110 protein-coding genes and 1 pseudogene (1 of these 111 running past the window's edge) are annotated in these 114,242 nt (G+C 60.4%); 62 read left to right on the plus strand and 49 right to left on the minus strand.

Annotation, left to right across the window (positions count from 1 at the left end):
* The first annotated feature begins 124 nt into the window (after positions 1–124).
* Positions 125–871 carry a FadR/GntR family transcriptional regulator gene (locus OK411_RS05070; RefSeq protein ID WP_024011597.1) on the plus strand — a complete coding sequence of 249 codons (747 nt, stop codon included), beginning with the start codon at positions 125–127 and terminating at the stop codon, positions 869–871.
* Positions 872–874: 3 nt separating this feature from the next.
* On the opposite strand, the gene OK411_RS05075 is transcribed toward OK411_RS05070, so the two are convergent.
* Positions 875–1,228, minus strand: a complete 354-nt coding sequence (locus OK411_RS05075; RefSeq protein ID WP_136491947.1) for a hypothetical protein — start codon at positions 1,226–1,228, stop codon at positions 875–877.
* Positions 1,229–1,370: 142 nt separating this feature from the next.
* Positions 1,371–1,751: a hypothetical protein gene (locus OK411_RS05080; protein ID WP_136491948.1), complete on the minus strand. Its 381-nt coding sequence runs from the start codon at positions 1,749–1,751 to the stop codon at positions 1,371–1,373.
* A 298-nt stretch (positions 1,752–2,049) separates the two neighbouring features.
* Between OK411_RS05080 and kdgD the strand changes: the two genes are divergently transcribed.
* From kdgD to OK411_RS05105, 5 genes are all read left to right on the plus strand, one after another.
* On the plus strand, positions 2,050–2,961 hold the full coding sequence (kdgD, locus tag OK411_RS05085) for a 5-dehydro-4-deoxyglucarate dehydratase (RefSeq protein ID WP_016771708.1): 912 nt from the start codon (positions 2,050–2,052) through the stop codon (positions 2,959–2,961).
* A 71-nt stretch (positions 2,962–3,032) separates the two neighbouring features.
* A complete protein-coding gene (locus OK411_RS05090; RefSeq protein ID WP_073473811.1) occupies positions 3,033–4,478 on the plus strand; it encodes an aldehyde dehydrogenase family protein in 1,446 nt (481 codons plus the stop codon).
* Positions 4,479–4,631: 153 nt separating this feature from the next.
* A complete protein-coding gene (locus tag OK411_RS05095) occupies positions 4,632–5,993 on the plus strand; it encodes an MFS transporter (RefSeq protein ID WP_101159224.1) in 1,362 nt (453 codons plus the stop codon).
* 11 nt (positions 5,994–6,004) lie between these two features.
* Positions 6,005–7,558, plus strand: a complete 1,554-nt coding sequence (gene garD, locus OK411_RS05100; RefSeq protein WP_016771706.1) for a galactarate dehydratase — start codon at positions 6,005–6,007, stop codon at positions 7,556–7,558.
* Positions 7,559–7,842: 284 nt separating this feature from the next.
* The gene (locus tag OK411_RS05105; protein WP_016770674.1) at positions 7,843–8,784 is read left to right on the plus strand and encodes an AEC family transporter; all 942 of its coding nucleotides are present in this window, start codon (positions 7,843–7,845) and stop codon (positions 8,782–8,784) included.
* Positions 8,785–8,884: 100 nt separating this feature from the next.
* Here the strand turns inward: OK411_RS05105 and OK411_RS05110 are convergent, their stop codons facing one another.
* The 6 genes from OK411_RS05110 to gatC form a co-directional block, all read right to left on the minus strand.
* Positions 8,885–9,265, minus strand: coding sequence for a carboxymuconolactone decarboxylase family protein (locus OK411_RS05110; protein WP_123443389.1), 381 nt, complete (start codon positions 9,263–9,265; stop codon positions 8,885–8,887).
* Positions 9,262–10,338: a calcium/sodium antiporter gene (locus OK411_RS05115; protein WP_264364578.1), complete on the minus strand. Its 1,077-nt coding sequence runs from the start codon at positions 10,336–10,338 to the stop codon at positions 9,262–9,264. The genes OK411_RS05110 and OK411_RS05115 overlap by 4 nt, the downstream gene beginning before the upstream one ends.
* A 31-nt stretch (positions 10,339–10,369) precedes the next feature.
* A complete protein-coding gene (locus OK411_RS05120; protein WP_016771703.1) occupies positions 10,370–10,741 on the minus strand; it encodes a septal ring lytic transglycosylase RlpA family protein in 372 nt (123 codons plus the stop codon).
* A 218-nt stretch (positions 10,742–10,959) separates the two neighbouring features.
* The gene (gene gatB / locus OK411_RS05125) at positions 10,960–12,405 is read right to left on the minus strand and encodes an Asp-tRNA(Asn)/Glu-tRNA(Gln) amidotransferase subunit GatB (RefSeq protein WP_016771702.1); all 1,446 of its coding nucleotides are present in this window, start codon (positions 12,403–12,405) and stop codon (positions 10,960–10,962) included.
* 10 nt (positions 12,406–12,415) lie between these two features.
* A complete protein-coding gene (gene gatA / locus OK411_RS05130) occupies positions 12,416–13,867 on the minus strand; it encodes an Asp-tRNA(Asn)/Glu-tRNA(Gln) amidotransferase subunit GatA (RefSeq protein WP_016771701.1) in 1,452 nt (483 codons plus the stop codon).
* Between the two features lie 16 nt (positions 13,868–13,883).
* The gene (gatC, locus tag OK411_RS05135; protein WP_024011606.1) at positions 13,884–14,171 is read right to left on the minus strand and encodes an Asp-tRNA(Asn)/Glu-tRNA(Gln) amidotransferase subunit GatC; all 288 of its coding nucleotides are present in this window, start codon (positions 14,169–14,171) and stop codon (positions 13,884–13,886) included.
* A gap of 211 nt (positions 14,172–14,382) precedes the next feature.
* Here gatC and mreB point away from each other — a divergent pair, with 211 nt between their 5' ends.
* From mreB to tldD, 8 genes are all read left to right on the plus strand, one after another.
* Positions 14,383–15,420: a rod shape-determining protein MreB gene (gene mreB, locus OK411_RS05140; protein ID WP_002555108.1), complete on the plus strand. Its 1,038-nt coding sequence runs from the start codon at positions 14,383–14,385 to the stop codon at positions 15,418–15,420.
* Between the two features lie 140 nt (positions 15,421–15,560).
* Positions 15,561–16,664: a rod shape-determining protein MreC gene (gene mreC / locus OK411_RS05145; protein WP_080902498.1), complete on the plus strand. Its 1,104-nt coding sequence runs from the start codon at positions 15,561–15,563 to the stop codon at positions 16,662–16,664.
* The gene (gene mreD / locus OK411_RS05150) at positions 16,664–17,155 is read left to right on the plus strand and encodes a rod shape-determining protein MreD (RefSeq protein ID WP_024011608.1); all 492 of its coding nucleotides are present in this window, start codon (positions 16,664–16,666) and stop codon (positions 17,153–17,155) included. Before mreC ends, mreD begins: the two co-directional genes overlap by 1 nt.
* 37 nt (positions 17,156–17,192) lie before the next feature.
* Positions 17,193–17,789 (plus strand): Maf family protein, encoded by a 597-nt coding sequence (locus tag OK411_RS05155; RefSeq protein WP_264364527.1) that lies wholly within the window; start codon positions 17,193–17,195, stop codon positions 17,787–17,789.
* A 58-nt stretch (positions 17,790–17,847) separates the two neighbouring features.
* Positions 17,848–19,305, plus strand: a complete 1,458-nt coding sequence (gene rng, locus OK411_RS05160; RefSeq protein ID WP_016771696.1) for a ribonuclease G — start codon at positions 17,848–17,850, stop codon at positions 19,303–19,305.
* A 75-nt stretch (positions 19,306–19,380) separates the two neighbouring features.
* Entirely contained in the window at positions 19,381–23,184 is a 3,804-nt protein-coding gene (locus OK411_RS05165; RefSeq protein ID WP_264364528.1) for a YhdP family protein, read from the plus strand.
* A 127-nt stretch (positions 23,185–23,311) separates the two neighbouring features.
* The gene (locus OK411_RS05170) at positions 23,312–24,172 is read left to right on the plus strand and encodes a carbon-nitrogen hydrolase family protein (protein WP_264364529.1); all 861 of its coding nucleotides are present in this window, start codon (positions 23,312–23,314) and stop codon (positions 24,170–24,172) included.
* Between the two features lie 4 nt (positions 24,173–24,176).
* Positions 24,177–25,619, plus strand: a complete 1,443-nt coding sequence (tldD, locus tag OK411_RS05175) for a metalloprotease TldD (RefSeq protein WP_016771693.1) — start codon at positions 24,177–24,179, stop codon at positions 25,617–25,619.
* 51 nt (positions 25,620–25,670) lie between these two features.
* Here tldD and yjgA read toward each other — a convergent pair whose 3' ends face one another.
* On the minus strand, positions 25,671–26,195 hold the full coding sequence (gene yjgA / locus OK411_RS05180; RefSeq protein WP_016771692.1) for a ribosome biogenesis factor YjgA: 525 nt from the start codon (positions 26,193–26,195) through the stop codon (positions 25,671–25,673).
* 108 nt (positions 26,196–26,303) lie between these two features.
* On the opposite strand from yjgA, the gene pmbA reads away from it, so the two are divergent.
* The 6 genes from pmbA to OK411_RS05210 all read left to right on the plus strand — a co-directional run bounded on the left by pmbA (position 26,304) and on the right by OK411_RS05210 (position 31,672).
* Positions 26,304–27,650: a metalloprotease PmbA gene (gene pmbA / locus OK411_RS05185; protein WP_122610836.1), complete on the plus strand. Its 1,347-nt coding sequence runs from the start codon at positions 26,304–26,306 to the stop codon at positions 27,648–27,650.
* Positions 27,651–27,902: 252 nt separating this feature from the next.
* Positions 27,903–28,310 (plus strand): FagA protein, encoded by a 408-nt coding sequence (locus tag OK411_RS05190; RefSeq protein WP_264364530.1) that lies wholly within the window; start codon positions 27,903–27,905, stop codon positions 28,308–28,310.
* The gene (locus tag OK411_RS05195) at positions 28,291–29,667 is read left to right on the plus strand and encodes a class II fumarate hydratase (RefSeq protein WP_264364531.1); all 1,377 of its coding nucleotides are present in this window, start codon (positions 28,291–28,293) and stop codon (positions 29,665–29,667) included. The genes OK411_RS05190 and OK411_RS05195 overlap by 20 nt, the downstream gene beginning before the upstream one ends.
* A 27-nt stretch (positions 29,668–29,694) precedes the next feature.
* The gene (locus tag OK411_RS05200) at positions 29,695–30,135 is read left to right on the plus strand and encodes a hypothetical protein (protein WP_042608764.1); all 441 of its coding nucleotides are present in this window, start codon (positions 29,695–29,697) and stop codon (positions 30,133–30,135) included.
* Between the two features lies 1 nt (position 30,136).
* Positions 30,137–30,748 (plus strand): superoxide dismutase, encoded by a 612-nt coding sequence (locus tag OK411_RS05205; RefSeq protein ID WP_122508225.1) that lies wholly within the window; start codon positions 30,137–30,139, stop codon positions 30,746–30,748.
* Positions 30,749–30,778: 30 nt separating this feature from the next.
* A complete protein-coding gene (locus OK411_RS05210) occupies positions 30,779–31,672 on the plus strand; it encodes a ZIP family metal transporter (RefSeq protein WP_264364532.1) in 894 nt (297 codons plus the stop codon).
* 35 nt (positions 31,673–31,707) lie between these two features.
* On the opposite strand, the gene OK411_RS05215 is transcribed toward OK411_RS05210, so the two are convergent.
* From OK411_RS05215 to OK411_RS05260, 10 genes are all read right to left on the minus strand, one after another.
* Complete coding sequence (locus OK411_RS05215) at positions 31,708–31,983, minus strand: HPr family phosphocarrier protein (RefSeq protein ID WP_016771685.1); 276 nt, start codon at positions 31,981–31,983, stop codon at positions 31,708–31,710.
* Positions 31,984–31,998: 15 nt separating this feature from the next.
* Positions 31,999–32,856, minus strand: coding sequence for an RNase adapter RapZ (gene rapZ / locus OK411_RS05220; protein WP_264364534.1), 858 nt, complete (start codon positions 32,854–32,856; stop codon positions 31,999–32,001).
* A 2-nt stretch (positions 32,857–32,858) separates the two neighbouring features.
* Entirely contained in the window at positions 32,859–33,323 is a 465-nt protein-coding gene (ptsN, locus tag OK411_RS05225) for a PTS IIA-like nitrogen regulatory protein PtsN (RefSeq protein ID WP_264364535.1), read from the minus strand.
* 12 nt (positions 33,324–33,335) lie between these two features.
* The gene (gene hpf, locus OK411_RS05230; protein WP_007912419.1) at positions 33,336–33,644 is read right to left on the minus strand and encodes a ribosome hibernation-promoting factor, HPF/YfiA family; all 309 of its coding nucleotides are present in this window, start codon (positions 33,642–33,644) and stop codon (positions 33,336–33,338) included.
* 73 nt (positions 33,645–33,717) lie between these two features.
* A complete protein-coding gene (locus OK411_RS05235) occupies positions 33,718–35,208 on the minus strand; it encodes an RNA polymerase factor sigma-54 (RefSeq protein ID WP_110603721.1) in 1,491 nt (496 codons plus the stop codon).
* Between the two features lie 166 nt (positions 35,209–35,374).
* Positions 35,375–36,100, minus strand: coding sequence for an LPS export ABC transporter ATP-binding protein (gene lptB, locus OK411_RS05240; RefSeq protein WP_024011621.1), 726 nt, complete (start codon positions 36,098–36,100; stop codon positions 35,375–35,377).
* On the minus strand, positions 36,100–36,645 hold the full coding sequence (gene lptA, locus OK411_RS05245) for a lipopolysaccharide transport periplasmic protein LptA (protein ID WP_016771679.1): 546 nt from the start codon (positions 36,643–36,645) through the stop codon (positions 36,100–36,102). Before lptA ends, lptB begins: the two co-directional genes overlap by 1 nt.
* Complete coding sequence (lptC, locus tag OK411_RS05250; protein WP_024011622.1) at positions 36,632–37,204, minus strand: LPS export ABC transporter periplasmic protein LptC; 573 nt, start codon at positions 37,202–37,204, stop codon at positions 36,632–36,634. The genes lptA and lptC overlap by 14 nt, the downstream gene beginning before the upstream one ends.
* Before the next feature lie 8 nt (positions 37,205–37,212).
* Positions 37,213–37,737: a KdsC family phosphatase gene (locus OK411_RS05255; protein WP_016771677.1), complete on the minus strand. Its 525-nt coding sequence runs from the start codon at positions 37,735–37,737 to the stop codon at positions 37,213–37,215.
* Positions 37,737–38,711, minus strand: coding sequence for a KpsF/GutQ family sugar-phosphate isomerase (locus tag OK411_RS05260; protein ID WP_024011623.1), 975 nt, complete (start codon positions 38,709–38,711; stop codon positions 37,737–37,739). Before OK411_RS05260 ends, OK411_RS05255 begins: the two co-directional genes overlap by 1 nt.
* A 272-nt stretch (positions 38,712–38,983) precedes the next feature.
* On the opposite strand from OK411_RS05260, the gene OK411_RS05265 reads away from it, so the two are divergent.
* From OK411_RS05265 to hisC, 10 genes are all read left to right on the plus strand, one after another.
* Entirely contained in the window at positions 38,984–39,793 is an 810-nt protein-coding gene (locus tag OK411_RS05265) for an ATP-binding cassette domain-containing protein (RefSeq protein ID WP_076565862.1), read from the plus strand.
* Positions 39,793–40,590 carry a lipid asymmetry maintenance ABC transporter permease subunit MlaE gene (gene mlaE / locus OK411_RS05270; protein WP_016771674.1) on the plus strand — a complete coding sequence of 266 codons (798 nt, stop codon included), beginning with the start codon at positions 39,793–39,795 and terminating at the stop codon, positions 40,588–40,590. The genes OK411_RS05265 and mlaE overlap by 1 nt, the downstream gene beginning before the upstream one ends.
* Positions 40,590–41,057 carry an outer membrane lipid asymmetry maintenance protein MlaD gene (gene mlaD / locus OK411_RS05275; protein WP_016771673.1) on the plus strand — a complete coding sequence of 156 codons (468 nt, stop codon included), beginning with the start codon at positions 40,590–40,592 and terminating at the stop codon, positions 41,055–41,057. The genes mlaE and mlaD overlap by 1 nt, the downstream gene beginning before the upstream one ends.
* Positions 41,058–41,068: 11 nt before the next feature.
* On the plus strand, positions 41,069–41,722 hold the full coding sequence (locus OK411_RS05280; RefSeq protein ID WP_110603726.1) for a phospholipid-binding protein MlaC: 654 nt from the start codon (positions 41,069–41,071) through the stop codon (positions 41,720–41,722).
* On the plus strand, positions 41,719–42,024 hold the full coding sequence (locus OK411_RS05285; protein WP_016771671.1) for a lipid asymmetry maintenance protein MlaB: 306 nt from the start codon (positions 41,719–41,721) through the stop codon (positions 42,022–42,024). The genes OK411_RS05280 and OK411_RS05285 overlap by 4 nt, the downstream gene beginning before the upstream one ends.
* 115 nt (positions 42,025–42,139) lie before the next feature.
* Positions 42,140–42,379 (plus strand): BolA family protein, encoded by a 240-nt coding sequence (locus tag OK411_RS05290; protein WP_016771670.1) that lies wholly within the window; start codon positions 42,140–42,142, stop codon positions 42,377–42,379.
* Positions 42,380–42,401: 22 nt separating this feature from the next.
* The gene (gene murA, locus OK411_RS05295) at positions 42,402–43,667 is read left to right on the plus strand and encodes a UDP-N-acetylglucosamine 1-carboxyvinyltransferase (protein WP_016771669.1); all 1,266 of its coding nucleotides are present in this window, start codon (positions 42,402–42,404) and stop codon (positions 43,665–43,667) included.
* Between the two features lie 128 nt (positions 43,668–43,795).
* Positions 43,796–44,431, plus strand: coding sequence for an ATP phosphoribosyltransferase (hisG, locus tag OK411_RS05300; RefSeq protein ID WP_016771668.1), 636 nt, complete (start codon positions 43,796–43,798; stop codon positions 44,429–44,431).
* A 125-nt stretch (positions 44,432–44,556) separates the two neighbouring features.
* Positions 44,557–45,894, plus strand: a complete 1,338-nt coding sequence (gene hisD, locus OK411_RS05305; RefSeq protein WP_264364536.1) for a histidinol dehydrogenase — start codon at positions 44,557–44,559, stop codon at positions 45,892–45,894.
* A gap of 3 nt (positions 45,895–45,897) precedes the next feature.
* Entirely contained in the window at positions 45,898–46,950 is a 1,053-nt protein-coding gene (hisC, locus tag OK411_RS05310; RefSeq protein ID WP_264364537.1) for a histidinol-phosphate transaminase, read from the plus strand.
* Between the two features lie 193 nt (positions 46,951–47,143).
* Here hisC and OK411_RS05315 read toward each other — a convergent pair whose 3' ends face one another.
* The 3 genes from OK411_RS05315 to algW all read right to left on the minus strand — a co-directional run bounded on the left by OK411_RS05315 (position 47,144) and on the right by algW (position 51,227).
* The gene (locus OK411_RS05315) at positions 47,144–47,863 is read right to left on the minus strand and encodes a DUF4198 domain-containing protein (RefSeq protein WP_264364538.1); all 720 of its coding nucleotides are present in this window, start codon (positions 47,861–47,863) and stop codon (positions 47,144–47,146) included.
* Positions 47,864–47,875: 12 nt separating this feature from the next.
* Entirely contained in the window at positions 47,876–49,981 is a 2,106-nt protein-coding gene (locus OK411_RS05320; RefSeq protein ID WP_264364539.1) for a TonB-dependent siderophore receptor, read from the minus strand.
* Between the two features lie 88 nt (positions 49,982–50,069).
* Positions 50,070–51,227, minus strand: a complete 1,158-nt coding sequence (gene algW / locus OK411_RS05325) for a Do family serine endopeptidase AlgW (protein WP_016770590.1) — start codon at positions 51,225–51,227, stop codon at positions 50,070–50,072.
* 104 nt (positions 51,228–51,331) lie between these two features.
* Here algW and OK411_RS05330 point away from each other — a divergent pair, with 104 nt between their 5' ends.
* From OK411_RS05330 to cysN, 3 genes are all read left to right on the plus strand, one after another.
* Entirely contained in the window at positions 51,332–52,090 is a 759-nt protein-coding gene (locus OK411_RS05330) for a Nif3-like dinuclear metal center hexameric protein (RefSeq protein WP_024011629.1), read from the plus strand.
* A 250-nt stretch (positions 52,091–52,340) separates the two neighbouring features.
* Entirely contained in the window at positions 52,341–53,258 is a 918-nt protein-coding gene (gene cysD / locus OK411_RS05335; RefSeq protein ID WP_016771664.1) for a sulfate adenylyltransferase subunit CysD, read from the plus strand.
* Positions 53,259–53,267: 9 nt separating this feature from the next.
* Entirely contained in the window at positions 53,268–55,166 is a 1,899-nt protein-coding gene (gene cysN, locus OK411_RS05340) for a sulfate adenylyltransferase subunit CysN (RefSeq protein WP_024011630.1), read from the plus strand.
* A 153-nt stretch (positions 55,167–55,319) separates the two neighbouring features.
* Here cysN and OK411_RS05345 read toward each other — a convergent pair whose 3' ends face one another.
* The 3 genes from OK411_RS05345 to OK411_RS05355 are packed head-to-tail and all read right to left on the minus strand — an operon-like array spanning position 55,320 to position 58,703.
* Positions 55,320–56,225: an acyltransferase gene (locus OK411_RS05345; protein WP_056782964.1), complete on the minus strand. Its 906-nt coding sequence runs from the start codon at positions 56,223–56,225 to the stop codon at positions 55,320–55,322.
* A complete protein-coding gene (gene pta / locus OK411_RS05350; RefSeq protein ID WP_024011632.1) occupies positions 56,226–58,325 on the minus strand; it encodes a phosphate acetyltransferase in 2,100 nt (699 codons plus the stop codon). It abuts the gene before it with no gap.
* Between the two features lie 51 nt (positions 58,326–58,376).
* Positions 58,377–58,703, minus strand: a complete 327-nt coding sequence (locus OK411_RS05355; protein WP_073473919.1) for a DUF3565 domain-containing protein — start codon at positions 58,701–58,703, stop codon at positions 58,377–58,379.
* Here OK411_RS05355 and OK411_RS05360 point away from each other — a divergent pair.
* The 3 genes from OK411_RS05360 to OK411_RS05370 all read left to right on the plus strand — a co-directional run bounded on the left by OK411_RS05360 (position 58,672) and on the right by OK411_RS05370 (position 61,022).
* Positions 58,672–59,157, plus strand: coding sequence for an FKBP-type peptidyl-prolyl cis-trans isomerase (locus OK411_RS05360; protein WP_016771661.1), 486 nt, complete (start codon positions 58,672–58,674; stop codon positions 59,155–59,157). The genes OK411_RS05355 and OK411_RS05360 overlap by 32 nt on opposite strands.
* Before the next feature lie 123 nt (positions 59,158–59,280).
* Entirely contained in the window at positions 59,281–59,763 is a 483-nt protein-coding gene (locus OK411_RS05365; protein ID WP_136491961.1) for a glutathione peroxidase, read from the plus strand.
* 155 nt (positions 59,764–59,918) lie between these two features.
* Entirely contained in the window at positions 59,919–61,022 is a 1,104-nt protein-coding gene (locus OK411_RS05370) for an NADH:flavin oxidoreductase (protein WP_122508236.1), read from the plus strand.
* Between the two features lie 127 nt (positions 61,023–61,149).
* Here the strand turns inward: OK411_RS05370 and OK411_RS05375 are convergent, their stop codons facing one another.
* Entirely contained in the window at positions 61,150–62,349 is a 1,200-nt protein-coding gene (locus OK411_RS05375; RefSeq protein WP_024011633.1) for a glycosyltransferase family 4 protein, read from the minus strand.
* Between the two features lie 40 nt (positions 62,350–62,389).
* A complete protein-coding gene (cysZ, locus tag OK411_RS05380) occupies positions 62,390–63,142 on the minus strand; it encodes a sulfate transporter CysZ (RefSeq protein WP_264364540.1) in 753 nt (250 codons plus the stop codon).
* A gap of 312 nt (positions 63,143–63,454) precedes the next feature.
* Between cysZ and trxB the strand changes: the two genes are divergently transcribed.
* A complete protein-coding gene (gene trxB / locus OK411_RS05385) occupies positions 63,455–64,417 on the plus strand; it encodes a thioredoxin-disulfide reductase (RefSeq protein WP_016771656.1) in 963 nt (320 codons plus the stop codon).
* 195 nt (positions 64,418–64,612) lie between these two features.
* Here trxB and OK411_RS05390 read toward each other — a convergent pair whose 3' ends face one another.
* The 5 genes from OK411_RS05390 to OK411_RS05410 all read right to left on the minus strand — a co-directional run bounded on the left by OK411_RS05390 (position 64,613) and on the right by OK411_RS05410 (position 67,118).
* Positions 64,613–64,951, minus strand: coding sequence for a HopJ type III effector protein (locus OK411_RS05390; RefSeq protein WP_122881963.1), 339 nt, complete (start codon positions 64,949–64,951; stop codon positions 64,613–64,615).
* On the minus strand, positions 64,944–65,240 hold the full coding sequence (locus OK411_RS05395) for a DUF1244 domain-containing protein (protein WP_016771654.1): 297 nt from the start codon (positions 65,238–65,240) through the stop codon (positions 64,944–64,946). The genes OK411_RS05390 and OK411_RS05395 overlap by 8 nt, the downstream gene beginning before the upstream one ends.
* A 95-nt stretch (positions 65,241–65,335) precedes the next feature.
* Positions 65,336–65,707: a dihydroneopterin triphosphate 2'-epimerase gene (gene folX / locus OK411_RS05400; protein ID WP_016771653.1), complete on the minus strand. Its 372-nt coding sequence runs from the start codon at positions 65,705–65,707 to the stop codon at positions 65,336–65,338.
* Between the two features lie 72 nt (positions 65,708–65,779).
* Positions 65,780–66,490, minus strand: a complete 711-nt coding sequence (gene folM, locus OK411_RS05405; RefSeq protein ID WP_217879346.1) for a dihydromonapterin reductase — start codon at positions 66,488–66,490, stop codon at positions 65,780–65,782.
* Positions 66,491–66,548: 58 nt separating this feature from the next.
* The gene (locus OK411_RS05410) at positions 66,549–67,118 is read right to left on the minus strand and encodes an antibiotic biosynthesis monooxygenase (protein ID WP_217879347.1); all 570 of its coding nucleotides are present in this window, start codon (positions 67,116–67,118) and stop codon (positions 66,549–66,551) included.
* 211 nt (positions 67,119–67,329) lie between these two features.
* Here OK411_RS05410 and OK411_RS05415 point away from each other — a divergent pair, with 211 nt between their 5' ends.
* Entirely contained in the window at positions 67,330–68,289 is a 960-nt protein-coding gene (locus OK411_RS05415) for a MerR family transcriptional regulator (RefSeq protein WP_038861127.1), read from the plus strand.
* A 3-nt stretch (positions 68,290–68,292) separates the two neighbouring features.
* Here the strand turns inward: OK411_RS05415 and OK411_RS05420 are convergent, their stop codons facing one another.
* Entirely contained in the window at positions 68,293–68,898 is a 606-nt protein-coding gene (locus tag OK411_RS05420; RefSeq protein WP_024011639.1) for a hypothetical protein, read from the minus strand.
* A 54-nt stretch (positions 68,899–68,952) separates the two neighbouring features.
* Positions 68,953–69,429 (minus strand): PAS domain-containing protein, encoded by a 477-nt coding sequence (locus OK411_RS05425; protein WP_264364541.1) that lies wholly within the window; start codon positions 69,427–69,429, stop codon positions 68,953–68,955.
* A gap of 152 nt (positions 69,430–69,581) precedes the next feature.
* Here OK411_RS05425 and OK411_RS05430 point away from each other — a divergent pair, with 152 nt between their 5' ends.
* From OK411_RS05430 to OK411_RS05445, 4 genes are all read left to right on the plus strand, one after another.
* On the plus strand, positions 69,582–70,037 hold the full coding sequence (locus OK411_RS05430; protein ID WP_024011641.1) for a flavodoxin: 456 nt from the start codon (positions 69,582–69,584) through the stop codon (positions 70,035–70,037).
* A 175-nt stretch (positions 70,038–70,212) separates the two neighbouring features.
* Entirely contained in the window at positions 70,213–70,995 is a 783-nt protein-coding gene (locus OK411_RS05435) for a class II aldolase/adducin family protein (protein WP_024011642.1), read from the plus strand.
* Entirely contained in the window at positions 70,995–71,897 is a 903-nt protein-coding gene (locus OK411_RS05440; RefSeq protein WP_136491964.1) for an alpha/beta fold hydrolase, read from the plus strand. The genes OK411_RS05435 and OK411_RS05440 overlap by 1 nt, the downstream gene beginning before the upstream one ends.
* Positions 71,898–72,049: 152 nt before the next feature.
* Positions 72,050–72,961 (plus strand): SDR family oxidoreductase, encoded by a 912-nt coding sequence (locus tag OK411_RS05445; protein ID WP_136491965.1) that lies wholly within the window; start codon positions 72,050–72,052, stop codon positions 72,959–72,961.
* A 43-nt stretch (positions 72,962–73,004) separates the two neighbouring features.
* Here the strand turns inward: OK411_RS05445 and OK411_RS05450 are convergent, their stop codons facing one another.
* A complete protein-coding gene (locus OK411_RS05450; RefSeq protein WP_264364542.1) occupies positions 73,005–73,265 on the minus strand; it encodes a hypothetical protein in 261 nt (86 codons plus the stop codon).
* Positions 73,265–73,453: a hypothetical protein gene (locus OK411_RS05455; protein WP_136491966.1), complete on the minus strand. Its 189-nt coding sequence runs from the start codon at positions 73,451–73,453 to the stop codon at positions 73,265–73,267. The genes OK411_RS05450 and OK411_RS05455 overlap by 1 nt, the downstream gene beginning before the upstream one ends.
* Before the next feature lie 710 nt (positions 73,454–74,163).
* On the opposite strand from OK411_RS05455, the gene OK411_RS05460 reads away from it, so the two are divergent.
* From OK411_RS05460 to OK411_RS05475, 4 genes are all read left to right on the plus strand, one after another.
* A complete protein-coding gene (locus OK411_RS05460) occupies positions 74,164–75,957 on the plus strand; it encodes a DUF1302 domain-containing protein (protein ID WP_038860649.1) in 1,794 nt (597 codons plus the stop codon).
* Positions 75,958–75,980: 23 nt separating this feature from the next.
* Positions 75,981–77,348, plus strand: coding sequence for a DUF1329 domain-containing protein (locus OK411_RS05465; RefSeq protein ID WP_264364543.1), 1,368 nt, complete (start codon positions 75,981–75,983; stop codon positions 77,346–77,348).
* 138 nt (positions 77,349–77,486) lie between these two features.
* Entirely contained in the window at positions 77,487–80,042 is a 2,556-nt protein-coding gene (locus OK411_RS05470; RefSeq protein WP_264364544.1) for a LuxR C-terminal-related transcriptional regulator, read from the plus strand.
* Between the two features lie 151 nt (positions 80,043–80,193).
* Positions 80,194–83,658: a dermonecrotic toxin domain-containing protein gene (locus OK411_RS05475; protein ID WP_264364545.1), complete on the plus strand. Its 3,465-nt coding sequence runs from the start codon at positions 80,194–80,196 to the stop codon at positions 83,656–83,658.
* A gap of 27 nt (positions 83,659–83,685) precedes the next feature.
* Here the strand turns inward: OK411_RS05475 and OK411_RS05480 are convergent, their stop codons facing one another.
* Positions 83,686–84,465 (minus strand): IclR family transcriptional regulator, encoded by a 780-nt coding sequence (locus tag OK411_RS05480; protein WP_024011648.1) that lies wholly within the window; start codon positions 84,463–84,465, stop codon positions 83,686–83,688.
* 163 nt (positions 84,466–84,628) lie between these two features.
* Between OK411_RS05480 and hmgA the strand changes: the two genes are divergently transcribed.
* The 3 genes from hmgA to maiA are packed head-to-tail and all read left to right on the plus strand — an operon-like array spanning position 84,629 to position 87,889.
* On the plus strand, positions 84,629–85,933 hold the full coding sequence (gene hmgA, locus OK411_RS05485) for a homogentisate 1,2-dioxygenase (protein WP_264364546.1): 1,305 nt from the start codon (positions 84,629–84,631) through the stop codon (positions 85,931–85,933).
* A 3-nt stretch (positions 85,934–85,936) separates the two neighbouring features.
* The gene (gene fahA / locus OK411_RS05490; RefSeq protein ID WP_136491970.1) at positions 85,937–87,241 is read left to right on the plus strand and encodes a fumarylacetoacetase; all 1,305 of its coding nucleotides are present in this window, start codon (positions 85,937–85,939) and stop codon (positions 87,239–87,241) included.
* 12 nt (positions 87,242–87,253) lie between these two features.
* Complete coding sequence (gene maiA / locus OK411_RS05495; protein WP_264364547.1) at positions 87,254–87,889, plus strand: maleylacetoacetate isomerase; 636 nt, start codon at positions 87,254–87,256, stop codon at positions 87,887–87,889.
* Positions 87,890–88,029: 140 nt separating this feature from the next.
* On the opposite strand, the gene OK411_RS05500 is transcribed toward maiA, so the two are convergent.
* Positions 88,030–88,833, minus strand: a complete 804-nt coding sequence (locus OK411_RS05500; protein WP_024011653.1) for a SirB1 family protein — start codon at positions 88,831–88,833, stop codon at positions 88,030–88,032.
* Positions 88,834–89,017: 184 nt separating this feature from the next.
* Between OK411_RS05500 and OK411_RS05505 the strand changes: the two genes are divergently transcribed.
* Positions 89,018–90,037, plus strand: a complete 1,020-nt coding sequence (locus OK411_RS05505; protein ID WP_264364548.1) for a Glu/Leu/Phe/Val dehydrogenase family protein — start codon at positions 89,018–89,020, stop codon at positions 90,035–90,037.
* A gap of 169 nt (positions 90,038–90,206) precedes the next feature.
* On the opposite strand, the pseudogene OK411_RS05510 reads toward OK411_RS05505, so the two are convergent.
* Positions 90,207–90,461, minus strand: a pseudogene (locus OK411_RS05510) (YebG family protein); the annotation flags it as partial.
* Positions 90,462–90,797: 336 nt separating this feature from the next.
* Between OK411_RS05510 and OK411_RS05515 the strand changes: the two are divergent.
* The gene (locus OK411_RS05515; protein WP_016771633.1) at positions 90,798–91,298 is read left to right on the plus strand and encodes a phosphate-starvation-inducible protein PsiE; all 501 of its coding nucleotides are present in this window, start codon (positions 90,798–90,800) and stop codon (positions 91,296–91,298) included.
* Here the strand turns inward: OK411_RS05515 and OK411_RS05520 are convergent.
* Together OK411_RS05520 and OK411_RS05525 are read right to left on the minus strand one after the other, a co-directional pair.
* Positions 91,295–91,612 (minus strand): DUF3509 domain-containing protein, encoded by a 318-nt coding sequence (locus OK411_RS05520; protein WP_016771632.1) that lies wholly within the window; start codon positions 91,610–91,612, stop codon positions 91,295–91,297. The two genes, OK411_RS05515 and OK411_RS05520, sit on opposite strands and share 4 nt — an antisense overlap.
* Positions 91,613–91,875: 263 nt before the next feature.
* The gene (locus OK411_RS05525) at positions 91,876–93,252 is read right to left on the minus strand and encodes an L-serine ammonia-lyase (protein ID WP_264364549.1); all 1,377 of its coding nucleotides are present in this window, start codon (positions 93,250–93,252) and stop codon (positions 91,876–91,878) included.
* A gap of 135 nt (positions 93,253–93,387) precedes the next feature.
* Here OK411_RS05525 and OK411_RS05530 point away from each other — a divergent pair, with 135 nt between their 5' ends.
* On the plus strand, positions 93,388–94,335 hold the full coding sequence (locus OK411_RS05530) for a LysR substrate-binding domain-containing protein (RefSeq protein ID WP_016771630.1): 948 nt from the start codon (positions 93,388–93,390) through the stop codon (positions 94,333–94,335).
* A gap of 200 nt (positions 94,336–94,535) precedes the next feature.
* Entirely contained in the window at positions 94,536–94,943 is a 408-nt protein-coding gene (locus OK411_RS05535; protein WP_024011656.1) for an HPF/RaiA family ribosome-associated protein, read from the plus strand.
* A gap of 478 nt (positions 94,944–95,421) precedes the next feature.
* Here the strand turns inward: OK411_RS05535 and fecA are convergent, their stop codons facing one another.
* The 3 genes from fecA to OK411_RS05550 all read right to left on the minus strand — a co-directional run bounded on the left by fecA (position 95,422) and on the right by OK411_RS05550 (position 99,303).
* Complete coding sequence (gene fecA, locus OK411_RS05540; protein ID WP_264364550.1) at positions 95,422–97,755, minus strand: TonB-dependent Fe(3+) dicitrate receptor FecA; 2,334 nt, start codon at positions 97,753–97,755, stop codon at positions 95,422–95,424.
* 88 nt (positions 97,756–97,843) lie between these two features.
* On the minus strand, positions 97,844–98,776 hold the full coding sequence (locus tag OK411_RS05545; RefSeq protein ID WP_264364551.1) for a DUF4880 domain-containing protein: 933 nt from the start codon (positions 98,774–98,776) through the stop codon (positions 97,844–97,846).
* Positions 98,773–99,303, minus strand: a complete 531-nt coding sequence (locus OK411_RS05550; RefSeq protein WP_225914418.1) for a sigma-70 family RNA polymerase sigma factor — start codon at positions 99,301–99,303, stop codon at positions 98,773–98,775. The genes OK411_RS05545 and OK411_RS05550 overlap by 4 nt, the downstream gene beginning before the upstream one ends.
* A 146-nt stretch (positions 99,304–99,449) precedes the next feature.
* Between OK411_RS05550 and OK411_RS05555 the strand changes: the two genes are divergently transcribed.
* From OK411_RS05555 to OK411_RS05580, 6 genes are all read left to right on the plus strand, one after another.
* Entirely contained in the window at positions 99,450–99,755 is a 306-nt protein-coding gene (locus OK411_RS05555; protein ID WP_041479671.1) for a DUF3649 domain-containing protein, read from the plus strand.
* Positions 99,752–101,335, plus strand: coding sequence for a PepSY-associated TM helix domain-containing protein (locus tag OK411_RS05560; protein WP_264364552.1), 1,584 nt, complete (start codon positions 99,752–99,754; stop codon positions 101,333–101,335). The genes OK411_RS05555 and OK411_RS05560 overlap by 4 nt, the downstream gene beginning before the upstream one ends.
* Complete coding sequence (locus OK411_RS05565; RefSeq protein WP_122610800.1) at positions 101,335–101,661, plus strand: DUF3325 domain-containing protein; 327 nt, start codon at positions 101,335–101,337, stop codon at positions 101,659–101,661. Before OK411_RS05560 ends, OK411_RS05565 begins: the two co-directional genes overlap by 1 nt.
* Position 101,662: 1 nt before the next feature.
* Complete coding sequence (locus OK411_RS05570; protein WP_016771621.1) at positions 101,663–102,229, plus strand: RNA polymerase sigma factor; 567 nt, start codon at positions 101,663–101,665, stop codon at positions 102,227–102,229.
* Positions 102,226–103,215, plus strand: coding sequence for a FecR family protein (locus OK411_RS05575; RefSeq protein WP_136491977.1), 990 nt, complete (start codon positions 102,226–102,228; stop codon positions 103,213–103,215). Before OK411_RS05570 ends, OK411_RS05575 begins: the two co-directional genes overlap by 4 nt.
* Positions 103,216–103,427: 212 nt before the next feature.
* A complete protein-coding gene (locus OK411_RS05580; RefSeq protein WP_264364553.1) occupies positions 103,428–105,857 on the plus strand; it encodes a TonB-dependent siderophore receptor in 2,430 nt (809 codons plus the stop codon).
* A gap of 337 nt (positions 105,858–106,194) precedes the next feature.
* Here the strand turns inward: OK411_RS05580 and OK411_RS05585 are convergent, their stop codons facing one another.
* Complete coding sequence (locus OK411_RS05585) at positions 106,195–107,070, minus strand: helix-turn-helix domain-containing protein (protein WP_264364554.1); 876 nt, start codon at positions 107,068–107,070, stop codon at positions 106,195–106,197.
* A 140-nt stretch (positions 107,071–107,210) separates the two neighbouring features.
* Here OK411_RS05585 and OK411_RS05590 point away from each other — a divergent pair, with 140 nt between their 5' ends.
* Positions 107,211–108,113: a DMT family transporter gene (locus tag OK411_RS05590; RefSeq protein ID WP_125917981.1), complete on the plus strand. Its 903-nt coding sequence runs from the start codon at positions 107,211–107,213 to the stop codon at positions 108,111–108,113.
* Between the two features lie 18 nt (positions 108,114–108,131).
* On the opposite strand, the gene OK411_RS05595 is transcribed toward OK411_RS05590, so the two are convergent.
* The 4 genes from OK411_RS05595 to OK411_RS05610 all read right to left on the minus strand — a co-directional run bounded on the left by OK411_RS05595 (position 108,132) and on the right by OK411_RS05610 (position 112,136).
* Positions 108,132–108,641, minus strand: coding sequence for a DUF2165 domain-containing protein (locus OK411_RS05595; RefSeq protein WP_016771617.1), 510 nt, complete (start codon positions 108,639–108,641; stop codon positions 108,132–108,134).
* A 139-nt stretch (positions 108,642–108,780) separates the two neighbouring features.
* Entirely contained in the window at positions 108,781–109,755 is a 975-nt protein-coding gene (locus OK411_RS05600; protein WP_122610794.1) for a 2-hydroxyacid dehydrogenase, read from the minus strand.
* Positions 109,756–110,379: 624 nt separating this feature from the next.
* A complete protein-coding gene (locus OK411_RS05605) occupies positions 110,380–110,754 on the minus strand; it encodes a DUF6124 family protein (protein ID WP_130902812.1) in 375 nt (124 codons plus the stop codon).
* A 413-nt stretch (positions 110,755–111,167) separates the two neighbouring features.
* Positions 111,168–112,136 carry a LysR family transcriptional regulator gene (locus OK411_RS05610; protein WP_024011667.1) on the minus strand — a complete coding sequence of 323 codons (969 nt, stop codon included), beginning with the start codon at positions 112,134–112,136 and terminating at the stop codon, positions 111,168–111,170.
* Positions 112,137–112,411: 275 nt separating this feature from the next.
* Between OK411_RS05610 and OK411_RS05615 the strand changes: the two genes are divergently transcribed.
* The gene (locus OK411_RS05615) at positions 112,412–113,911 is read left to right on the plus strand and encodes an efflux transporter outer membrane subunit (RefSeq protein WP_264364555.1); all 1,500 of its coding nucleotides are present in this window, start codon (positions 112,412–112,414) and stop codon (positions 113,909–113,911) included.
* Between the two features lie 139 nt (positions 113,912–114,050).
* Positions 114,051–114,242, plus strand: the 5' end (the start) of a protein-coding gene (locus OK411_RS05620; RefSeq protein ID WP_217879356.1) for an FUSC family protein. The gene runs 2,001 nt beyond the window's last position; only the first 192 of its 2,193 coding nucleotides appear in the window; its start codon is at positions 114,051–114,053; its stop codon lies off the right edge, out of view.

Genomic DNA, 114,242 nt, shown 5'->3' on the forward strand with positions numbered 1-114,242 from the left:
GGCACCCCCGGGGGGCCCCCCCCGCCCCCCCCCCACAGTGGGGTAATGTGATCTGCCCGGTGATCGTACAACTCGCTTGAGCTATGATGGCGCCAAGCCGAACTTTCGAGACAAGATGCAGACCATGGAAAAGCTGATCGACACCCCGCGCCTCCCCCGCAAGCGCCGCAGCCTCGCCCAGGAATTGGTGACGGTGTTGAGCGAGCAGATCCGTGATGGCCTGCTCAAGCGTGGCGACAAATTGCCCACCGAGTCGGCAATCATGGAAGCCCATGGCGTCAGCCGCACCGTGGTCCGCGAGGCGATTTCCCGTCTGCAGGCCGCCGGTCAGGTGGAAACCCGCCACGGCATTGGCACCTTTGTTCTCGACACACCGAGCCCGAGCGGTTTCCGCATCGACCCGGCCACTGTCGTCACTCTGCGTGACGTCCTGGCGATTCTCGAATTGCGCATCAGCCTCGAAGTCGAATCCGCCGGCCTCGCCGCGCAACGCCGCAGCCCCGAGCAACTGGCAACCATGCGCGCCGCCCTCGACGCCTTGAACGAAAGCGCCTCCCATGCCAGCGATGCGGTGTCGTCGGACTTCGCTTTCCACCTGGAAATCGCCCTGTCCACCGGCAACCGCTACTTCACCGACATCATGACCCACCTTGGCACCAGCATCATTCCACGTACGCGGCTGAACTCGGCGCGTTTGGCTCATGATGACCAGCAGCACTACATGGGCCGCCTGAGCCGCGAGCACGAGGAAATCTACGACGCGATTGCCCGTCAGGACTCCGATGCCGCGCGTGCGGCGATGCGTCTGCACCTGACCAACAGCCGCGAAAGACTGCGCCAGGCCCATGAAGAGGCGCAGGCGCAGGGGTAGTGCTTAACGCACTATGGCAACCTTGAGCTCTGAAGACATGCCAGGGATTTGACCGTCTCGCGAGATGCTGTACCACAACCGGGCATCTGCTCCCGCAGCGAGACCCTTCGAAAAATGATCCCTCTCAATTCTGAAAGTAATCTTCTTGCCGACATCAGCGGAAGTCAGGACTTTCGAGTAATCCCATTGCTTGTTGCCGATGACAAGCATCAGTTTCACTTGGTCCCCTAGCGTGGCTCCTTCATAAGCAGGTACCACAGCGTCGGTCGGGTCTTTAATTGTGCTGACAGAGATAATGCCGTTTGCTGCTTCTGTCAGTGCTGGAGCCGGCAAAGGGGGGAGCGTTGCGTTAGTCATTGTCAAAATCCTTTTGTTGAGTCTGATTTGGCGAAATGCGGGAGCTTGTCTCGCGTATCCATTTAAGGATCGCTAGACCTGCTGCCGCACCTGTAAGAAATACCAGTTCCGACCAACGGTCAGTCCGCTAACGCCGTACCAGTCACGCCTCAACCCGCAACCTCAACGCCTGCGAATACGGCTCCATACTCGACTCATCGCGGAACTTGTAACGCAGCTCCACCTCGCGGTTCAGATACGGTTGCAGCGCCTCTTTCGGCAGTTGCACCTCGATGTCGAACAGCTTCTCCATTTCATCCTCGGCGTCGTCCCAGGCGCCAGTGTCCACCTCATCACCTTCCCATTCGGGTTCCTCGCCATCGCTGCCGAGAATCGCGTAGACGCTCCAGTTCGCTGCGAAATCGCTGGAATCCGGCACCTGCACGGTGAGGATGTCCGGCAATTGCGAGAGCTGAAGCGTCACGCAATCGTCTTGCGCCGGGGCGGCATGGGTGAGGGTGGGGGCGGCAAAATGCATCGACATAGCGGCTTCCTTTGAGTGGTCCGCCACGATCCTTCGTGGCAGTCGACGTACTTTACGAGCCGCTGGTCCTCTCAGAGTTAAACGAATCCAGACCAGATATTTCCGCGAGAAAATGCTTCAAGGACGGGCCTTCCAGCGATTTCCAGAAGCATAAGCAGTGATTTTGTCGGACAAAAAAGCCCTGCCAACGATGAAATGCAGTTGACGGTTATTTTTTAAGTTGTACGATGACCTACAACTTCGGCGAAGGCTGAACGGTCCACTCACAATAAAACGTTGCTACCAGGGTGTTCGAATAATGAATCCACAAGAACTGAAGTCCATCCTCTCTGCCGGCCTGCTGTCTTTCCCGGTGACCGATTTCAACGCGCAGGGCGATTTCAACCGCGCGGGCTACATCAAACGCCTGGAATGGCTGGCTCCGTATGGCGCTTCGGCTCTGTTCGCCGCCGGCGGCACCGGTGAGTTCTTCTCCCTGGCCGCCAGCGAATACTCGGAAATCATCAAGACTGCCGTCGACACCTGCGCAACCAGCGTGCCGATCCTCGCCGGCGTCGGTGGTTCGACCCGCCAGGCCATCGAATACGCTCAGGAAGCCGAGCGTCTGGGCGCCAAAGGCCTGCTGCTGCTGCCGCACTACCTGACCGAAGCGAGCCAGGACGGTGTTGCTGCCCACGTTGAAGCCGTGTGCAAATCGGTGAAGATCGGTGTGGTCGTCTACAACCGCAACGTTTGCCGCCTCAACGCGCCGCTGCTGGAACGTCTGGCCGAGCGCTGCCCGAACCTGATCGGCTACAAGGATGGCCTGGGCGATATCGAGTTGATGGTGTCGATCCGTCGCCGCCTCGGTGATCGCTTCAGCTACCTGGGTGGTTTGCCGACCGCCGAAGTCTACGCCGCTGCCTACAAGGCGTTGGGCGTGCCGGTGTACTCCTCGGCGGTGTTCAACTTCATCCCGAAAACCGCGATGGACTTCTACCACGCGATCGCTCGCGAAGATCACGCCACTGTCGGCAAGATCATCGACGACTTCTTCCTGCCGTACCTGGACATCCGCAACCGCAAGGCCGGTTACGCCGTGAGCATCGTCAAGGCAGGTGCAAAAATCGCCGGCTATGACGCAGGTCCGGTGCGTGCGCCGCTGACCGACCTGACCGGCGAAGAGTACGAAATGCTCGCCGCGCTGATCGACAAGCAAGGCGCGCAATAAACGAGAAAAGCGAGGCCGCTGAGCAATCAGCGGCTTTTTGCGTGAAGGCTTTTAGAGTTGAGGGCTGCCCTGTGACAACTGCAAAACGCTACGACAACTACATCAATGGCGAATGGGTCGCCGGTGCCGATTACTCGGCCAACATCAACCCGTCCGAACTCAGCGACACCATCGGCGACTACGCCAAGGCTGACCTGACCCAGGTCAACGCCGCCATCGACGCTGCTCGCGCTGCGTTCCCGGCGTACTCCACTTCGGGCATTCAGGCCCGTCACGATTCGCTGGATAAAGTCGGCAGCGAGATCCTCGCCCGTCGCGAAGAGCTCGGCACGCTGTTGGCCCGTGAAGAGGGCAAGACCCTGCCGGAAGCGATCGGTGAAGTGACCCGCGCCGGCAACATTTTCAAGTTCTTCGCCGGTGAATGCCTGCGTCTGTCCGGTGACTATGTGCCGTCGGTACGCCCGGGCGTCAACGTCGAAGTCACCCGCGAAGCGCTGGGCGTGGTCGGTCTGATCACCCCGTGGAACTTTCCGATCGCCATTCCGGCGTGGAAGATTGCTCCGGCCCTGGCCTACGGCAACTGCGTCGTGCTCAAGCCTGCCGATCTGGTGCCGGGCTGCGCTTGGGCGCTGGCGGAAATCATTTCCCGCGCGGGCTTCCCGGCCGGTGTGTTCAACCTGGTAATGGGCAGCGGTCGGGTGGTTGGCGAGGCGTTGGTCAACAGCCCGAAAGTCGACGGCATCAGCTTCACCGGTTCGGTGGGCGTGGGTCGTCAGATCGCGGTCAACTGCGTTTCGCGCCAGGCCAAGGTGCAGCTGGAAATGGGCGGCAAGAACCCGCAGATCATTCTCGACGACGCCGACCTCAAGCAAGCGGTCGAGCTGTCGGTGCAGAGCGCGTTCTACTCCACCGGCCAGCGCTGCACTGCGTCGAGCCGTCTGATCGTTACCGCCGGCATTCACGACAAGTTCGTTGAAGCGATGGCCGAGCGCATGAAGTCGATCAAGGTCGGCCACGCGCTGAAAGCCGGCACCGACATAGGTCCGGTGGTTTCCCAGGCGCAGCTTGAACAGGACATGAAGTACATCGACATCGGCCAGTCCGAAGGTGCACGTCTGGTCAGCGGCGGCGGTGTAGTGACTTGCGACACCGAGGGCTACTTCCTCGCGCCAACCCTGTTTGCCGACAGCGAAGCGTCGATGCGTATCAGCCGCGAAGAGATCTTCGGCCCGGTAGCCAACATTGTTCGTGTGGCTGATTACGAAGCTGCGCTGGCAATGGCCAACGACACCGAATTCGGCTTGTCGGCCGGCATCGCCACCACCTCGCTGAAGTACGCCAACCACTTCAAGCGCCACTCCCAGGCCGGGATGGTGATGGTCAACCTGCCGACCGCCGGCGTGGATTACCACGTACCGTTCGGTGGCCGTAAAGGCTCGTCCTACGGCTCCCGTGAGCAGGGCCGCTATGCACAAGAGTTCTACACGGTCGTGAAGACTGCCTACATCGGTTCCTGATACACGCAATACCTGTGGGAGCTGGCTTGCCAGCGATTCAGGCAACGCGGTGCTGCAGGCACGCCGCGCTGATGCCATCGCTGGCAAGCCAGCTCCCACAAAGACCAAAGAATGTTTTACCCGCATAAAAATAATCAGTGGGAGTACATCTGCATGCAATCCTCCAAGCCGACTCACGTCCGCTATTTGATCCTGCTCATGCTGTTTCTGGTGACCACGATCAATTACGCCGACCGTGCCACGATCGCCATTGCCGGCTCCAGCCTGCAAAAAGACCTTGGCATTGACGCCGTCACCCTCGGCTACATCTTCTCCGCATTCGGTTGGGCCTACGTTGCCGGGCAAATTCCCGGTGGCTGGCTGCTCGATCGCTTCGGCTCGAAAAAAGTCTATGCCCTGAGCATTTTCACCTGGTCGCTGTTCACCGTGCTGCAAGGCTTCGTCGGTGAATTCGGCATGTCCACGGCAGTGGTTGCGCTGTTCATGTTGCGCTTTCTGGTGGGCCTGGCCGAAGCGCCATCGTTCCCCGGCAACGCGCGCATCGTGGCGGCGTGGTTCCCGACCGCTGAACGCGGCACCGCTTCGGCGATCTTCAACTCGGCGCAATACTTTGCCACCGTGCTGTTCGCGCCGTTGATGGGCTGGATCGTCTACAGCTTCGGCTGGGAGCACGTGTTCATCGTCATGGGTATCCTCGGTATCGTGTTCTCGCTGGTGTGGCTGAAAGTCATCTACAGCCCGCGCGAACATCCACGCGTCAACGAGGCCGAGTTCAAGCACATCGCTGACAACGGCGGCATGGTCGACATGGATCAGAAGGGCAAGAAGTCCGACGGTCCGAAGTGGGATTACATCCGTCAGTTGCTGACCAACCGCATGATGCTCGGCGTGTATCTGGGCCAGTACTGCATCAACGGCATCACCTATTTCTTCCTGACCTGGTTCCCGGTGTATCTGGTGCAAGAGCGTGGCATGACCATTCTCAAGGCCGGTTTCATCGCTTCGTTGCCGGCGATCTGCGGCTTTATCGGCGGCGTGCTCGGCGGGGTGATTTCCGACTACCTGCTGCGCAAGGGCCATTCGCTGACTTTCGCTCGCAAGGCGCCGATCATCGCCGGTCTGCTGGTTTCGAGCAGCATCGTCGCGTGCAACTATGTTGACGTGGAATGGATGGTCGTGGGCTTCATGGCTCTGGCATTCTTCGGCAAAGGCGTTGGCGCACTGGGCTGGGCGGTGGTCTCCGACACTTCGCCGAAACAGATCGCCGGTCTGAGCGGTGGCCTGTTCAACACCTTCGGCAACATCGCTTCGATCACCACGCCGATCGTCATCGGCTACATCATCAGCTCCACCGGTTCGTTCAAGTGGGCGCTGGTGTTTGTCGGCGCCAACGCACTGGTCGCGGTGTTCAGCTATCTGGTGATCGTCGGCCCGATCAAGCGTGTGGTCTTGAAAGAGCCGCCAGCCAAGGGCGGCAATGAAGTCACCGGTAACTTGTCTCAAGCGCATTCCTGAGGAGCGGCGTCATGCAGTTGATTGAACATTCCGACTCGCCGCGCTACATCCGCCTGCACGAGCGGGACAACGTTGTAGTGGTGGTCAACGATCAGGGCGTACCGGCCGGTACCGAGTTTGCCGACGGCCTGGTCACCTTGGATTTCGTACCCCAGAGCCACAAGGTCACCTTGGAGGATATTCCTGAAGGCGGCCCGGTGATTCGTTACGGGCAGATCATCGGCTACGCCTTGCAGCCGATCCGTCGCGGCAGTTGGGTCAAGGAAGATCAACTGCGCATGCCGACCGCGCCGCCGCTGGACAGCTTGCCGCTGTCCACCGATGTGCCGGATGCGCAGGCACCGCTGGAAGGCTTCACGTTCGAGGGTTATCGCAACGCCGACGGCACCGTCGGCACGCGCAACATTCTCGGCATCACTACGACCGTGCAGTGCGTCACCGGCGTGCTCGATCACGCGGTCAAGCGCATCAAGGAAGAGCTGCTGCCGAAGTACCCGCACGTCGATGACGTGGTGGCGCTGACCCACAGTTATGGCTGCGGTGTGGCGATTACCGCGACCGATGCCTACATCCCGATTCGTACCGTGCGCAATCTGGCACGCAATCCGAACCTGGGCGGCGAGGCGCTGGTGATCGGTCTGGGCTGCGAGAAATTGCAGGCCGGGCAGGTGATGCACGAGGACGATGCCTCGGTGGATCTCAGCGATCCGTGGCTGTACCGCTTGCAGGATTCCAGTCACGGCTTCACCGAAATGATCGAACAGATCATGGAACTGGCCGAAGTGCGCTTGAAGAAACTCGACCAGCGCCGCCGCGAAACCGTGCCGGCCTCCGAGCTGATTCTCGGTATGCAGTGCGGCGGCAGCGACGCGTTCTCCGGCATCACCGCCAACCCGGCGCTGGGTTATGCCTCAGACTTGCTGTTGCGTGCCGGGGCGACAGTGATGTTTTCCGAAGTCACCGAAGTGCGCGATGCGATCTACCTGCTCACCTCCCGCGCACAGACGCAAACCGTTGCCGAAGAGCTGGTGCGCGAAATGGACTGGTACGACCGTTACCTGGCCAAGGGCGAGGCCGATCGCAGTGCCAACACCACGCCGGGCAACAAGAAGGGCGGGTTGTCGAACATTGTCGAGAAGTCGCTGGGCTCGATCGTCAAGTCCGGCAGCAGCGCGATCAATGGCGTGCTCGGCCCGGGCGAGCGTTTCAAGCACAAGGGCCTGATTTTCTGCGCGACGCCGGCCAGTGATTTTGTCTGCGGTACGCTGCAACTGGCGGCGGGGATGAACCTGCACGTGTTCACCACTGGTCGCGGCACGCCTTATGGGCTGGCCATGGCGCCGGTGGTCAAGGTATCGACGCGGACCGAACTGGCGCAGCGCTGGCCGGATCTGATCGACATCGATGCCGGCCGCATTGCCACCGGGCGCGCGACCATCGAAGAACTCGGCTGGGAGTTGTTTCACTATTACCTGGATGTTGCCAGTGGCAAGCAACAGACTTGGGCGGAGAAGCACAAGCTGCATAACGACATCACCTTGTTCAACCCGGCGCCGATTACCTGAGACCGCGTCATCGTTCTTCGCGAGCAGGCTCGCTCCCACAGGGATATGCATTGCAAATGTGGGAGCGAGCCTGCTCGCGAAAGCGATCTGCCAGACGCCGAAGGACTTGCGGTGCCTGTGATCGTTCCCACGCTCTGCGTGGGAATGCCTCATGTGCCGCTCCGCGTCACGCTTTGGGACGCAGAGCGTCCCGGGGCTGCATTCCCACGCAGAGCGTGGGAACGATCAGGGTGAAAGTGGCTTATCATTAGCCCCCTATCGACGCTCACCCAAGGCTCTCCGGCATGCTGGCAATATTTCTTGAAACCCTGAACATCACCGCGCCGGTGTTTGCCATGCTGTTTCTCGGTGTGCTGCTCAAGCGCATCGACTGGATCAACGACAACTTCATCCACACCGCCTCGTCGCTGGTGTTCAACGTGACCATGCCGGCGCTGCTGTTCCTCGGCATCCTCCACGCGGATCTGCACGCCGCGCTGCAACCTTCGCTCCTCATCTACTTTTCCCTTGCCACCCTGGTGAGTTTCGCCGTGGCCTGGGGCTGGGCGATTTTCAAGTGTCCGCGTGAAGATCGCGGCATCTACACTCAGGGCGCGTTTCGCGGCAATAACGGCGTGATCGGCCTGGCACTCGCGGCAAGCATGTACGGCGATTACGGCATTTCCCTCGGGGCGATTCTCGCGGCGCTGGTGATCCTGTTCTACAACACGTTGTCGACCATCGTGCTGGCGGTTTACAGCCCGGTGATCAAGTCCGATCCGTGGAGCATCTGCAAAAGCGTGTTCAGCAACCCGCTGATCATCAGCGTGATTTCGGCGGCGCCTTTTGCTTACTTCAAGATCGGACTGCCGGGCTGGCTGGAAACTTCCGGCCAGTACCTGGCGCAGACCACGCTGCCGCTGGCGCTGATCTGTATCGGCGGCACGCTGTCACTGGCGGCGTTGCGCAAGAGCGGCAAGATGGCGCTCAGCTCCAGCCTGGTGAAGATGGTCGGTCTGCCGTTACTGGCAACCGTGGGCGCGTGGCTGTGGGGCTTTCGCGGGGCGGAACTGGGGATTCTGTTTCTCTACTTTGGCAGCCCGACGGCGGCGGCAAGTTTCGTCATGGCCCGGGCGGCGCAGGGCAATCATGAGCTGGCAGCGGCGATCATCGTGATGACCACGTTGATGGCGGCGATTACCACCAATGTCGGGATCTTTGTGTTGCAGTGGGGTGGGTGGATCTGACCAAGGATTTGCGGTGTCTGCCAGGGCCTCTTCGCGAGCAGGCTCGCTCCCACAGGGAAGCGCATTGCAAATGTGGGAGCGAGCCTGCTCGCGAAGGCGGTCACTGCGGTTTCTGATAACTGTCGATCACTTCCTGCGCCGCGCGAAACGCATCGATCGCCGCCGGCACGCCGGCATACACCGCGCAATGCAGCAGTGCTTCGCGAATCTCTTCCACCGTGCAGCCGTTGTTCAGCGCACCGCGCACATGGCCTTTCAACTCCTGCGGACACTTCAACGCGGTCAGCGCGGCGAGGGTGATCAGGCTGCGGGTTTTCAGCGACAAGCCTTCGCGATTCCACACGCCGCCCCAGGCGTGTTCATTGACGAAATCCTGCAACGGCTGGGTGAACTCGGTGGCGTTGCCCAGGGCGCGATCAACGAACGCATCGCCCATGACCTGACGACGGATTTCAACCCCGGACTGCTTCGACTCGCTCATGGCACATCTCTCTTGTGGTGTTGGCGACGCCAGGCGCGGATCGACGTGAACAGCAGAAACGTCAGCAGCGCCGGCAGGACATAAAACAGCATCAAGCGCTCGAGTTTGCCGGCCAGCGGCATGCCGGTGGTGAACGACACCACATGCAGCCCGTAGACCAGATACAAACCGAGCAGCAGCAAGCCTTCGGCCCGGGTAACGCGGTAGCCGGAATAGAACACCGGCAAGCACAGCGCCGCGACGCCGAGCATCACTGGCAAGTCGAAATCCAGCGCGTTGGGGGAGACGGAAAGCGGCGTCGGTGCGAGTAGGGCGGTCAGCCCGAGCACCCCGAGCAGGTTGAACAGGTTGGCGCCGATCACGTTGCCCACGGCAATATCACGCTGCCCGCGCAGGGCGGCGATCAGCGAGGTCGCCAGCTCCGGCAGCGAGGTGCCGACCGCGACCACGGTCAGGCCGATGACCCGTTCGGACAGGCCCAGGTCGGTGGCCACGACCACGGCGGCGCCGAGCAGCAAACGCCCGGCGAACACCAGCATGGCAAGGCCAGCGAGAATCATCAGCACCCTGATCAGCCAGGATTGCTGCGTATCCTTCGGGCGTTCGGTATGGGGGCGGGTCGAGTGTCGCGACTGGCGGAACAACAAGCCAAGGTACAGCGCCAAGGCCCCGAGCAGCAGGACGCCGTCGAAACGCCCGAGGTCTTTATTCCACGCGAGGATGAATACCAGCAGGCTGGCGCCGATCATCAGCGGGATATCCAGGCGCACCAACTGCCGCGACACGCGCAGCGGGATGATCAGTGCCGAGAGGCCAAGGGTTACGAGGATATTGAAGATGCCGCTGCCGACCACGCTGCCGACGGCGATGTCCGGGTTGTCGGTCAGCGCCGCTTGCAGGCTCACGGTCATCTGCGGCGCGCTGCTGCCGAGGGCGACGATGGTCAGGCCGATGATCAGCGGACGCACGTGCAGGCGCTCGGCCAGGCGCACGGCGGCGCGCACCATCAGCTCGGCGCCGATGAGCAAAAGAACCAAGCCGCTGAGCAATTCGATGACGTTGATCAGCGGCAGATCGGCTAGTCCGAAAATGGTCAGCGCTCCATCAGTCCAAGGCCTGCACGCGAACCCGTGCGGTGCCGCTGCGCAGCATGCCGATTTCATCGGCGGCCTCGCGCGACAGATCGATCAGCCGGCCACGGGTGTGCGGGCCACGGTCATTGATGCGGACCACGACTGATTCATCGTTTTTCAGGTTGGTGACCTTCACCCGCGTGCCGAACGGCAACTGGCGGTGGGCGGCGGTCAGGGAATGCTGGTTGAACGCTTCGCCGCTGGCGGTGCGTTTACCGTGATGTTTGGCTCCGTAATAGGAGGCGACGCCGGTCTGGTCATAACCGTGCGGGTCGATGGTGTCGGTACTGGCGCAACCGGCCAGCAGAGAGAGCAGGGCGCTGCTCAAAAACAGGCGCTTCATTCAAAGGTATCCCGGATCAAATGTAGGAGTGACCTGTGGCGAGGGGATTTATCCCCGTTGGACTGCGCAGCAGTCCCAAAACTGAGAACTCGGTTTATCTGGTGCAAATCAAGCTCAGCAATTGGGGCCGCTTCGCGGCCCAACGGGGATAAATCCCCTCGCCACAGGTCCCTTCCACAGGGGATGGAGCCAGGCTTTGGATCTGGCTCCATTGGTGGTCAGCCTTCGAGCTTGCTTTTCAGCAGTTCGTTCACCTGCTGCGGGTTGGCCTTGCCTTTCGAGGCTTTCATGGCCTGGCCGACGAAGAAGCCGAACATCTTGCCGCGTTTGGCTTCGTCTGCCGCGCGGTATTGTTCGACCTGTTCGGCGTTGGCCGCGAGCATTTCGTCGAGCACGGCGGAGATCGCGCCGGTGTCGGTGACTTGCTTGAGCCCGCGCTTCTCGATGATCTCGTCAGCACTGCCTTCGCCGTTGGCCATCGCTTCGAACACTACCTTGGCGATCTTGCCGGAGATGGTGTTGTCCTTGATGCGCTGCAGCATGCCGCCCAGTTGCTCGGCGGAAACCGGCGAATCCTCGATGTCCAGGCCCTGCTTGTTGAGCAGGCTACCCAACTCGACCATCACCCAGTTCGCCGCCAGTTTCGCGTCGCCACCGATGGCTGCGACTTTCTCGAAGTAATCCGCCTGTTCACGGCTGGTGGCCAGCACGTTGGCGTCGTAGGCCGACAGACCGAACTGGCTCTGGAAGCGTTCGCGCTTTTGCGGTGGCAGTTCCGGCAGGGTGGCACGCACTTCACCGAGGAACGACTCTTCGATGACCACCGGCAGCAGGTCCGGATCGGGGAAGTAACGGTAGTCGTTGGCTTCCTCTTTCGAACGCATCGGACGGGTCTCGTCCTTGTTCGGATCGTACAGGCGGGTCTGCTGGATCACTTTGCCGCCGTCCTCGATCAGTTCGATCTGACGCTGGATCTCGGAGTTGATTGCCTTCTCGATGAAGCGGAACGAGTTGACGTTCTTGATCTCGCAGCGAGTGCCGAACTCGACCTGGCCTTTCGGGCGTACCGAGACGTTGCAGTCGCAACGCAGCGAGCCTTCGGCCATGTTGCCGTCGCAGATGCCCAGGTAGCGCACCAGCGCGTGGATCGCCTTGACGTAAGCCACGGCTTCCTTGGCGCTGCGCATGTCCGGCTCGGAGACGATTTCCAGCAGCGGCGTGCCGGCACGGTTCAGGTCGATGCCGGTGGCACCGTTGAATTCTTCGTGCAGGCTCTTGCCGGCGTCTTCTTCCAGGTGCGCACGGGTGATGCCGACGCGTTTGACCGTGCCATCCTCGAGGGCGATGTCCAGGTGGCCTTTGCCAACGATCGGCAATTCCATCTGGCTGATCTGGTAGCCCTTCGGCAGATCCGGGTAGAAATAGTTTTTCCGGGCGAACACGTTGTGCTGGCCGATCTCGGCGTCAATCGCCAGACCGAACATCACCGCCATGCGCACCGCTTCCTGGTTGAGCACCGGCAGCACGCCGGGCATGCCCAGATCGATCAGGCTGGCCTGGGTGTTCGGCTCGGAACCGAAGGTGGTGGAACTACCGGAAAAGATTTTCGACCGGGTGGTGAGCTGAGTGTGAATCTCCAGCCCGATCACGACTTCCCATTGCATGTGTGTCTCCTCAGAAGCCGGTTGGGGTGCGGGTGTGCCAGTCAGTGTTGAGCTGATACTGGTGCGCAACGTTGAGCAAACGGCCTTCCTGGAAGTACGGCGCGAGCAACTGCACGCCCACCGGCAGACCGTCGACAAAACCGGCCGGCATCGACAGGCCCGGCAGGCCGGCGAGGTTGGCGGTGATGGTGTAGACGTCTTCCAGATAGGCAGCGACCGGGTCGCTGTTCTTCGCGCCGAGTTTCCACGCCGGGTTCGGCGTGGTCGGGCCGAGGATGATGTCGACTTCATTGAACGCAGCCATGAAATCGTTCTTCACCAGACGACGAATCTTCTGCGCTTTCAGGTAGTAGGCGTCGTAGTAACCGGCGGACAGCGCGTAGGCACCGACCATGATCCGGCGCTGCACTTCCGCGCCGAAGCCTTCGCCACGGGAGCGCTTGTACAGGTCGATGAGGTTTTCCGGGTTCTCGCAGCGATGGCCGAAACGCACGCCGTCGAAACGCGACAGGTTGGAAGACGCTTCTGCCGGGGCGATCACGTAGTAGGCCGGAATGGCGTGCTGCATGTTCGGCAGGCTGATTTCCTTGATCACGGCACCGAGCTTCTGCAACTGCTGGATGCTGTTCTGGATCAGCTCGGCAATGCGCGGGTCGAGACCGGCGCTGAAGTATTCCTTCGGCACGCCGATGCGCAGGCCTTGCAGCGACTCGCCGAGGCTGGCGGAGTAATCCGGAACCGGCTCATCGATGCTGGTGGAGTCGTTCGGGTCGAAGCCGGCCATGCCTTGCAGCAGGATCGCGCAGTCTTCGGCCGTGCGCGCCAACGGGCCGCCCTGATCGAGGCTGGACGCGTAGGCAATCATGCCCCAGCGCGAAACGCGACCGTAGGTCGGCTTCAGGCCGGTGAGGTTGGTGAACGCCGCCGGCTGACGGATCGAACCGCCGGTGTCGGTTGCGGTGGCGGCAGGCAGCAGGCGAGCGGCCACGGCGGCGGCCGAGCCACCGGACGAACCGCCCGGCACGTGTTCCAGGTTCCATGGGTTTTTCACTGCGCCGTACCAGCTCGACTCGTTGGCCGAACCCATGGCGAATTCGTCCATGTTGGTCTTGCCCAGGGTCACAGCGCCAGCAGCGGCCAGTTTCGCAACGACAGTGGCGTCATACGGAGCTTTGAAGTTGTCGAGCATCTTCGAGCCGCAGCTGGTGCGGATGCCCAGGGTGCAGAACAGGTCCTTGTGGGCGATCGGCGCGCCGAGCAGGGCGCCGCTCTCACCGTTGGCCCGGCGTGCATCGGCGGCTTTCGCCTGCTCGATGGCCAGATCCTCGGTGAGGCTGATGAAACTGTTGAGCTGCGGATCGAGCTGGGTAATACGCGCCAGCAGGACTTTGGTCAGCTCTTCGGAGGAAAACTTTTTATCGGCGAGACCGCGGGCGATCTCGGCCAGAGTCATTTGATGCATTGCAGGCTCTTTCCCTTTAGTCGATGACTTTCGGAACCAGATACAGGCCGTTTTCGACCGCTGGTGCGATGGACTGGTAGGCCTCGCGATTATTCGTCTCGGTCACCACGTCGGCGCGCAGGCGCTGACTGGCTTCCAGGGGATGGGCCAGCGGCTCAATACCGTCGGTATCAACGGCCTGCATTTCGTCGACCAGCCCGAGAATGCTGTTGAGGGCGGAAGTAATGTGCGGAAGATCGGCATCGTTGAGGCCAAGGCAGGCCAGATGCGCGATTTTTTCCACGTCGGAGCGTTCTAGCGCCATCGGGATTCTCCAGTGGAAAACAGAACGGACGGCGTCCGTGTGTTAGATTGTCGGAACACTACCGCACTTCTACGGTCATAAGGCCGCGATTGTGGGGCTTGGTGCACAGAAAAGCGGCCAATTTAACATATTGGCGCCTTGCCCAAAATCCCTGTCGTTGTTAGAGTTTGCCGCACTTTTTTACCCACGCGTTGCCTAGGGTCCCTTTCCCATGTTCAAGAAACTGCGTGGCATGTTTTCCAGCGATCTTTCCATTGACCTGGGCACTGCCAACACCCTTATTTACGTGCGCGAGCGCGGTATCGTCCTGAATGAGCCATCGGTTGTGGCCATTCGGACACACGGTAACCAGAAAAGTGTCGTCGCTGTCGGCACCGAGGCCAAGCGCATGCTCGGCCGTACGCCGGGCAACATTGCTGCCATTCGTCCGATGAAGGACGGCGTGATCGCCGACTTCAGCGTCTGCGAAAAGATGCTGCAGTACTTTATCAACAAGGTTCACGAAAACAGTTTCCTGCAGCCCAGCCCTCGTGTGCTGATCTGCGTTCCATGCAAGTCCACCCAGGTTGAGCGTCGCGCCATCCGTGAATCGGCCCTTGGCGCCGGTGCCCGTGAAGTGTTCCTGATCGAAGAGCCGATGGCTGCTGCGATCGGTGCCGGCCTGCCGGTTGAAGAAGCGCGCGGTTCGATGGTCGTGGACATCGGTGGTGGTACCACCGAGATCGCCCTGATCTCCCTGAACGGTGTGGTTTACGCCGAATCCGTACGTGTCGGCGGCGACCGTTTCGACGAAGCGATCATCACCTACGTGCGCCGCAACTACGGCAGCCTGATCGGTGAATCCACCGCTGAACGCATCAAGCAGGAAATCGGTACGGCCTACCCGGGCGGCGAAGTGCGCGAAGTCGATGTTCGCGGTCGCAACCTGGCCGAAGGCGTTCCACGCGCATTCACCCTGAACTCCAACGAAGTGCTCGAGGCTCTGCAAGAGTCGCTGGCAACCATCGTTCAGGCCGTGAAAAGCGCGCTGGAGCAATCGCCGCCGGAACTGGCTTCCGACATCGCCGAGCGTGGCCTGGTGCTGACCGGTGGTGGCGCGCTGCTGCGTGACCTCGACAAGTTGCTGGCTCAGGAAACCGGTCTGCCGGTGATCGTTGCCGAAGATCCGCTGACTTGCGTTGCTCGCGGCGGTGGCCGTGCGCTGGAAATGATGGATAAGCACACCATGGATCTGCTTTCGAGCGAATAAGCTTCGAATGCAATACGTGGGTGAACGCACAGGCAGCACTTTGCAGTGCTGCCTGTTGGCGTTTATCTTCTGTCAGTCTTCATCCAGGCCGGTTTGATGCCGTATGAATAAACAGAACATTTGCCTGGGAGGAGCGGCTTATTAAACCGCTTTTCACCAAAGGCCCTTCGTTGGGCGTGCGCCTGTTGGTGCTGGCCGTGCTCGCGGTCGCACTGATGGTGGTCGATGCACGTTTCGACCTGCTCAAGCCCGCGCGCAAGCAAGCGTCGCTGGTGCTCATGGATGCCTACTGGATCACTGACCTGCCCGGCCGCTTGTGGGAAGGGGTCGCCAGTCAGTTCGGCAGCCGCACCGAGCTCGTCGCCGAAAACGAAAAACTCAAGACCGAAAACCTGCTGTTGCAGGGGCGCATGCAAAAGCTCGCGGCCCTGACCGAGCAGAACGTTCGGCTGCGCGAGTTGCTCAATTCCTCTGCATTGGTCAATGAAAAGGTCGAAGTGGCCGAGCTGATCGGCATGGACCCCAACCCCTTCACCCATCGCATCATCATCAACAAAGGTGAGCGCGACGGCGTGGTGCTCGGTCAACCGGTGCTCGATGCACGCGGGCTGATGGGCCAAGTGGTTGAATTGATGCCGTACACCTCGCGTGTCCTGCTGCTGACCGACACCACTCACAGCATTCCGGTGCAGGTGAATCGTAACGGTCTGCGCGCGATTGCCAGCGGCACCGGCAACCCGGAGCGCCTGGAATTGCGTCATGTCGCCGACACGGCAGACATCAAAGAGGGCGACCTGCTGGTCAGCTCCGGCCTCGGCCAGCGATTCCCGGCCGGTTATCCGGTGGCCACGGTCAAGGAAGTCATCCACGATTCCGGCCAACCGTTCGCCATTGTCCGCGCCGTGCCCACAGCCGCCCTGAACCGTAGCCGCTACCTGCTGCTGGTGTTCAGCGACAGCCGCACTGCCGAGGAACGCGCCAATGACGCCGCCCAGGCCCAGGAACAGCTCGACGCTCACGGCGGTGGCCCGATGTTGCCGGCCAGCGTGCCGAAACCGTTGATCATGCCTGCCACGCCGTCGACCGCTACCGCAGCGCCGGCCGCTGAAGCAGCGGCGCCAGCCGCCACGCCAGCCAAGCCCGCCGCGAGCAAACCGCCCGCTGCCGCTCCGGCCGCTGCCAAACCGCCGGCCGCGAGCAAACCACCGGCGAAGCCGCCAGCGACTACCGGGGGACGAGAATAATGGTCGGCGCGAAAAAATCCGGAAACGGCTGGATGATCTGGCTGACGTTCTTCGTCGGCATCCTGCTCAGCGTTTCACCGTTGCCGATCTTCATGGAAATCCTTCGCCCGCTGTGGCTGGCCTTGCTCGTGACGTTTTGGGCGCTGTACATGCCGCACACGGTCGGCATGGTAACGGCGTTCTGTCTGGGGCTGGCCGAAGATGTCCTGCAGGGCGACCTGCTCGGACAGAACGCGCTGATCCTGACCCTGATTACTTTCCTCGTGTTGTCGTTGCAGCAGCGCCTGCGCATGTTCCCGATGTGGCAGCAGTGCCTGGTGATCCTGGTGATCTTCGGCCTCGCACAATTGGCGCAACTGTGGCTCAGCGCTCTGACCGGCAACCGTCAGCCAACCCTGGCGCTGGTCTTGCCGGCGCTGGTCAGTGCCTTGCTCTGGCCGTGGGTCAGCTTCGCCCTTCGCGGGATGTGCCGACGCTACAGAATCTATTGAGCCGGTGAAGCAGGGCACTGAACAGGGAGATGTTTTGATGAAACTGCTTTACCTCGCCTCCGGCTCACCGCGCCGCCGGGAATTGCTCACGCAGATCGGCGTGCGGTTCTCCGCCATCAGCGCGGACATCGACGAAACCCCGCTGCCTGAAGAATCCCCTTCGGCCTATGTCGACCGCCTCGCGCGTGGCAAGGCTGAGGCCGGGCGCCGCTCGGTCGTCTCTGACCAGCCGTTCTGCGTGCTTGGCGCCGACACCGCTGTGGTACTCGACGGCAAAATACTTGGCAAACCGGTGGACGAAGCCGATGCATGCGCCATGCTGATGATGTTGTCCGGCAACGAACACGAAGTGCTGACCGCCATCGCCGTGCTTGAAGGTGAGCGCTGCGAGTCGCGGGTGGTGCGCAGTCGCGTGCGTTTTCGCAGCATCAGCCGCGAAGAGGCCGGCGCCTACTGGGCCAGTGGCGAACCGCGCGACAAGGCCGGCGGCTATGGCATTCAGGGCCTGGGTGCGGTGTTTGTCGCCGGGCTCGAGGGTAGCTATTCGGCGGTGGTCGGCCTGCCGCTGTGCGAAACCTGCGAGGTGTTGGGCCATTTCGGCATACCCTGTTGGCAAAACCTGAACACGCCCTGAGCGTCGTACGAATCCAGATGCGGCCACTATCGTGAACATGCCTGAACGAGATCCTGCCATGAGTGAAGAGATTCTGATCAACATCACGCCGATGGAGTCGCGCGTGGCGGTGGTCGAAAACGGTGTGCTGCAAGAAGTCCACGTCGAGCGCACGCAGAAACGCGGGATCGTCGGCAACATCTATAAAGGCAAGATCGTTCGTGTGCTGCCGGGCATGCAGGCGGCATTTGTCGACATCGGCCTCGATCGTGCAGCTTTCATTCACGCCGCCGAAATCTCCCTGCGCGAAGGCCCGGCGGTGGAAAGCATCAGTTCGCTGGTGCACGAAGGTCAAAGTCTGGTGGTGCAAGTCACCAAAGACCCGATCGGCTCCAAAGGCGCACGCCTGACCACACAACTGTCGATTCCTTCGCGTTATCTGGTGTACATGCCGCGCACCGCCCACGTCGGCATTTCCCTGAAGATCGAAGACGAAGCCGAGCGCGAGCGTCTCAAGCAGGTGGTCAGCGATTGCGTGGCCAAAGAAGGCATCAAGGAGGCCGGCGGCTTCATTCTGCGCACGGCTGCTGAAGGTGCCGGCGCTGATGAAATCCTCATGGACATCCGTTACCTGCGGCGCCTCTGGGACCAGATCAACGAGCAGATCAAGACCATCGCCGCGCCCAGCGTGATCTACGAAGATCTCGGCCTGGCCCTGCGCACCCTGCGTGATCTGGTCAATCCGAAAATCGAGAAGATCCGCATCGATTCCCGGGAAACCTTCCAAAAAACCACGCAGTTTGTCGCCGAACTGATGCCGGAAATCGCCGATCGTCTGGAACACTATCCGGGCGAGCGGCCGATCTTCGATCTGTACGGAGTCGAAGATGAAATCCAGCGCGCGCTGGAGCGCAAGGTACCGCTGAAATCCGGCGGCTATCTGGTGATCGATCCGGCGGAAGCCATGACCACCATCGACGTCAACACCGGGGCGTTCGTCGGTCATCGCAACCTCGAAGAAACCATTTTCAAGACCAATCTCGAAGCGGCCACGGCGATTGCCCGGCAGATGCGCCTGCGCAACCTCGGCGGGATCATCATCATCGACTTCATCGACATGGAAGATGAAGAGCACCAGCGTCAGGTCCTGCGCACTCTGGAGAAACAGCTGGAGCGCGATCACGCCAAGACCAACATCATCGGCATTACCGAGCTGGGCCTGGTGCAGATGACCCGCAAGCGCACCCGCGAAAGCCTCGAACAGGTGTTGTGTGAACCGTGCAGCAGTTGTCAGGGACGCGGCAAACTGAAGACCGCCGAAACCATCTGTTACGAGATCTTCCGCGAGATTCTACGCGAGGCGCGGGCCTATCAGGCCGAGGGTTATCGGGTACTGGCCAACCAGAAAGTGGTCGATCGTCTGCTCGATGAAGAGTCCGGTAACGTCGCCGAGCTTGAAGGCTTTATCGGTCGCACCATACGTTTCCAGGTGGAAACCATGTATTCCCAGGAACAATATGACGTGGTGCTGCTCTGAAGCCCTGCATCACCACTCATTCAACGCGGCTGGCCTCAGCTTTTCGCAGTATTTTTGCCATGGGAGCCAACTGACATGGAGCGTCTGACACGCATTCTGGCCGCACTCACCCGCTGGGGGCTGGGCCTGTGCGCGTTGGTTCTGGTGTTGATGGCGTTGTACGTCAGCCTCGGCCGCGAGCTGACGCCACTGGTGGCCGAATACCGCGCCGACATCGAAGACAAGGCCAGTGCCGCCCTCGGCATGCCTTTGCAAATCGGTGAGCTGGAAGGCAACTGGAGCGGTTTCGCACCGATCCTGCTGGCCCACGACGTGATGGTCGGCGACGGTGCCAACGCTCTGCGCCTCGACCGCGTGAGGGTGGTGCCGGATATGTGGGGCAGCGTGCTCGCCCGCGAAGTCCGTCTCGCGCATATCGAACTCAACGGTTTGAAGATCAGCCTCAAGGAAGCCGAAGACGGCACCTGGGCGCTGGAAGGCCTGCCGGTGCAGAAGGATCAACCGTTCGATCCGGCACAATTGTTCCAGCGCTCGCAGATGATCAGGCAACTGTCGGTGCTCGATAGCCAGGTGACCCTGCAACCGCTCGACCACCCGCCCATGACGCTCACCTATGTCGGCCTCAATCTGCGCACCGGCGCCAGCCGCCAGCGTGTCGACGCGCGTCTGACCTTGCCCGACGGCCAGCCTGTGGCGCTGAGCCTGCGCAGCCAGTTGCGTCCTGATCAGTGGCAGAACAGCGCTATCGAGGGCTATGCCAGCCTGCCGCAGAGCGACTGGTCGAAGTGGCTGCCCGAGCGCCTGACTCAGCAATGGAATTTTTCCGAGATCAAGGCCGGCGGCGAACTCTGGGTCGATTGGGCCGAAGGCGCGTTGCAAAGCGCCGCGTTGCGCCTGAATGCGCCGCAAGTGACCGGTGCCTACGCCGAGCGCAAGCCAATCCAGATCAACAATCTGGCGCTCAACGCCTATTACCGCAACACCGCCGAGGGCGCGAAGGTCACTCTTGATTCACTGGCGATGAGCTTCGGCGACACCCGTTGGGAATCCCATGTGCAGGTGCAGCAGACTCGCGCCAGCGCCAACGCTGAAGAGCTCTGGCATTTGCAGGCCGATCGCCTCGATCTGACCCCGATCACGCCGCTGCTCAATGCGCTGGGGCCGTTGCCGCAAAGCTTCGCCACAGTGGTCGAGCGTTTGAAGGTAACCGGCGGCCTGCGCAACGTCCTGCTGGATTTCCGTCCGACCGCCGCCGATGGCAATAAATTCGGCTTTGCCGCCAACCTCGATAATGTCGGTTTTGATGCCTACCACGGCGCTCCGGCGGCGCGGAATGTCAGTGGCAGCCTCAGCGGCAATCTGGACGGCGGTGAGTTGCGCCTCGACAGCAAGGACTTCGTCCTGCACCTCGATCCGATTTTCGCCAAACCATGGCAATACCTGCAGGCCAATGCGCGGCTGACCTGGAAGCTCGACAAGGATGGCTTCACCCTGATTGCGCCGTACCTGAAGGTGCTGGGCGAGGAGGGCAAGATTGCCGGCGACTTCCTTATCCGCCTGCACTTCGACCATAGCCAGGAAGACTACATGGACCTGCGCGTCGGCCTGGTCGATGGCGACGGTCGCTACACCGCGAAATACCTGCCGGCGGTGTTGAGCCCGGCGCTTGATGAGTGGCTGCGCACGGCGATCCTCAAAGGCGCGGTGGATCAGGGTTTCTTCCAGTATCAGGGCTCGCTGAGCAAGAATGCCGGCGAGGCTGATCGCAGCATCAGCCTGTTCTTCAAAGTGCATGACGCCGAACTGGCCTTTCAGCCGGGCTGGCCGCACGTGAGCAAGGTCAGCGGTGACGTGTTCATCGAGGACAGCGGCGTGCGCATCTGGGCCAGCAAGGGCCAGTTGCTCGATACGCAAGTCAGCGATGTCTTCGTCAATATTCCTCACGTACCGGCCGGACAGAACAGCCATCTGTTGCTCGATGGCGCGTTTGCCGGTGGCCTGGGCGATGGTTTGAAGATTCTTCAGGACGCGCCGATCGGCACCGGCGAAACCTTTGCCGGTTGGGAGGGCGCCGGTGATCTGAATGGCAAGCTCAAACTGGACATTCCGCTGGCCAAGGGCGAACAGCCGAAAATCCTCGTCGATTTCAAAACCGCCAACGCGCGGCTGAAACTGGCCGAACCGAAACTGGAACTGAGCCAGCTCAAGGGCGATTTCCGCTTTGACAGCAATAAAGGCCTCAGCGGCCAGAACATCTCTGCGCGGGCCTTCGACAAACCGGTCACTGCGCAGATCTTCGCGGATGGCAGCCCCAACCAGATCAAGACCCGGGTTGCGGCGTCGGGGCAGGTCGAAGTGAAAAAGCTCACCGACTGGCTGGGCGTGACCCAGCCGTTGCCGGTGTCCGGGACGATTCCTTATCAGTTGCAGCTGAATCTTTCCGGGACCGACAGCCAGTTGCTGGTCAGCTCCAGCCTCAAAGGCGTGGCAGTGGATTTGCCGGCGCCGTTCGGCATGGCCGCCGATGTCGGGCGCGACACAGTGTTTCGCATGACCCTGCAAGGCCAGGAGCGGCGTTACTGGTTCAATTACGATCAACTGGCCAATTTCACTTTTGCCGCGCCGCCGAGCAATTTCGCCGATGGCCGTGGCGAACTGTTTCTCGGCGCTGGCGAAGCGGTGTTGCCGGGCGCCAAGGGCCTGCGCATTCGTGGGGTGCTGTCGGAGCTGGACGTCGCGCCGTGGCAGGATCTGGCCAACAAATACGCCGGCGGGGATCCGGGCGGCAGCGCCAAGCAACTGCTCAGCAGCGCTGACATCAAAGTCGGCAAATTGACCGCGCTCGGCACCACGCTGGATCAGGCCTCGGTGCAGATCAATCGCAAGCCCGGCGCATGGAATCTCGCTCTCGATAGTCAGCAGGCCAAGGGCACGGCCAGCCTGCCGGACGCCAACGGCGTGCCGATTGCGGTGAATCTGCAATACGTGAAACTGCCGGCGCCGGACCCGGCGGTGCAGGCTGACGAGAACGCGCCGGATCCATTGGCGTCAGTCGATCCGACGAAAATCCCGGCGCTGGATATCACCCTCAATCAATTGTTCCTCGGCCCCGATCTGGTGGGTGGCTGGTCGCTGAAAGTGCGGCCGACCGCCAAGGGCATCGCACTGAACAACCTCGATATGGGCCTCAAGGGAATCCTCCTGCAAGGCAACGGCGGCTGGGAAGGCGCGCCGGGGGCGACCAGCAGTTGGTACAAGGGCCGCATTGGCGGCAAGAATCTGGCCGACGTGCTCAAAGGCTGGGGCTTCGCGCCGAGCGTGACCAGCGAAGAATTCCATATGGACGTCGATGGACGTTGGCCGGGCTCGCCGGCGTGGCTGGCGACCAAGCGCTTCTCCGGCACCCTCGACGCCTCGCTGAACAAGGGCCAGTTCGTTGAAGTGGAAGGTGGTGCTCAGGCGCTGCGGGTGTTCGGTCTGCTCAACTTCAACTCGATCGGCCGGCGTCTGCGTCTGGACTTCTCCGACCTGTTCGGCAAAGGCTTGAGCTACGACCGGGTCAAAGGTTTGCTGGTGGCGAACAACGGTGTCTACGTCACCCGTGAGCCGATTCGCCTGACCGGGCCTTCGAGCAATCTTGAGCTGGACGGCACGCTGGATCTGGTCGGTGACAAGGTCGATGCGAAATTGCTGGTGACACTGCCGGTGACCAACAACCTGCCGATCGCCGCGCTGCTTGTTGGCGCACCGGCGGTCGGCGGCGCGCTGTTCCTCATCGACAAGCTGATCGGCGACCGCGTGGCGCGCTTCGCCAGCGTCAAGTACACCGTCAAAGGCCCATGGAAAGAGCCGAAAATCACCTTCGACAAGCCTTTTTAACTAGCAGACACTACCCCTGTAGGAGCTGCCGAAGGCTGCGATCTTTTGATCTGGCTCTAAAAAAAATCAAAAGATCGCAGCCTTCGGCAGCTCCTACACAGTCATATGCAAATCCCGAGGAGCGGCCATGTCTTTAGCGGTGATTCAAATGGTCAGCCAGAGTGACGTGCCGGCCAATCTGGCCCAGGCCCGACGCCTGCTTGAACAGGCCGCCGCCGGCGGGGCGAAACTCGCGGTGCTGCCGGAAAACTTCGCCGCCATGGGCCGTCGTGACGTCGCTGATATCGGCCGCGCCGAGGCCTTGGGCGAAGGGCCGATCCTGCCCTGGTTGAAACAGACCGCCCGCGACCTCACCTTATGGATAGTCGCCGGCACATTGCCGTTGCCACCGTTGGGTCAACCCACGGCCAAAGCCAATGCCTGCTCGTTGTTGATCAATGAATACGGCGAGATCGTCGCGCGCTATGACAAGCTGCATCTGTTCGATGTCGATGTCGCCGACAATCGCGGCCAATACCGTGAATCCGATGACTATGCTTATGGCGGTAATGTAGTGGTGGCGGATACGCCGGTGGGGCGCGTCGGTCTGAGCGTGTGTTACGACTTGCGTTTCCCGGAGCTGTACAGTGAATTGCGTGCCGCCGGTGCCGAATTGATTACCGCACCGTCGGCGTTTACGGCCGTAACCGGCGCCGCGCATTGGGATGTACTGATCCGCGCGCGGGCCATCGAAACACAGTGTTATATCCTCGCGGCCGCGCAGGGCGGCAGTCATCCGGGGCCACGCGAGACCTTCGGGCATGCGGCGATTGTCGATCCGTGGGGGCGTGTGCTGGTCCAGCAGGATCAAGGCGAGGCGGTGTTGCTGGCCGCCCGCGACAGCGATGAACAAGCGTCCATCCGGGCGCGCATGCCGGTGACGCGTCATCGGCGGTTTTTCTCGCAGGGCGCCCAGCGGCCTGCTTCAGAACACGAATTTAAGGCGTAAACCTATGAGCGAGTTGTTGTCCTCAGTCAGTGATCACCTGTTGGCACCCGGCGGTGTCACGATCGAGAGCCTGCAAGGCGTGCTCGGCGATCTGGCCGGGCCGGGCATCGATGCCGCCGACCTGTATTTCCAGGGCCAGATTTCCGAGTCGTGGGCGCTGGAAGACGGCATCGTCAAGGAAGGCAGCTTCAACCTCGATCAGGGTGTCGGCGTGCGCGCGCAGTCCGGTGAGAAAACCGGTTTTGCCTACAGCAACGCGATCACCCTCGAGGCCCTCGGTGCAGCGGCGCGTGCGGCGCGTTCGATCTCCCGCGCCGGGCAGAACGGCACCGTGCAGGCGTTCACCAGCCAGGACGTCGCGCAACTGTACGCGCCCGATAACCCGCTGGAAGTGCTCAGCCGCGCGGAAAAAGTCGAGTTGCTCAAACGCATCGACGTCGCCACCCGCGCACTCGACCCACGGATTCAGCAGGTCAGCGTGAGCATGGCCGGGGTCTGGGAGCGAATCCTGGTGGCCTCCACCGACGGTGGCCTGGCCGCCGACGTGCGTCCACTGGTGCGTTTCAACGTAAGCGTCATCGTCGAACAAAATGGCCGTCGCGAACGCGGCGGGCACGGCGGCGGTGGGCGTACCGATTACCGCTACTTCCTCGCCGAAGACCGCGCCATGGGTTATGCCCGCGAAGCGCTGCGCCAGGCGCTGGTGAATCTGGAAGCGATTCCGGCGCCGGCCGGTACCTTGCCGGTGGTGCTCGGTTCCGGCTGGTCCGGGGTGCTGCTGCACGAAGCGGTCGGTCACGGTCTGGAAGGCGACTTTAACCGCAAGGGCAGCTCGGCCTACAGCGGGCGCATGGGTGAAATGGTTGCCTCCAAACTTTGCACCATCGTCGATGACGGCACCTTGAGCGGCCGTCGCGGTTCGCTGAGCGTCGATGACGAAGGCACGCCGACCGAGTGCACCACGCTGATCGAAAACGGCGTACTCAAGGGCTATATGCAAGACAAGCTCAATGCGCGCCTGATGGGCGTGGCACGCACCGGTAACGGTCGTCGCGAATCCTACGCGCACCTGCCGATGCCACGGATGACCAACACCTACATGCTCGGTGGCGAAAGTGATCCGGCGGAAATCATCGCTTCGGTGAAGAAGGGCATCTACTGCGCGAACCTCGGCGGCGGTCAGGTCGATATCACCAGCGGCAAGTTCGTATTCTCCACCAGCGAGGCTTATCTGATCGAGGACGGCAAGATCACCGCACCGGTCAAAGGCGCGACATTGATCGGCAACGGCCCCGAGGCGATGAGCCGGGTGTCGATGGTCGGTAACGATCTGGCGCTGGACAGCGGTGTGGGTACGTGCGGCAAGGATGGGCAGTCGGTGCCGGTGGGTGTCGGCCAGCCAACGCTGAAGATCGATGCGATTACCGTGGGTGGCACGGGCGCATAAGAGAGGCGGGGCTTACGGGTGGCGCGCAGGACGGCCACCCGGTGGCGATTATCAACGCAGGCCGCGTTGAGTCTCGTCCAGCTCCCGAATGTATTTGAAGATCTTGCGGCTCGAAGCAGGTGGTTTGTTTTGCGCAACCTCATGCTGGGCCTGACGGATCAGGGAACGCAATTGCTGGCGATCGGCGTCCGGGTACTCGATGACGAATTTCTCCAGCACGGCGTCATCGCCCGCGATCAGGCGGTCACGCCAGCGTTCCAGATTATGGAAACGCTCGTTGTACTGGCGAGTGGAGGCATCGAGTTGATCGAGCAGAGTCAGAATCGCGTCAGTGTCCTGGTCGCGCATCAGTTTGCCGATGAACTGCAAATGCCGTTTGCGCGCGATGTTCGCGGTGTGCTTGGGCGCATCGGCCAATGCCCGGCGCAAAGCGTCGGTCAACGGCAGTTTGGCGACCAGATCAGGCTTGAGTGTGGTCAGGCGCTCGCCGAGGTCAACCAGCGCATGCAACTCGCGTTTGACCTGAGATTTGCTTTTTTCTCCCGTATCGAGGGAGTCGTCGTAAGAATCAACCATGGTGGCAGTCCGCAAAGAAACGCCGCCATGATAACCAGTCGGGGGCCGCTTGTCCGGCCCGGTCGCTCGATGACCCCAGCCGAAAGCAGAATTTGAGTGGAGATGAGCATGAGTGCAGTTCAAAGCGTCGGCCCGCAGGCATTGCCGGCACTGCAAGAACAGGTCGAGCAGATCATCGCCGAAGCCAAGCGCCAGGGCGCCAGCGCCTGTGAAGTCGCGGTGTCGCTGGAGCAGGGGCTGTCGACTTCGGTGCGTCAGCGCGAGGTCGAAACCGTTGAATTCAATCGTGATCAGGGTTTTGGCATTACCTTGTATGTCGGCCAGCGCAAAGGCTCGGCCAGCACCTCGGCCACCGGGCCGGAGGCGATTCGTGAAACCGTCGCAGCAGCACTGGCCATCGCCAAGCACACTTCCGAAGATGAAGCCTCGGGCCTCGCCGACGCCGCACTGATGGCCAGGGATGTGCAGGATTTCGACCTGTTCCACGAATGGGACATCACCCCGGAGCAGGCCATTGAGAAGGCTTTGCTCTGCGAGGCCGCGGCGTTCGATGCTGATGCGCGGATCAAGAACGCCGACGGCACCACCCTCAGCACCCATCAGGGCTGCCGGGTTTACGGCAACAGCCACGGTTTCATCGGCGGCTACGCGTCGACCCGGCACAGCCTGAGTTGCGTGATGATCGCTGAAGCCGACGGCCAGATGCAGCGCGATTACTGGTATGACGTCAATCGCCAGGGCAGTCTGCTCGCCGATCCGGTGAGCATCGGCCAGCGTGCCGCGCAACGGGCGGCGAGCCGTCTGGGCGCGCGGCCGGTGCCGACATGCGAGGTGCCGGTGCTGTTTTCCGCCGAACTGGCGGGTGGTCTGTTCGGCAGCTTCCTCTCGGCCGTGTCGGGCGGCAGCCTGTATCGCAAATCGTCGTTTCTCGAAGGCACCCTCGGGCAGAAGCTGTTCCCGGATTGGCTGACCATCGATGAGCGTCCGCATCTGATGCGTGCCATGGGCAGTGCTTCCTACGACGGTGATGGCCTGGCGACTTACGCGAAACCGTTCGTCGAGAAGGGCGAGTTGGTCTCGTACATCCTCGGCACCTATTCCGGGCGCAAACTGGGCATGCCGAGCACCGCCAACGCGGGCGGCGTGCACAACCTGTTCGTCACCCATGGCGATGAAGATCAGGCAGCGCTGTTGAAGCGCATGGGCCGGGGATTGCTGGTCACCGAGTTGATGGGCCATGGCCTGAACATGGTCACCGGCGACTATTCGCGCGGTGCGGCGGGCTTCTGGGTGGAGAACGGCGAGATCCAGTTCGCCGTGCAGGAAGTGACCATCGCCGGCAACATGCGCGACATGTTCAAGCAGATTGTCGCGGTGGGTAATGATCTGGAGCTGCGCAGCAACATCCGCACCGGGTCTGTATTGATCGAGCGGATGACTGTCGCCGGCAGCTAAGCCGCGAATCCGCCAACAAAAAAAGGCGCGCCATCCGTTCTGGATGGCGCGCCTTTTTAATTCGCTTCGCACAAATCCCCTGTGGGAGCGAGCCTGCTCGCGAAAACGATGGATCAGTTGTAAATGTGCTGACTGACACAGCGCATTCTCGAGCAGGCTAACTCCCACAAGTGAGCAGCGCAAACTCGAGTGCTTGTTTTGGTTCTCATTATCATCTAATAATAAATCTCATCTCCGAACGAGTCCCGGATCATGAGTTCTGCCTTGCACGAGCAGCCCTACCTCGAAAGCTGGCGCTGGATGAGCCGCCAGATCCGTTGCGCGCTGGATCCTGACGAACCGCGCCTGATCGAACACTACCTCGCCGAAGGACGCTATCTGTCCTGTTGCACAGCCACTTCGCCCTGGACTGTCGCCGAAACGTCTTTCCGTCTGCTGCTCGATACCGCCACCGACATCGCGTTGCCGTGGCACTGGCGCAGCGTCTGTCTCGATCAAGCCTGGCGCCCCTTGCGTGAAATGGAGCGCCTGTCGCTATGCCAATGCCGCTTGCGGCGCTGGCAACGCTACACCTGGCAGCTCGCCACTTGCGAGTTGCAACCGTCGATTTCTCTCATTGATTTGCTGCAAGGACATTCGCATGACCAAGACACGTATTGAGCGCGACAGCATGGGCGAACTGCAGGTGCCGGTCGATGCGCTCTATGGCGCGCAGACCCAGCGCGCCGTGGACAACTTCCCGATCAGCGGCAAGCCGATGCCGACGCAGTTCATCCGCGCGCTGATCCTCGCCAAAGCCGCCGCTGCCCGGGCCAACGTTGAGCTGAGCCAGATCAGCGCGGCCCAGGGCAAAGCCATCAGTGATGCCGCGCAAGGTCTGCTCGAAGGCGATTTCATGCAGCATTTCCCGGTGGATATCTTCCAGACCGGGTCCGGCACCAGCTCGAACATGAACGCCAACGAAGTGATCGCGACGCTGGCCAGTCGCATGCTCGGCGAGCCGGTCAACGCCAACGATCATGTCAACTGCGGGCAAAGCAGCAACGACATCATCCCGACCACCATCCACGTCAGCGCCGCGCTGGCGCTGCATGAACAATTGCTGCCGGCGCTGTTGCATCTGGTCCAGGTGATCGAGCGCAAGGCCGAGCAAGTGCATCACCATGTGAAGACCGGGCGCACCCACCTGATGGACGCGATGCCGGTGCGCATGAGCCAGGTGCTCAACGGTTGGGCGCAGCAGCTCAAGGCCAATATCGGCCATCTGCAGGATTTGCTGCCAAGCCTGCAAGCGCTGGCGCAGGGCGGCACCGCGGTCGGTACCGGGATCAATGCGCATCCGGAGTTCGCCGCGCGATTCAGTCGGCATCTGAGCCAACTGACCGACGTGCAGTTCACCCCGGGCAAGGATCTGTTCGCGCTGATTGGCTCGCAGGACACTGCGGTCTCTGTCTCCGGCCAGCTCAAAGCTACTGCGGTGTCGCTGATGAAAATCGCCAACGACCTGCGCTGGATGAACTCAGGTCCCCTGGCCGGCCTCGGCGAAATTGAACTGCAAGCGCTGCAACCGGGTTCATCGATCATGCCCGGCAAGGTCAACCCGGTGATCCCGGAAGCCACCGCGATGGTCGCTGCGCAAGTGATCGGCAACGACTCGGTGATCACCGTGGCCGGCCAATCCGGCAATTTCGAACTGAACGTGATGTTGCCGATCATCGCGCAGAACCTGCTGAGCAGCATCGAACTGCTGGCCAATGCCAGTCGCCTGCTCGGTGACAAGGCGATCGCCAGTTTCAAGGTCAATGAGTCGCGCTTGAAAGAGGCGCTGTCGCGCAATCCGATTCTGATCACCGCGCTCAATCCCATCATCGGTTACCAGAAAGCCGCCGAAATCGCCAAGCAGGCCTACAAGGAAGGCCGCGCGGTGATCGACGTCGCTCTGGAACACACCGACCTGTCGCGCAGCCAACTGGAAGAGTTGCTCAACCCCGAGAAACTCACCGCCGGCGGCGTGTAAACCCCGCAACCGCTTTGGAGGCTCATCATGGAGCACTGGAAACGCACGATCGAACGGGCCAATCGCTGCTTCATGCTGGGCGAACTGATCGACGCCCGTGAGGCTTATCTGCAAGCCCTGGCCCTGGCGCAAGTGTTGTTCGAACGCTGGGCGGATGCCGACGAAGCGGTGGCGGCCTGCGTCGTCTCTCATCACAACCTCGCCGACCTGCATTTGCGCCTGAATCAACCGGAGGAGAGCGCCGAATATCTTTGCGCCATCCACCAGCGCTTGTTGCAAACCATGCAGGACGAACGCCTGCGCCCGGCCCTGCGTGAGGCGGCGTTGCGCCAGAGCAGCAAGACCTACGTCGAACTGTTGAATTTCATCAGCGAGCACGGCGAGTACCCGCGCACCCAGCGCCTGCTGCATCCGGACACCGGCAATGCCCGCCGCGCCTCAACTTCTCATCAGTATGGAGTCCATTGAAATGGCTTTTACCTTGCCTGCCTTGCCTTATGCCTACGATGCCCTCGAGCCGCACATCGATGCGCAGACCATGGAAATCCATTACACCAAGCATCACCAGACCTACATCAACAACCTCAACGCCGCCGTGGAAGGCACCGAATTCGCCGAGTGGCCAGTGGAAAAACTCGTCGCCAGCGTCCAGCAACTGCCGGAAAAACTTCGCGCGGCGGTGATCAATCAGGGCGGCGGCCACGCCAACCATTCGCTGTTCTGGGAAGTGATGGTGCCCAACGGCGGCGGCAAGCCCGACGGCGCTCTGGCCAAGGCCATCGACGAGCAACTGGGCGGACTCGACAGTTTCAAGGAAGCCTTCACCAAGGCCGCGCTGACCCGTTTCGGCAGCGGTTGGGCCTGGCTCAGCGTGACCCCAGAGAAAAAACTGGTCGTGGAAAGCAGCGGCAATCAGGACAGCCCGCTGATGACCGGCAACACACCAATCCTTGGTCTCGACGTCTGGGAACACGCCTACTACCTGCGTTACCAGAACCGTCGCCCGGAATACATCAACGCGTTCTACAACGTGATCAACTGGCCGGAAGTTGCTGCGCGCTATCAGGCCGCACTGGTTTAAGCCTTCAATAAAAACAATCCAGGGCTGACTATGGGCACGGAAACACTGGCGATTGGCAGCGGTCGCATGTTTCGTTACGCGGTGGGCTCGCTGTTGCTGTTGGCGGGTATGACTTTGCTGGTCGCCCACGGTTTGCAGTGGCTGAATCTGGAACCGAGGCTGTTGCGCGCCTTGCAGGGCGGTGCCATCTGCGCATTGGGCACGGCGCTTGGCGCAGTGCCGGTGCTGGTGATCCGGCGCATGCCGCAGGCACTCAGCGATACCTTGCTGGGATTTGGTGCCGGGGTGATGCTGGCGGCGACGGCGTTTTCGCTGATCGTGCCGGGCATTGCTGCGGCGGAGAGTCTTGGCCTGACGCCGTGGGCCGCCAGTAGCCTGATCTGCTTCGGCATCCTGCTCGGCGCGTTCGGTCTGTATCTGGTGGATCGGCGCGTCTCCGGTGCCTCGCCGCAGATGCTCGTCGGCACGCTAGAGCATCCGGTGATTCCACCACGAATCTGGCTGTTCGTGTTCGCCATCATCGCGCACAACATTCCGGAAGGCATGGCGGTTGGCGTATCTGCGGGCGGCGGGATGGCGGACGCCGACAGCCTGGCGATGGGCATTGCGTTGCAGGATGTGCCGGAAGGCCTGGTGATTGCGTTGGTGCTGGCCGGGGCAGGGATGTCGCGGGTCAGGGCATTTTTGATTGGCGCGGCGTCGGGGCTGGTCGAACCGGTATTTGCACTGTTATGCGCGTGGCTGGTGAGTCTGGCTCAAGTGCTGTTGCCGCTGGGACTGGCATTGGCGGCCGGGGCGATGTTGCTGGTGGTGACCCACGAAGTGATTCCGGAGTCGCGTCGTCATGGGCATGACAAGCTGGCCAGTCTGGGCCTGTTGGTCGGGTTTTGTCTGATGATGGTGATGGATACGGCGTTGGGTTGAATGAAGGCGAGGAACAGTGTGCCCCGCCTCGAGGATTATTCACCTTCGTCGAAATATCTTTCGATCAGATCGACCAATGCGTCCATGGCTTCCTGAGCCTGTTCGCCTTCGGTGCTCAAATGGATCTTGGTGCCTTTGCCCGCCGCGAGCATCATCATCGCCATGATGCTCTTGCCGTCGACAGTCGTTTCAGGTGTGCGTCCCACTCGGATCGTGCAGTCTGGATACTGACCCGCCACGCCGACAAATTTGGCCGATGCCCGGGCATGCAGACCCAGTTTATTGATGATTTCGATTTCACGAGCAGGCATCGCGGTGTGGATCCTTTAGGTGAGGTCGCGGTGGCGAACCTGGACGTTCTTCAGGGTTTTCTGCAGGGCCTGACCCAAACGTTCGGTCAGGTAGACGGAGCGGTGGTGCCCGCCGGTGCAGCCGATGGCAATGGTGACGTAGGCGCGGTTGCTGGCGGCGAAACGTGGCAGCCACTTGTTCAGGTAGGCGTAGATGTCCTGATACATTTCTTCGACATCCGGCTGCTGCGCCAGATACTCGGCCACAGGGGCATCGAGGCCGGACTGAGCGCGCAGCTCGGGTTTCCAGTACGGATTGGGCAGGCAGCGCACATCGAAGACCAGATCGGCATCGACCGGCATGCCGCGCTTGAAGCCAAATGATTCAACCAGAAACGCCGTGCCGGGCTCAGGCTGATTCAACAGGCGCAACTTCAGGGTATCGCGCAGTTGATACAGATTCAGGCTGGTGGTGTTGATTTTCAGGTCAGCCAGATCGGCGATCGGGCCGAGCAGGGCGGTTTCATCGTGAATCGCCTCGGCCAGCGAGCGATTGGCGTTGCTCAGCGGGTGACGACGACGGGTCTCGGAAAAACGCTTGAGCAGGGTTTCTTCATCGGCGTCCAGGTACAGCACATCGCACTTGATATGCTTGGCACGCACGTCTTCGAGCAACTCAGGGAAGCGTGACAGATGGCTGGGCAGGTTGCGCGCATCGATCGACACGGCGACCAGCGGCTGCGTCAGCTCCGTGTGAATCAGCGCACGCTCGGCCAGCTCCGGCAGCAAACCGGCCGGCAGATTGTCGATGCAGTAGTAGCCGTTGTCCTCAAGGACATTCAGGGCGGTACTTTTACCCGAGCCCGAACGGCCACTGACAATGATCAAACGCATGATTAGTGCCCGTTCTGCTCGTCCAGTACAACCTGGTACAAGGCTTCATTGCTCGGAGCGCTGCGCAGTTTTTCACGAACTTCCTTGCGGTCGAGCATGCTGGCGATCTGGCGCAACAACTCCAGATGCGCGTCGGTTGCGGCTTCCGGGACCAGCAGCACGAACAGCAGGTCCACCGGGGCGCCGTCGATGGCATCGAAATCAATCGGAGCTTCGAGGTGCAGCAGGGCGCTGACCGGTGCCGTGCAGCTCTTGAGGCGGCAGTGGGGAATGGCGATGCCGTTACCAAAACCGGTGGAGCCGAGTTTTTCACGGGCGATCAACGCCTCGAAGACATCCTGCATCGCCAGATCCGGCACTTCGCGGTGGATCAGGTTGGCAATCTGTTCGAGGGCTTTTTTCTTGCTGCCGCCCGGCGCGTTCACTTGGGAACGGCCGGGGGTCAGGATGGTTTCAAGTCGGATCATGGGATAGGGGTGTTAACGACCGGTCGCGCCCTGGAGGAGGCTCTGGGTCTTTTCCTTATGCTTTTTGAGTTGGCGATCCAGCTTGTCGGTGAGTGAGTCGATCGCAGCGTACATGTCGGTATCTTCTGCGTTGGCGACCACTTCGCTGCCGGGGATATGCAAGGTGGCTTCTATCTTCTGCTTCAGCTTTTCGACGCACATCGTGACCTGCACGTTGGTGATCTTGTCGAAATGTCGCTCCAGTCGCTGGAGTTTTTCCTCGATGTAGGAACGCAGAGGTTGGGTCACTTCCAGTTGGTGTCCACTGATGTTGACTTGCATACAGCTTCTCCTTCGTTGCCAGTGCATAAAGCGGCAGGCCGAAAAGCCTGCCACTGGAACGCTGTAACGTGGCTTACATCAACCGCTTGCGTTCGCTCGAAGGCGCGATTCCGAGGGATTCGCGGTACTTGGCGACGGTGCGGCGAGCCACCTGAATGCCTTGTGCCTCCAGTAAACCAGCGATCTTGCTGTCACTCAACGGCTTTTTCTGATTTTCCGCTGCGACCAGTTTTTTGATGATCGCGCGGATCGCCGTGGACGAGCATTCGCCGCCTTCGGAGGTGCTGACGTGGCTGGAGAAAAAGTATTTCAGCTCATAAATACCGCGCGGGGTATGCATGAATTTCTGCGTGGTCACCCGGGAAATCGTCGATTCGTGCATGCCGACCGCTTCGGCGATGTCATGCAATACCAACGGCTTCATCGCTTCGTCGCCGTACTCGAGGAAACCGCGCTGATGTTCGACGATCTGCGTGGCCACTTTCATCAGGGTTTCGTTGCGGCTCTGCAGGCTCTTGATGAACCAGCGGGCTTCCTGCAACTGGTTGCGCATGAAAGTGTTGTCGGCGCTGGTGTCGGCACGTTTCACAAACCCGGCGTACTGGGCATTGACGCGCAGGCGTGGCACCGATTCCTGGTTCAGCTCGACCAGCCAGCGCTCGTTGTCCTTGCGCACGATCACATCGGGAATGACGTATTCGGCTTCGGTTGATTCGATCTGCGAGCCTGGACGCGGATTGAGACTCTGCACCAGTTCGATGACTTGGCGCAGCTCGTCTTCCTTGAGCTTCATCCGGCGCATCAACTGGCTGTAATCGCGGCTGCCGAGCAGGTCGATGTAATCGGCGACCAGACGCTTGGCCTCGCTCAGCCACGGCGTCTTCGCGGGCAGCTGGCGCAATTGCAGCAGCAGGCATTCGCTGAGGTTGCGGGCGCCGATACCGGCGGGCTCGAATTGCTGGATGCGATGCAGGACGGCTTCGATCTCGTCGAGCTCGATGTCCAGTTCAGGATCGAACGCTTCAAGAATTTCTTCGAGGGTTTCGTCCAGATAGCCCTGATTGTTGATGCAGTCGATCAGGGTCACGGCGATCAGGCGATCGGTGTCGGACATCGGCGCCAGGTTCAGTTGCCAGAGCAGATGGCTCTGCAGGCTCTCGCCGGCGGATGTGCGGGTGGTGAAATCCCACTCATCGTCATCGCTGCTGGGCAGGCTGCTGGCGCTGGTCTGGTAGACGTCTTCCCAAGCGGTATCCACCGGCAGTTCGTTGGGGATGCGCTCGTTCCATTCGCCATCCTCGAGGTTGTCCACCGTCGGGGCGGTTTCCTGGTAGGAGGGTTCCTGGATTTCGGCGGGCTTCTGTTCGGCGTTGTCGGCCAGAGGATCGGCGTTGTCGAAGTCGTCGCCTTCTTCCTGGCGCTCGAGCATCGGATTGGATTCCAGAGCCTCCTGGATCTCCTGTTGCAGGTCCAGGGTCGACAATTGGAGCAGGCGGATGGCCTGTTGCAGCTGCGGTGTCATCGTCAGCTGCTGGCCCATTCTCAAGACTAGCGATGGTTTCATGGCAGGGGCTTAACACCTTATTCGCCGGCGCTTTGCGCCATCCACTACAGGGCGCCGAAGCGCCAAACTTAAGCAAATTATATGCCTGAAACTGAAGTGTTTGCCTAGAGCGCTGTAACAATTAAAGCGGATAAATGCGCCTTGAATCGATACAGCGCTGTCGCGCTTACAGGCGGAACTCGTGACCCAGATACACTTCCTTGACCAGATCGTTGGCCAGGATGGTCTCGGCATCACCTTCGGCGATCAGTTGACCGTCGTTGACGATGTAAGCGGTTTCGCAGATATCCAGGGTCTCACGCACGTTGTGGTCGGTGATCAGCACACCGATGCCCTTGGCCTTGAGGTGATGGATGATCTGCTTGATGTCGCCGACCGAGATCGGGTCGACACCGGCGAACGGTTCGTCGAGCAGGATGAATTTCGGCGCAGTGGCCAGGGCGCGAGCGATTTCCACCCGGCGGCGCTCACCACCGGACAGGCTCATGCCGAGGTTGTCGCGGATGTGGCTGATGTGGAATTCCTGCAGCAGGCTTTCCAGCTCCTTGCGCCGACCGGCCTTGTCCAGCTCCGGGCGGGTCTCGAGGATCGCCATGATGTTGTCGGCGACCGACAGTTTTCGGAAGATCGACGCTTCTTGCGGCAGATAGCCGATACCGGCCTTGGCGCGGCCGTGCATCGGCTGGTGGCTGACGTCCAGATCATCGATCAGCACACGGCCCTGATCCGCCTGCACCAGGCCGACGATCATGTAGAAGCACGTGGTCTTGCCTGCGCCGTTCGGGCCGAGCAAGCCGACGATCTGCCCGCTGTCGATCGACAGGCTGACGTCACGCACGACCTGGCGGCTTTTATAGGCCTTGGCCAGGTGCTGAGCTTTCAGAGTTGCCATTACTGGGATTTCTCTTCGGTTTTCTTCTTCGGCTGGATCACCATGTCGATGCGCGGGCGCGATTCGGTGACCTTGCTGCCCGTGGCGCGACCGGCGCTGGCCAGTTTCTTCACGGTGTCGTAGACGATTTTTTCGCCCTGGGTGACGTTGTTGTCCTTGTCGATAACCTTGGCCTTGTCGATCAGCACCACCCGATTCTGCTGGGCGTGGTATTGAATCGTCACGCCGTAGCCCTTGACCGGGTTGGCGTCGCCCTGGGTCTGCAACTGCTCGAAATAGGCCAGGTTGCCGACCGAGGTCACCACATCGATGTCGCCATTGGGCGCGCGCGTCATGGTCACGGTGTTGCCTTTAACGATCATCGAGCCTTGGGTAATGATCACGTCACCTTTATAGGTGGCAATGCCATTCTTGTCGTCCAGTTGGGCGTCGTCGGCCTGAATGCGGATCGGCTGCTGCTGATCGTTCGGCAGGGACCAGGCGCTCGCGCTTCCCAGTGCTGCGCCCAGACTGAGCAAAATAGGGAGGGTTTTAACGAGCCTCATACTGTCCTCTTACGTTCGATTGCAGGTGTATCCTGCTGTCCTTCAGGTACGCTTTCATTCCGACGCCAGTCGATACACCGCCAGCGCCCTCGATTCTAACGGGTTGCGCGGTCTGCGCATATTCTTGCTGCGGGAACACGGTCATGCGGGTGCTGGTGATCAGGGTGCCGCGCTGTTTCTCATCGGTGCGCTGTACGCGTACCGAATCGATCAATTCAACTTCGGTGCCGCCCGAATTCACTTCGCCGCGCTCGCTGGTCACGTGCCACGGGAAGTCGGTGCCGCGGTACATGTTCAAATCAGGCTTGGTCACCAGGGTGACATCGGTAGCCTTGACGTGCTCGGCCTTGTCGGAAGTCATCTCGTACTGCACCTTGCCGTCGGGCAGGTACTGAATGGTATGCGTGTTGGTCGCGTACCAGTCGATCGGATTCTCGGCAGCCGAAACCGGCGGCTTGTCGAGGAAGCGCTCAGGGCTGATGTTCCAGTAACCCACCGCAGCGAAAATCGCCGCGATGCAGCCGAACAGCAGGAAATTGCGAAACTTTTTGCTAAACATGGTCAGGCTCACAGGTACGCGGCGTTGGCCGCTTCGAGGCGGCCCTGGGCGCGCAGGATCAATTCGCAGAATTCGCGGGCGGCACCTTCGCCGCCACGGGCGCGGGTAACGCCGTGGGCGTGTTCGCGGACGAAATCGGCAGCGTTGGCCACCGCCATGCCCAGCCCTACACGGCGGATCACCGGCAAGTCTGGCAGATCGTCACCGAGATAGGCGACTTCTTCATAGCTTAGGCCCAGTTGCGCGAGCAGACCGTCGAGTACCACCAGTTTGTCCTCGCGCCCCTGAAACAGATGCGGGATGCCGAGGTTCTTCGCGCGGCGCTCGACCACCGGGGTCTTGCGACCGCTGATGATCGCGGTTTGTACGCCGGCATTCATCAGCATCTTTATGCCCTGGCCGTCGAGGGTGTTGAAGGTCTTGAACTCGCTGCCGTCCTCGAGAAAGTACAGGCGGCCGTCGGTGAGCACACCGTCGACGTCGAATACTGCCAGTTTGATCGCTTTGCCGCGTTGCAGCAGATCGTTGCTCATTACATGACTCCTGCGCGCAGCAGATCGGAGAGGTTGAAGGCGCCGATCGGGCGATCCTCCTCGTCGACGACTACCAGGGCGTTGATTCGATGGTCTTCCATGATTTTCAGGGCTTCGGCGGCGAGCATGTCGGGCCGGGCGGTCTTGCCGTGTGCAGTCATCACCTGGTCGATGGTGGCGCTGCGGATGTCGATGGCGCGATCCAGCGTGCGGCGCAAATCACCGTCGGTGAAGATCCCGGCGAGCTTGCCATCGGCTTCAATAATAGCGGTCATGCCCAGACCCTTGCGGGTCATTTCCATCAGCGCGTCCTTGAGCAGGGTACCGCGTTGTACCTGCGGCAGCTCCTGCCCGGCGTGCATGACGTTTTCCACTTTCAGCAACAGGCGACGGCCAAGGGCGCCACCCGGATGCGAGAAGGCAAAATCTTCAGCGGTGAAACCACGCGCTTCCAGCAAGGCCACGGCCAAGGCATCGCCCATGACCAGCGCTGCAGTAGTAGAAGAGGTCGGCGCCAGATTCAACGGACAGGCTTCGTGCTCGACATGCACATTGAGATTGACCTCCGCAGCCTTCGCCAATGGCGACTGCGGATTACCGGTGACGCTGATCAGCTGGATGCCGAGGCGTTTGATCAATGGCAGCAGCGTCACGATTTCGTTGGTCGAGCCAGAGTTCGACAGGGCCAGAATCACATCGTCGCGGGTGATCATGCCCATGTCGCCATGGCTGGCTTCGGCCGGATGCACGAAAAACGCCGGGGTGCCGGTGCTGGCCAGGGTGGCGGCGATCTTGTTGCCGATATGCCCGGATTTACCCATGCCGACCACGACCACGCGGCCCTTGCTGGCCAGAATCATCTCGCAAGCGCGTACGAAATCGGCGTCGATATGGGCCATCAAGCCTTGGACGGCTTCCACTTCGAGGCGGATGGTGCGTTGTGCCGATTGAATCAGGTCGCGGGTTTTGCTCATGTCAGAATCGTATGGGCCGATGAAAAGGCGGCGATTATAGCGGTTATGTGGCAAAGCCTCACGCAAGTTCGACGTGCTTTGTCATTACTGGTTACCAAAACCCTCTGAAACTCGCTCGGGCCCTCTTCAGTCGGCGATCTTGGCCGGGTTCTCGCTTGGGCGCTCAGCCTTTGCAGTGATATAGTTCGCCGCCAGTTCGGCCTGCCCGGGATGCAGGTGTTTCCGAGGAAAGTCTGGCATCCCAGTGAGAGGCTGCATCGCAAGGAGTTTAGATGAGTGCCGATAACGCCTACGCGGTCGAGCTGAAGGGAGTCTCCTTCAAGCGCGGTGCGCGGAGCATTTTCAATAACGTCGATATCCGCATCCCGCGCGGCAAGGTCACCGGCATCATGGGGCCTTCCGGCTGCGGCAAGACCACGCTGCTGCGCCTGATGGGCGCGCAGTTGCGGCCGTCCGGCGGCGAAGTCTGGGTCAACGGGCAGAACCTGCCGACGCTGTCGCGCAGCGATCTGTTCGATGCGCGCAAGCACATGGGCGTGCTGTTTCAGAGCGGCGCGCTGTTCACTGACCTTGATGTGTTCGAGAACGTGGCCTTTCCGCTGCGGGTGCACACGCAACTGCCGGAAGACATGATCCGCGACATCGTCCTGCTGAAATTGCAGGCAGTGGGTCTGCGTGGCGCCATCGAGCTGATGCCGGACGAACTGTCCGGCGGCATGAAGCGCCGTGTAGCATTGGCCCGGGCGATTGCCCTCGACCCGCAGATTCTCATGTACGACGAGCCCTTCGTGGGCCAGGACCCGATCGCCATGGGCGTGCTGGTGCGCCTGATCCGCCTGCTCAACGATGCTCTGGGCATCACCAGCATCGTGGTTTCACACGATCTGGCGGAAACCGCGAGCATTGCCGACTACATCTATGTAGTGGGCGATGGTCAGGTGCTGGGCCAAGGCACACCGGATGAGCTGATGAATTCCGATGATCCGCGTATCCGCCAGTTCATGACCGGTGATCCCGATGGCCCGGTGCCGTATCACTTTCCAGCGACGGATTACCGCGCAGATCTTCTGGGGAAGCGTTGATGCGCAGAATTTCATTGATGGAACGCGTGCGTCGGTTCGGCGAATCGGCGATCGACGCGGTCGCGGTGTTTGGTCGAGCGACCCTGTTCCTGTTTCACGCCCTGCTGGGCCGTGGCGGTATCAGCGGTGGTTTCGGCCTGCTGGTCAAGCAGCTGCATTCGGTCGGCGTCATGTCGCTGGTGATCATCGTGGTCTCCGGCATTTTCATCGGCATGGTCCTGGCGTTGCAGGGCTTCAGCATTCTTTCCAGCTATGGTTCAGAGCAGGCGGTGGGGCAGATGGTCGCCCTGACGCTGCTGCGTGAACTGGGGCCGGTGGTCACCGCCTTGCTGTTTGCCGGGCGCGCCGGTTCGGCGTTGACCGCCGAGATCGGCAACATGAAATCCACCGAGCAGTTGTCCAGCCTGGAAATGATCGGTGTCGATCCGCTCAAGTACATCATTGCCCCGCGCCTGTGGGCCGGCTTCATTTCCCTGCCGGTGCTGGCGATGATCTTCAGCGTCGTCGGCATCTGGGGCGGTTCGTGGGTGGCAGTCGACTGGCTGGGCGTTTATGAAGGCTCGTACTGGGCGAACATGCAGAACAGCGTGAACTTCACCAGTGACGTGCTCAATGGCGTGATCAAAAGTGTCGTTTTCGCCTTCGTCGTGACCTGGATCGCCGTATTCCAAGGCTATGACTGTGAGCCCACTTCCGAGGGGATCAGTCGTGCCACCACCAAGACCGTGGTGTTTGCCTCGCTGGCAGTGCTCGGCCTGGACTTTATTCTGACCGCTTTGATGTTTGGAGATTTCTGATGCAAAACCGCACCCTGGAAATCGGTGTCGGCCTGTTCCTGCTGGCAGGGATCCTGGCTTTGCTGCTGCTCGCCTTGCGCGTCAGCGGCCTGTCTCCGACTTCGTCCACCGACACTTACAAGTTGTATGCGTATTTCGACAATATCGCCGGTCTGACGGTCAGAGCCAAAGTGACCATGGCCGGTGTGACCATCGGCAAGGTCACCGCTATCGATCTGGATCGCGACAGCTTCACTGGTCGGGTCACGCTGCAAGTGGATAAAAAGGTCGACAACCTGCCGGTCGATTCCACAGCGTCTATCCTCACCGCGGGTCTGCTGGGCGAGAAATACATCGGTATCAGCGTCGGCGGCGAAGACACCCAGTTGAAAGACGGTGGAACCATCCACGACACGCAGTCGTCACTGGTACTGGAAGACCTGATCGGTAAATTCCTGCTCAATACCGTTAGCAAAGACGCCAAATGAGGAGCTTTTGAATGATCTCTATCTTGCGACGTGGCCTGTTGGTGTTGCTCGCGGCCCTGCCGTTGATGGCTAACGCTGCACCGGGGCAATCGGCTCATGACCTGATTCAGGACACCACGAACCGGATGCTTGCCGATTTGCAGGCGAACAAAGAGAAGTACAAGCAGGATCCGCAGGATTTCTATGCGGCGCTGAACAACATTGTCGGTCCGGTGGTGGATGCCGAGGGCATCTCCAAAAGCATCATGACCGTGAAGTATTCGCGCAAGGCCACGCCTGAGCAGATGCAGCGCTTTCAGGAAAACTTCAAGCGCGGTCTGTTCCAGTTCTACGGCAACGCTCTGCTGGAATACAACAACCAGGGCATCACCGTTGACCCGGCCAAAGACGAATCGGGCGAGCGCACCAGCGTCAACATGACCGTCAAGGGCAGCAACGGCGCGATCTATCCGGTGCAGTACACGCTTGAGAAGATCAGCGGCGAGTGGAAACTGCGCAACGTGATCATCAATGGCATCAACATCGGCAAGCTGTTCCGTGACCAGTTCGCCGACGCCATGCAGCGCAATGGCAACGATCTGGACAAGACCATCGATGGCTGGGCCGGTGAAGTGGCCAAGGCCAAGCAGGAAACCGACAAAGCCGCCGCGAAGCCAGCGCAATGAGTGAGGCGGCAGTTCGTATGAGTGATGTCGACGAGCTGGTGCTCAGTGGCGTGCTGGATTACCGCACCGGGCCCGACCTGCGCAAGGAAGGGCAGGCGCTGATCAAGTCGAGCAAGGCGTCCGCGCTGGTCATCGATTGTTCGGCGGTGCAGAAGTCCAGCAGCGTCGGCCTGTCGTTGCTGCTTTGCTTCATGCGTGATGCGCAGGCGGCCGGCAAGGCCGTCAGCATTCGTGCGATGCCTGACGACATGCGTGAAATCGCTCAGGTCAGTGAATTGACCGAGTTGTTGGCGCAACCCTGAACCATCATCTATAAAGAAGCCCCCCGTCAGAGTCCTGCGTTGCGGGGTTCGCAGGCGCGGGGCTTTTTTGTATGATGTCCGACCCGTGCGCACAGGGCGCCGATTGAGGTTGAGCATGCAGGCCGTAGAAGTGAAGAGCTTCCTTGAAGGAAAGCTGCCAGGAACGCTGGTAGAAGTTGAAGGCGAAGGCTGCAACTTCCAGCTGAACGTGATCAGCGATGAACTGGCGGCGTTGAGCCCGGTGAAGCGTCAGCAGCAGGTCTATGCCCATTTGAACCCATGGATCACCGATGGCAGCATCCATGCGGTCACTATGAAATTTTTCAGCCGCGCGGCCTGGGCCGAGCGCACCTGAGCCCTAGGGCGTCGAGATACTAATGGATAAATTGATTATTACCGGTGGCGCTCGTCTTGATGGCGAGATCCGCATTTCCGGCGCGAAGAACTCCGCCCTGCCGATTCTGGCCGCGACCTTGCTGTGCGATGGCCCGGTCACCGTTGGCAACCTGCCGCACCTGCACGACATCACCACCATGATCGAGCTGTTCGGGCGCATGGGCATTGAGCCGGTGATCGACGAGAAGCTCAGCGTCGAAATCGACCCGCGCACCATTAAGACCCTGATCGCCCCGTACGAACTGGTGAAAACCATGCGTGCGTCGATCCTGGTACTGGGCCCGATGGTCGCGCGTTTCGGTGAAGCCGAAGTCGCACTGCCTGGTGGTTGCGCCATCGGTTCGCGTCCGGTCGACCTGCACATCCGCGGTCTGGAAGCCATGGGCGCGGTCATCGACGTCGAAGGCGGCTACATCAAGGCCAAGGCGCCTGAAGGCGGCCTGCGCGGCGCGCACTTCTTCTTCGACACCGTCAGTGTGACCGGTACCGAAAACATCATGATGGCCGCTGCACTGGCCAAGGGCCGCAGCGTGTTGCAGAACGCCGCGCGCGAGCCTGAAGTAGTCGACCTGGCGAACTTCCTCAATGCCATGGGCGCCAAGGTTTCCGGCGCCGGCACCGACACCATCACCATCGATGGCGTCGAGCGCCTGGGTTCGGCTTTCTACAAAGTCATGCCTGACCGTATCGAAACCGGCACCTACCTGGTCGCTGCTGCCGTGACCGGTGGCCGCGTCAAGGTCAAGGACACCGATCCGACCATCCTCGAAGCGGTACTGGAAAAGCTGCGTGAGGCCGGTGCGGAAATCACCTGCGGTGAAGACTGGATCGAGCTGAACATGCATGGCAAGCGCCCGAAAGCGGTCAACGTGCGCACTGCGCCGTACCCGGCGTTCCCGACCGACATGCAGGCCCAGTTCATCTCGCTTAACGCCATTGCCGAAGGCACTGGTGCGGTGATCGAGACGATCTTCGAAAACCGTTTCATGCACGTGTACGAACTGCACCGCATGGGCGCGCACATCCAGGTTGAAGGCAACACCGCGATCGTCACCGGTATCGAGAAACTCAAGGGCGCGCCAGTCATGGCCACCGACCTGCGTGCATCGGCCAGTCTGGTGATTTCGGCGCTGGTTGCCGAAGGCGACACGCTGATCGACCGCATCTACCACATCGACCGTGGTTACGAGTGCATCGAAGAAAAACTGCAAATGCTGGGTGCCAAGATCCGTCGCGTTCCGGGCTGATCGCTGCATCGGGACACACGGACGTGTCCACTGAATTCGTTTCGAGTCGAGGGTGTGCGCACCCTCGATGTGTGTCCGGCGCCGATTGCGACCGGGCATGAGTACCTTGATAAGGACTGACGTTTCCCATGTTGACCATCGCACTGTCCAAGGGCCGCATCCTTGACGACACCCTGCCGCTTCTCGCTGAAGCGGGCATCGTGCCGACCGAGAATCCGGACAAGAGCCGCAAGCTGATCATTCCCACGACCCAGGACGACGTGCGTCTGCTGATCGTGCGTGCCACCGACGTGCCGACCTATGTCGAGCATGGCGCGGCCGACCTCGGCGTCGCCGGTAAGGACGTGCTGATGGAATACAGCGGCCAGGGCCTGTACGAGCCGCTGGACCTGCAGATCGCCCAGTGCAAGCTGATGACCGCCGGCAAGATCGGCGCGGCCGAGCCCAAGGGCCGTCTGCGCGTGGCGACCAAGTTCGTCAACGTTGCCAAGCGTTATTACGCCGAGCAGGGCCGTCAGGTCGACATCATCAAGCTGTACGGCTCGATGGAGCTGGCGCCGCTGATCGGGCTGGCCGACAAGATCATCGACGTGGTCGACACCGGCAACACCCTGCGCGCCAACGGCCTGGAGCCACAGGAACTGATCGCCACGATCAGCTCGCGTCTGGTGGTCAACAAGGCTTCAATGAAAATGCAGCACGCCCGAATCCAGGCGTTGATCGACACCCTGCGCAACGCAGTGGAATCGCGACACCGCGGCTGATCTACCTGCGCGGCCCGAGGTCGCGCCGTCTATCCGCCTCATAGCCAGAATTCTCAGGTGCCCAAGCGGATCGAATGCTAGTTTCGGGCGCCTGAGTTATTTGCCATTCCTATGAGGCTCTCGCTATGACCGCAACCACTGCAATTCGCCGACTCAACGCTGCTGACCCGGATTTCGCGCATCATCTGGATCATCTGCTGAGCTGGGAAAGTGTGTCTGACGACTCGGTCAATCAGCGCGTGCTCGACATCATCAAGGCTGTGCGCGAGCGCGGTGACGCGGCGCTGGTCGAATTCACCCAGAAGTTCGACGGTCTTGAAGTCGCCTCGATGGCCGACCTGATCCTGCCGCGCGAGCGCCTTGAACTGGCCCTGACCCGCATCACTGTGCCGCAACGCGAGGCCTTGGAAAAAGCCGCCGCCCGCGTGCGCAGCTATCACGAAAAACAGAAGCAGGATTCCTGGAGCTACACCGAGGCTGACGGCACGGTGCTCGGCCAGAAAGTCACGCCGCTGGATCGTGCCGGCCTGTACGTGCCGGGCGGCAAGGCCTCGTATCCGTCGTCGGTATTGATGAACGCGATTCCGGCCAAGGTGGCCGGCGTGACCGAAGTGGTCATGGTCGTGCCGACCCCGCGCGGTGAAATCAACGAGCTGGTGCTGGCCGCTGCCTGCATCGCCGGTGTCGACCGCGTGTTCACCATCGGCGGCGCGCAAGCAGTTGCCGCCCTGGCTTACGGCACCGAAAGCGTGCCGCGTGTCGACAAGGTTGTCGGCCCGGGCAACATCTATGTGGCCACGGCCAAGCGTCATGTGTTCGGTCAGGTCGGCATCGACATGATCGCCGGCCCTTCGGAAATTCTTGTGGTCTGCGACGGCCAGACCGATCCGGACTGGATTGCCATGGACCTGTTCTCTCAGGCCGAGCACGACGAAGACGCGCAAGCGATTCTGGTCAGCCCGGACGCCGAGTTCCTCGACAAGGTGGCCGCGAGCATCGATAAATTGCTGCCGACCATGGACCGCGCGACCATCATCGAAACTTCGATCAATGGCCGTGGTGCGCTGATTCAGGTGAGTGACATGGCTCAAGCCATCGAAGTCGCCAACCGCATCGCCCCGGAACACCTGGAATTGTCGGTCGCTGATCCACAAGCCTGGCTGCCGAAGATTCGTCACGCCGGTGCGATCTTCATGGGCCGCCACACTTCCGAAGCGTTGGGCGATTACTGCGCCGGTCCGAACCACGTGTTGCCGACTTCCGGCACCGCGCGTTTCTCCTCGCCACTGGGCGTCTACGACTTCCAGAAGCGCTCGTCGATCATTTTCTGCTCCGAGGCCGGCGCTTCCGAGCTGGGCAAAACAGCATCGGTACTGGCCCGTGGTGAATCGCTGAGCGCCCACGCACGCAGCGCCGAGTACCGCATCAAAGACCAAGACTTTCTGAAAGGGCAGGGGAACTGAGCGATGAGTAAATTCTGGAGCCCGTTCGTCAAGGATCTGGTGCCCTACGTGCCGGGCGAACAGCCGAAGCTGACCAAACTGGTCAAGCTCAATACCAACGAAAATCCGTATGGCCCGTCGCCAAAAGCGCTCGCAGCGATGCAAGCCGAGCTCAACGACAACCTGCGCCTGTACCCGGACCCGAACAGTGATCTGCTGAAAAACGCCGTGGCCGAATATTACGGCGTGCAAACCAGTCAGGTGTTCCTCGGCAACGGTTCGGACGAAGTGCTTGCGCACATCTTCCACGGCTTGCTGCAACACGATCAGCCGCTGCTGTTCCCGGACATCAGCTACAGCTTCTATCCGGTCTACTGCGGTCTGTACGGCATTGAATTCGACGCGGTGCCGCTGGATGCGCAGTTCCAGATCAACCCGGACGACTACGCCAAACCGAATGGCGGGATCATTTTCCCCAACCCGAACGCACCGACCGGGTGCCTGCTGGCGCTGGACGCGGTCGAGCAAATCCTTAAGGCCAGTCCTGATTCGGTCGTAGTCGTGGATGAGGCGTACATCGACTTTGGCGGCGAGACGGCGATCAGTCTGGTGGACCGCTATCCGAATCTGCTGGTGACGCAGACGCTGTCCAAGTCACGCTCGCTGGCCGGCCTGCGTGTCGGTCTGGCGGTAGGGCATCCGGACCTGATCGAAGCGCTGGAGCGGATCAAGAACAGCTTCAACTCTTATCCACTGGATCGTCTGGCGATTGTCGGCGCGGCCGCGGCTTTTGCCGATCGCGAGTATTTCGACAAGACCTGTCGTCAGGTGATCGAGAGCCGCGAATGGGTGGTGGCGCAGTTGCAGGAAAAAGGCTTTGAAGTGCTGCCGTCGGCGGCCAACTTCATCTTCGCCCGCCACCCGCAGCATGATGCGGCGGGCCTGGCGGCCAAGCTGCGCGAGCAGGGCGTGATCGTTCGGCACTTCAAGCAGGAGCGGATTGCGCAGTTCCTGCGGATATCGGTGGGTACGCCGGAGCAGAATCAGGCGTTGATCGACGGCCTTGGCGACCTCTAAAAGCAAAAGTCCCTCACCCTAGCCCTCTCCCAGAGGGAGAGGGGACTGAATGGGGAATATTGCAGAATTTCACCGACCTGAATTTGGTTTACCGAATCCATAATCGACTCGGTCTTTCAGGTCGATGTATCCCGCAAGACAACTCGGTCGGCTCCCTCTCCCTCTGGGAGAGGGCTGGGGTGAGGGTGTGCTTTTATTCGTGATGCGGCTCGCCAAGGAATGTCAGCGAACTGAACAACCCACGACTGTCCACATCCGCGCTGTCCCTCACCGGCACTTCGACCTGCGCCGCAATCACATTCAACCCTTCATTACGCACCAGCACCTGCGCACGCCCATCCTTGTCGGTCTCGGTGCTCAGGGTGTTTGGCGCGCTGCGATAGTCGCCATACAACTTCACCCCCGCCGCCGGTTTGCCATCGAGCAGCACCCGCACCGGTAACGATTTACCCGGCCCGACCGTCAGCGGATCGACCTCCGGCAGGATCAGCAGTTTGATCTGCTCCAGTTTCGGCAACTTCGCCCCCGGCTGATAGATCGCCAGACTGTACTTGAACGTCTGCGTGGCCTCGGTGGCGCCGGGCACTTTGCTGCGTCCTTCGTTGATCCACTTCTTGTCCGCCGTCTGCGACCACATGCCGTTGTTCAGCGCCACGGCCAGCACCGCCGGCGGCTTCAACGGTTTCAGCCGGGCATGATCGGCCAGGCGCTCGACGCTGACCGGGATCATTTTGCCGCTTGCGTCATAAGCCCAGGCACCGCTGATTTTCTGCGCCTTGAAGGCGTTGTCTTCGGCGCCATGGCCGTAGATCACTTCGATGTTGCCGCGTCGTTCCTCTGTCCACAGGCCGTGGGCCGACACCTGACCGGTGAATAGCGCAGCGAGGAGCAGAAGGGATTTGCCGTAGTGCATGGTGACGTCCTTTTACAGGTTGAGTGTCAGGCTGACGGTGAAATTGCGTGGCTCGCCGGGATTGACCCAGTAGTTGCTGTAGGAGCGCTCGTAGTATTTCTCGTCGAAGATGTTGTTCAGGTTCAGGCCGACCGTGACGTTGTCGCTGGCCTTGTAATGCGCGAGCAAGTCGACGGTCTGGTAGGCCGGCAATTCGAAGTCGCTGCCGGATTCGCCCGAGCGATCGCCGACGTAAGTGAACGCTGCGCCGACGTCTGAACCGCGCAGTCGGCCATCCTGAAATTCATAAACACCCAGCAGACTGCCGCTGCGTTTGGCCACGCCGAGGATGCGGCTGCCGGTGGGAATGGTCGCGTCGCCCTTGGTCACCTCGGCGTCGATGTAGGCGAAGGCGCCGATGACCCGCACCGCGTCGGTCAGCTGGCCGCTCACTTGCCAATCGAAACCCTGACTGCGCGCCTTGCCCATGGCGCGGCTGGTGTCGGTGCCCGGATCGAGGGCGAGAACGTTTTCCTTGTCGATGTGGAAGAAGGCGAGGGTGCTGCTCACGCGCTCATCGAACAGTTCGTTCTTGATCCCCACTTCGTAACCGACGCCTTCTTCCGGGTCGAAGGATTTGCCGGAGGCATCCAGGCCGTTGTTCGGTTTGAACGAAGTCGAGGCGTTGGCGAACAGGCCGGTGTTCGGCGTGAGCTGATAGAGCAAGCCGGCGCGTTGAGTCAGTGCGTCGTGGCGCTGCTGGCTTTTGGCGTTGCGGCTGTGATCGTCGATGCGCTGATCGAAATGCTCGAAGCGCGCGCCGACCATGCCGCGCAGCTTGTCGGTGAAGATGATCTGGTCCTGCAGATTCAGCGCATGACTTTTGACGTGTTCGAAGAAGTCGGTGCCCGAGCGTGCGCCGTTGGGTTTCGGCTGGCCGTAGACCGGCTTATAGATGTCGATAGCGTAGGGGCCGCCAGCAATGGTGGTGACGCGTTCGTCCTTGCGGTAATTCTCGTATTCGGTGCCGATCAGCAATTCATGCTGCCACGGCCCGAGGTCGAACAGACCGCGCAGTTCCAGTTGGGTGATGCTGTCGTGCCAACTCGTATCGCGTTCGCGCAAGCGGCGGTTGACCGTGTGGCCGTCGGCGTTCAGCGGTCGTGCTTCGGAAGCGTCGCCCCAGAGCTTGCCTTCCTTGTAGTGACTGGCCAGACGCAGTTTCCAGCTGTCGTTCAGATGGTGTTCAAGAGTGGCCTGGAGCAGGTTGTTGTGGTTGTCGATGTTGCCGTCGTTGGGCTCGCCGAGGAAGGTCGAGCGCGATACGCCGCTCCACTTGTTGTTCGGCGCCACCACACCACGATCGAACGTCGAGTTGTGACGGACGATTTCGCTTTCCACCAGCAGCGAGGTGTCCGGGTTCAACTGCCAACTGATCGAAGGCGCGACGAAGACCCGCTGGCTGTCGACGTGGTCGCGAAAGCTTTTGTTGTCTTCCACGGCGAGGTTGATGCGCGAGAGCACATTGCCCTGATCATCAAGGGGCGTGTTGACGTCCAGCGCGGTGCGGTAGCGGTCCCAACTCCCGGCGCTGGTCTGCAGAGTGGTGAACGCTTCAGGCTGCGGTTTCTTGGTGACGATGTTCACCGTGCCGCCGGGATCACCCCGGCCGTACAGGCTGGCGGCAGGGCCTTTGAGCACTTCGATGCGTTCTATATTGGCCGCATCTGGCGTGCTCGGGTAACCGCGATTGGCACTGAAGCCGTCCTTGTAGAACTCCGAGGTGGTGAAGCCGCGCACGCTGTATTCGTACAGGGTCAGGCCGCCGAAGTTGTTCTGCTTCGACACGCCGCCGGCAAAATCCAGCGCGCGTTCAACGCTGGTGCTGCCCAGATCCGAGAGCACACTGGCCGGAACGACGCTGATGGCTTGTGGGATATCGCGAATCGCCGTGTCGGTTTTGGTCGCACTGGCCGAGCGAGTCGCGCGATAACCGCTGACCGGGCCGGTGGGTGATTCGTAGTCGGAAGTGACGCTGATGGCTTCCAGCTCAACGGGCTGCGGCTCATCGGCGAAGGCGGGATCGCAGAGCAAACCCAGAGTCAGGCCCAACAGCGAGGCCTTTTTGCGAGACGACATGTTATGTTGTTCCAATTGCTAGAATTGAAACAATATAACATGCCTGTTGAGAATTTCTGTTATTCGCGCCACTGGCGCGAAAACATTTTTACTCTTCTTTTTCTTTCACCGGTGCCGGCGGTGGACGCAGGCCGATTTCAGCCGTCAGCTTCAGCTCCTTGCCGTTGCGCATAACCTGAATCGTCACCTTGTCGGTCGGTTTGATCCGCGCCACTTGGTTCATCGAGCGGCGACCATCGCCGGCCGGCTCGCCATCGATGCTCAGAATCACATCGCCCAGTTGCAGGCCGGCTTTCTGCGCCGGGCCGTCACGGAAGATTCCGGCTACGACAATCCCCGGGCGCCCGGACAAGCCAAACGACTCCGCCAGTTCCTGGGTCAGCGGTTGCACTTCAATGCCCAGCCAGCCACGAATCACCTGGCCGTGCTCGATGATCGACTTCATCACTTCCATCGCCAGTTTCACCGGGATGGCAAAACCGATGCCTTGCGAGCCGCCGGACTTGGAAAAGATCGCCGTGTTGATACCGGTGAGGTTGCCGTTGGCGTCGACCAGCGCACCGCCGGAGTTGCCCGGGTTGATCGCCGCATCGGTCTGGATGAAGTCTTCGTAGTTGTTCAGGCCCAATTGATTACGGCCGGTGGCGCTGATGATACCCATGGTCACGGTCTGGCCGACGCCGAACGGGTTGCCGATGGCCAGCGCGACGTCGCCGATGCGAATGCTGTCGGAGCGGCCGACGGTGATTGCCGGGAGGTTTTTCAGATCGATTTTCAGGACGGCGAGGTCGGTTTCCGGATCGCTGCCGATCACCCGTGCCAGCGTCTCGCGACCATCCTTGAGCGCCACGACGATCTGGTCGGCGCCGCTGGTGACGTGGTTGTTGGTGAGGATGTAGCCTTCCGGGCTCATGATCACCCCGGAACCGAGGCTCGATTCCATGCGCTTCTGTTTCGGCGAGTTGTCACCGAAGAAACGGCGGAACTGCGGATCCTCGAACAAGGGATGCGCCGGTTTGTTGATGACCTTGGTGGTGTACAGGTTGACCACCGACGGCGCGGCGATGCCCACTGCATCCGCATAGGACACCGGCCCCTGCTGCACGATCGTGGTCTGAGGGGCCTGTTGCAGATTGACGTCGAGGCTCGGCAGCCCGACCCACTCGGGGTAACGCTGAATAATCAACAGAGCGATAAGCACACCGGCCAACAGCGGCCAGCCAAAAAAACGCAGCGCCTTGAGCATTAAGCACGTTCCTGGAAAGGTTGCAGGCGAGGTCAGACCGCCCATAATGTCGCGCATTATACGAGGCCGCGCGTGCCTCTGAACGGGATATTTAGGAGTCTTTCATGGCCGTTGCCCTCAGCACCCTCGTCGAAGAAGCCGACCGTTACCTGGGCAGTGCGAAAATTGCCGATTATTGCCCCAACGGATTACAGGTCGAAGGCCGCCCGCAGGTGATGCGCATCGTCAGTGGCGTCACCGCCAGCCAGGCTTTATTGGACGCCGCCGTCGAAGCCGAGGCCGACCTGATCCTGGTCCACCACGGTTATTTCTGGAAAGGCGAAAACCCTTGCGTCACCGGCATGAAACAGCGCCGCTTGAAAACCCTGCTCAAGCACGACATCAGTCTGCTCGCCTATCACCTGCCGCTGGATCTGCACCCGGACGTCGGCAACAACGTGCAACTGGCGCGTCAGCTCGACATCACTGTCGAAGGGCCGCTCGACCCGAGCAATCCGAAAGTCGTCGGGCTGGTCGGTTCACTGAATGAGCCAATGACTGCGCGGGATTTCGCGCGCAAGGTGCAGGAAGTCATGGGCCGCGAGCCGCTGCTGATCGAAGGCAGCGGCATGATCCGCCGTGTCGGCTGGTGCACCGGCGGTGGCCAGGGTTATATCGATCAGGGCGTGGCGGCGGGTGTCGACCTGTTCATCAGTGGCGAGGCCTCCGAGCAGACTTTCCACAGCGCCCGGGAGAACGACATCAGCTTCATCGCCGCTGGCCACCACGCCACCGAACGCTACGGCGTGCAGGCGCTGGGTGAGTATCTGGCGAAGCGCTTTGCCCTTGAGCACATCTTCATCGATTGCCCGAATCCGATCTGAGCTCACCGCAAACTCCTGTGGGAGCGAGCCTGCTTGCGAAGGCCTCAGACCTTCAATACAAAGGTGCCTGACAATCCGCTTTCGCGAGCAGGCTCGCTCCCACATTCGGCCCTGACGGGCCGAACTGGCAGGCATATTCATATACCCTTTCGATCTAGTTGGCGTCCTGATTAGAAGAGGTCGCTGTGCTAGGATTCCTCGCTCGAACACGGCCCGCTGGCCGTTCATAAGAAAGCTTTCGTGAGTAGCCATGGTTGACAAACTGACGCATCTGAAACAGCTGGAGGCGGAAAGCATCCACATCATCCGCGAGGTGGCCGCCGAGTTCGATAACCCGGTGATGCTGTACTCCATCGGTAAAGACTCCGCCGTGATGCTGCACCTGGCACGCAAGGCGTTCTTCCCGGGCAAACTGCCGTTTCCGGTGATGCACGTCGACACCCGCTGGAAATTCCAGGAAATGTACAAGTTCCGCGACAAGATGGTCGAAGACTTGGGCCTGGACCTGATCACCCACATCAACCCCGATGGCGTGGCGCAGAACATCAACCCGTTCACCCACGGCAGCGCCAAGCACACCGACATCATGAAAACCGAAGGCCTGAAACAGGCACTCGACAAGCATGGTTTCGATGCAGCGTTCGGCGGCGCCCGTCGCGATGAAGAGAAATCCCGCGCCAAAGAGCGCGTGTACTCGTTCCGCGACAGCAAGCACCGCTGGGACCCGAAAAACCAGCGTCCAGAGCTCTGGAATGTCTACAACGGCAAGGTCAACAAGGGCGAATCCATTCGTGTATTCCCGTTGTCGAACTGGACCGAGCTGGACATCTGGCAGTACATCTATCTCGAAGGCATTCCGATCGTGCCGCTGTACTTTGCCGCCGAACGCGAAGTGATCGAGAAAAACGGCACGCTGATCATGATCGACGACGAGCGCATCCTTGAGCACCTGTCCGATGAAGACAAAGCGCGCATCGTGAAAAAGAAAGTGCGGTTCCGCACCCTTGGCTGCTACCCGTTGACGGGCGCGGTGGAGTCCGAGGCCGAAAGCCTGACGGACATCATTCAGGAAATGCTCCTGACGCGAACTTCCGAGCGCCAGGGCCGGGTCATCGACCACGATGGCGCAGGCTCGATGGAAGACAAAAAACGTCAAGGCTATTTCTAAGGGGCTGTCATGTCGCACGCATCTGATTTGATCAGCGAGGACATCCTCGCCTACCTGGGCCAGCACGAACGTAAAGAGCTGCTGCGCTTTTTGACCTGCGGTAACGTCGATGACGGCAAGAGCACCCTGATCGGGCGCCTGCTGCACGACTCGAAAATGATCTATGAAGATCACCTCGAAGCGATCACCCGCGATTCGAAGAAAGTCGGCACCACCGGTGACGACATCGACCTGGCATTGCTGGTCGACGGTCTGCAGGCCGAGCGTGAGCAGGGCATCACCATTGATGTCGCTTACCGCTATTTCTCCACCGCCAAGCGCAAATTCATCATCGCCGACACCCCCGGCCATGAGCAGTACACCCGCAACATGGCCACCGGTGCGTCCACCTGTGACCTGGCGATCATTCTGGTCGACGCCCGTTACGGCGTGCAGACCCAGACCCGTCGCCACAGCTTCATCGCTTCCCTGCTGGGTATCAAACACATCGTCGTCGCCATCAACAAGATGGACTTGAAGGACTTCGACGAAGGCGTGTTCGAATCGATCAAGGCTGACTACCTGAAGTTCGCCGAAGGCTTGAAGATGAAGCCGACCAGCATGCACTTCGTGCCGATGTCTGCCCTCAAGGGCGACAACGTGGTGAACAAGTCCGAGCGCTCGCCGTGGTACACCGGCCAGTCGCTGATGGAAATCCTCGAGACTGTGGAAGTGGCGGGCGATCGCAACTTCACCGATCTGCGTTTCCCGGTGCAGTACGTCAACCGTCCGAACCTGAACTTCCGTGGTTTCGCCGGCACCCTGGCCAGCGGCATCGTGCACAAGGGCGACGAAGTCGTGGTGCTGCCGTCGGGCAAGAGCAGCCGGGTGAAGTCCATCGTCACTTTCGAAGGTGAGCTGGAACACGCAGGTCCCGGTCAGGCGGTAACGCTGACCATGGAAGACGAAATCGACATCTCCCGTGGCGACCTGTTGGTGCATGCCGACAACGTGCCGCCGGTCACCGACAGCTTCGAAGCGATGCTGGTGTGGATGGCTGAAGAGCCGATGCTGCCGGGCAAGAAATACGACATCAAACGCGCCACCAGTTACGTGCCGGGCTCGATCGCCAGCATCGTCAACAAGGTCGACGTCAACACGTTGGAAGAAGGCCCGGCGAGCGCGTTGCAGCTCAACGAAATCGGCAAGGTGAAGATCGCGCTCGACGCGCCGATCGCCCTCGACGGTTACGAAAGCAACCGCACCACCGGCGCGTTCATCGTCATCGACCGCCTGACCAACGGCACCGTCGGCGCCGGCATGATCGTCGCTCAGCCTGTAGCGCATGGCACTGCAACCCACCACGGCAAATTGGCCCATGTGGCGACTGAAGAACGTGCCCAGCGCTTCGGCCAGCAACCAGCCACCGTGCTGTTCAGCGGCCTGTCCGGTGCGGGCAAAAGCACCTTGGCGTATGCGGTCGAACGCAAGCTGTTCGACATGGGTCGCGCGGTGTTTGTACTGGATGGCCAGAACCTGCGTCATGACTTGAACAAAGGTCTGCCACAGGATCGCGCCGGGCGTACCGAGAACTGGCGTCGTGCTGCGCACGTGGCGCGTCAGTTCAACGAAGCGGGGCTGCTGACATTGGCCGCGTTCGTTGCGCCGAGTGCCGAAGGTCGCGAGCAGGCCAAGGAACTGATCGGCAAGGATCGCTTGCTGACGGTCTATGTGCAGGCCTCGCCAACCGTGTGCGCCGAACGTGATCCGCAAGGTCTGTACGCCGCTGGCGGCGACAACATCCCGGGCGAATCCTTCCCGTACGATGTGCCGCTCAATGCCGACCTGGTGATCGACACGCAGTCGCTGAGCCTGGAAGAAAGCGTCAAGCAAGTGCTGGAGCTGTTGCGTCAGCGTGGCGCGATCTAAGGTAGAAGCAGCGACAGGCTTCTAGCTGCAAGCGGCAAGAAAAAGCCCGCCGGTGAGTGATCATCGGCGGGCTTTTTTTGGCCGGGTGATCGTTCCCACGCTCCGCGTGGGAACGATCAACTGTGGGAGCGAGCAGGCTCGCTCCCACAGGGGTCAGTGTTTGGGTGGATATTCGCGGTGCATCTGCTCCAGCAACGCATCCTTGTCCAGCCACAGCTGATTGATCCAGCCCTGAAACTGCAAACGGTACTCGCCGTCCTGGTCGTAGTTCTTGCCGATGAAGGCCGGCGGGATTTTGATTTCTTCAAAATGCACCACCACATCGCGCACATTGCCGCAGAGCAAATCCCAGAACCCCGGACGCCCGGCCGGGTAATGAATCGTCACGTTGACGATCGACTCCAGCTGTTCACCCATCGCATCGAGCACAAAGGCGATCCCGCCGGCCTTGGGCTTGAGCAGGTATTTGAACGGTGACTGCTGCTGCGCATGCTTGCCTTCGGTGAAGCGTGTGCCTTCGACGAAGTTGAAAATCCCCACCGGGTTATGGCGGAATTTCGCGCAGGTCTTGCGCGTGGTTTCCAGGTCCTTGCCTTTTTTCTCCGGGTGTTTTTCCAGATACGCCTTGGAGTAGCGCTTCATGAACGGAAAGCCCAGCGCCCACCAGGCCAGCCCGATTACCGGCACCCAGATCAGCTCCTGCTTGAGGAAGAACTTCAGCGGCTGAATCTTGCGGTTGAGCACGTATTGCAGCACCAGAATATCCACCCAGCTCTGGTGGTTGCTGGTGATCAGGTACGAGTGCTGATAGTCGAGGCCTTGCAGGCCGCTGACGTGCCAGCGGGTGCGCCGTACCAGATTCATCCAGCCTTTGTTATTGCTGATCCACGCCTCGTGGGTGTGGCTCATCAGCCAACCGGCGATGCGCTGGGTAAAGGCAAACGGCAAAGCCTTGACCAACGCCACGCAGAACAGGAACGAGCAGAGCAGAATCGTGTTGAGCGCCAACAGCAGCGAGGCGATCACGCCGCGCACGGGTGCGGGTAGAAAATCCAGCATTTACACATCCATAGGTCGGTTGGCGGCTTGAATCGCGGTGAGCGCGATGGTGTAGACGATGTCATCGACTTGCGCGCCGCGCGGCAGGTCGTTCACCGGTTTGCGCAGGCCTTGCAGCATCGGCCCGAGGCTGACGCAATCGGCGCTGCGCTGCACGGCTTTGTGCGTGGTGTTGCCGGTGTTCAGATCGGGGAACACAAACACCGTGGCGCGCCCGGCGACCTGACTGTTCGGCGCCAGTTGCCGCGCCACGTCGGCGTTGGCGGCGGCGTCGTACTGCAACGGGCCGTCGATCAACAGCGAGTTTTGTTGCTCATGGGCGAGCAGGGTCGCCTCGCGGACTTTCTCGACTTCTTCACCGCGCGCCGATTCGCCGCTGGAATAGCTGATCATCGCCACCCGTGGAGTAATGCCGAATGCGGCCGCCGAGTCGGCGCTTTGCAGGGCGATCTCGGCCAGTTCCGCGGCGCTCGGGTGCGGGTTCATCACGCAGTCGCCGTAGACCAGCACTTCTTCCGGGAACAGCATGAAGAATACCGACGACACCAGCGTGCAGCCCGGTGCGGTCTTGATCAGTTGCAGGGCCGGGCGGATGGTGTTGGCGGTGGTGTTGATCACACCCGAAACCAAGCCGTCGACCTCGTCCAGCGCCAGCATCATGGTGCCGATCACCACGGTGTCTTCCAATTGTTGCTCGGCCATCGGTGCGTTGAGGCTTTTGCTCTTGCGCAGGGCGACCATCGGCTCGACGTAACGCTCGCGGATGTGGTCCGGGTCAAGGATTTCCAGACCCGGCGGCAGCACGATGCCTTGGGCGCGGGCGACCGCTTCGACGTCTTCGGGTTTGGCCAGCAATACGCAGCGGGCGATCCCGCGTTCCTGACAGATCGCCGCTGCTTGCACGGTGAACGGCTCGCTGCCTTCGGGCAACACGATGCGCTTGTTCGCCGCTTGCGCGCGCTGGATCAATTGGTAGCGGAACACCGCTGGCGACAGGCGCATCTCCCGAGGCGTGCCGCAGCGCTGGTGCAGCCAGTTGGCGTCGAGGTGGCTGGCGACGAAATCGGTGATGATCTCCGCGCGCTCGCGGTCATCGATCGGGATTTCCTTGTTCAGGCCATTGAGCAGATTGGCGGTGTCGTACGAGCCGGTGCTCACCGACAACACCGGCAAACCGGCCTGCAACGCGCCCCGGCACAGGTCCATGATGCGCGGGTCGGGCAGGGTGTCGCTGGTCAGCAGCAGGCCGGCCAGCGGCACACCGTTGATCGCCGCGAGGCTGACGGCGAGGATGATGTCGTCGCGATCGCCCGGGGTCACCACCAGCACGCCGGGCTTGAGCAGCTCGACGGTGTTGCGCATGGTTCGTGCGCAAATGATGATTTTGCTCATGCGCCGGGTTTCGTAGTCTCCCGCGTTGAGCACTTGCGCACCCATCAGGTCGGCGACGTCGCGGGTGCGCGGCGCATTGAGTTCCGGCTGAAACGGGATGCAGCCAAGCAAGCGGAAATCACCGCTGCGCAGCAACGGCGAATGTTCCTTCAGACGCGTGGCGAAGGCGTCCATGCTCTCGTCGGTCTTGACCTTGTTGAGGATCACGCCGAGGACTTTCGGATCTTTCGGGCCACCGAACAATTGAGCCTGAAGCTCGACACGGCCAGAAAGCTCGGCGAGCACTTCGTTTTCCGGCGCCGAGACCAGAATCACCTCGGCATCCAGACTCTTGGCCAAGTGCAGATTGACCCGCGCGGCGTAACTGGCGCTGCGGGTCGGCACCATGCCTTCTACCACCAGCACGTCTTTGCCGACCGCCGCTTGCTGATACAGGGCGATGATTTCTTCGAGCAATTCGTCGAGCTGACCGTCGCCGAGCATGCGTTCGACGTGCGCCAGCCCCAACGGTTGTGGCGGTTTCAGGCCATGGGTGCGCGCCACCAGTTCGGTGGAACGCTCAGGGCCAGTGTCGCCCGGATGTGGCTGGGCGATCGGTTTGAAGAAGCCGACTTTGAGGCCGGCGCGTTCAAGCGTGCGCACCAGCCCGAGGCTGATGGAGGTCAGACCCACGCCAAAATCGGTGGGGGCGATAAAAAAAGTTTGCATGGGAATTCTCTATGCAAGGGTGTCAGCCTATGTCTGGCCGACTACCGAAATTCAGTCGCCAAGGTTAGCGCTAACCGAGCCTTGTGCACACCAACCGCAGGCAAAGGGTTGACCTGTTTTTTCAATACGTTGCGCCGGATCCAGGACCCAGGCACGGGTTTGCCACGGCGGCTGGTGGCGCAGGTGCTGGGTGTGGCCACAGGAAAGCTCGACCACCCAATGGCCATCTTCGTCCTGATGGAAGCCGGTGATGGTCGAAACCCGTTTGTCCGGGTTGTGGTCGCTTTCACGCGATTGCTTCGCTAAACTTGGCCTTTCTATATTCTTATGCAAAAGGTCTCGCCCCATGCTGATCGCCGCCAATAAGGCTGTCTCCATCGACTATACCCTGACCAACGACGCTGGTGAGGTCATCGACAGCTCCGCCGGCGGCGCTCCGCTGGTTTACCTGCAAGGCGCAGGCAACATCATCCCGGGCCTGGAAAAAGCCCTTGAAGGCAAAGCTGTCGGCGACGAGCTGAAAGTAGCCGTTGAGCCGGAAGACGCTTACGGTGAATACGCCGCTGAACTGGTCAGCACCCTGAGCCGCAGCATGTTCGAAGGCGTTGACGAGCTGGAAGTCGGCATGCAGTTCCACGCTTCGGCGCCGGACGGCCAGATGCAGATCGTCACCATCCGTGATCTGGACGGCGACGACGTCACCGTTGATGGCAACCACCCTCTGGCCGGTCAGCGCCTGAACTTCGAAGTGAAGATCGTTGATATCCGTGACGCCAGCCAGGAAGAAATCGCTCATGGTCACGTCCATGGCGAAGGTGGCCATCACCACTGATTTTCTGCGCTAAGCTTCGAGTACTGGAGAGGCGCCTGTGGGCGCCTTTTTAGTCCGCGGCTGTCCTTGGTGGCCTCGCCAAGTGGCTGTTTCGAGTAGAACACGAGAATCCTGGAGTTCGGCATGAGTGCTTTTCACGACCTTAAGTTGACAGCTCTGGATGGTCAGGAGCTACCGCTGGCGCCGTTCAAGGGCCAAGTCGTGCTGGTGGTCAACGTGGCCTCCAAATGCGGCTTGACCCCTCAGTACGCGGCACTGGAAAACCTCTACCAGCAATACAAAGATAAAGGCTTTGCTGTGCTGGGCCTGCCGTGCAACCAGTTTGCCGGTCAGGAGCCAGGCTCGGAGAAAGAGATCCAGGAGTTCTGCAGCCTCAACTATGGCGTGACCTTTCCGTTGTCGAGCAAGCTCGAAGTCAACGGCCACGAGCGGCATCAGTTGTATCGCCTGCTGGCGGGCGAGGGCGCCGAATTTCCCGGTGACATCACCTGGAACTTCGAAAAGTTTCTGCTCGGCAAGGACGGCCGGGTGCTGGCGCGGTTCTCGCCGCGCACCGCGCCGGATGATCCGACAGTGATTGCCGCGATCGAAAAAGCCTTAGGCTGAATCAGAAAATCGCAGCATTGAGCTGCGATTTTTTTTGCCTGCCTTTTGACCCTTAATCATTCAGATCAATAGTGCTGTCACGCGAAGAACGTGGTGGATATTATCGCCGTCATATCGATTCATGCCTGTCGCCAACGTTTTCGTGGAGCCTCTCGATGCCTGTTCAAGCCCTGTTCAAACCGTTCCATCTCGGTGCCCTCGAACTGCCGACCCGCGTGGTCATGGCGCCAATGACCCGTTCGTTTTCGCCGGGCGGTGTGCCGAATTCCAAGGTCATTGAGTACTATCGCCGTCGTGCGGCCGCCGGGGTTGGTCTGATCATCACCGAAGGCACCACCGTCGGCCACATCGCGTCCAATGGCTATCCAAACGTGCCGCAATTTTTCGGTGACGCGCCGCTTGCCGGCTGGAAAAAAGTCGTCGACGCCGTGCACGCCGAGGGCGGCAAGATCGTCCCGCAACTGTGGCATGTCGGCAGCGTACGTCGCCTCGGCACCGAGCCGGACGCCAGCGTGCCGGGCTACGGTCCGTCGGAAAAACTCAAGGACGGTCAGGTCGTTGTTCACGGCATGACCAAGCAGGACATCCAGGACGTGATCGCTGCGTTTGCCCAGGCTGCCAAAGATGCGCAAAGCATCGGCATGGACGGTGTGGAAATCCATGGCGCCCACGGCTATCTGATCGACCAGTTCTTCTGGGAAGGCAGCAACCAGCGCAGCGACGAATACGGTGGCAGCCTGGCCAACCGTTCGCGTTTTGCCATCGAATTGATTCAAGCAGTGCGCGCAGCCGTCGGTGAGGGTTTCCCGATCATCTTCCGCTTCTCGCAATGGAAGCAGCAGGATTACACCGCGCGTCTGGTACAAACCCCCGAAGCGCTGGGCGAGTTTCTCAAGCCGCTGTCTGACGCTGGCGTGGACATTTTCCACTGCTCGACCCGACGCTTCTGGGAGCCGGAGTTCGACGGCTCGGATCTGAACCTTGCTGGCTGGACCCGCAAGCTGACCGGCAAACCGACCATCACCGTGGGCAGCGTCGGCCTGGACGGCGAGTTCCTGCAGTTCATGGTCAACACCGACAAGGTCGCGCAACCGGCCAGCCTGGAAAACCTGCTGGAGCGTCTGAACAAAGAAGAGTTTGACCTGGTAGCAGTGGGCCGCGCGCTGCTGGTCGATCCGGACTGGGCGCAGAAAGTCCGTGAAGGGCGTGAGCAGGACATTCTGCCGTTCAGTCGTGAGGCGTTGATGACCTTGGTCTAAGCGGCGCCAGTTCGAACCATTCGCGAGCAGGCTCGCTCCCACCTTCGACCGCATTCCATCTGAAAGAATGCAGTACCCATGTGGGAGCGAGCCTGCTCGCGAAAGCTGTTTCTAAGTCGCCGAAAATCTAAGGTTGTGTCTGCGCCCCAGGCACCACCAGCTCCCCCACACAAGCCCCACGCAAATACCCCTCGAACTGCTCGATAATCGCCGCCCAGCCCTGGCGACTGCCATGCTGCCGCGCATTCAGCCGCACACAGCGCAACCGCTCATCCTCCTCCAGCAACCACGCCGCCGCCTCGCAAAATGCCTGCTCATCGCCGGGCATGGCTGACACGCCGTTGTAGCCGTGGCGAATATGCTGCGCCGCCGCTGCCTGATCATAGGCAACAACGCCGAGTCCCGAAGCCAGGGCTTCCAGCACCACATTGCCGAAGGTTTCGGTCAGGCTGGGAAATACGAACAGATCTCCTGAGGCGTAGTGCGCCGCCAGGGCTTCTCCCCGTTGCGCGCCGCAGAAGATCGCCTCCGGCAGTTCTTTTTCCAGCGCCGAACGCTGCGGGCCATCTCCGACCACGATCAGCTTCAGATGGCGCTGTGGATAAGTTTCGCGCAAACCTTCAAAGCAGCGTTTGAGCAGGCCCAGATTTTTCTCCGGGGCGAGCCTTCCTACGTGGATGACCGCGATATCTTTATCAGAGAGTCCCCATTGCTCACGCAACGCGCTCTGACGTTTGCTCGGATGAAACAACTGGCTGTCCACACCCCGCGACAACAACGCCAGCCGCTCGAAATGCCGCCGCTCCAGTTCCAGGCGCTGACTGGCGCTCGGCACCAGAGTCATTGCCGAACGATTGTGAAACCAGCGCAGATAATGCGTGAGCATCCGCGTCAGCAGGCCGAGGCCATACTGGCTGGTGTATTGCTGAAAGTTGGTGTGAAAACCGCTCACCACCGCAATCCCAAGGCGCCGTGCGGCGCGCAGTGCCGACAATCCGAGCGGGCCTTCCGTGGCGATGTACAGCACATCCGGGCGCTGGCGTTTCCAGCGGCGCAGCAATTTATGCATCGACGACTGGCCCCATTGCAGTCCCGGATAGCCCGGTAGTGGCCATCCGCGACACAGCAACAGTGCATCGTCTTCGCTGCGTTGCGGATCGATGGCCTGGCGCGGGCGCACGAGCTCCACCTGATGCCCACGTGCGCGCAAACCCTCGCACAAGCGGCCAAGGGTATTGGCCACGCCGTTGATTTCCGGTGGGAAGGTTTCGCTGATGAGGGTGATATGTAGAGCTGTCGTCATGACCTCAGTGTCGGCTGAGGCCATGTCGAGCTTGTTACGGTCGGATGATGGATTTGTGACGCGATCAGTGCTGGATCACCAGATTTTCGGCACCACGCTCGCGCACCCAGAACAACGTCGCCCCGGCTACCGCCGCCGGCATCATCAGGATATTGACCACCGGAATCAGCAGCACCAGATAGACGATCCCGCCAAAGCTCATGCTCTGCCAGCGCTTTTGCCGCAGCCAGGCGAGCATCTCGTTCCAGCCGAGTTTGTGGTTGTCCGCCGGGTAGTCGATGTACTGGATGGCCATCATCCACACGCCGAACAGCAGCCATAACGGCGCGGAGACGATATTTACCACCGGGATGAACGACAGGATGAACAGGCCAATGGCGCGCGGCAGGAAATAGCCAAGCTTGCGCATTTCCCGGGAGAGGGTGCGCGGGATCATCGCGATCAGTTCGCCCCAGCTGAACGCCGGGAAATCATCAGTGCCGCGCACCACCACTTCGACTTTTTCTGCAAGGAAGCCGTTGAACGGTGCGGCAATGATGTTGGCGAGCATGGTGAAGGTGAAAAACACCATCAAGGCCACGAGGACCACGAACAACGGCCAGAGGATATAGCTGAGGAAACTCAGCCATTCAGGCAACGACGGCATCAGCGTGTCGACCCACAGGCTGAACTGGTGGCCGGCCAGATAGATCAATCCGACGAACAGCACCAGGTTGATCGCCAGCGGCAACAACACGAACAGGCGCAGGCCAGGGCTCAGGACCAGTTTGAGGCCTTCGCGCAGGTATTGCGGGCCGGACAGAACAGGGGCGGGCATAAGGTGCTCCGAAGCAAGGGAAAACGCGCCGACGTTACCGGCTTTGCCCCAGCGGCGAAAGCGCGGCAGAGCAATCGACATTCACTGTAACAAAGAGGTCTATCTCATCAGCGTCTCGGCATAGAGACCACCTATGAGCTGGATTGTTAAACCGTATTTCCTTAATCTTGCCCCCCTCGATACGCTGCACCCAACTTTTTACAGGACTGTCGAGTTCAAGCCTTCCCCAAGGTGTCCACGGTCCTTTTTTATTCCGCCGGCCGTCCGGCGTCCGTGCCAGATTTTTCATGGCCGGCCAACAGGAGCAGATTCATGTCTGAAGTCCGTCATTCGCGAGTGATCATTCTCGGTTCCGGCCCCGCCGGCTACAGCGCTGCGGTCTACGCGGCCCGCGCCAACCTCAAGCCACTGCTGATCACCGGCATGCAGGCCGGCGGTCAACTGACTACCACCACCGAAGTCGACAACTGGCCGGGTGATGTTCATGGTCTGACCGGCCCGGTGCTGATGGAGCGCATGCGCGAGCACGCCGAGCGTTTCGAGACCGAGATCGTTTTCGATCACATCAACGCCGTGGACTTCGCTGCCAAGCCATACACCCTGACCGGCGACAGCGCGGTTTACACCTGTGATGCTCTGATCATCGCCACCGGTGCCAGCGCCCGCTACCTGGGTCTGCCGTCGGAAGAAGCGTTCATGGGCAAAGGCGTGTCGGCCTGCGCGACCTGCGACGGTTTCTTCTACCGCAACAAGCCGGTCGCTGTGGTTGGCGGTGGCAACACCGCTGTCGAAGAAGCGCTGTACCTGGCCAACATCGCCAGCACCGTGACTCTGATTCACCGTCGCGAAACCTTCCGCGCCGAGAAGATCCTGATCGACAAGCTCAACGCCCGTGTGGCCGAAGGCAAGATCATCCTCAAGTTGAACGCCAACCTGGACGAAGTCCTCGGCGACAACATGGGCGTCACCGGTGCGCGTCTGCGCAATAACGATGGCAGCTTCGACGAAATCAAAGTCGATGGCGTGTTCATCGCCATCGGCCACACTCCGAACACTTCGCTGTTCGAAGGCCAGTTGACGCTGAAAGACGGTTATCTGGTTGTGCAGGGCGGCCGTGAAGGCAATGCGACTGCCACCAGCGTCGAAGGCATCTTCGCTGCCGGTGACGTGGCTGACCACGTTTACCGTCAGGCCATCACCTCGGCCGGCGCCGGTTGCATGGCGGCACTGGACACCGAACGCTACCTGGACGGCCTGCAGAACGCCACGTTCTAAGACCGCAGGGCACAAAAAAAACCGGCCAGAGATTGGCCGGTTTTTTTGTGCACGCTCTTCCTGCTCCAACGCAATTCGATCGTTCCCACGCTCTGCCTGGGAATGCAGCCCGAGACGCTCTGCGTCCCAAAGCGGACGCAGAGCGTCCAATGAGGCATTCCCACGCGGAGCGTGGGAACGATCCGAATCCCGTTGTTAGCGACGGGTCAGGGGTTGTGCGGTGAATTCAACCCCGGCCAGGCCGTGCTTGATCAACGCGCGGATATTGCTGTGATCGCTGCCCTCAGGCGTCGCCAGCACCGAACGGTAATGCTCGCCGAACGCCAGCAGCGCTTCTTCATCACTCAGACCCTCAAGCAATGCCAGGCCCAGTGTCTTGCACGAACCTTCGTTCTGCCCGGCAGCGTTTTCCACGCCGCCGTTGTTGAATGCTTGCGGCTGGTAGTCGTAACCGGCGGCGATGAACGCCAGGGTGTCGGCGAAAACATGCTCGCCACTCTTGAGCCTGGCGCGCAGGGTGTTCAGATCAGTCATTGGGTTTTCCTTTGGCAAACGCTGCTTGCTGCGCGGCGCTGGCTTCTTGCTGGTATTGGGCTTTCCACTCGGCGTAGGGCATGCCGTACACCACTTCGCGGGCGTCATCGAGGCTGACCTCGATCTGGCGTTGATCGGCTTCGGCCTTGTACCACTTCGACAGGCAGTTGCGGCAGAACCCGGCAAGGTTCATCAGGTCGATGTTCTGCACGTCCTTGCGGCTGTCGAGGTGGGCGACCAGTCGGCGAAAGGCGGCGGCTTCGAGTTCCAGGCGTTGTTGATCAGTCATGGGGGTCTCTTCGAGACAGCTTTGAGCGGCAAGCTTCAAGCTGCAAGATGGGTGTCTGTGAGCAAAGTTTACAGCTTGCGGCTTGAGGCTTGAAGCTAGCGACTCGCCGCGAGCGTAATCGATACCGACTCGGCGAAGCGCAGGGCGTGCGGTTTGTCGACTTCGACTTCGGCGTACAGCACCGATGCATTGGTCATCACCAGGTCGAGCAATTCCTGGGTCAGGCGTTCGAGCAGGGCGAAGCGGTTACCTTCGACGTGGGCGATGATCGCTTTGGTGATGGTGCGGTAATTCAGCGCGTGGTCGATGTCGTTGTCACGCACCGCCTCCTGCGCCGCGTACAGAATGGTGAGGTTGATCAGCACATCCTGCTTGTTGAGGATTTCGTCCTCGTTGATGCCGATAAAGGTGCGCAGGCGCAGATCCTTGACCCGGATGCGCGCCATCCCCGGTTGAAGTTGTGGCATTGATTTGCTCCGTCCAGTCTATTGCAGGCGTTCTGGTGGATCTTACTCGACTCGCGGCCGAAGCGGGACGGCCTATTTGACGTGCCGTCCACCGTTGACGGTGAGGGTCGTGCCGGTGACATAGGGATTGTCGAGCAGATAGCGCAGGCTCTGATAGATCACCTCGCTGCCGGGCTCGATACCCAGCGCGGACTTGGCCAGCGCCTTGGTGCGGTACGCCGCGTCATCGTCGGGGTTGAACAATAACAGCGCCGGGGCGATGCCGTTGACCTTGATGGCCGGCGCAAAGCGCGCGGCAAACGACAGGGTCAGACTGTCGAGCCCGGCCTTGCTGGCGCAATAACCGATGTGCTTGCTGCTGCCTTTGCGGGTGACATCGTCGCTGATGTGGATGATGTCGGCAGGCGTCGAGCGCTGCAGCAACTCGGCGCAGTGCAGGTTGATCAGATAAGGCGCGAGCATGTGAATGTTGAACATGCGATTAAAGGCTTGTGCTTCGCTGCCCTGGGTTTCCGCCAGCCATTCGGAGGCGTTGTGCACAATCGCGCGCAAACTGTCGGTGTGCGCTTTCAATGAATCAATGAAGGCCAGTATTCCTGCCTCACTGGAAAAGTCCGCGAACAACGCTGTCGCGCCAAGATCGCGAAGGGCCTGCACGCCCGGTCGCTCGGTGCGGTAAGTGAAAATCAGCGGGTGGCCGTCCTCGATCAAGCGCTGCGCGCAGTGCAAGCCGACACGCTGGCCGGCGCCGGTGATGAGGATCGGGGCTGCGGAATCTGGCATGGGCGGCTCGCATCGCGGTTGAAGCGAAAACTATAACAGGCTCGCCGCCCGCTGCAGATCAGAGATTCTGCGCCGACGGTGCGCCAGCCAATGGCCGCGTCGGCGTGCTGTTCAACCAGTTCGCCAGCAGGCGCGTCGACAACGGGATGAAGAAATACACCATCAGCGGCGTCAGGCACGCCGTGCCGATCAATATCCGCGGCAACAGGCTCAACTCAGCCAGCAGTGGGCCGAGGATAAAGTTGAAAATCAGCGACACCGGGAAAAACGCAAGCCAGATCGCCACGGCCTGTTTCCAGCGCGGTGGGCGTTGCCCGGCAGCACCAAACCAGCCTTCAATGCCGCTGACCCGGTGCTCTTTGGGATGTTGGAACAAATCGCTGCCGCGGTTAAGCCAGGCGGTACGCGACGCCGAGTATTCCCAAGCATGCAGGGTCTGCTCATCGACAAAGCGAAAGATGATCTGGAATTCGTTGTCACCGGGCGGTGGCGCAAGGACGCCGGAACCCAGGTAGCCGGGGAAGTCGGTGGCCAGTTGTTCGCCTTCGCGCAACCATGCAATGAGATCGTGATAGCGGCCATCAGCGACGCGACGCGCTACCATCAACGTAACGGGGGAAGTAGACATTTTGTATCTCCGTATTTCGAGCGCGTCGTTCCGGGTAGGAACTTCGCCTGACGCAGGCCGGGGTAGAGGCCTGCGCTTTACAACAAGCAAGGATTATTCCTGATTTTGTCGATTAAACCAGCCATATTCGTCGCAGATCACTACTTGAAGGTTTCCAGTCCATCATGTTTAAAATGGGATCCAATAAACCGACATGGAAGTTGACCGCCAGATGCCTGTAATCACGGATACTCGCCCGGCCTCAACAGCACCCGGCACGCTCGAACGCGAAGAGCTGTTCCCCATCCGCGAAGTGGCGCGCCTCACCGGCGTCAATCCGGTGACCCTGCGGGCCTGGGAGCGTCGCTACGGATTGATCCAGCCGACCCGCACCGAAAGCGGGCATCGTTTGTATTCCATGAACGATATCGAGCGTGTTCGCAGCATCGTCGACTGGATCGATCGCGGCGTGGCCGTGAGCAAAGTCGGCAAGATCCTGGCGAAAACAGAGCCTCTGAAGGTGCTGGCAAACTTTATCCCCGATGATCATGTGCAGGCCGATTACAAGCAATGGCAGGAGCAGGTTCAGCAGGCGGTCAGTGAGTTCGACGATCAGCAGCTGGATCGCGTCTACGGACAGATTTTCTCGTCGTACACGCTGCCAGTGGTGTTCGAAGCCATCATCATGCCGTTGTGGCGGCAATTGCTGCAGCGCCAGGACGCTTTCGGGCAAACCAGCGAATGGTTGTTTCTCGACGGATTTCTCAGGGCGCGCGTGCTGCAGCGCATCGTCATGCTGCGGGGGGCTCAACCGCGCCGGGTGGTCGTCAGTGCGCTTGCGGGGCAATGCAGAGAGCTTGAGTTGCTGGTCGCGGCGCTGTTTCTCAGTGGCAACGATTCTGGCGTGCGGGTGCTGACTACGGGCCAGCCTTTCGATGAATTGACGCTGGTCTGCGAAAAGGTCAAGCCTGACGCGCTTGTGCTGTTTTCAAACCATGCCCCCGGTCCGGAGCTGCCCCGGCGCCTGAATCGTCTGGCACTGAGTCTGGATTGCCAATTAATGTTGGCCGGCGATGCCTCGGAACTGGCCGAAGACAGCCTGGCCGGTTCATCGGTGGCATGCCTGGGAAATGAGGGCGCGACAATGCGTCAACGCATGAAGCAATTCATGGCAGGCAAACTGGATACCTGAAACTCAGGCGTGAAGGGCGGGGTGGGTCAGGCGATGCTGTTGCAGGATGAACTGGCGCAAGCGCTCGGTTTCGTCGGCATCGGTCTGGCTCAGTTCGTAGGCGAAGAAACCTTGCTCGGTCTCACGCTCGAAATGGCCGCGCAACGAAATGCGCTCATAACCGGAAGGGCTGAACCACAGGGCGAAATGTTTCGGTGGTTTGGTCTTGTTGCGCACTTCCAGCAACACACCTTTGTGCGATACCTCGTGTACCCACAGCGTGCCGGGCTGGCCTTTGGCGTTTTCCAGCGCCACCGGCTCTTCCAGTACCAGGCGCCATGGGCGCACCATCGGGCCGTCTTCGTAGATGCTCGGCACACCGAGACGCAGATGCAGCGCGTGGAACTCGTCTTCCACCAGATGCAGCGGAAAAGTCATCTGTTGATTTTCGAAGTTGGCCTGGATCGTCACCTGCTCGTGAGCAGCCAGACGTGTCAGCAGGTCACGGATCTGCGAACCACCATTAACCAGCAGACTCGACGTTGCATCTCGCACGTTAAGTTGCGGGTTGTGCTGCATGGTCTGGATGAAATCCAGCTCGTCCTGGGTGAGGAGGGCGTCGCGTTGCATGGCTAACTCGAAGTGAATAGTTACAAAGTCATTGGTGATTGTAGTTAATGACCATCAGTTCGCGGTTTTGTTTGCGCCGTTCGTCGCTTTCAACGCCGCTAGCTCGCTTTGCAGCGCCGCCACTTGTGCTTCCAGCTGCGCAACCCGCTGCTGCGACTTGACCTGAAGCGTTACATCTTTTTGCACGCCGATGAAATAAGTCTGCCCGTCATCGGCATTTTTTATCGTCGACAATGACAATTCGTTCCAGAACGGCGTGCCATCCTTGCGATAGTTGCGCAGGATCTCCCGGCAGGAACCGCCTTCACGCAATGTCTCGCGAATAAGCTGCAGACTTGGTTGATCACGGTCTCCAGCCTGCAAAAAACGACAGTCCTGGTAGAGGATTTCCTCACTGCTATAACCGGTCATGCGCTCGAAGGCAGGGTTGACGTAAATAAGGATGTTGTCCTGCTCGCCTTCCTTTTCAGCGACCACGATTCCGTCATTCGACGCATTAATCACCATTTGCAGCAGGCTGGCGTTGATCATCCGAGAATCCCTTCCGTTATGTCAGTGGCAGGCATTCTAGAAGAAAGCCGCGGACTGTCTATAGGCCAGCAGCTTGCATTGAGAGCCAATCGCAACTTCGCGGCATGGGCTGTTACTATCGCGGCTCTTTTCTTAGTTCCAGGATCAGATTGATGAAAGTCGCCATCCTCTCAGGTTCAGTCTACGGCACCGCCGAAGAAGTCGCCCTCCACGCCCAGAACCTGCTGAAAGCCGCCGGCTTTGAAACCTTCTACAACTCGCGCGCCGCGTTGGCCGATATTCAGGCGTTCGGTCCCGAGGCCCTTCTGGCTGTGACTTCGACCACTGGCATGGGCGAGCTGCCGGACAACCTGCAACCGTTGTATTCGACCCTGCACGATCAGTTGCCGGCTTCGTTGCGCGGCCTGCCCGGCGCGGTGATCGCCCTCGGTGATGCCAGCTATGGCGACACCTTCTGCGGCGGTGGCGAGCAGATGCGCGAACTGTTTGCCGAACTGGGGGTAAACGAGGTTCAGGAAATGCTGCGCATCGACGCCAGCGAAAGCGTCACGCCGGAAACCGATGCCGAGCCGTGGCTGGCGCAATTGATTGAAGCGCTCAAGGGCTGATTGCGAGCAATAATTGCTGCACCTTCTAAGCGTTGTTGCATTGCAACGGATCCAGGCTGTTTGCCCGGCTGACTCGTTCAGTCATCAAGCTGGCTGCCAATGCAACTACGCGATGCCCTGCGCCTGACTAGACTGCTGACACGAGCAGAACAAGAAGAACGCAGAGGTGCATACAGTGAGCGTAGCCCCCGTCCAATCGTCACCGAACGTCAAAGATCAGGTCAGCGCTGCCGAGTGGCAGACCCGTGTCGATCTTGCCGCCTGTTACCGTCTGGTCGCGCTGCACGGCTGGGACGATCTGATCTTCACGCATATCTCGGCCAAGGTGCCCGGCACCGAAGATTTCCTGATCAATCCGTTTGGCCTGATGTTTCATGAGATCACCGCTTCGAGCTTGGTGAAAGTCGATCAGGCCGGCAACAAACTCATGGACAGCCCGTACGAAATCAACCCCGCCGGCTACACCATTCACAGCGCCGTCCACGAAGTGCGCCACGATGTGGTTTGCGTGCTGCATACGCACACTGCGTCAGGCGTTGCGGTGTCGGCGCAAAGGCAGGGGGTGCTGCCGATCAGTCAACAGTCACTGTTTGTGTTGTCGAGCCTGGCCTATCACGCCTACGAGGGCGTGGCCCTGAATCATGAAGAAAAGGCGCGCCTGCAAGCCGACCTCGGCGACAACAGTTTCCTCATGCTGCACAACCACGGTCTGCTCACCTGCGGCGGCACGATCGCCGACACTTTTCTGATGATGTTCACCTTCCAGCGAGCCTGCGACATTCAGGTCATGGCGCAGACGGGAGGGGCCGAACTGATCGCTATCGAACCGCAGATTCTCGCCGGCGCCAAGGCAATGATTGCCGGCGTCACCAAAAGCGCTCAAGGCATGGGCGGCGCGCTGGCGTGGCCGGCGCTGCTGCGCAAACTCGACCTGCAGGATCCGGGGTATAAATTCTAATGCCACTCGCCGAGATTCCTCTGAGTGTCTGGCGCAAGCGCAGCCGGACATTCGTTTTTCATGGCCAGTCGATCCGCTACTGGACAGTCGGGCAGGGTGAACCGCTGCTGTTGATTCATGGTTTTCCCACCGCCAGTTGGGATTGGCATTACCTGTGGCAGCCACTGGCGCAGCGTTATCAGGTGATCGCCTGCGACATGCTCGGTTTCGGCGATTCGGCAAAACCGCGCAATCACACCTATAGCCTGCTGGAACAGGCCGATCTGCAACAGGCACTGCTCGCCCATCTGCAGGTTGAACAAGCCGTGCACATCCTCGCTCACGACTACGGCGACAGCGTCGCTCAGGAACTGCTCGCGCGGCATTACGAAAAACGCATCGAAGTTGCCAGTTGCGTATTCCTTAATGGCGGTCTATTTCCGGAAACCCATCGTCCGTTGCTGATGCAGAAACTGCTGCTCAGCCCGATTGGCTGGCTGCTTGGCCGCGCCTTCAGCCGTGAGGCGTTGGTCAAAGGTTTCCGGCAGATCTTCGGCCCGCAGACCCAGCCCACTGAAAGCGAACTGGATGATTACTGGAGCCTGGTCGACAGCAACCATGGCCCGCGCATCATGCACAAATTGATCACTTACATTCCTGAGCGCCGGGTGCAGCGCGAGCGCTGGGTGGCGGCCATGCAGCGTGGTGATATCCCTTTGCGGGTCATTGACGGTGCAGTCGATCCGATCTCCGGCGTGCACATGGTCGAGCGATATCGCGAACTGATCCCTGATGCAGACACCGTGCTCTTACCCGGCATCGGCCACTATCCGCAAACCGAGGTGCCGGCGCTGGTGCTCAAGCACTATCTGGCGTTTCGCGATCGTCTGGTATTGCCTCCGCGCAAAGTGGCTTACTCCTGATTCTCGCCGAGAGCACGGGCTCTCGGCGTCCTGACACTCGATCATCCCTCAGCCTTATCGCGCACCATTCAGCCGCAGCCGTGTTCGTTGTGACCCAAAGCGCCGTGCCTGACACTCGGGGCAATATCCCTTGGCCTGCTGGAGTTGCCGCGATGAATGAACCTGTGCGTTTCGAAGATAAAGTCGTGATTGTCACCGGCGCCGGTGGCGGCCTCGGGCGTGCCCATGCGCTGCTGTTCGCCAGGCACGGCGCCAAAGTGCTGGTCAACGATCTCGGTGGCTCGACGCAGGGCGAGGGCGCCAATGCTTCGGCTGCCGACCGCGTAGTGGCGGAAATCCGTGAGGCCGGCGGTATTGCCGAAGCCAACCACGACTCGGTGACTGACGGCGACAAACTGGTACAGAACGCCCTCGATGCCTTCGGCCGCGTCGACGTCGTGGTGAACAACGCCGGGATCCTGCGCGACAAGTCATTTCACAAGATGGACGACGCCGACTGGGATCTGGTCTATCGCGTCCACGTCGAAGGCGCCTACAAGGTTACCCGTGCCGCCTGGCCGCATCTGCGCGAGCAAAACTACGGTCGCGTGATTTTCACTGCGTCGACTTCTGGCATTTACGGTAATTTCGGTCAGTCCAACTACGGCATGGCCAAACTCGGGCTTTACGGGTTGACCCGAACGCTGGCGATCGAAGGGCGCAAGAACAACATTCTGGTCAACGCCATCGCCCCGACCGGCGGCACGCGCATGACCGAGGGCCTGATCCCGCCGCAAGTATTCGAGCAATTGAAGCCGGAACTGGTCAGCCCGCTGGTGGTGTATCTGGCCAGCGAGCAATGCGAGGAAACGTCCGGCCTGTTCGAAGTAGGCGGCGGCTGGATGGGCAAGGTGCGCTGGGAACGCAGCCTCGGTGCCGGCTTCGATCCGCGCGAGGGGTTCTCGCCGGAAGACGTCGCGGCGCACTGGCAGCAGATTTGTGATTTCGAAGGGGCGGCGCACCCGAAGGACAATATTGAAGCGTTGAAGGAAATGATGGCGAATTTGCAGAAGTATTCGATTTGAAATTAACGGAGCCACCAACCCTCGCGGCGGGTGGCTCCAGTTTTCAAATGTATCTTTTTTCTGTCATGAACTTGGGCGGCTTCCAGTTAGGTCCCTTGATAGCTAGGCCCTTTTCTCCCTCCAGTAAAATCCCGGCAGCTAAGAGCCGAGCGTACGATGCTTCCAGGGTCCCATACTCGTCGATCAGGTCTCGATTGTGGCGTCTGATCATCATGTCCAGATGTGGCGTTGCCTGAAGTAACGCGAACACCGTGACTATGTCATCCAGAGGTTCATTTTTAACAATCATCTCAACGGTGCTCATTACCACATCTCCTTCAGCAATTTCTGGTAATCACGTTCTTCCTGCTCCATTGCTGCAGCCAGTGCTTCGGGCGTGTAGAGAAGCTCGTCAGGGTTGAAACTACGCCCACTGTGCTTCCCCTCTTCGGTCGCCCCGCATAAGGATTGAATGTGTAATGCATCCAGTTCTAACGGTGGAGGCTTTGGCATATTCATGTCCTTTTGAATGTGCGTTTTCACTCGCTCGAAAAGTGCGCACGGGTGGCGATGACGTCCGTGTCACCAGCGAATGGTTGAGGTGTTTCAAGTTACCTCAGAGTGGCGGTAATCAAATCCGAGAAGCCCGTCAGTAACAGGGCGTTATGTCGAAAGGGTTTTCACGGGTTTTTATCGATGCAGAGGGTATTCATCCGAGCTTCGAAGAAATGTCTGACGCGCTGATCGGAAGCGTTACCGAACCGCTATCCAGCCTTTTTAAACGCCCATAAAAAAGGCCGCTGCAAACGCAGCGGCCAAGGTAAGACGTTGGATCAAGGAGCTACAAATCAACGTCAGTGAACAGCGGGGCGGCAAACCGAAAACATCGATTTATCCAGAATCTGTAGCCAGTCGCTCGCGATTCAGCGTAGCGGGCTTCGCGCTTTGCGGCGTGTGCCGGGAAAGCGCGCTCAGAATAAGGTCTCAAGCCTGTAGGAAAAATACCGATTCCAGACATGCACTGTTACGGGGCGCGCAACAGTGGGGTGCCCATGAATGGCGCTGATGATGCGCCATCCAGCCAGCCCATGAACCGCTCAAGGCCCCGCGCTACAAGGCCATTCATCCTTTCGAGCGACAACGCAAATACCTCCTTGGTGCGCTTATCGACCGCAGCGACCGGCAGTAGGGTGGGGCCTTCTGTCACTCACCGGGGAAGACGCATGACAAAAACAACAATGCGCGCCATCTTCACACCGCAGGCGCTTGCCGCTGCGGTGGCTCTGGGTTGCGGCGCCCAGGCGCACGCGGTCGCCTTCAACATCGGCGAAATCGAAGGCACCTTCGACTCGTCACTTTCGGTCGGCGCGAGCTGGGGCCTGCGCGATGCCGACAGTTCGCTGGTCGGCACGGTCAATGGCGGCAGCGGACAATCGTCCACCGGTGATGACGGGCGCCTGAATTTCAAGAAGGGCGAAACCTTCTCGAAAATCTTCAAGGGTATCCACGACCTCGAACTGAAGTACGGCGATACCGGCGTGTTCGTGCGGGGCAAATACTGGTACGACTTCGAACTCAAGGACGAAGACCGCGAGTTCAAACAGATCAGCGACAGCGGCCGCAAGGAAGGCGCCAAGTCTTCCGGCGCGCAGATCCTCGATGCCTTCGTCTATCACAACTACGCCATCGCTGATTTGCCCGGCACCGTGCGGGCCGGCAAGCAGGTGGTGAGCTGGGGCGAAAGTACCTTCATCGGCAACTCGATCAACAGCATCAACCCGGTCGACGTCTCGGCATTCCGCCGTCCCGGTGCCGAGATCAAGGAAGGCCTGATTCCGGTGAACATGCTGTTCGGTTCGCAGAGCCTGACCGACAAACTTTCGGTCGAAGGCTTCTACCAGCTGGAGTGGGACCAGACCGTTCTCGACAACTGCGGCACCTTCTTTGGCGTCGACGTCGCGGCGGACGGTTGCAACAACGGCTACACCGTCGGCAGCCCAGCGGTGGCGCCACTGGTGCCGCTGACCACCGCGTTCGGCCAAGGCATTCAGGTCACCCGCGAGGGCGTGGTGATCCCCCGTGGCGGTGATCGCGATGCGCGCGATTCCGGGCAGTGGGGCACGGCGCTGCGCTGGCTCGGCGAAGACACCGAGTACGGCCTCTACTTCATGAACTACCACAGCCGTACGCCGACGGTCGGCACCACCACGGCGGGGCTGTCGACACTGGCGGCATTGCCAGGCATGGTCGGCATTGCCAACGGCCTCGCGCCTGGCAGCGGTGCGGGGCTGGCGCAAAGCGTGATGCTCGGGCGCGGTCAGTATTACCTCGAATATCCGGAAGACATTCGCCTGTACGGCGCCAGTTTCTCCACCACCCTGCCCACCGGCACCGCGTGGACCGGCGAGGTCAGCTACCGGCCGAACGCGCCGGTGCAGGTCAACACCAACGACCTGACCCTGGCGCTGGTCAACCCGATTGCCGGCGGCACCGCATCGCCACTCGCTACTTCGCCGGGTGCCGACAACAAAGGCTACCGGCGCAAGGAAGTCACGCAAATCCAGAGCACCCTCACGCACTTCTTCGATCAGGTGCTCGGCGCCGAACGTTTGACTGTGGTCGGCGAAGCGGCGGTGGTGCATGTCGGTGGTCTGGAGTCCCGCAGTGAGCTGCGTTATGGCCGTGATTCGGTCTACGGCCAGTATGGTTTCGGCGGCGATACCGACGGCTTCGTCACCTCGACTTCGTGGGGCTATCGCGCCCGGGCGATTCTCGATTACGCCAACGTCATCGGCGGGATCAACCTCAAGCCCAACCTGTCGTGGTCCCATGACGTCGCCGGTTACGGCCCCAACGGTCTGTTCAACGAAGGTGCGAAAGCCATCAGCTTCGGCGTCGATGCCGACTACCGCAACACCTACACCGCAAGCCTGAGTTACACCGACTTTTTCGGTGGCGACTACAACGTCCTCGAAGACCGTGACTTCGTGGCCTTGAGCTTCGGCGTGAACTTCTGATCTGCCCGAGAAGGATGACTGCAATGCGCAAAACGATTCTGCAATGTGGCGTGCTGGCCTTGAGTCTGCTGGCCGCCAACGTGATGGCGGCGGTGTCGCCGGATGAGGCGAACAAACTCGGCACCAGCCTGACCCCGCTCGGCGCCGAGAAGGCCGGCAATGCCGACGGATCGATTCCGGCCTGGACCGGCGGCATCCCGAAAAACGCCGGCGCAGTTGACAGCAAGGGCTTCCTCGCCGACCCGTTTGCCAACGAAAAACCGCTGTTCACCATCACCGCCGCGAACGTCGAGCAGTACAAAAGCAAGCTCTCCGATGGCCAGGTGGCGATGTTCAAACGCTACCCGGAAACCTACAAGATCCCGGTCTACCCGACCCACCGCACCGTGGGGGCGCCAGCGGAAATCTACGAGGCGGCCAAGCGCAGCGCGCTCAACGTCAACGCGATCAACGATGGCAACGGCCTGGCCAATTTCACCGGCAATCGCTACTACGCTTTCCCGATTCCGAAGAACGGCGTCGAGGTGCTGTGGAACCACATCACCCGTTATCACGGTGGCAATCTGCGGCGGATCATTACCCAGGTCACGCCGCAGACCAACGGCAGCTACACGCCGATCCGCTTCGAAGAAGAGATCGCCGTGCCGCAACTGATGAAAGACATCGACCCGGAAAAAGCCGCCAACGTGCTGACCTTCTTCAAGCAATCGGTGACCGCCCCGGCGCGGCTGGCCGGTAACGTGCTGCTGGTGCACGAAACCCTCGATCAGGTGAAGGAACCGCGTCTGGCGTGGATCTATAACGCCGGTCAACGCCGGGTCCGGCGCGCACCCCAAGTGGCCTATGACGGCCCGGGTACAGCGGCCGATGGCCTGAGGACTTCCGACAACTTCGACATGTTCTCCGGCGCGCCGGATCGCTATGACTGGAAACTGGTCGGCAAGAAGGAAATGTACATTCCCTACAACAGCTACAAGCTCGACTCGCCGAAGCTCAAGTACGACGACATCGTCAAGGCCGGGCACATCAATCAGGACCTGACCCGTTACGAACTGCACCGCGTCTGGGAAGTGATCGGCACGGTGAAACCGAACGAGCGGCACATCTACGCCAAGCGCCACATGTACATCGACGAGGACAGCTGGCAAGTGGCACTGGCCGATCACTACGACGGTCGCGGGCAACTGTGGCGCGTCGCCGAAGGTCACGCGCAGTACTACTACGATCATCAGGCCCAGGCATACACGCTGGAAGCGCTCTACGACATCATCGCCGGCCGCTACATTGCGTTGGGCATGAAGAACGAAGAGAAGCACAGCTTCGAATTCGGCTTCGAAGCCAAGGCCGCCGATTACACACCATCGGCTCTGCGCGCCGAGGGCGTACGCTAACGGGTCTGCTGTACCGCTGGACAAAAGGCGACCGCACGGTCGCCTTTTTTATGGCCATCAATCAGCGTGCTGAATACTTGTCAACAAGGGCGCGGGAGAGGGCTAGGGTGAGCGCACAACGATAAGAAGGCTCACCCGATGACCGCCATGACCCCGTGCCTGGATCGACCCGGATTTTTGCCCAGGCTTTCTTCGCATCATCAACCTCGCAGCCGTTTGAGCGCACCTTTGCTGGCATCCAGCGCGCGGGTGAAGCTGTTGTGCGCGCCCGCGGGCAGTGGCAAAACCGCACTGCTCACCGAATGTCTTCTTCAGGTGCGTGCAGAATGCAAGGCCATCTGGCTGCCGCTGGCGGGAGCGGCGCTCAGCACCGAAGAATTGTGCCTGCGTCTGACGCGGGCGCTCGGGCTGGTCGAAGGCCTTGACGATACGCAACTGATGGCGGAGCTGGCCCATTGGTCGAGGCCGACGTCGCTGTTCATCGACGATTACAGTCGTCTGCCGGATCCGGCTGTGGATGCGCTGCTGGATCGCCTGCTGGCGGTCAGCAGCCCGGCGCTCACCTGGTGGGTCAGCACTCGGCGCCGGCCGCAGTGCAACTGGCCGCGGCTGTTGCTCGATGACGAACTCTACGAATTCGAAAGCGCCAGCCTGGCGCTGACTCACGATGAAGTGGTATCGGTGTTGCACCATTTGCCGCCAGACCAGGCCGAGCGTGTCGCTGCCCGTATCATCCAGCGTACCGGCGGCTGGTGCGCGGGGGCGCGCATGGCGCTCCTGCAAAAGTGCGATTGGTCGCAAAACCTGCAGCCGCAGCAGCGTGTCGACACTCTGCTCGATTATCTGCAGCACGAACTCTTCAGCAACCTGACCCCGGAGCAGGACGAGGCATGGCGTGTGCTGGCTCATCTGCCACGGTTCAACGCGCCGTTATGCGAGCATTTGTTCGGCCCTGGCGAAGGCGCTCAGCTGCTGCGTGATCTGCAAGTGCTGGGCTGCTTCATCGAGCCTTGGCAAGCGTCCGCTGACTGGCTTCAGGTGTTCCGCCCGCTGTCGCGAATCATCCAGGAGTCGCATTGGCCGTGTGCGCGTTCCTGGCACCGGCGTGCCTGTCAGTGGTTCAGCGCGACGCAGGATTGGCGAGCGGCGTTCGAACAAGCGTTGTTGGCCGAGGAATACGAAACTGCCGTCAGCCTGTTGCAGCATTTCAGCTTCGAAGACTTGTTCGAAGACCAGACGGTCGTCCTGCTGTTGCGTTTGCACGAGCAGCAAAGCCAGCAGCTGACCCTGATGACACCCCAGCTGATCGTGCTGGTCACGGGCGCCTTATTGTTTGCCGGCCGGTTCGAACAGGCCGGGCAATGCCTGGCTCATCTCGGCCGCTTCATGCCGCAGCCGACAGCGCAACTGGAGCAGCAGCTGCTGGCCCGCTGGCAGGCGCACCAGGGATGGCTTTTCCACCTGCAAGGACAGATGGAGCCGGCACGCGCCTGCTTTCAGGAGGCGTTGTCCGCACTGGCTGACGATGCCTGGCAGGCCTGTGTGATGTGCCTGTCGGGACTGACCCAGCAGGCGTTGCTGTGCGGTGAACTTGATCAGGCCCATGCCCTCAACCGCGAGGCGCTGTGCCTGGCGCGGGCTCACGGCTCTCTGTTGTTTGAGGGGTTGCTTGAGCTTGATCATGCGCAATGGCTCGAGCAGCGAGGCGCGCCTTTGCGTGCGGAAAGCCTGCTGGTGGAGATCGAGCACTTGCTGCGTCAGCGCAGCATGGTGCCCACGCCGCTGCTCGGCCGTATCGCCTTGCGACGCGGACGACTGGCGCTGTGCATGGGCCTTGAAGAGCAGGCTGCGCAGTTGTTCAGCCAGGGTCTTGAAGATTGCCTGCGCAGTGCAGACAAACGAGTCTTGTACGGCTACCTCGGGCAGGCGCAACTGGCCGGCAATCGCGGCGATTATGCCTGCGCTTTCGAGCGCCTGCGCGAGGCCGAAAGGGTCATGCAGCAGCGGCAGATTCCCGATACGGTCTATCGCGGTGTTGTGTTGCAGGTCAGCAGCCAGTTCTGGTTGCAGCAGGGCCGACCGCATCTTGTGCAAGAAGCGTTGAGCCGACTGTTACGGCATTACCGGGGGCCTTCTGCGTTGCAGGCGCCACCCGCGACGTTCGAACTGATTATTCGCATCGAATACCTGCTGGCCTGCGCGAATGCGCAATCGATCCCTGACGAAACCGCTCTGCCCACCATTGAACGATTGCTGAAACGCGCTCAGGCCAAAGGCATGTTGGCGGCGGAAACGGAGTTGCTGCTGGCCTTCGCCCAGTTGGCCGAATTGCACGGTGACACGGTGGCGGCGCAGCAAGCTTTCCAGCGAGCCGCAATGCTGGCGGAGCGCTGCCGGTTGCAGCAAGCCATGCGCGAGTGGGAACTACGCCGAGGCAGCGTCGGCACGGCGTCTGGCAAGCAGATTCCTGTCTGGCTGAGCGATAACGCTGATCATGCCCCGGGCCTCAGTCGACGCGAGCGCGAAGTGCTGACATTGATTGCTCAAGGTGCTTCGAATCAGCAGGTTGCCGAACAACTGTTTATTTCATTGCATACAGTAAAAACCCATGCGCGACGTATTAACGGAAAGTTGGGTGTGGAGCGCAGAACTCAAGCGGTGGCAAAAGCAAAGTTGATGGGGATACTGATTTAGATTATGAAGTTTTGCAGTACAAAAGATTGCATGTGTTTGTTGGCATGTTTTGTAAATTGTTCGCCCTTCAAGTTGCCTGGAAAAGAAACTACCTTGCAGCTATCTACAGCGGCTGTGTTCGCAGCTCTGGATAGTCAAGTAAGGAAAAGATGTGGTCAAGTTATATAAAAGTCTGATGCGTGGTTCTTTGGGTGAGCAAGTTACCTGGCCTGAAGAGTGGGAAAAGGCAATCCAGGCAAAGGAAGATCTATTCAAGATCGTCGACGCCATGCCGAGCGTGCTGGATATTCTTCGCAGCATGCTTGACAGTGAATTGAAGCGTTTGGGCAAGACAATCGATATTGACAATGTTTACATCAATACGGACTCGGCTTTTCCCGATAATGGAAGTCGTCCTTCTGGCACTCTTTGGGAAGTGACTGTTCATTGTCTTGATAATAATGTCAGCCCCGCTTACACAATGGGCGGTGATGGGGTTTATTCTCTGCCGGACACCCGGAATGAGCAGTTCAAGGTCAATGCTCTCAATGTCCTTATTGTCGAGGATCTGATTGCTGCGGTGACCACCGGGTTGCAAAAGACATTGCAAACCGAGATCGCAAAGTTCTGGGCGGCGCCAGTCAGGTCCATGCGACCGGAAACGGCACCGTTGTCTAATAAGCAGGCTTTCATCGAAGCCTGCGCCGTGGTCACCAGTGCAGAGCTTTCGCTGTCGGTCATGGCCAACAATTTTGACGCCTGGTTGGGCGAGCGATTCGCTCATCTGCTCGACGCAGATGGCGGTCGCGCAGCGTTTGAAGTCAGGCTGCAACCTGAACAGGATTACCTGCTGTCGCTTCAGCCTTGTTTCGTTCTGGACAACGCCGAGCGTGCGGATGCAGAAATGCCGCTGGTGAATGAGTCAACCTCTTATCTCCTGCATACGCCGGAAAACGGCTTTGAATTTTTTGAAAAAAATATCGATCTGCATAGCAAACTTCAGCAGCGACTGTCCCTGGGTGGAGACCAGATCAGGTATCTGAAAGCTGCGCAAAGTCCTCATGCGTTTTGTGCCGAGGCTCACCTCAAAGGTCAGCTTGAAAGTGTTTCACTCTTGATCGGCGGCCAGGAACAACTGGCAAAACCGCTGACTTCCATGCTGCAGGACAATCAAGGCCTGCATGTGCTGCGTTACGGCATCGAAACCCGCTTCTATCTGCTTTGGGCTGCATTGAAACGCACCGACTGGCCGCTATGGCTGCATGCCGCGGGTAGCGATATGCAACAGCGCTATAGCGAGCTTGAAGAGTCGCGGGATCAATACCAGGCTGTCTACTCAAACACCTTCGATGCCTGTTTTTCATTCAAGGATTATGTAATTCGCACATTCGCCGAATGGGCGGACAGGGTACTTGGTGAACAACTGGATCCGGAATCGATAAGTGTCCATAGCTCGTACAGTCTGCAAATTGCCGGGCGTACTATCGAACAGGAAGAAACCCGGACGCTGACGGAGTTTATTGTTTTCGGGCTGCACGACACTGGTTATAAAGCGGCTCTGACTATCATCGGCGCTCCTGCCGGAAGTCGGCTGACGGCAGTAGCGCTTGAACAGTGGCTGGAAAATCGTAACCTGCGACTGGAATTTACCGGCAGTCTTGCATACTCGCCCTCGGTGGCTTACCAGGAGGCTTATCGCAACTATCTCTGCAGTCAGATGGAGTTCGCGGCTTTTGTTGCTCGTCACTCCGGGAAACTGGATTCCACTGATGCCAATATCATCGCGCGGGCCATGGCCAATGATCCTGCGGTGACTATTCAGGGGTTGAAAATCAGACTGCAAGCGCCAGCGCTGAAAGACGTTCTGATGATTTCGGCCAAAGAATACGTGCCGTCGCTGATGCTGGTCAAAACAGCTGGAGGACAATTCGAACTGCAGAAATTTCCCGATATCTACGCCGCGAACCGCTGGCTGGAGTCGGCATTGTCGGCGGATCGTGAATACGCCGCATTGATGATCCATCCCGACTACCTGCAAGAGGCGGGTGAGTTGCTTGGCAGCGCTGGCACTCAACTGAGCTATCGCTACACGATTGATAGCCGGCCGGTCGATTTTTATCTGAACGCCAAAGCACCGTTGGCGGACTACGCGAATGTCGCCTACCGAGCCGAAGTTGCCCTGCACAAAGCCATTGCACCGGCCGGTTATCGCGCGCTTGGCTTCGAGGGCCGCAAGCGCTATTCGCGTCTGAGCACCGAATTCAAGGCACTGTCCATGGTTGAGGCGCGAGACAATGGTTTTCCGACATTCGAGCAATTCACTTACGACTCGGTGAAAGCTCAGATCGAAGACATTTTGCGTTCGCGTGGCAGTAACGTTTCGGTCAATCCCGACCAGATCATTGTGCAAACCGAAGACTTTCGTAAGAGCGTTACCGACGTTTTGCTTGAAGGACTCGCTTTTGAAGCGGCGCATCCAGCCTACGAAACGAAATTCAGCCCGAAATACTATTTGGTCAACGGCCATCCCATCGTTGAAAAACTGGACATCCGCGACCTTTCCTCGCTGTCGAAAACATTCCGACCCGGCGACAGATATACCGCGATGCTGAAAGAGCAATATCAGAACAAGGCGCATCCTGATTACTCATTCAAACGCGCTGTACACGCCCGGAAAATCCGCTGTGAGATGTACCGCAATGCATTTGCCGACTATACCAACGGCAGATTAACCACTGAATCTTTCTCTGCTGTCCAACGGATTATCGACAATCTGAAAGAAGGTGGCGGCTATCCATCAATCGTCAATAGCGTCTCCGAAGGCGACATCGGGCTGTATAAATTCAACATCGGCACGCTGGGTCTGACGGCTGCCGGTGACCGTACAGTTGGCGGCGTTTATATTTTTCGACTGAAGTTATCGTCAGGTTTCTTCGACTTGCTCTATACGCCTGACGCGCCGGATCAAGTCAGCTTCCGGCCGATCGCTGATTTCATTCCTTCGATTCGTTTTCGCAAAGGCCCGTTCAGGACCTACTACAGCGAGCGGATACTGCTGATTGACCAGAAAGTGATCAATGATTACTTCGATAATCTGGTCGCAACGGTTGATACCCGACCGGTCATTCGCACGCAGCAGCGTTCGTTACTGCCCGATCTGTTCACTTTCCACGACGAGCGAGTGCGCCGTGTATTGAGTGACATCGACGAACGGACCACCAGTCTCAATGAAATAATTGCCGCCCTGGTTTATGAAAACCTGTTGAAGGCCGCAAACATCGTCAGCCTGGTGGTGCCACCCGTAGGCACTGTGGTGGTGGCTGTGCAGGTGATGAAAAGCATCTACGACGCGTCGCAGTCGCACCGACGGGGTGATTATTCCGCCGCGCTGGGGCATGTGCAGGATGTATTGAGCGGACTGCTGACATTGGGTCAGGCTGCAGCGGCGGGGGCGCCGGTTAAAGAACTTACCCGTGCGCAACGCTCGTTTCTAAGTCTGTTTGAAGACGCCCGCACGGTCGCGGAACTCGTCACGTATTACACCGGCCATGAAGACCCCGCCGATGAGCTGATCGGTTTCTTCAAGTCACTGATGCAAGAGGGTGACACCGCATTGAGCAAGACCACGGTGCGTTGAGTCGTTTCGAGCGCACATAAGCATTACTTAACTTTCGTAACCCATGCGCCAACTCACGGCCCGCGTCGCAGCCAACAACCGCTGCGCCGCCGGGCCGTTTTCGTCGGCGTGGAACAACGAGGTCGGGCCGACGATGGTCAGCACCGCAGCGATCTGCCCGACCGCGTTGAACACTGGCGCAGAAAGCGCATCCACACCCGGCATCAACAAACCATGCACGTGATGCAGACCGCGTTCGCGGATCTGTTCACACAGCGCTGCATAGGCTGTTTCATCCTTGAGCGGATGCTCCGCGACAGCGATTTCCTGCTCGCGCAATTCATCGGTTTCCCGGTGCGGCAGGTAAGCGCTGAACACCAGCCCGGTGGACGAGCTGAGCAGCGGCAGCACCGAACCCAATTGCGTCACCACCGTCACCGCGCGCACCGCCGGTTCGATATGCACCACGGTTGCGCCCTGATTGCCCCACACCGCGAGAAAGCAGGTTTCGTTGAGTTCGTCGCGCAACTCGGACAGCGGCAGGGCGGCGACTTTCAGCACGTCCATGCTGTTGAGTGCGGCCAGGCCCACCCGCAGCGCTTCGCGACCGAGGCCGTAATGGTTGGTGGCGGCGTTCTGTTCGGCAAATCCCGAAGCAATCAACGCCTGCAGATAGCGATGCACCTTGCTCGCCGGCATCTGCACGTGTTCGGCCAGACGCGACAGCGAAGTCGACGGTGACAACTCGGCCAAAGCCTTGAGGATGTCGGTGCCGACCTCGGCGGAGCGGACTTTCTGTTTGCCGTTGCTGTCGCTGGTTTTTTCCATGGGGCTGGCGGTTCCGGTTCGAATGGGCGTCTTTATAGCTTGACGCTGGATAGCGAGCAAATTACGTTATGCGTAATCAGATTACGATAATAACAACCCCGGCGTGCCGAGACCTCTGAGCCAGAGCGATGGGCCATTGCCGACTCCCTGTTCAGGAGGCTCCATGAACCTCGATTCAACCGCGCAGGACCTGGTTTACCAGTCCGGCTTCGGCAACGAATTCAGCACCGAAGCGTTGCCCGGCGCGCTGCCCGTTGGCCAGAATTCCCCGCAAAAAGCCCCGTATGGCCTGTATACCGAATTGTTCTCCGGCACCGCGTTCACCATGCCGCGCAGCGAAGCGCGCCGCACCTGGATGTACCGGATTCAGCCATCGGCCAACCACCCGGCGTTCGTCAAACTGGAACGGCAACTGGCCGGCGGACCGTTGGGTGAAGTGACGCCCAATCGCCTGCGCTGGAATCCACTGGAGCTGCCTACCGAACCGACGGATTTCATCGATGGCCTGGTCAGCATGGCGGCCAACGCCGGCGCCGAGAAACCGTCCGGCATCAGCATTTATAACTACACCGCCAACCGTTCGATGGAGCGGGTGTTCTTCAACGCTGACGGTGAAATGCTGCTGGTGCCGCAACTCGGTCGCCTGCGTATCGCCACCGAACTGGGCGTACTCGAGGTGGCGCCGCTGGAAATCGTCGTGCTACCGCGTGGCCTGAAGTTTCGCGTCGAGCTGCTCGATCCACAGGCACGCGGCTACCTCGCCGAGAACCATGGCGCGCCGCTGCGCCTGCCGGATCTGGGGCCGATCGGTAGCAACGGTCTGGCCAATCCACGGGATTTCCTTACCCCGGTCGCCGCCTACGAAAACCTCCAGCAACCGACCACTCTGGTGCAGAAATTCCTTGGCCAGTTGTGGGCCACCGAACTCAATCACTCACCCCTCAATGTGGTCGCCTGGCACGGCAACAACGTGCCGTACAAATACGACCTGCGCCGTTTCAACACCATTGGCACGGTGAGTTTCGATCATCCGGATCCTTCGATCTTCACCGTACTGACCTCGCCGACCAGCGTGCACGGTCTGGCCAACCTCGATTTCGTGATCTTCCCGCCGCGCTGGATGGTCGCCGAAAACACCTTCCGGCCACCGTGGTTCCACCGCAACCTGATGAACGAATTCATGGGCCTGATCCAGGGCGAATACGACGCCAAGGCTGAAGGCTTCGTGCCCGGCGGCGCTTCGTTGCACAGCTGCATGAGCGCCCACGGCCCGGACGGCGAGACCTGCACCAGGGCGATCAACGCCGCGCTTGCACCTGCAAAAATCGATAACACCATGGCCTTCATGTTCGAGACCAGCCAGGTGCTGCGCCCAAGCCGTTTCGCCCTCGACTGCCCTCAATTGCAATCCAGTTATGACGCTTGCTGGGCCTCGCTGCCCGCCACGTTCGACCCGACCCGGAGATAACCCATGACACAGAATTCCATCACCCGCAGTTGGGTCGCTTCGGCCAACGGTCACAGCGATTTTCCGTTGCAGAATCTGCCGCTGGGCGTGTTCAGCCTCAAGGGTTCTGCGCCGCGTGCAGGCGTGGCGATCGGCGAGCACATCTTCGATTTGCAGGTGGCGCTTGAGGCCGGTCTGTTCGACGGTGTCGCACGCAGTGCGGTGGAAGCCATGCAGGGCGGGCAGTTGAACGCGTTTTTTGAACTCGGTCGTGAGGCGCGGGTGGCCCTGCGCGAACGCCTGATCGAACTGTTCAGTGAAGGCAGCACGCTGCGTGGCAACATCGAAGCGCAAGGCGCGAAACTCTTGCCGTTGGCTGCCGATTGCCAGATGCACCTGCCGGCGCGAATCAGCGATTACACCGACTTCTACGTCGGCATAGAGCATGCGCAGAACGTCGGCAAACTGTTCCGTCCGGATAACCCGCTGTTGCCGAACTACAAGCACGTGCCGATCGGTTACCACGGTCGCGCTTCCACGGTGCGAGCGTCCGGCACCGACGTGCGCCGGCCGAAGGGCCAGACGCTGCCGGCCGGGCAGACCGAACCGGTATTCGGCCCATGCGCACGTCTGGATTACGAACTGGAGCTGGGCATCTGGATCGGCCAGGGCAATGAGATGGGCGAGCCGATTGCCATCGGTGACGCTGCCGAGCACATCGCCGGTTTCTGCCTGCTCAACGACTGGTCGGCGCGGGATATCCAGGCCTGGGAATACCAGCCGCTCGGGCCATTTCTGTCGAAGAGTTTCATTACCAGTGTTTCGCCGTGGGTGGTGACGGCTGAAGCACTGGAACCATTCCGCACGGCGCAACCGGCGCGCCCTGAAGGTGATCCGCAGCCGCTGCCGTATCTGCTCGACAAGCGTGATCAGGACGGCGGTGCCTTCGACATCGAACTGGAAGTGCTGTTGCGTACCGAAACCATGCGCGAGCAGAACCTGCCCGCCCATCGCCTGACCCTGAGCAACACCCGCTACATGTACTGGACCGTCGCGCAAATGGTCGCGCACCACAGCGTCAACGGTTGCCAGTTGCAGGCTGGCGACCTGTTTGGTTCGGGCACTTTGTCCGGCCCGGAAAACGGCCAGTTTGGGAGCTTGCTGGAGATCACTGAGGGCGGTAAGAAACCGATCGAACTGGCTTCCGGCGAAGTGCGCAAGTTCCTTGAGGACGGTGACGAAATCATCCTGCGCGCTCGCTGTGCCCGCGAAGGTTTTGCCTCGATCGGCTTCGGCGAATGTCGCGGCACCGTGATCGCTGCACGCTGACAGGAGCGGCTTATGGATCTCTATGGCTATTACCGTTCCACTTCATCGTACCGGGTGCGAATCGCACTGGCGTTGAAGGGCATCGATTACCAGGCGCTGCCGATCAACCTGATCGCACCGTCGGGTGGGGAACATCGGCAGCCGGCGTATCTGGCGCTCAATCCCCAGGGCCGGGTGCCAACCTTGCGCACTGATGACGGCGCGCTGCTGATTCAATCGCCGGCGATCATCGAGTATCTGGAAGAGCGTTATCCACAGGTGCCGTTGCTGCCGGATGATCTGCTGACGCGCGGGCAGGTGCGCGGTGTCGCGGCGGTAATCGGCTGCGATGTGCATCCACTGCACAACGTCAGCGTGCTCAATCGCCTGCGCCAGGCGGGGCAGAATGAGGCGCAAGTGGTGGAGTGGATCAGCCATTGGATCAGCCAAGGGCTGGCAACGGTGGAGCAGTTGATCGGCGACAGCGGTTTCTGTTTTGGCGAATGGCCGTGCGTGGCAGATGTGTATCTGATTCCGCAGTTGTATGCGGCAGAGCGGTTCAACGTCAGCCTGGAGGCGTATCCGAAGATTTGCCGTGTGGCTGCGTTGGCGGCTGAACATCCGGCGTTTATCAAGGCGCATCCTGCCAATCAACCAGACACCCCGTAATTCCTGTGGGAGCGAGCCTGCTCGCGAAGACGGCGTGTCAGTGGCCTTTCATTCAGCTGACACACCGCTTTCGCGAGCAGGCTCGCTCCCACACAGGTTTGTGTGGGCCTCAAGGATGGGGGCAAACCTGCAAAAAGCGGTCAATGCACGACGGAGTTCGGCGGCAGATGGCCGAGGCGTTCGGTCAGGCGCAGGCGCTGGATCGGGTCTTCGCTGAGCAATAACGCATGCTCCAGATCGAAGCGCTCAGCGTTCGGGCAATCCAGCCGTTGATACAGACTGGCCCGGGCCATGTAATCAGAGGCCTTCGCATCACCCAGTTCGAGCACTCGTTCTGCGTCGATCAGCGCGGCGATGTGATCGTCGTGGGTCAGGTGCAATTGGCGCAGGTTGCGTGACAGACGCTGCAGCATCTGCACTGGCGTGGCCGTCAGCAGATGCTCGGCGCTGAGCTGCATGTTCGGCCCGTATTGGCGTTGCAACAGTTCGCGACAGTCGTTGGGATACAAGCGTCGCCCGCCGCAAGGGTCGAGCAAGTGGTCGGCGCCGGGTACTCGCAACAGGAAATGCCCGGGGAAGTTGACCCCGACCAAAGGAATCTCGAGGCCATGCGCCAGTTCCAGTGCGATCAACGCCAATGCCAACGGCTGACCGCGCTGGGTGTGCAACACACGATGCAGCAGCGCCGCCTGCGGGCGCAGCGGCAGGAAATCATCCTGTGCGAAACCGAGATCGACCATGCGCCGCAACAGCGGTTGCGCCAGTTCGCTGACCGGCAGCATCGGCAGCCCATAGCTGACGCGTAGTTGCAGATCCTTGAAGGTGCGCAACCATGCCTCGGGCTCGAGGGTTTTGTCGTGCTCGGCACTTATCCACAGCGCAGCTTCCAGCAGGGCCGGCGGTGAACGATGCAGGCATTCGAAAAAGCGTTGGCGCGCACTCATCAAAATCTCCCTCCAATGCCTCGTTTTAGCCCCGTCAGGGTTGTTCGTCCAGTGGTGGGCTCGCTGAACGCGAGTTATAGCGACGCAACATTGTCCGCTCGGCGGCTCATGCTGGTGCGCGCCAGCAATTTTCAGGGGCAAGCCTATACTGGCGTTCTACAAGAAGTGATTCGGGAGCCTGTCGATGTTCGCTCTCATGCAAAGCACTCGCCTGGAATCGCTGCACTTGAGCGTGGACCCGGTCACCGGGTTGAAGGCGGTCATTGCCATTCATGACAGTCGCCTGGGGCCAGCCCTGGGCGGCTGCCGTTACCTTGCCTATCCCAACGACGAAGCTGCGGTCGAGGATGCCATTCGCCTGGCGCAAAACATGAGCTACAAAGCGGCGCTCGCCGGCCTCGCGCAGGGCGGCGGGGTGGCGGTGATCGTGCGCCCGGTCCATGTCGAGAATCGCGCCGCGTTGTTCGAGGCTTTCGGTCGTTGCATCGAGCAACTCGACGGCCGCTACATCACTGCCATCGACAGCGGTACTTCAGTGGCCGACATGGACTGCATCGCCCAGCAGACCCGGCATGTCACCAGCACCACCTCGGCAGGCGACCCGGCACCGCACGCGGCCATGGGCGTGTTCACCGGCATTCGCGCCACGGCGATGGCGCGCTTGGGCAGCGACAACCTCGAAGGTTTGCGCATCGCGATTCAAGGGCTTGGCAACGTCGGTTATGCGCTGGCCGAGCAACTGCACGCGGCAGGCGCCGAGTTGCTGGTCAGTGACATCGACCACGGCAAGGTGCAACTGGCGATGGAGCAGCTCAATGCTCACCCGATCGCCAACGACGCATTGCTCAGCACGCCTTGCGACATTCTTGCGCCTTGTGGGTTGGGCGGTGTGCTCAACAGTCACTCTGTGTCGCAACTGCGCTGTTCCGCTGTGGCCGGTTCGGCGAACAATCAACTTTCCCATCTGGATGTGGCGGATCAACTGGAACGGCGCGGGATTCTTTATGCGCCGGACTATGTGATCAATGCCGGCGGGCTTATTTACGTTTCGCTTAAACATCGTGGCGAGGAGTTGCCGACGATTACGGCGCATCTGTCGAAAATCAGTTCGCGGCTGACCGAAGTCTTTGCCCATGCTCAGGCGGAAAAACGTTCGCCGGCGCGGGTGGCGGATGAGTTGGCGGAAAAGGTTTTGTATCGCTGAAAGCAAAAGATCGCAGCCTTCGGCAGCTCCTACATTCGGAATGCAGGAGCTGCCGAAGGCTCGGGCCGCGATCGGACGATCTTTCTGATTACTTCGGCGCTTTCGCTGCTTTGGCTGGCTTCGCCGGCGTCTCATCAGGTTCTGTCGCTTCAGCTTTTTCGACAGGCTCGGCCGGCGCATTGATCAGCTCCGACAGCGCATCGGGCTGGCTCTTGAATGCCCGGGCGAACACATCGCGATTCTTCGCCATGTAGATCCCGGCTTCTTCCACTTGCTGTTCAGTCAGGGACGGAACGGCTTTTTGCAGCACATCGGCCAGATATTCGGCCAGTTCGAGCATTTTGTCATGACGATCAGCTTCGGCTTTATCCATGAACAAGCGCTCCAGATCTCGGCTGCTGCGGTATACCACTTCGACGGCCATTCACCACCTCACATGCCTTCACATTAAGTTGTCTTGACGACTACTGTATCCATATACAGCGAAAAGGATAAGCGAATCCCTGCGCCATGGGTAGTGGCTTTTCAATGTAGACCGGATTTGGTGTTTGTCAGGGAACCGTGTCGCTGCTCTTCGCGAGCAGGCTCGCTCCCACAAAAAATCCAGCGGTGCGACCAAACGCCACGGCGCGGGATTTGCGGCGGATCGCCATGATGCGTGGCCCTGAACCTGCATGAAAACCGTGGCTACAAGGCGCACGCGCAAAACCGTCACGTGCGATACGCATCATCCGCCCGATACGGGCTAAGGAAACTCATCGTGAAAATCAACTGGGCCGAGAAACTGCGGCGTAACGTGCACCAACTGGCCGAGTCCCTGGGCAACCTGTTCGTTGAAACCTTTCATTACCTGGCGCTGTTCGCCATCGGTGCGGTGACGGCGTGGGCGGCGGTGATGGAGTTTCTCGGCATGCTCGAAGTCGGGCACATCAAGATTGATGACATTTTGTTGCTGTTCATCTATCTGGAACTGGGCGCGATGGTCGGGATTTATTTCAAGACCAACCACATGCCGGTGCGCTTCCTGATCTACGTGGCGATCACTGCACTGACGCGCCTGCTGATCTCCAACGTCTCGCACCACAACCCGCCGGACATGGGCATCATCTACCTGTGCGGCGGCATTCTGCTGCTGGCGTTTGCGATCCTGGTGGTGCGTTACGCTTCGTCGCAATTCCCTTCGGTGAAGATCGAGAACCCGCAGCGCAAGATCGGCACGGGTTCCAGCGAGCATCCTGAAGTGGAGAAGGGCGAGCTCTAAAGGCCCGCCGCCTGGCCGGGCTGGCCTTTGACCCGTGGCGGTGGCGGAGTGAGCCCGGCGCCGCTGGTCATGGCTTCGAGGATCGACATGGCGCTGTGGCCCTGTTCGATGGCGATACCGAACTGGATGCTTTGCACCAGCCGTTTCAAACGCTCGGGATCGTTGCGCTGTTCGGCGCTGATCATGCGCTTGGCCACGATGCGGCCGGCGTTGGACAGGGTCAGCATGATGCTGCCGTCCAGGCCCTGAATGCTCAGATTGATCTGGTAGTCCGGCGCGAAGGCATCGGTAATGATTTGAAATGGGTTGTCCATGATGCGTCACCGCCTGATTGAACGTGCAGTTGTTGACCGGCCATGATCCGATTTGGTTCGCAACACCAGACCACTGGCATCTCGTTCGCTGAGGTTTGCAATGTCCGTTTGCCTCAAGGGTGATGTAGCAAGGGGCATGCCGGAAAAATTGTCGAACAATAAACACGGCGAAAAAAACGGCGAGCCTCGGGGCTCGCCGTTTTTTGTGGCGCGTTTTCAGGGCAGGAATGAGCCGATGATCGCTGACAGTGCAGTCAGGCCGATCAGCACTCCACCCAGTTCACTGCCAGCCCGCCACGTGAGGTTTCCTTGTATTTGTCGTGCATGTCGGCGCCGGTGTCGCGCATGGTGCGGATCACCCGGTCGAGGGAAATAAAGTGATTGCCGTCGCCGCGCAGGGCCATTTGCGTGGCGTTGATCGCTTTCACCGCCGCGATGGCATTGCGCTCGATGCACGGCACTTGCACCAGGCCACCGACCGGATCGCAGGTCAGGCCGAGGTTGTGTTCCAGGCCGATTTCGGCAGCGTTTTCCAGTTGCTCCGGCGTCGCGCCGAGCACGTCGGCCAGGCCGGCGGCAGCCATTGCGCAAGCCGAGCCGACTTCGCCCTGACAGCCGACCTCGGCGCCGGAGATCGATGCATTTTTCTTGCACAGAATGCCGACGGCAGCTGCACCGAGAAAGAACGCGACGACGTCATCATCAGACGCATCCGGATTGAATTTCATGTAATAGTGCAGAACGGCCGGAATGATCCCGGCGGCGCCATTGGTCGGCGCGGTGACCATGCGCCCGCCAGCGGCATTTTCTTCGTTGACGGCGAGGGCGAACAGGTTGACCCATTCCATCGCCGACAGGGTCGAGCTGATCACATTCGGTTTGCCGATTTCAAGCAAACTGCGGTGCAGTTTCGCCGCGCGACGCGGTACTTTCAGACCGCCGGGCAGGATGCCTTCGTGGCGCAAACCTTGTTCGACGCACTCGCGCATCACCGACCAGATGTGCAACAGACCCTGACGGATCTCGGCGTCGCTGCGCCAGGCGCGCTCGTTGGCCATCATCAGTTCGGAAACGCGCAGATTGTGCTGTTTGCACAGGGCGAGCAGTTCGGCGGCGCTGGAAAAATCGTAGGGCAACACCACGTCGCTGATTGGCGCCACGCCAGACTCGGCTTCAGCCGCTTCGACGATGAATCCGCCCCCCACCGAGTAATAGGTTTGCGTGAACAGCTCGGCGCTTTCGCCAAATGCACTCAGCGACATGGCGTTGGGGTGGTAGGGCAGGCTCTCGTCGAGCAGCAGCAGATCGCTCTGCCAGTCAAAAGCAATTGAACGTCGACCGGCGAGGGACAGTTGTCCGGTTTCGCGCAGTTGTTGAATGCGTGGATCGATGGTCGAAGGATCGATGCTGTCCGGCCACTCGCCCATCAGGCCCATGACCGTTGCGCGGTCAGTCGCGTGGCCGACGCCGGTGGCCGACAGCGAACCGTACAGGCGGATCTGCACACGTCGCACATCATTGAGCAGATGCTGATCGATCAGAGCTTGGGCAAAGGTCGCCGCTGCACGCATCGGACCGACGGTATGGGAGCTGGACGGGCCGATGCCCACTTTGAATAGATCGAAAACACTGATAGCCATGCTAAACCCTTACAAGCAATGGAGTAGAAATCGCTGCCATTTTTTGTCGGACAAGCGCAATGTCGGCGATACTGCCTGTCTCGGTTCGAGGTGACCAACGAAACCTCCTAAGACAGCCTTTAGCAGGACTAAACAATGAGTCGTCAATTGCATGCCCAGACCTATGTCTGGCTGCAGGTGTTTGCCTGTGCCGCGCGGCACCTGTCGTTCACCCGTTGTGCCGAAGAGCTGCACATCACCCCGGGCGCGGTCAGCCAGCAGATTCGCCAATTGGAAGAGCGCCTGGGCTTTCGCCTGTTTCATCGGCGCGCGCGCGGCGTGGAGTTGAGTGCACAGGGGCAGCGGCTGGCGATTACCGTCAATGAAGCGTACGGCAGCATCGATGCGGAATTGCGCCGGCTGGACGCCGGGATGATCAGCGGGACTCTGCGGTTGCGCTCGATTCCGTCGTTTCTCGGCAAGTGGCTGACCCCGCGCCTGCCGCGCTTGCAGCAACGCTTTCCAGATATCCAGTTGCGCCTGGTGGCCGAGGACAGCAGCGTGCCACTGCATGAGGGCGATTTCGATCTGGCCATCGACCTCAACGATGGCAGCTACCCCGGATTGTTATCCACAGCCTTGCTCGACGAGCAGATATTTCCGGTGTGCGCGCCGAGCCTATTGCGTGGGCGACCGCCGTTGCACGGGCCGGCGGATCTGGTGCATTTCCCGTTGCTGCACGACATCACCGCCTGGCGTGGCAGTTACGAGTACGCGGAATGGGAGTTCTACCTGAACGCGATCGGCTTCGAAGGCGCCGATGTGCGACGCGGCCACACATTCAATCGCAATCACCTGACCATCGAAGCGGCGATCGCTGGCATGGGCGTGGCGATTGCCCGGCGCACGTTGCTCAACGATGAGCTGGAGCGCGGCACTTTGATCGTGCCGTTCGGCTTGTCGGTGCCCAACCATAAACGCTATGTGCTGCTGTATGCACCGGGGGCGTTGAGCCATCCGGGCGTGCGCGCTGTGCACGACTGGCTGGTGGAGGAGGCGGGGATTTTTCGCAGTTTGCACCCGCTGAACGAGCAGCAGATGTGAGCAGATTTTTCTGCGGAGCGGGTCGACCCAACTCCCGACATTAACAGCGCCTCGCTCGGTTGTCCGGCTTTTTTTGCGAATGAATATTTTTCTTTTTTCAGGGGTTGAAATGTTCGCCGCTCGGGCCGATTGTTGTAACCAGGAGGTCAGGAAATTCACTTCAAGGCCTCCAGCGAGCTAGCTGAAATAAGGGATGAACTATGCAAATCCAAGTCAACAGCGATAACCATATTCAAAGCAGTAAGCGACTGGAGGAGTGGGTACGTACAACTATTGAGAGCACGCTCGACCGTTATGAAGAAGACCTGACCCGTGTCGAAGTCCACCTGAGCGACGAGAACGGCGAAAAACCAGGTCCCCATGACTTGCGCTGCCAACTGGAAGCGCGGCCAAAAGGCCACCAACCGATTTCCGTGACCCACAAAGCCGATTCGCTGGAACAGGCGATCGACGGTGCTGCCGAAAAACTCGAGCACGCACTGGATCATCTGTTCGGCAAACTGCGAGGTAAACCACGCGCCGCTGTAGTGCCATTTAGCGGCAAAGCCAACGACAAGCTGTTGGCGGAAGAATTCGACGAGAACGAACAGGCAGCGATCAACAGTTGATGCGCTGATTTCACAAGTCACACAAGGAGAACGGGCCTGCTGATGCAGGCCCGTTTTTTTGTTTGTGGTGTTGGTGATTGCTCGCAGGGTTTAAGACCGTAGCCCCTCACCCCAGCCCTCTCCCGAGGGAGAGGGAGTCGATCCGGTTGTTTTCAAGTCCAGCGTTCGGCTCGATATTGCAGGCGAGCGTAAATCGTAAATACACCTCGGTCAGTCCCTCACCCTCTGGGAGAGGCGGCCGATTCCGGTTGTTTTCAAGTCCAGCGTTCGGCTCGATATTGCAGGCGAGCGTAAATCGTAAATACACCTCGGTCAGTCCCTCACCCTCTGGGAGAGGGGGCCGATTCCGGTTGTTTTCAAGTCCAGCGTTCGGCTCGATATTGCAGGCGAGCGTAAATCGTAAATACACCTCGGTCAGTCCCCTCTCCCTCTGGGAGAGGGTTAGGGTGAGGGGCTTTTGATCTTCAATGGGCTGCGGTCAGAACGCCACCGAAGTCTGCACATAAACCGTCCGCGGCTCACCCACGTACTTGCCCTTGTTGTTGTCATCGAACGAGCGTGTGAAGTACTGCGTGTTGAAGATGTTCTTCACGCCCACCGCCACATTCAAATCCGACAGTTGCGGTCCGAAGTCATACCCGGCGCGGCTGCTGAACAGCATGTAGCCGGGGATCTTGCCGGTGCTGCCATCGGCGCTTTCCCTCGAAGTGTTGGCGTTGTCGGCGAACTGGTCGCTCTGGAAGCTGCTGTCCAGATTCAGCTTCCATGGCCCTTCGGTATAACCGACGCCAATCGTGCCTTTGTGCTTGGAGGAAAACGGCACGCGGTTGCCTTTGTTCGGCCCGTCCTCGCGGATGGTGGCGTCGACATAGGCATAACTGGCGTAGACATCGAAACCGGCCAGCGCCGGGCTCAAGTCGTCGAGCGCGTAATTGACGCTGGTCTCGATGCCCTGATGGCGGGTTTCGCCGCGAGCGATCACCGAGTCGTTGGTCTGGTTGCTTTCGTACTGGTTGTCGAAGTTGATCAGGAATGCGCCGATCTCCGCGCGCAGGGCACCGTTGTCGTAGCGCGTGCCGAGTTCCCAGGTGCGGGCCTTTTCCGGTTTCACTTCGCCGCTGCTCACGCGGTTGGGCATCTGGCTGTATTGCACGCTGCCGAACGAGCCTTCGGTGTTGGCATACAGGTTCCAGCTGTCGGTGAGGTGATATAGCACGTTCAGCGCCGGCAGCGCGGTGTTGTAGTCGCCCTTGTATTTGACGTTGGTCAGGTTGTTGGTCTGTTGCGACTCGATCATCTCGTAGCGCACGCCCGGAGTGATGGTCCATTTGCCGATGTCGATGCGGTCATCGACGAAGAATGCGTTGGCCTCGGTACCACCGCGAGTGTCGCGGTCGTTGCGGCTGCTGGTGGTCGGGTATTCGTTGGCGCTGATCGGCGTGCGATAACGCAGTTCGTGGCCGGCCTCATTGATGTAGCGGTAGCCGACGCCGACTTCGTGGCTGCTCGGGCCGAGGTCGAAACCTTGGGCGAAACGGGTTTCCAGACCACGTACCCAATATTCGCGGGGCGACAACGAAAGGAATGTGCCCTGATCCAGATAACCGCTGCGCAGGGTTTTGGTGAAGAAGGTGTTGGCGGTGAATTCGCGGCGATCTTCCTGATAGCGATAGCCGAAGTTGAACATCGTCCGGCGGCCCCAGAACTGGTCTTTCGGCCGCGTCGATTGATACGGATCGGCATCGTAATCGGCGACGGTGAGACCGCCGGGCATGTCGGCCTTGCCTTCGTAATACTGGGCCATGGCGTTGAAGCTGTTGGCCTCGTCGAGCTGATATTTGCCCTTGAGGATCAGGTCGTCGATCTCGGTATCGCTGTGTTCGCGCCAGTCACCGCCACGGGTGCCGGAGTACAACAGCGCACCACCGAGGCCGTTGGCGTTGGTACCGCCGGCCAGCAGATTGGCGCTGGTCTTGAAGCCGTCGTGGCTCGACGATGGGCTGGTTTCAGTCTGGAAACCACCCTTGACCGTTGGCTCGTCGGGAATCGCCCGGGTCACGAAGTTGACCACGCCGCCGACGTTCTGCGGGCCATAACGCACCGCGCCGCCGCCGCGCACCACGTCCACCGCATCCATGTTGCCCATGCTGATCGGCGCGAACGACAACTGCGGCTGACCATACGGCGCGAACGGCACCGGGATGCCATCCATCAATACTGTCGAGCGCGCGGCCAGGCGTGGATTCAAACCACGAATGCCGAAGTTCAGCGCCATGTCGTGGCTGCCGGTGCCGTTGTTCTCCGGCGCGTTCACACCGGGGATGCGGTTGAGCACATCGCGGGCCTGGGTCGCGCCTTGGCGTTCGAATTCTTCGCGGCGGATCACATCACGCGCGCCGGGGTGTTCGAAGACATTGATCTGCGCCGCATCGCCGAGCCAGTCGCCGACTACGGTCGAGGTGCCCAGCTCCAGCGCCGCGTCAGCCAGCGGTTGCAGGCTGAAGGCATTGTCGCCTTCGGCGCGGGCTTGCAGGCCGGTGCCTTCGAGCAGGGCATCGAGGCCTTGTTGCGTCGTGTAATTGCCCTCCAGACCCCGGCTCTGCACACCGCTGGTGACTTGCGAGCCAAAGGAAATCAGCACGCCGGCTTCCCGGCCAAACTGGTTCAGCGCGGTTTCCAGCGACGTCGGGGCGATGTGATAAACCTTGGTCTCGGCGCCCAGCGCAGCGGGCAGGGCGGTGAAACTCAGGCTGGCGCCGAGCAGAAGATTGCGCAGGCTGCGGGCCAGTGGGGTAAGGCGGGTGGGCTGCATGTGGATGATCCTGAGAAGGTGGAATCAAGGGGGCTTTCCTTCTCTGTCACGCCAGATCTGAAAAACGGCTCATGGTTTTGGCGTTTTTTTACACCCGCGCTTCGATGCTCACCCAATAACGGGTAAAGCGCTTCACTCTGACCGGCAGACTGATCTGCAACAGGTCAAGAATCCGCTCACTGTCATCCAGTGGATACGTCCCGGAAATCAGCAGATCGGCGACCTGGCTGTCGCACCGCAGCTGCCCGCGCCGGTAGCGGCCAAGCTCTTCGAGGAAATCGCCGAGGCGCATATGGGCGGCGACCAGCATGCCGTCAGTCCACGCACCGCTATTGGCGTCCAGTGGTTTGGCCGCGCTGACGGAGCTGGCAGTAAAACTCAACTGCCGCGCAACCGGCAGCAGCAGGGGCGCGCGATGGCTGGCTATGAGTTCGACTCGTCCTTCAAACAGCGCGATCTGCGTGTGATCAACAAACTGCCGCACATTGAGGCGCGCACCTTGGCTTTTCAGCACGCCGTGTGCCGTGCGTATCTCGAACGGATTTGCAGCGCTCAACAGCATTTCGCCCCCGAGCAGACGAATCAACCGCTGCGCACCATCAACATCAACCGAGCTGGCGGTATTGAGCTGTAACGAATCGGCACCGCCCAGGCCGATCTTGCGCCGCTGGCCCACCGGCGTGCGGTAATCGGCGAGCAGCGACGGCAACGGCGTGTGCTCGCGCAGGCCCCAGGTCGCCGCTGAGCCGGCACCGAGAATCAGCAACAGTTTCAGCGCCTGACGGCGACTGCTCGACTTCGGCCCGTTCAGCGCGGCGTGGGCCAACGGCGAGGAAACACCACGCAGACGCTGATTGACCCGCTGCATGTGTTCCCACGCCCGGCGATGTTCGCTGTGTGCATCCAGCCATTGTTGCCAGGCCTGTTGCTGGCGCGGGGTCAGCGTGCCCTGCTGCATTTCCAGCAGCCAGTGCACCGCCTGTTCGGCGACCTGCGCGGAGAAGTCCGGGGTGCGATTCATAAAGCGAAATAGCAGCGCATGGCCGCTTTGTTCAAATGGCGTTTGACCGTGGCCACCGAGATGCCCAGTTCTGCGGCGATCTGTGGATAAGTCAGACCATCGACCTGCGCGAGCAGAAAGGCGCGTTTGACCTGGCGCGGCAAGCCGTCGAGCAGCTCATCGAGTTCGATCAACGTCTGCAGGATGATCGCTTTGTGCTCTTCCGATGGCGCGACCATCTCAGGCATCTGCGCCAGTGTCTCGAGGTAGGCGCGTTCCACATCCTGGCGCCGGTAATGATTGAACAGCACGCGCTTGGCCAAGGTGGTGAGAAAGGCGCGCGGTTCGATGATCATCGGTGGCTCGCGGGCGGTCAGCACCTTGATGAACGTGTCCTGAGCCAGATCCGCCGCGCTGTCCGGGCAGCCGAGCTTGCGCCGCAACCAGCCAGTGAGCCAGCTGTGATGAGCATGGTAGAGCGATTCGACGAGATGGGCGGGCGGCAACGAAATGACTCCGGACGCAAAATTTGCGTAGAGAACGTGCATTAGAGAACAAGAACGGTTCGCATTGTAGAGGCTGGCGACAGTGTCCGGCAATCAGATGCTTTTGCGTATGAGAATATTTATCATTAATATTGCTCGCCTGTAGATTCGGCTTGTCGGCCGAACGTTTTTCGTTTCAGGGTCGAAACATGAAAGGCAAACTCGCCACCCTTCCCATGTCCTATCGTCTGGCCGTCACTTCGCGAGTGCTGGCGGCGATTTTCGGCGGCTATCTGGTCGCGGCGCTGGCCAGTGTCACCCTGACGTTGTGGCTGCCGCTGAACCGCGCCGAAGCGGTGGTCACTGGCATGACCGTGTCCTTTCTGGTCTATCTGGTCGCAGTGCTCTGGTGCTTTGCCTGCCGCAGCGCGTGGTCGGCGTGGGTCGGCCTGTTGGTGCCGAGCGTGATTCTCGCCACCGTTTCCGGTGCTGCGCGCGGTCTGGGGCTGGCATGAAAGAGGGCTTCCGGCAGGCGATGGCCTGGCTGCACACCTGGGCCGGGCTGGTGTTCGGCTGGTTGCTGTTCGCGATTTTTCTCACCGGTACGCTCGCTTATTTCAAAGATGAAATCAGCCACTGGATGCAGCCGGAAATCGCTGCACATTCGCTTGATAGCGAAGCGAGCCTGGCGCTGGCGCAAGATTATCTGCAACAACACGCCACCGGTGCCTCGCGCTGGCTGATCGATTTGCCCGATGCCCGCGACCCCGGTCTGAAGGTGCGCTGGCAGCAGGCGCCGGGCAAACCCGGCGAGCGCGGCCGCTTCGAATCCCGAACTCTCGACGCTCAGACCGGGGCCGAGGTGCAGGGCCGCGAAAGCATGGGCGGCGAGTTCTTTTACCGTTTCCACTTCCAGTTGCAGATGCCTTACCCGTGGGGGCGCTGGCTGGCGACCATCGCCGCAATGGTGATGTTCGTCGCGTTGATCAGCGGCATCATCACCCACAAGAAAATCTTCAAGGACTTCTTTACCTTCCGCCCGCGCAAGGGCCAGCGTTCCTGGCTCGACGGGCATAACGCGGTGGGTGTGCTGGTGCTGCCGTTTCACTTGATGATCACCTACAGCAGCCTGGTGATTTTCATGTCGATGGTCATGCCAGCCAGCATCGTCGCCTCTTACGGCAGCGACGTGCGCAAGTTCTATGACGAAGTCTTTCCTGCCTCGAAGACACCCGAGCGCGCCGCTATCCCCGCGCCGTTGACCGCCATGGCGCCGCTACTTGCCAAAGCCAGCGAGCAGTGGGCGGGCGGCCACACCGCGCGGCTGTCGGTGAGCAATCCGGGCGATGCCAGCGCCACGGTGGTGCTGTCCCGCGCGGGCGATCGGGTGGTGCATGATTTCGGCCGGGCGGTGACCTTCAACGGCGTCACCGGGCAGCTTCTGAGCAGCACCCCCGATCAGCCCATGGCGATGGCGGTGGGTGGCGCGTTTTACGGTTTGCACATGGGCCATTTCGCCGGGCCGCTGTTGCGCTGGCTGTATTTCATCTGCGGACTGGCTGGCACGGCAATGATCGGCACCGGGCTGGTGATCTGGCTCGGCAAGCGGCAGCTCAAGCACGCTAAAAGTGCGGCGATGCCGTTCGAATTGCGTCTGGTCGAGGTGCTGAATATCGCCAGCATGGCCGGGCTGTTGTCGGCGGTGGCGGTGTTCTTTCTGGCCAATCGATTGTTGCCGGTGAGTCTGGCGGGGCGGGCCGACTGGGAAGTGAATGCGTTCTTTATTGCCTGGGGCCTGAGCATGGTGCACGCGGTGTTGCGTCCGGGGCGCAAGGCGTGGATCGAACAGCTGACGCTCGGCGCAGCACTGTTTATCGCGGTGCCGCTGATCAATGCGCTGACCACACCGTGGAATCTTGGCGCCAGCCTGATGCAGCGCGACTGGGCACTGGCCGGGTTTGATCTGACGTGTCTGGCAACGGGGCTCTTTCTTGGCTGGGCTGCGCGCAAGATGCAGCGTGCGGGGGACCGCGTCAGCGTTCGCAAAGCAAGCTCTTCGCCTCGCTCGATCACTGTCGAACAGGGTGCCAACTGATGCTGCTGGCCCTGTTGCTCACCTACGCCGGCTTCACAGCATTGTGCCTGTCGATGCCGCGTCATCACGCCGAATTGCTCGGCGCCAAACCGTCGACGCGCCGCCGTCAGGGTCTGGCGTTGGCGGGATGGCTGTTGCTGGCGCTTTCGCTGTGGGCGGCGGTCGCGGCCAGTGGTTGGAGTTTCGGTCTGGTCGACTGGTTCGCGGTGCTGATGCTCAGCGCTTTGGCATTAGTGCTGTTGCTGCCGTATCGCCCGCGTCTGGCCATGGCACTGGCCGGCTTGAGCCTGCTGGCGAGCCCGGTCGCCGCCTGGGCGCAGTGCTGAAGTGCTGATCGGTCTGCCACCGGAATCGCGTGACGATGAAGCGCGTGGCGCGCGTGCGCATTTTCTTCAGGTGTTTCTGTCCCAGCGTGCGCAAATGGAGGCGCTGGTGAATCGCCGCGTCGGTTGTCGGGCGACCGCGGCGGATCTGGTCCAGGATCTGTTTTTGCGCTTCTGGCGGCGGCCGCTGGTGCAGGTCGAAGAGCTCAGCACTTATCTGCTGCGCTGCGCCGGCAACATCGCCATCGACCATCTGCGCAGCGAAGGCACGCGCACGCGAGTCAATGAAGGCTGGCAGCCGGACGAACCCGACAGCCATGGCAGCGAACCCCAGGCCGCCCTCGAAGCCGGCAATGATCTGCGCCACGTCGAAGCAGCATTGCGCGCCTTGCCCGAACGCACGCGGCAAATCTTTCTGCTAAATCGCATTCACGGGCGCAAGTACGCCGAGATCGCCAAGGCCATGGGCCTGTCCCAAAGTGCCGTGGAAAAACATATGATGCGCGCCCTCGAGGCCTGCAAGGCCAGCCTGCGCGACCCCGCGCCACGCCTGCCAGGGAAAGCACCGTGAAGCCATCCGATCCGATCACACCGACGCCGGCCCAGGAACAGGCCGCGCTGGCCTGGCTGAGCCTGTTGCATGACAGCCCGAGCACTGGCGATCAACTGACCTTCAGCCAATGGCTGCGCGCCGACCCCGCCCATGCCCAAGCGTATGCGCAGGCGCAGGTGATCTGGGAACTCAGCGAAAGCCCGGCGCGTACGCTGGCCGATGAAGATGCGCTCGCGCTGCAAGGTTATCTGCAGGCGATGGACGCCCCGCGTCGCTCGCCGATGTTGCGTTGGTCGGGCGCGCTGGCGCTGGCCGCGTGTCTGCTGTTGATGATCAGCCTCGGCACGGGGTGGCAGGCGCAGCGCTGGCTCGACGATCTGCGCGCCGATCATGTCTCCACGCCTGGCGAAATTCGTACGGTGACCTTGGCCGATCAATCGCAAGTGACGCTGGATGCCGATAGCGCGATTGCCGTGGATTTCAGTCACGGTCAGCGCCGCGTGAAATTGATCAGAGGTGCTGCTTTCTTCAGCGTCAGCCACACCGGCGACCCGTTTGTGGTGGCGGCGGAGCAGGGCGAAGCGCGGGTGCTCGGCACCCAGTTCGAAGTGCGCCGGCAACCTCATGGCGCGCAAGTGACGGTATTGTCCGGGCGTGTCGCGGTGACGGCGGATGAGCATGGTAAACAGCAGATTCTCACGGCCGGCCAGCAAGTTGCCTACGCCGACGGCACAGCCGAAAAACTTCATGCCGTAGACAGTGAAGCGCAACTGGCCTGGCGTCAGGGTTGGCTGACTTACTACAAGACCACGCTGGCCGATGTGGTGGAGGATCTGCGCCGCTATTACCCGGGGCGGATTGTGCTGCTCAACGATGAGCTGGCGGCGCGTAAGGTCAGCGGCAGCTTTCCGAGCAAGGACCCGCAGGCGGTGCTCAATTCGTTGCAGGGCGTGTTGGGGTTTGAGCAGCATCGGGTGTTGGGGCAGCTGATTATTTTGCGCTGAGGCTGCCGGCCTCTTCGCGAGCAGGCTCGCTCCCACAGGGAACGCATTCCAAAGGTGGGAGCGAGCCTGCTCGCGAAGGCGTCAGCCCAGGCAACAAATCCCCCGCAAAATATTTTCAAATTAAAGGTGAGGTAACCTCGAGCCCCATCCGTGTAGTGACTGAAACTGCGAGCCATTCGCATCCGTTGCGGTTCTACACAGGTCATTGAGCAATGAAGTCCAGGGCAAAATCCGGTTCGGTCAAACAGTGGTTGGGCATGTCGGCGCTGAGTTTTTCCGCGTTGGCATTGCTGCCGATGAGTATCGCGCTGGCGACAGAAGCGGTGAGCAATCAGGCGCAACAGCAATTCAATTTTGCCCTCGCCGCCAAACCATTGCCGCAGGCCCTGAGCGACTTCAGCCGTGTGACCGGGCAGAGCGTGGTCTACACCGACGAAGCGCCTTACGGCCTCAATGCTCCGGCAGTCAACGGCCAGATGAGCGCCGAGCAGGCCTTGCAACGGTTGCTCGGCAACTCCGGCCTGAGCTTTCGCCGCACCGACAGTCATACCCTGGCGCTTGAGCCGATGCCGACCGCAGGCGCGCTCAATCTCGGCGCCACCACCATCACGTCCACGCGCGACGAATCGATGAGTTATCAGCCACCGGAAACCAGTTCGGTGATGCGCTCATCGGCGTCGCTGCAAGAAATTCCGCAGACGGTCAATGTCATCCCGGCGCAGGTCATTCGCGATCAGGCGCCGCGCAATCTAGACGACGCGCTGGCCAATGTCAGCGGCATCACCCAGGGCAACACCTTGGGCAGTACCCAGGACTCGGTGATGACTCGCGGTTTCGGTGACAACCGCAACGGCTCGATCATGCGCGACGGCATGCCGCTGGTGCAGGGCCGTGGCATGAACGCGACCGTGGATCGCGTCGAAGTGCTCAAGGGCCCGGCCTCGTTGCTCTACGGGATTCAGGATCCGGGTGGTGTGGTCAACCTGGTCAGCAAGAAGCCGGAACTGACCCAGTACAACGCCGTGACCGTGCGCGGTTCGACCTACGGTGACGGCAAGAACGGCAGCGGCGGCGCCTTCGACAGCACCGGGGCGCTGGGCGATTCCGGCTTCGCCTATCGCATGGTCGTCGATCATGAAGACGAAGATTACTGGCGCAACTTCGGCACCCATCGCGAGACGCTGATCGCACCGTCGCTGGCCTGGTACGGCGAGCGCACCAAGCTGCTGTTCGCCTACGAGCACCGCGAATTTCTCACGCCATTCGACCGTGGCACCTTGATCGATCCGCGCACCAACCATCCGCTGGATATCTCGCGCAAGCAGCGTCTCGATGAGCCGTTCAACGACATGGAAGGGCGCTCGGATCTGTACCATTTCGAAGCCGACCATGAACTCAACGACGACTGGAAAGCCCACTTCGGCTACAGCTGGAACCGTGAAACCTACGACGCCAGCCAAGTGCGCGTGACGGCGATCGACACCAACAAAGGCACACTGACGCGGAGCATGGACGGCACGCAGAATGCGATCAGCACCGATCGTTTCACCACCGCCAGCCTCGAAGGCAAAGTGAATGTGCTGGGCATGCAGCATGATCTGGTGTTCGGCGTTGATGATGAATACCGCAAGATCTACCGCGAGGATCTGATCCGGCAGAAAAGCCTGACCACGTTCAGCTATCTCAACCCGGTCTATGGTCGCGAAGTGATGGGCACTACGGTGAGTGCGCCCGACAGTGCGCAGACCGATAAGCTGCGCAGCGATTCGCTGTTCCTGCAGGATTCGATTCACCTCAACGAGCAGTGGATTCTCGTCGCTGGCGGGCGTTTTCAGGAGTACGACCAGTACGCCGGCAAAGGCGTGCCGTTCAAGGCCAATACCGACAGCAATGGCCAGAAGTGGGTACCGCGCGCCGGTCTTGTTTATCGCTACACCGACGCGCTGTCGTTCTACGGCAGCTACACCGAATCGTTCAAACCCAACTCGACCATCGCCCCGCTGAGCGGCAGCAGTACCGTGCTCGACGGCAGCATCGCGCCGGAAGAAGCCAAGTCGTGGGAGCTGGGTGCGCGGCTGGATATGCCCGGCAGCATCACCGGCAATATCGCGTTGTTCGACATCAAGAAACGCAACGTACTGGTGGCCAATTCCGAAGGCCCGACAACGATTTACAGTGCGGCAGGCGAGGTGCGTTCACGCGGGTTGGAAGTTGACCTGAGCGGGCAGCTCAGCGAGCACTGGAACCTGATCGGCAGCTACGCCTACACCGATGCCGAAGTCACCGAAGACCCGGAATACAAAGGCAAGCGCCTGCAAAACGTAGCGAAAAATTCCGGCTCGCTGTCGGCGGTGTATGACTTCGGCAATGTGTTTGGCGGCGATCAGTTGCGTGTCGGGGCGGGCGCGCGTTATGTCGGCGAGCGTGCCGGCAACGCGGTGAATGATTTTGACCTGCCGAGCTATACCGTGGCGGATGCGTTTGCCACTTACGACACGACGGTTGAGGGGCAGAAGGTCAAGTTTCAGTTGAACGTGAAGAACCTGTTTGATCGCACTTATTACACCTCTTCGGCGAGCCGCTTCTTTGTGTCGATGGGGGATTCGCGGCAGGTTTCGCTTTCCAGCACTCTGGAGTTTTGAGGCAAGATCAAAAGCCCCTCACCCTGGCCCTCTCCCGGAGGGAGAGGGGACTGACCGTGGGATATTCGAGAGATGCACCGACCTGAAAGTAATGCTTGGAATCCATAATCGATGCGATTTTTCAGGTCGATGTACACCGCAAGACACCTCGGTCGGCCCCCTCTCCCTCTCCCGGAGGGAGAGGGGACTGACCGTGGGATATTCCAGAGGTACACCGACTTGAACGTGTTGCTTTGAATCTATAATCGATTCGGTGTTTCAGGTCGACGTACAGTGCGAGACACCTCGGTCGGCCCCCTCTCCCTCTGGGAGAGGGCTGGGGTGAGGGGAAGAGGGCTCAACGCAAAAAAGCCTGCCGATACTCGCCCGGCGTCCCACCCAAAACCTGCCTGAACCGATTAGTAAAATGGCTCGCACTGGCAAACCCGCACGCCAGCGCGATCTCGCCCAGCGGCAGCGCCGTGCCGCGCAACAATTCCCGCGCCCGGCTCAAGCGCCGCGCCAGCACGTACTGGTGCGGCGGTAGCCCGAAGCTGACGCGGAACATCCGCGCAAAGTGATATTCCGACAGCGCACACAGCCCGGCCAGTTGCCCGAGGCTGATCGGCTCGGCCAACTGGTTGTCGATGAACTCCACCAGTTGTCGGCGCTGGTGCGACGCCAGCCCGCCCTTGAGGCGCAAGCCCTGGCGCGCACCGACCTGGCTGAGCAAGGTGTGGCTGATCAATTCATGGGCGAGGCTGCTGGTCAGCAAGCGCTCGGCCGGCTCTTGCCAGTTCAGATTCAGCAATTGCCGGAAGCGCTGCGCCTGCTGCGGATCTTCGAGAAAGGTCTGCTCGCGTAATTGCATCTCGCGCGGTTCGCGATCGAGCAAAGTGACGCAACCGAGGGCGAATTGTTCGGCGCTGAAATACAGGTGCGCCAGACGGATATCGCCATTGATCACCCAGCCCGATTCATGATCGGCCGGCAGGATGCACAGCTTGTCCGGCCCGCCCTTGCGGCCCGGCTGGCCACGACGGAATGTGCCGGTGCCGCCGGCGACGTAGCACGACAGCGTGTGATGACTTGGCGCTTCGTACTCCTGGGCATCGTGGTGGTTGGTCCACAAGGCCGCAGACATGCCGTCACCGAGCTCGGCGCTGTGCACAAGGCGTGCATTCGGCGAGCGGTTGAGGGCTTGAAAGACTTGCAGGTTATCGATAGCGGCCATGTTCGGTTCTCTCCAACGCCTTGCATCCTACTCCGTAGACGCCGCCCTGCCAGCCTGCCGCCAGACAAAAGCGCAAGATTGTGCAAGCGCCGAATGATGGCCGGGGCAGACACTCAAGGCCTGTTTAAGGAGTGTTGGCCATGAACCTGTCGTTGTACCTGCTGACCGTGCTGATCTGGGGCACCACCTGGATTGCCTTGAAATGGCAATTGGGCGTAGTCGAAATTCCGGTGTCGATTGTCTATCGCTTCGGCCTCGCCGCGTTCGTGTTGTTTGCGTTGTTGCTGCTCAGCCGGCGCCTGCAACCGATGAACCGCCGAGGCCATTTGATCTGCGTGGCCCAAGGGCTCTGTCTGTTCTGCGTGAACTTCATGTGTTTTCTGACCGCCAGTCAGTGGATTCCCAGCGGTCTGGTGGCGGTGGTGTTTTCTACGGCGACGTTGTGGAACGCGCTGAATGCGCGGGTGTTTTTCGGCCAGCGCATTGCGCGCAATGTGTTGCTCGGCGGTGCGTTGGGGCTGTCGGGTCTGGGGCTGTTGTTCTGGCCGGAACTGGCCGGGCATCAGGCCAGCCCGCAAACCCTGCTCGGCCTTGGATTGGCGTTATGCGGCACCTTGTGTTTTTCCGCCGGCAATATGCTCTCGAGTCTGCAACAGAAAGCGGGATTGCGACCGCTGACCACCAACGCCTGGGGCATGGCCTACGGCGCGGCGATGCTGACGGTGTGGTGTCTGATCAAGGGCATACCCTTCGACATGGATTGGTCGCCGCGTTACGTCGGGGCACTGTTGTATCTGGTGATTCCCGGCTCGGTGATCGGCTTCACCGCGTACCTCACGCTGGTCGGGCGCATGGGCCCGGAGCGGGCGGCTTACTGCACGGTGCTGTTCCCGGTGGTGGCCCTGAACGTGTCGGCGTTTGCCGAAGGTTATCAATGGACCGCACCGGCGCTGGTCGGGCTGGTGTTGGTGATGCTGGGCAACGTGCTGGTGTTTCGTAAACCGAAAGTGCGGTTGTCTGCGGGTCAAGGGAAGTTGGCTTGATAAAGCGAGCGCTGGGTTTCAGCGCTCAACTTTCAAAGTGATGTAGATCATCACCGGGAAGATGAAGTCGACAATATGCCTTGCCCAGTCCTTGGCATTCCATGATAGCGAAGTGTCCATGTCGAACCACTCGACACCTACAGTTTGTAGACAAACGTAATAAATGAAAATGGCGACCAATATGCCCATGATCGAAAACTTCTTGGCTTCATGGAATGCCGCTGGCGATGCATCGATGTAGCGATACAACTGGTAAGTACCGATCAGGCAAAGCACGGTATAGGTGACTTCCATGGTGATGATGAACCAGTAGATCCGGTGATGGATCATCGGCGAATCGATCGCGCGGTACATGATGTTTTCACTGGCGTTGGTGGTGTCCATGCTCAGGATATGTGCAACGTAAGTGTAGTTGGACTCGTAGTCGGTGAAGTTATGAATCATCACCAGCAAGCCAAAGAAACTTATATAAGCCATCAAGATGACTTTGCTGTAACGAATGAGTTTGTCGGTGGTCAAGGTGTTCACGGGATTGGCTCTCCATGGCAATTAATCAATAAGTTGATAAGTTGCGAGAGCTTATATTGCTGTTGCTGGGTCCGGCGTTTTTGTTCGGTTGCAAGTTATGTAAGGTGAAGGCCGGCGCAATGTTGCGCCGGCCTTTTTTTCAGCCGCGCCAGACTTGCGGGTTGACCAGATCCTGCGGCCGTTCGCCGAGCAGGGCGCTGCGCAGGTTGGCCAGTGCGCGGTTGGCCATGGCTTCACGGGTCTCGGTGGTGGCCGAGCCGATGTGCGGCAGGGTCACGGCGTTTTTCAACTGGAACAGCGGCGATTCGGCCAGCGGTTCTTTTTCATAGACGTCCAGCCCGGCGCCACGGATGCGGTTGTTTTGCAGGGCTTCGATCAGTGCCGGTTCGTCGACCACCGGGCCGCGCGAGATGTTGACCAGGATCGCGCTCGGCTTCATCAGCGCCAGTTCGCGATGGCTGATCAGGTGACGGGTCTTGTCGCTCAGTGGCACTACCAGGCAGACAAAATCAGCTTCGGCCAGCAGCTCATCGAGGCTGCGGAACTGTGCGCCGAGTTCTTGTTCCAGTTCGGTCTTGCGGCTGTTGCCGCTATAGATGATCGGCATGTTGAAGCCGAAGCGTCCGCGCCGGGCGACAGCGGCGCCGATGTTGCCCATGCCGACGATGCCGAGGGTCTTGCCGTGCACATCAGTGCCGAACAGCGGGGCGCCGACGCTGGCCTGCCATTGGCCGGCCTTGGTCCAGGCGTCGAGTTCGGCGACGCGGCGGGCGCTGCTCATGATCAGGGCGAAAGCGAGGTCGGCGGTGCTTTCGGTGAGCACGTCGGGGGTGTTGGTGAGCATGATCCCGCGTTCGTTGAAGTAGTCGAGGTCGTAGTTGTCGTAGCCGACCGAGACGCTCGAAACCACTTCGAGTTTTGTCGCGGTTTCCAGTTGTGCGCGGCCGAGTTTGCGGCCGACGCCGATGAGGCCGTGGGCGTGGGGCAGGGCTTCGTTGAACTGGGCGTTGATGTCACCGGTCTTGGGGTTGGGGACGATGACGTCGAATTCTTCTTGCAGGCGTTCGATCATGGGCGGGGTGATGCGGCTGAAGGCTAGGACTGTTTTTTTCATTGGGCTTGGGCTCGTCGGGGCTTGATTGCAAGCACGCTAACATTTTCTCGCTCGGGTTGTCTTGGCGGCCTCTGGGCCGACCATGCCTTGGTTTGTCTGGTGTGAATATCCGAAGGTTTCGGTGCGGCGGCTGGCGGTTTCGCCTGACGGCGACTTACTTTTTTACAAGCGCCTAAAAAAGTAAGCAAAAAACGCTAGCTCCTACGTTCGGCCCTCGCAGGCTCGGGTCCCTTCGCTCCGGGATCGATCCGGGCGCAGCGGCTACGGTTTGCTTCGCTGCACCTCCTTCCGCTGTGTCTGGCTGCGCCAGACGGTCGCTGCGCTCCCACCCCCGGATCAATCCCTCCGCTCAGCCTTCCGACGTCGCCGGTCGATCAAGATCAAAAGCACTCGAGCTTGCGCTCATTGTTGAGTGGGGCGGCTTCGCCGCGGGCAGCTGCGCTGCTTTGCCTTTGCTTTTGTAGGAGTGAGCCTGCTCGCGATGGCGGCCTGACAGCCGACCTGTTTCTTGAGGCTGTATTCGATCTAATTGTGGGAGCGAGCCTGCTCGCGAAAGCGGTTTATCTGACACCCGAATGTTGAATGTGCTGAAGCCTTCGCGAGCAGGCTCGCTCCCACAGAGGTTCAATTGTGTGTCTGGGGCTGATGGATTTCATAGTTATCCAGCACCCGGTTCACCGCCAGTTCCGCCAGCATGATCACCTGCTGGATGGCCAGTATGGTGTGCCGCTGTGGGCTGTCGACGTGGGCGGCGATGTCGCTGCTCATGATGCTCGCCGAGGCGAGGGATTCGCAGGCGTGGGCCAGCAGGCTTTCGTTGTCCTGGTCCGGGGCGACCTGGAACATGGTGCTGGGTTTGTGGCTTTGCTGCGCGGTGGTGGCCGGTTTGAGGTAGTGATCCAGCGCGCGCTCGGCGGCGTCGTGGAGTTTCGTCGAGTCCGGGGATTGGTAGGGTGAGGTGCTTGCGGATTCGGGGGGATTGGGTGTGGGTTTGAACATGGCAAAGATCCTTTTGGATTAATGGAGCTGCCATTTTTCGTTTTCCAGGCGAAAGGGGTGGCAGCTGTACGCGGACTGGAAAAACCGGCAAAGGATCAAACCCGGCAGACCCGAAGGTCTCCCACGTACAGCCGCCATAACTGAATACCGGCGCTGAAAGAGCGCGGCATTATGTCATGCGCTGTGATCCTGCGGGTTTTCCAGACCCGGTTGCTGATTCGTCAGCAACCGCCAAATCCTAGCCAGCGCACTTCCGACGGACAACCTGCAAAACCTGTCGGAAACTTCCCCGTAAACACCGCGATGTAGGAGCTGCCGTAGGCTGCGATCCGTTGATTTTTAAACAGCAAGATCAAAAGATCGCAGCCTCGTTGCACTCGTCAGCTCCTACACGAAGTCAGCGGTGTTTAAAGTCAGGTGGCGACGCGCGCGCCAGCCAGGCTCCCGCTCAACTCATACGCAACCAGTTCCGCCTGATGCGCCGCCAATATCTCCGGCAACGATCCGCGCAAATATTCCACCCACGTCTTGATCTTGGCATCCAGGTACTGCCGCGACGGATAGATCGCGTAGAGGTTGAGTTCCTGCGAGCGGTAGTTGGGCATCACGCGCACCAGAGTGCCGTTGCGCAGGCCTTCGATGGCGGCGTAGACCGGCAGCACGCCGACGCCCATGCCGCTGGTGATGGCGGTTTTCATGGCGTCGGCGGAGTTCACCAGGAATGGTGAGCTGTTGATGGTGACCGTTTCCTGGCCGTCCGGGCCATCGAAGGCCCATTTCTCCAGGGGGATCACCGGGCTGACCAGGCGCAGGCAGGCGTGGTTGAGCAGGTCGCTGGGTTTCTGCGCGGCGCCGTTGGCTTTTACGTACGCCGGCGAGGCGCAGACGATGCTGTAGGTGATGCCCAGGCGTTGCGAAACGAAGCCGGAATCGGGCAGTTCGCTGGCCAGCACGATGGACACGTCGTAGCCCTCGTCGAGCAGGTCCGGCACGCGGTTGGCCAGGGTCAGGTCGAAGGTCACGTCGGGGTGGGTCTTGCGGTAGCGGGCGATGGCGTCGATGACGAAGTGCTGACCGATGCCGGTCATGGTGTGCACTTTCAGCTGGCCGGCCGGGCGTGCGTGGGCGTCGCTGGCTTCCGCTTCGGCTTCTTCGACGTAGGCGAGGATCTGTTCGCAGCGCAGCAGGTAGCGTTTGCCGGCTTCGGTCAGGGCGATGCGCCGGGTTGTGCGATTAAGCAGACGTGTTTGCAGATGGGCTTCGAGGTTGGAGACCGCGCGCGAGACGTTGGCGGTGGTGGTGTCCAGTTGCACGGCGGCGGCGGTGAAGCTGCCCGCTTCGGCAACACAACTGAAGGCGCGCATGTTTTGCAAAGTGTCCATGGGGTGCTCTCAAGGGAGATGGCAAATTGTGACACGAAGTTTCAGGGGCTGAGACCCCCGACCAAGGGATTATCTCGTTAACCGTAACAAAGATTCACAGAAATCCCAGCTTATCGCCGCAGAGGCAGCTCCATAGAATTGCGCCGATCCTGTGCCGGCGCTGCCGAAGGCTGCGGTCTTTTGATTTTGTTTTAAGGGAAGCAAGATCAAAAATCGCAGCCTGCGGCAGCTCCTGCACGGTCCTCGATCTATCCCTCTCTCAGGAATTCGCAGCTGTGCCGCGTCGCATCAACAGAGCGCTTTTGCCGCTCAGTGTTCTGGCTTTAACCCTGGCTCTCGGCGGCTGCATCTCTACCCAAGGCATTGCCCCTCACGGCGAGGCACTCGCGGCCGATTCACTGGCCACCGACGCTGCCATTGCCGAGGCCGCCAAAGACGCCCACTGGCCCAGCGCCCAATGGTGGCAGGCGTTTGGTGACGCGCAACTTGATCGCTGGATCGACCTCGCCGTGCAAGGCAGCCCGAGCATGGCCATGGCCGCTGCGCGGGTGCGTCAGGCCAAGGCCATGGCCGGTGTTGCCGAAGCGGCCGAGGCGTTGCAGATCAATGGCGAGTCGACCCTTAAGCGCCACAACTGGCCGACCGATCAGTTCTACGGCCCCGGCGATCTGGCCAACACCACCACATGGGACAACAACGCCGCGCTCGGCTTCAGTTATGCCCTCGACCTCTGGGGCCGCGAGCGCAATGCCAGTGAACGCGCGGTGGATCTGGCCCATGTGAGCGTGGCCGAGGCGCGCCTGGCGCAGCTGGAATTGCAGAACAACATCGTCCGCGCCTACATCGAGCTGTCGCTGCATTACGCCCAGCGCGACATCGTTGCCGCAATGCTCAAACAGCAACAGCAGATTCTCGATCTGGCGCAGAAGCGTTTGAGCGGTGGCATCGGCACGCATTTCGAAGTCAGTCAGGCCGAAACACCGCTGCCGGAGACTCATCGCCAACTCGATGCGCTGGACGAGGAAATCGCCCTGAGCCGCAACCAGATTGCTGCGCTGGCCGGCAAAGGGCCGGGCGCGGCGGCGCAACTGCAACGGCCGACGCTGTCCCTCGCGGCGCCGTTGAAGTTGCCCTCGGCATTGCCCGCCGAACTGCTCGGCCAGCGTCCGGACGTGGTCGCCAGTCGCTGGCAAGTGGCGGCGCAGGCGCGCGGCATCGATGTCGCCCACGGCGGTTTCTACCCCAACGTCGATCTGGTCGGCAGCCTCGGCTACATGGCCACTGGCGGCGGCGCGCTGGAGTTTCTGACCGGCAAGAAACTCAACTACAACGTCGGCCCGGCGATCTCGTTGCCGATCTTCGACGGCGGTCGACTGCGTGGCGAATTGGGCGAAGCGGCGGCCGGTTATGACATCTCCGTGGCGCACTACAACCAGACCCTGATCAACGCGCTGAAGAACATTTCCGATCAGTTGATCCGTCGCGAATCGATGGACAAGCAGCAGGACTTCGCCGCCGAATCCGTGGCTGCCGCGCAGAAGACTTACGACATCGCGATGATCGCCTATCAACGTGGCCTCACCGATTACCTCAATGTGCTGAATGCGCAGACCTTGCTGTTCAAACAGCAGCAAGTGCAGCAGCAGGTCCAGGCGGCGCGGTTGAGTGCGCATGCCGAGCTGGTGACTGCCTTGGGGGGTGGCCTCGGTGCGGGTGATGACGTACCGACAGCCGAGCAGACCCAAGCCCCGAAAACCCCGGCGCTGCTGCGTTGAACACAGCATCCATTGTGGGAGCGAGCCTGCTCGCGAAGAGGGCGTATCAGTCAATGAACATGTTGCCTGACACGCTGCTTTCGCGAGCAGGCTCGCTCCCACAGGTTTCGAGTCCGCATTGCATGCCTGAGTATTTTCAATGACCTCCTTGCCCGCCCCTCTACGCTGGCTCCACTCCCTGGAATGGCGTCGCGGTTTTTTCGACTGGGCACGCAGCGATGGCGTGACCTGGGTGTATATCTTCAAGGTGTTGCTCGCCGCGTTTCTCACCCTGTGGCTGGCGATGCGGCTGGAACTACCGCAACCGCGTACGGCGATGATCACAGTATTT

Source organism: Pseudomonas sp. RG1 (assembly GCF_025910115.1).
In the GTDB taxonomy this organism is placed as follows: Bacteria; Pseudomonadota; Gammaproteobacteria; order Pseudomonadales; family Pseudomonadaceae; genus Aquipseudomonas; species Aquipseudomonas atacamensis.

Coding starts and splice junctions, on each gene's coding strand:
- OK411_RS05420 (WP_024011639.1), bottom strand. CDS start 68,898: ATGCAACGCGACGCCCTCCTCACCCAGGACGAGCTGGATTTCATCCAG.
- hisC (WP_264364537.1), top strand. CDS start 45,898: ATGAGTAAATTCTGGAGCCCGTTCGTCAAGGATCTGGTGCCCTACGTG.
- OK411_RS05215 (WP_016771685.1), bottom strand. CDS start 31,983: ATGCCTGCTCGTGAAATCGAAATCATCAATAAACTGGGTCTGCATGCC.
- OK411_RS05375 (WP_024011633.1), bottom strand. CDS start 62,349: ATGGCCTCAGCCGACACTGAGGTCATGACGACAGCTCTACATATCACC.
- OK411_RS05525 (WP_264364549.1), bottom strand. CDS start 93,252: ATGGCTATCAGTGTTTTCGATCTATTCAAAGTGGGCATCGGCCCGTCC.
- kdgD (WP_016771708.1), top strand. CDS start 2,050: ATGAATCCACAAGAACTGAAGTCCATCCTCTCTGCCGGCCTGCTGTCT.
- OK411_RS05390 (WP_122881963.1), bottom strand. CDS start 64,951: ATGACTGATCTGAACACCCTGCGCGCCAGGCTCAAGAGTGGCGAGCAT.
- lptC (WP_024011622.1), bottom strand. CDS start 37,204: ATGTTTAGCAAAAAGTTTCGCAATTTCCTGCTGTTCGGCTGCATCGCG.
- OK411_RS05235 (WP_110603721.1), bottom strand. CDS start 35,208: ATGAAACCATCGCTAGTCTTGAGAATGGGCCAGCAGCTGACGATGACA.
- hisG (WP_016771668.1), top strand. CDS start 43,796: ATGTTGACCATCGCACTGTCCAAGGGCCGCATCCTTGACGACACCCTG.
- hmgA (WP_264364546.1), top strand. CDS start 84,629: ATGAACCTCGATTCAACCGCGCAGGACCTGGTTTACCAGTCCGGCTTC.
- OK411_RS05545 (WP_264364551.1), bottom strand. CDS start 98,776: ATGAATCGCACCCCGGACTTCTCCGCGCAGGTCGCCGAACAGGCGGTG.
- lptB (WP_024011621.1), bottom strand. CDS start 36,100: ATGGCAACTCTGAAAGCTCAGCACCTGGCCAAGGCCTATAAAAGCCGC.
- tldD (WP_016771693.1), top strand. CDS start 24,177: ATGAGCGAGTTGTTGTCCTCAGTCAGTGATCACCTGTTGGCACCCGGC.
- algW (WP_016770590.1), bottom strand. CDS start 51,227: ATGCTCAAGGCGCTGCGTTTTTTTGGCTGGCCGCTGTTGGCCGGTGTG.
- fecA (WP_264364550.1), bottom strand. CDS start 97,755: ATGCAGCCCACCCGCCTTACCCCACTGGCCCGCAGCCTGCGCAATCTT.
- OK411_RS05550 (WP_225914418.1), bottom strand. CDS start 99,303: ATGCACGTTCTCTACGCAAATTTTGCGTCCGGAGTCATTTCGTTGCCG.
- rng (WP_016771696.1), top strand. CDS start 17,848: ATGAGTGAAGAGATTCTGATCAACATCACGCCGATGGAGTCGCGCGTG.
- OK411_RS05155 (WP_264364527.1), top strand. CDS start 17,193: ATGAAACTGCTTTACCTCGCCTCCGGCTCACCGCGCCGCCGGGAATTG.
- OK411_RS05585 (WP_264364554.1), bottom strand. CDS start 107,070: ATGGCCGCTATCGATAACCTGCAAGTCTTTCAAGCCCTCAACCGCTCG.
- OK411_RS05565 (WP_122610800.1), top strand. CDS start 101,335: ATGCTGCTGGCCCTGTTGCTCACCTACGCCGGCTTCACAGCATTGTGC.
- OK411_RS05200 (WP_042608764.1), top strand. CDS start 29,695: ATGGAGCACTGGAAACGCACGATCGAACGGGCCAATCGCTGCTTCATG.
- gatA (WP_016771701.1), bottom strand. CDS start 13,867: ATGCATCAAATGACTCTGGCCGAGATCGCCCGCGGTCTCGCCGATAAA.
- OK411_RS05605 (WP_130902812.1), bottom strand. CDS start 110,754: ATGTTCAAACCCACACCCAATCCCCCCGAATCCGCAAGCACCTCACCC.
- OK411_RS05415 (WP_038861127.1), top strand. CDS start 67,330: ATGCCTGTAATCACGGATACTCGCCCGGCCTCAACAGCACCCGGCACG.
- OK411_RS05170 (WP_264364529.1), top strand. CDS start 23,312: ATGTCTTTAGCGGTGATTCAAATGGTCAGCCAGAGTGACGTGCCGGCC.
- OK411_RS05120 (WP_016771703.1), bottom strand. CDS start 10,741: ATGAAGCGCCTGTTTTTGAGCAGCGCCCTGCTCTCTCTGCTGGCCGGT.
- OK411_RS05365 (WP_136491961.1), top strand. CDS start 59,281: ATGAGTGCTTTTCACGACCTTAAGTTGACAGCTCTGGATGGTCAGGAG.
- OK411_RS05430 (WP_024011641.1), top strand. CDS start 69,582: ATGAAAGTCGCCATCCTCTCAGGTTCAGTCTACGGCACCGCCGAAGAA.
- fahA (WP_136491970.1), top strand. CDS start 85,937: ATGACACAGAATTCCATCACCCGCAGTTGGGTCGCTTCGGCCAACGGT.
- rapZ (WP_264364534.1), bottom strand. CDS start 32,856: ATGCGTTTGATCATTGTCAGTGGCCGTTCGGGCTCGGGTAAAAGTACC.
- OK411_RS05195 (WP_264364531.1), top strand. CDS start 28,291: ATGACCAAGACACGTATTGAGCGCGACAGCATGGGCGAACTGCAGGTG.
- OK411_RS05345 (WP_056782964.1), bottom strand. CDS start 56,225: ATGCTGGATTTTCTACCCGCACCCGTGCGCGGCGTGATCGCCTCGCTG.
- OK411_RS05105 (WP_016770674.1), top strand. CDS start 7,843: ATGCTGGCAATATTTCTTGAAACCCTGAACATCACCGCGCCGGTGTTT.
- pta (WP_024011632.1), bottom strand. CDS start 58,325: ATGCAAACTTTTTTTATCGCCCCCACCGATTTTGGCGTGGGTCTGACC.
- OK411_RS05560 (WP_264364552.1), top strand. CDS start 99,752: ATGAAAGAGGGCTTCCGGCAGGCGATGGCCTGGCTGCACACCTGGGCC.
- OK411_RS05450 (WP_264364542.1), bottom strand. CDS start 73,265: ATGAGCACCGTTGAGATGATTGTTAAAAATGAACCTCTGGATGACATA.
- gatC (WP_024011606.1), bottom strand. CDS start 14,171: ATGGCGCTAGAACGCTCCGACGTGGAAAAAATCGCGCATCTGGCCTGC.
- mreD (WP_024011608.1), top strand. CDS start 16,664: ATGGTCGGCGCGAAAAAATCCGGAAACGGCTGGATGATCTGGCTGACG.
- maiA (WP_264364547.1), top strand. CDS start 87,254: ATGGATCTCTATGGCTATTACCGTTCCACTTCATCGTACCGGGTGCGA.
- OK411_RS05330 (WP_024011629.1), top strand. CDS start 51,332: ATGGCCGTTGCCCTCAGCACCCTCGTCGAAGAAGCCGACCGTTACCTG.
- folM (WP_217879346.1), bottom strand. CDS start 66,490: ATGCCAGATTCCGCAGCCCCGATCCTCATCACCGGCGCCGGCCAGCGT.
- OK411_RS05355 (WP_073473919.1), bottom strand. CDS start 58,703: ATGGAGACAGCCTTATTGGCGGCGATCAGCATGGGGCGAGACCTTTTG.
- OK411_RS05505 (WP_264364548.1), top strand. CDS start 89,018: ATGTTCGCTCTCATGCAAAGCACTCGCCTGGAATCGCTGCACTTGAGC.
- OK411_RS05425 (WP_264364541.1), bottom strand. CDS start 69,429: ATGATCAACGCCAGCCTGCTGCAAATGGTGATTAATGCGTCGAATGAC.
- OK411_RS05075 (WP_136491947.1), bottom strand. CDS start 1,228: ATGACTAACGCAACGCTCCCCCCTTTGCCGGCTCCAGCACTGACAGAA.
- OK411_RS05455 (WP_136491966.1), bottom strand. CDS start 73,453: ATGCCAAAGCCTCCACCGTTAGAACTGGATGCATTACACATTCAATCC.
- OK411_RS05590 (WP_125917981.1), top strand. CDS start 107,211: ATGAACCTGTCGTTGTACCTGCTGACCGTGCTGATCTGGGGCACCACC.
- OK411_RS05110 (WP_123443389.1), bottom strand. CDS start 9,265: ATGAGCGAGTCGAAGCAGTCCGGGGTTGAAATCCGTCGTCAGGTCATG.
- OK411_RS05460 (WP_038860649.1), top strand. CDS start 74,164: ATGACAAAAACAACAATGCGCGCCATCTTCACACCGCAGGCGCTTGCC.
- gatB (WP_016771702.1), bottom strand. CDS start 12,405: ATGCAATGGGAAGTCGTGATCGGGCTGGAGATTCACACTCAGCTCACC.
- hpf (WP_007912419.1), bottom strand. CDS start 33,644: ATGCAAGTCAACATCAGTGGACACCAACTGGAAGTGACCCAACCTCTG.
- OK411_RS05080 (WP_136491948.1), bottom strand. CDS start 1,751: ATGTCGATGCATTTTGCCGCCCCCACCCTCACCCATGCCGCCCCGGCG.
- yjgA (WP_016771692.1), bottom strand. CDS start 26,195: ATGGTTGATTCTTACGACGACTCCCTCGATACGGGAGAAAAAAGCAAA.
- OK411_RS05205 (WP_122508225.1), top strand. CDS start 30,137: ATGGCTTTTACCTTGCCTGCCTTGCCTTATGCCTACGATGCCCTCGAG.
- hisD (WP_264364536.1), top strand. CDS start 44,557: ATGACCGCAACCACTGCAATTCGCCGACTCAACGCTGCTGACCCGGAT.
- cysD (WP_016771664.1), top strand. CDS start 52,341: ATGGTTGACAAACTGACGCATCTGAAACAGCTGGAGGCGGAAAGCATC.
- OK411_RS05555 (WP_041479671.1), top strand. CDS start 99,450: ATGAAAGGCAAACTCGCCACCCTTCCCATGTCCTATCGTCTGGCCGTC.
- pmbA (WP_122610836.1), top strand. CDS start 26,304: ATGAGTGCAGTTCAAAGCGTCGGCCCGCAGGCATTGCCGGCACTGCAA.
- trxB (WP_016771656.1), top strand. CDS start 63,455: ATGTCTGAAGTCCGTCATTCGCGAGTGATCATTCTCGGTTCCGGCCCC.
- mlaD (WP_016771673.1), top strand. CDS start 40,590: ATGCAAAACCGCACCCTGGAAATCGGTGTCGGCCTGTTCCTGCTGGCA.
- OK411_RS05465 (WP_264364543.1), top strand. CDS start 75,981: ATGCGCAAAACGATTCTGCAATGTGGCGTGCTGGCCTTGAGTCTGCTG.
- OK411_RS05445 (WP_136491965.1), top strand. CDS start 72,050: ATGAATGAACCTGTGCGTTTCGAAGATAAAGTCGTGATTGTCACCGGC.
- OK411_RS05280 (WP_110603726.1), top strand. CDS start 41,069: ATGATCTCTATCTTGCGACGTGGCCTGTTGGTGTTGCTCGCGGCCCTG.
- OK411_RS05520 (WP_016771632.1), bottom strand. CDS start 91,612: ATGGACAACCCATTTCAAATCATTACCGATGCCTTCGCGCCGGACTAC.
- OK411_RS05370 (WP_122508236.1), top strand. CDS start 59,919: ATGCCTGTTCAAGCCCTGTTCAAACCGTTCCATCTCGGTGCCCTCGAA.
- cysN (WP_024011630.1), top strand. CDS start 53,268: ATGTCGCACGCATCTGATTTGATCAGCGAGGACATCCTCGCCTACCTG.
- lptA (WP_016771679.1), bottom strand. CDS start 36,645: ATGAGGCTCGTTAAAACCCTCCCTATTTTGCTCAGTCTGGGCGCAGCA.
- OK411_RS05395 (WP_016771654.1), bottom strand. CDS start 65,240: ATGACTGATCAACAACGCCTGGAACTCGAAGCCGCCGCCTTTCGCCGA.
- OK411_RS05470 (WP_264364544.1), top strand. CDS start 77,487: ATGACCGCCATGACCCCGTGCCTGGATCGACCCGGATTTTTGCCCAGG.
- OK411_RS05610 (WP_024011667.1), bottom strand. CDS start 112,136: ATGGACACTTTGCAAAACATGCGCGCCTTCAGTTGTGTTGCCGAAGCG.
- OK411_RS05535 (WP_024011656.1), top strand. CDS start 94,536: ATGCAAATCCAAGTCAACAGCGATAACCATATTCAAAGCAGTAAGCGA.
- folX (WP_016771653.1), bottom strand. CDS start 65,707: ATGCCACAACTTCAACCGGGGATGGCGCGCATCCGGGTCAAGGATCTG.
- OK411_RS05070 (WP_024011597.1), top strand. CDS start 125: ATGGAAAAGCTGATCGACACCCCGCGCCTCCCCCGCAAGCGCCGCAGC.
- OK411_RS05190 (WP_264364530.1), top strand. CDS start 27,903: ATGAGTTCTGCCTTGCACGAGCAGCCCTACCTCGAAAGCTGGCGCTGG.
- OK411_RS05440 (WP_136491964.1), top strand. CDS start 70,995: ATGCCACTCGCCGAGATTCCTCTGAGTGTCTGGCGCAAGCGCAGCCGG.
- OK411_RS05500 (WP_024011653.1), bottom strand. CDS start 88,833: ATGAGTGCGCGCCAACGCTTTTTCGAATGCCTGCATCGTTCACCGCCG.
- murA (WP_016771669.1), top strand. CDS start 42,402: ATGGATAAATTGATTATTACCGGTGGCGCTCGTCTTGATGGCGAGATC.
- OK411_RS05095 (WP_101159224.1), top strand. CDS start 4,632: ATGCAATCCTCCAAGCCGACTCACGTCCGCTATTTGATCCTGCTCATG.
- OK411_RS05290 (WP_016771670.1), top strand. CDS start 42,140: ATGCAGGCCGTAGAAGTGAAGAGCTTCCTTGAAGGAAAGCTGCCAGGA.
- mreB (WP_002555108.1), top strand. CDS start 14,383: ATGTTCAAGAAACTGCGTGGCATGTTTTCCAGCGATCTTTCCATTGAC.
- OK411_RS05285 (WP_016771671.1), top strand. CDS start 41,719: ATGAGTGAGGCGGCAGTTCGTATGAGTGATGTCGACGAGCTGGTGCTC.
- OK411_RS05320 (WP_264364539.1), bottom strand. CDS start 49,981: ATGTCGTCTCGCAAAAAGGCCTCGCTGTTGGGCCTGACTCTGGGTTTG.
- garD (WP_016771706.1), top strand. CDS start 6,005: ATGCAGTTGATTGAACATTCCGACTCGCCGCGCTACATCCGCCTGCAC.
- OK411_RS05260 (WP_024011623.1), bottom strand. CDS start 38,711: ATGAGCAAAACCCGCGACCTGATTCAATCGGCACAACGCACCATCCGC.
- OK411_RS05265 (WP_076565862.1), top strand. CDS start 38,984: ATGAGTGCCGATAACGCCTACGCGGTCGAGCTGAAGGGAGTCTCCTTC.
- OK411_RS05255 (WP_016771677.1), bottom strand. CDS start 37,737: ATGAGCAACGATCTGCTGCAACGCGGCAAAGCGATCAAACTGGCAGTA.
- ptsN (WP_264364535.1), bottom strand. CDS start 33,323: ATGATCCGACTTGAAACCATCCTGACCCCCGGCCGTTCCCAAGTGAAC.
- OK411_RS05600 (WP_122610794.1), bottom strand. CDS start 109,755: ATGAAAAAAACAGTCCTAGCCTTCAGCCGCATCACCCCGCCCATGATC.
- OK411_RS05165 (WP_264364528.1), top strand. CDS start 19,381: ATGGAGCGTCTGACACGCATTCTGGCCGCACTCACCCGCTGGGGGCTG.
- OK411_RS05480 (WP_024011648.1), bottom strand. CDS start 84,465: ATGGAAAAAACCAGCGACAGCAACGGCAAACAGAAAGTCCGCTCCGCC.
- OK411_RS05360 (WP_016771661.1), top strand. CDS start 58,672: ATGCTGATCGCCGCCAATAAGGCTGTCTCCATCGACTATACCCTGACC.
- OK411_RS05580 (WP_264364553.1), top strand. CDS start 103,428: ATGAAGTCCAGGGCAAAATCCGGTTCGGTCAAACAGTGGTTGGGCATG.
- OK411_RS05315 (WP_264364538.1), bottom strand. CDS start 47,863: ATGCACTACGGCAAATCCCTTCTGCTCCTCGCTGCGCTATTCACCGGT.
- OK411_RS05530 (WP_016771630.1), top strand. CDS start 93,388: ATGAGTCGTCAATTGCATGCCCAGACCTATGTCTGGCTGCAGGTGTTT.
- mlaE (WP_016771674.1), top strand. CDS start 39,793: ATGCGCAGAATTTCATTGATGGAACGCGTGCGTCGGTTCGGCGAATCG.
- OK411_RS05410 (WP_217879347.1), bottom strand. CDS start 67,118: ATGTCTACTTCCCCCGTTACGTTGATGGTAGCGCGTCGCGTCGCTGAT.
- OK411_RS05210 (WP_264364532.1), top strand. CDS start 30,779: ATGGGCACGGAAACACTGGCGATTGGCAGCGGTCGCATGTTTCGTTAC.
- cysZ (WP_264364540.1), bottom strand. CDS start 63,142: ATGCCCGCCCCTGTTCTGTCCGGCCCGCAATACCTGCGCGAAGGCCTC.